Genomic DNA, 93,462 nt, shown 5'->3' on the forward strand with positions numbered 1-93,462 from the left:
CGCCGCATCGGCATCCATGTCCGTCGTCGAACCGCCTGTTCCGGTCGTCGCTCCGGCACCTCTTCCGCCGTCTGAAACGGTGCCCGGCCTGGCCGCGCCCGCTCCCCGGCCGGAACAGTCCCTGAGCGCGCCGGAGCCCGAGGAACCCGAGCCTCCTCCCGAGCAGCCCCGCACCGTCGCGGTGCGGGCGCCGACTCTCGACGCCATCGGCATTCCCGACGCGATCGCCGCCGCGTACCGGGACACGGAAGCTGCGATGGCGTCGGAATCCCCGTCGTGCCATCTGCCGTGGCAGCTTCTCGCCGGCATCGGGCAGGTCGAGTCCGGGCATGCGCACAACGGACAGATCGACGACGACGGCACAACCGTCACCCGCATCCTCGGACCCGTTCTGGACGGCCGCCGGGCGGGCCACAGCGTGATCCTCGACACGGACCGAGGAACCCTGGACGGCGACACCGAACACGACCGAGCCGTCGGGCCGATGCAGTTCATTCCCTCCACGTGGGCTCGGTACGCATCCGACGGTAACGACGACGAGATCTCCGACCCCAACAACATCCACGACGCCACCCTCGCGGCAGGCCGTTACCTGTGTTCCGGCGGCCTGGACCTGTCCGATCCGGCCGACGAGACCGCGGCGCTGCTGCGCTACAACAACTCCCCCGTCTACGTCACGGACGTGCTCGCGTGGTCCCAGGCGTATCGACTGGGCGGTGACTCGGTGACGGGAGTGCCGACGGATGTCGTGGCACCCGTCGTCGACGAAGTCCCGACGCCCACGCCCGAGACACGGGCCGCGCCGCCACCCGACACGCCGACGCCACCTCCCATGGCCATTCTGGTGTTGCCGCCTCTGCCACCCTTGCCCTGTGTGATCTTCTGTCCACCGCCTGTGCGTTGATAACGGCAAGGTAACGGAAACGTCTCGAATCATGTAGCCTCGACTCCGGTTCAGGTACGGAGGCCCAGAATTTTGGGCAATTTGGAGGTAGCGAGGCGTGGGACGTCACAGAAAAGCATCGAATTCCAAAGCTCGCCGGAATTCGGTGATTGCTCTGACAGGACTGGTCCCCGCCGGGCTCGTCACCGCCGCAACGTCGGCAGGAGCCACGGAACACATTCCGTTCATGACGTCGTCGTCCGTCGAGTCAGCCGAGCCGGTCGCCGAGACGCCTCAGCCGATCGCAGAGGAAACCGACGCACAGCCTGTCGCCCAGGCGGAGCAACCCGTCGCCCAGGAAGCGCCTGTTCCAGAGCCTGCACCCGCTGTCGCTCCGACACCCGAGTTGCCGACCAACCTCGCATCGAGCCCGATCGCGATCCCGACGGTCAACGTCTCGGCATACAAGAACGCCGAAGCGATTCTCGCGAAGGAACAGCCGGGATGCGGCATCAGCTGGACGATCATCGCCGGAATCGGTCGCGTCGAATCCACGCACGCCAACAACGGCAAGGCCGACGAACTCGGCGAGCTGCTCGAGCCGATCCTCGGACCGCGACTCGACGGATCACTGTCCGGTAACAACGTCATCGCGGACACCGACGGCGGCGCCCTCGACGGAGACCCGCACTACGACCGCGCAGTCGGCCCCATGCAGTTCCTGCCCGAAACATGGAACCGCTACCACGCCGACGGCAACGGCGACGGCATCTCCGATCCACAGAACCTGTACGACGCGGCCCTGGCCACCGGCAAGTACCTGTGCGACGGCGACCTGAACCTGCGCGATCTGGGACAGACCACCAAGGCGATCCTGCGCTACAACAACTCGATGGCCTACGTCGCCAACGTGCTCGCATGGTCGACGGGATACTCCACCGGAATCGTCCCCACGTCGGATCAGTTGCCACGCATTCATTAACATGGCCTGATGGCAGTACTGACGGAATCCGACGTTCGAGGCGCGCTCGCGAAAGTCATCGATCCGGAAATTCGCAAACCGATCACCGACCTCGGAATGGTCAAGGGCATCACGATCGGTGACGGAGGTGCCGTCGAGGTAGGCATCTATCTCACCACCGCAGGCTGCCCGATGAAGACCGAGATCAGCGACCGCGTCACCAAGGCCGTCGCGGACGTCGCCGGAGTCGGCACCATCAGCGTCGAGCTCGACGTCATGAACGACGAACAGCGCACCGAGCTCCGCAGATCTCTGCGTGGCGATTCGGCGGAACCGGTGATCCCGTTCGCGCAGCCGGGCTCGCTGACGCGGGTGTACGCGGTCGCGTCGGGCAAGGGTGGCGTCGGCAAGTCCTCGGTCACCGTGAATCTCGCTGCGTCGCTTGCGAAACGGGGGCTGTCGGTCGGAGTGCTCGACGCCGACATCTACGGCCACTCGGTGCCTCGCATGCTCGGCAACGACGCGAAGCCGACGCAGGTCGAGAAGATGATCATGCCGCCGCAGGCACACGACGTGAAGTTCATCTCGATCGCGCAGTTCACCTCGGGCAACACCCCCGTCGTCTGGCGCGGACCGATGTTGCACCGCGCGCTGCAGCAGTTCCTCGCCGACGTCTTCTGGGGCGATCTCGACGTGTTGCTCCTCGATCTGCCGCCCGGTACGGGCGATATCGCGATCTCCGTCGCGCAGCTCATCCCCGGCGCCGAGATTCTCGTCGTCACGACGCCGCAGCAGGCTGCCGCCGAGGTCGCCGAACGCGCGGGAGCCATTGCGCTGCAGACCCGTCAGAGGATCGCGGGCGTCGTCGAGAACATGTCGTGGCTCGAATTGCCCGACGGCACACGCATGGACATCTTCGGAACCGGCGGCGGACAGGACGTCTCGGATCGACTGACCAAGGCCGTCGGCGCCAAAGTGCCTCTGCTGGGCCAGATTCCACTCGACACGGCAGTGCGAGAGGGAGGTGACGCGGGAACTCCCATCGTTCTCGCAGCACCGGAGACGCCTGCGGCGCAGGCCTTGGAATCGGTCGCCAAGAAGCTCGCAGTCCGAGAGCGGGGCCTGGTCGGAATGTCCTTGGGCATCGACACGACGCGGCATCTGTGACTCGCCCGACAACCTGAGACTTGCCTGAGAGCCGCTCTTGGATGAAGAGTGGCACTCATGAAAATCCCGCACACGAGAGGCCGTGGCGTCGTCGCCACGGCCTTCGTCCTGTTCTCACTCCTGCTGGGATCGGTGCTCGCTCCCTCGATGGCATCTGCTCAACCGGCTCCCCCACCGGGCCAGAACTATCTGATCGCGACCGACGTCACGTTCGCACCGTTCGAGTTCCAGGACGAGAGCGGCAACCTCGTCGGCATCGACATGGACCTGTTGGCTGCCATCTCCGAGGATCAGGGCTTCTCCTACGACGTCAACGCCGTCGGTTTCGACGCAGCCTTGCAAGGCGTCACCGGTGGACAGTTCAACGGAATGATCGCAGGCATGTCCATCACGGACGCACGCAAGGCGACGTTCGACTTCTCGGACCCGTACTTCGAATCCGGTGTCCAGATGGGCGTTCTCGACAGCGACGACTCGGTGACGAGTTACGAGGACCTGCGTGGCAAGACCGTCGCCGTCAAGAACGGTACCGAAGGCGCGACGTTCGCCGAGTCCATCAAGGACCAGTACGGTTTCACGACACGGTATTTCGCCGATTCGTCGTCGATGTTCGACGAGGTCCGCACCGGTAACTCGGCCGCTGTGTTCGAGGACTACCCCGTTCTCGCCTACGGCATCAAGCAGGGCAACGGCTTCAAGACCGTGACCGAGAAGGAGCCCGGCGCCAGTTACGGATTCGCGGTCGCCAAGGGCCAGAACCAGGAACTGCTGCAGGAGTTCAACGCCGGTCTCGCCAACCTGAAGGCGAGTGGCCAGTACGACGAGATTCTCGACACCTACTTGAACTCCGACGCCAGCACCGACGACAACTCCATCATCGGCTTGATCAAGAGCACATGGAAACTGCTGCTCGAAGGCCTGTGGCTGACGGTTCTGCTCACCGTCATCTCCATCGCCATCGCTCTGGTTCTCGGTGCGATCTTCGGTCTGTTCCGCGTGTCGACGAACATCGTGTTGCGCGGCATCGGCACCACGTACGTCGACGTCTTCCGCGGCACTCCGCTTCTGGTGCAGGCGTTCTTCATCTACTTCGGTATCCCTGCCGCGCTGGACTTCCAGATGTCCGCGTTCACCGCAGGTGTCATCACTCTCTCGCTCAACGCGGGCGCGTACATGGCAGAGATCGTGCGCGGGGGCATCCTGTCCGTCGACAAGGGCCAGATGGAAGCATCGCGCAGTCTCGGCATCAGCTACCTGAAGTCGATGCGGAAAGTCGTGATGCCACAGGCGGTTCGCACGATGATTCCGTCGTACATCAATCAGTTCGTCATCACACTGAAGGACACGTCGATCCTGTCCGTCATCGGCCTCGCCGAGCTGACGCAAACCGGACGCATCATCATCGCCCGCAACTTCCAGTCGTTCAACATGTGGCTGATCATCGGCGTCATGTACTTCATCATCATCATGGCTCTCACCAAGCTGAGCAATCGCATCGAGAAGAGGATCAACAAATGACGGTCGACTCAGGGGCCGGCGTCAAGATCGCCGTCAAGGATCTTCACAAGGCGTTCGGCGACAACGAAGTACTCAAAGGCATCGACACCGACGTGACCGCCGGTGAAGTCGTCTGCGTGATCGGACCGTCGGGCTCGGGCAAGAGCACGTTCCTGCGCTGCCTCAACAAGCTCGAGGACATCACGTCGGGAACGGTCGTCGTCGACGGCTACGACCTCACCGACAAGAAGGTCGACCTCGACAAGGTCCGCCAGCACATCGGCATGGTGTTCCAGCACTTCAATCTCTTTCCGCACATGACAGCGCTCGAGAACGTCATGCTCGCGCCCGTCGAGACGAAGCGTCAGTCCAAGGCGGAGGCCAAGGAGACCGCACTGAAGCTGCTCGAACAGGTCGGCCTTTCCGAGCGCGCGCACTACCGGCCTGCGAGCTTGTCGGGTGGACAGAAGCAGCGCGTCGCGATCGCGCGTGCACTGGCGATGAGCCCGTCGATCATGCTGTTCGACGAGGCGACATCCGCATTGGACCCCGAGATGGTCGGCGAGGTGCTGCAGGTGCTGCGCGATCTCGCGAAGGGCGGCATGACGATGGTCGTCGTGACGCACGAGATGGGCTTCGCCCGCGAGGTGTCCGACCGCGTCATCTTCATGGCCGACGGCGTCATCGTCGAAGAAGGAACACCCGAGCAGATCTTCGGCAGCCCGCAACACTCACGGACTCAGGATTTCTTGAACAAGGTGCTGTGAACTCGATCGCTTGAATGGTTCATTCATACGATCTACCAGCATGAATGAACCATTCAAGCGGTGAAAATGCCTACGTGGCGTCCGCGTCGATCGGCGGCGTCTGGCCGGGCGGAAGCTTCTTCTCGAGCGACGGCGTGTTCGGGGCACCGTTCGAGCTGCCGTTCGGCTTCTTCGAGTCGAAGTTGCCGGTGAAGATGGAGTCGTCCCCGTCGAGCAGATGCTTGGTGATGACGGCACGCGGGGTCATCCCACGAAGCTGGTTGAGGTCGGCCAGCGGCTTGCGCAGGTCTTCGAAGTCCGTGCCCAGCTCGTCCTTGAGCTGCTGGCTTGCGCCGTTGGCGTAGTCCTTCACCTGGCGGAGGGACTTGGTGACCCAGCTGATGGCACCGGGCAGCCTGTCGGGACCGAGGATGACGAGTGCTGCTACCAGGAGAATGACGAGTTCTCCCCAGCCGATGTTGCCGAACACGCGCCCAGCTTACTTGTTCAGTCCGAAATCGGCGTGACGGTGACGTCGACCAGGCGACCCGACCGGATCAGCTGCACCGGCGTCGACTGCCCGATCTCCGTCGACTGCACGGCGACGACCAATTCGTCGGCGCTGGTGACGTTCCGATCACCGACCTTGGTGATGACGTCGCCCTCGACGATGCCCGCCTGCTGCGCAGGTCCACCGGACCGCACGTTGGCCACTTCGGCGCCGGACGTGGCGTCGTTGATGACCGAGCGTGCATTGACGCCGATGTCCGGATGCTTCATCTCGCCCGTTCTGATGAGCGATTGCGCGACCTCGGTGACGTCGTCGATCGGGATGGCGAATCCGAGCCCAACCGAGCCACCGCTTTCGCTACGGATCGCCGAGTTGATGCCGATGACACGGCCTTCGGCGTCGATCAGCGGTCCGCCCGAGTTACCGGGATTGATCGCGGCGTCGGTCTGGACGGCGTCGATGACCGCGTCGGTGTCGGTGCCCTCGCCGGACAGCCGGACCGGACGATCGAGCGCACTGACGATGCCGCGCGTGACGGTCTTGTTCAGGCCCAACGGCGAGCCGACGGCGACGACGTCCTCCCCCACCTGCACGTCGGCCGAATTTCCGAGTTCCGCGACGGTCAGGTTGCCGACGTCCGTCTTCAGCACCGCGAGATCGGTCTTGGTGTCGCGTCCGACGATCTGGGCCGGGACCTTGGTGCCGTCGGAGAAGGTGACCTGCAGCGTCGCACTGCCCGGGTTGGTGGCGGCCATCGAAATGACGTGATTGTTGGTGACGATGTACCCCGCGCCGTCGATGACGACGCCGGATCCGGTGCCCGCGTTGTCGCCGAGCGTGACCTGAATGGACACGACGGCGGGAAGCACCGCGTCGGCGACCTTGGCGACCTGCCCCTGCGGGAGGTCCTCGCCCGTCGACTGTGTGAGTTCGACTTTCTGGCTCGTCAGCGCACCCGTGACCTCGGCGGTCTCACGGCCGATCAGGCCGCCGACCAGACCGATTCCCAGCGCGACGAGACCGAGCACGACAAGAGCTTTGGGGGCGACGCGTTCGCCGAGCAACACCTCGCGCACACCGAGTTTCGGACCGGCCTGCACCTCGACGGGTTTCGGGGTCGCCTCGCCTGCGGCGCCGAGCCGGACGGCGGAATGCGGGTCACGCCACGGATCCTCGGGTTCGGGATCGGGTTCCACGACGGCCGTCGACGCACTCGGGTCACGCTGCAACGACGACGTCGCGTCGTCGGGACGTCCGAACGCCTCGGCGAGAACCGGGTCGGGGGTACGCACCGACATGTGGGGCGACGGTTCGGCGCGGCGCGCCAGCGGCATGAACGACCCGCTCACGTCGCGAGGGCGTCCGAACGCGGCAGCGGATGCACCATCGACCTCGGGCCGATGTACAGGCCGTGGTGGGAGCCGGGGCGCCTCGGGGTCCGTGTGCGTGCTCGAATCGGTCACGGTCGTCCAGGCTACCGACGACGGCGGCGAATGGAGACAACCGACGTGACGATTGCGCGCTTGCGGCGCTCGATCGCGTCCTTGGCCTCGGTCGGCTCGCACATCGGAATCTGACTGAGCAATCCCAGCAGCGAGTGCGGCATCGACATGTCCCCCGAGCCCTTCAGCGCATTGCGGGCCTGTTGCTGCGCGTCCACCTCGGCGGCGCATTCCTCGCACTCGGTGATGTGGTGCGCGGCGCGGAGGTACGCGCTCATCCGCAGTTCGCCGTCGACGAAGGCTGCGACTGCCTCGCTGGCCAGATGCTCGGTGGAGCTGAACCGCCGTGGCTTGCGGGCCTGCGTCATCCAACCCTCCTGATAGCTACTGGGCACTGGCGTGAGCCGAGTCGGCCTTCCCGTTCACTCGAAGGTACTCGCGTAGTGCCGCACGTCCTCGGTGGATCCGGCTTCGGACCGTTCCGAGCTTCACTCCCAGTGTTGCACCGATCTCTTCGTACGACAGTCCTTCGATGTCACACAGCACGATAGCGGCACGGAACTCGGGCGCAAGCGAGTCGAGCGCAGACTGCAGGTCGGGGTCGAGACGAGCGTCGTGGTAGATCTGCTCGGGATTGGGAACGTCCGACGGCACGCGGTCGTAGTCCTCGGGCAGCGCTTCCATACGGATGCGGTTGCGACGACGCACCATGTCCAGGAACAGGTTGGTCGTGATCCGGTGAAGCCATCCCTCGAAGGTGCCGGGCTGGTAGTTCGACAGCGATCGGAAGACTCGGATGAAGGTGTCCTGCGTCAGATCCTCGGCGTCCTGGGCGTTACCGGACAGCCGGTACGCCAGGCGGTAGACCCGGTCGCCGTGTTCACGCACCAACTCGTCCCACGACGGCATCGAGGATTCCTCGCCGGTGGCATCGAACGCAGCTGTTCCACCGACGTCTTCGGTGGTGTCGGGCAACCGAGTCGTGTCTCGGTCTCCGTTGATCTTGTAGATGGTCGGATCCTCCTGCTCAGGACCACTCCGGGGAGCTGTGGTCCTGCCGCGTACAACCCTCGGCGTCGTCACATTTGTTCCCGTTGTCGGTCTTCTCGATCAAGCGATCACGAGTAGCTTCTCCCACGCGCGTGTGGGAGTCGTGTGAATAACCTGAGGCGCCGCTGAGAAACCTCCGGAGCAGTGTCTTCCCGGCGATGCCACATATGTCGGGATAACCTCGATCCGTGCCGACAAACGCCGAGAAGCTTCTTGCCTATGCCGAGGATTCCGTTCAGGAGGACGAGGTGCTCGTCGCGGCTCGGGAAAAGGCCGAGGAGTTGGGCGCCGCGCCGGTGGCACCGTCCGTCGGAGCGATCCTGAGCATCTTCACCCAGATGCTGGGTGCGAAGACCGTCGTCGAGATCGGTACGGGCGCCGGGATCTCCGGCCTCTGGCTGCTCGACGGCATGCGTGAAGACGGCGTCCTGACGACCATCGACACCGAGCCCGAGCATCAGCGCGCAGCCAGGGAGGCCTTCCGCGCGGGCGGCATCGCGCCGTCACGGACGCGCTTGATCAACGGATGGGCTCTCGACGTGCTTCCGCGGCTCGCCGACGACGCATACGACGTCGTCTTCATCGACGCCAGTCCCGTCGACCATCTTCATTTCGTGCAGGAGAGCGTTCGACTGCTACGGCCCGGCGGAGTTCTCGTGCTGCACAACGCACTTCTCTCGGGGCGGGTGCCCGACGGCGCCCAGCGCGACGCGACGACCGTGGCCGTGCGGGCCGCGGCGCGAGCCATCGCCGAGGACGAGCGACTCACGACGGTGCTGCTCCCCCTCGGTGACGGCCTGATCTGCGCGTCGCGCTCGTGAGGCGCTCCGCGCACGTGCACGAAAATACATAGCGGCAGGAGTGGAGCCTGCGGAACGACCCGAAGGCACTATGTATTTTCGTGCACGTGCGCCGAAGGCGCCTAGATCCAGACGCCCTTACCGACGGACACGACGCCTCCCGCTGAGACGTTGAATCGTTCCTTGTCGCGTTCGATGTCGACGCCGATGATCTCGCCGTCGCCGACGACGACGTTCTTGTCCAGAATCGCCCGACGCACGACGGCGCCCTTGCCGATCTTGACGCCCGGCATCAGCACACTGCCTTCGACGGTCGCCCCGCTGTCGATCATGACGTTCGACGACAACACGGAGTTGCGGACGGTCGCGGCGGACAGGATGCATCCTGCGCCGACGACGGATTCCTGAGCGAGTCCACCCTGTACGAACTTGGCAGGAGGCAGATTCTCGGCAGCACCGCGGATGGGCCAGCGGCGGTTGTACAGGTTGAAGATCGGGTGCACGGACACCAGATCCATGTGCGCGTCGTAGAACGCGTCGATGGTTCCGACATCACGCCAGTACCCACGGTCACGTTCGGTGGCACCGGGGACGACGTTGTCGTTGAAGTCGTACACGGACGCGACTCCGGCTTCGACGAGCGCGGGGATGATGTCGCCGCCCATGTCGTGGTCGGAATCGGAGTTCTCCGAGTCGGCCTTGATGGCGTCGACGAGGACCTTTGTCGTGAAGACATAGTTGCCCATCGACGCGAACGTCATGTTCGGATCGTCCGGGGTGCCGGGTGGATGCGCCGGCTTCTCCAGGAACTGGGTGATCTTGCCGTTCGCGTCACTGTCGATACATCCGAACGCGAAGGCCTCGCTGCGCGGCACCCTGATGCCCGCTACAGTCACACCTGCACCGGACTCGATGTGCTGTTGCACCATCTGTTCCGGATCCATGCGGTAGACGTGGTCGGCGCCGAACACCACGATGTATTCGGGGTCTTCGTCGTAGACGAGATTCAGTGACTGGAAGATCGCGTCGGCGCTTCCCGTGTACCAGCGCGGACCGAGTCGCTGCTGGGCTGGCACCGGAGTGATGTACTCCCCCGCGAACCCGGACAGGCGCCAGGTCTGCGAGATGTGCCGGTCCAGCGAGTGAGACTTGTACTGGGTCAGCACGCAGAGCCGGAGGTAACCGGCGTTGACGAGATTGCTCAGAACGAAGTCGATCAGTCGATATGCGCCGCCGAACGGGACGGCCGGCTTGGCTCGATCGGCGGTCATCGGATAAAGACGCTTACCCTCACCGCCTGCAAGCACGATCCCTAGTACGTGCGGTTGTGTCCTCACATGGCCAACCTATCCGCACCAGATGAACCTTGCTAGCAGTACACGCGTTTCGTCGAAGGAATGTAGGTTACAGAGTGTGCGCGTGGCAATGATGACGAGGGAATTTCCGCCTGAGGTCTACGGCGGAGCTGGTGTCCATGTGACCGAGCTGTCGGCACAGTTGAAAGCCCTGTGCGAGGTGGACATCCACTGCATGGGCGCGCCTCGCGACACCGCGCAGGTGCACGATCCCGATCCGGCCCTCCGAGGCGCCAATGCCGCGTTGACGACATTGTCGGCCGAGCTGCGTATGGCCAACGCCGCTGCGGACGCCGACGTCGTGCATTCGCACACCTGGTACACCGGCCTCGCCGGGCACCTGGCGGCCGAATTGTACGGAGTGCCGCACATTTTGACGGCACATTCGTTGGAACCGCGACGACCGTGGAAGGCCGAACAGCTCGGCGGCGGCTACCGCATCTCGTCCTGGTCGGAGAAGAACGCCGTCGAATACGCGGACGCGGTCATCGCCGTCAGCGAGGGCATGGCGAAAGACGTGCTCGACGCGTATCCCCGCCTCGATCCCAGCCGAGTTCACGTGGTGCGCAACGGAATCGACACCGAGAACTGGCACCCCGGCCCGGCCGCCGACGCCGAGGACTCCGCACTGGCGGCCATCGGCGTCGACACGAGCAAGCCCATCGTCGCGTTCGTCGGGCGCATCACGCGGCAGAAGGGCGTCGGGCATCTCGTCGCCGCGGCGCATCACTTCGACCCCTCGATCCAACTCGTACTGTGCGCGGGCGCGCCCGACACACCCGAGATCGCAGCGGAAACCGAGCGAGCCGTCGAAAGACTTCAGGAGAGCCGGGAGGGCGTCTTCTGGGTCCGCGACATGCTGCCGACCGAGAAAATTCGCGAAATACTGTCGGCGGCAACAGTTTTCGTGTGTCCGTCGGTATACGAGCCGCTCGGCATCGTGAACCTCGAGGCCATGGCCACCGAAACCGCTGTCGTCGCGTCCGACGTCGGCGGCATTCCCGAGGTCGTGAACGACGGTGTCACCGGACGACTCGTGCACTACAACTCGTACGAACCCGAGGTCTTCGAACGATCTCTCGCGGCAACGGTGAATGAGGTCGCACTCGACCCCACGACCGCGACCGCGATGGGCAAGGCGGGCCGCGAGCGTGCCGTCGCCGAATTCTCGTGGGCGGCCATCGCGCAGCAGACGGTCGACGTCTACAACGCTGCACTGGCCAGACGCGGTTAGAGAGCCCGGTAGACCCCCACTGTCACGGACACCGTCACATCGACAGGTTCCGGCATCTCCGCGATCGACGCCCGCCTCGCCGCTTCGGTGGTGTGGCGGGCCGAAGGCCCCATCGCCACGAACGCATCCACGGCAGCGTGATCCAGCTGCAGCACGTACTCCACGGCACGACGATCCACCTGTTCGAATCTGCCCGCCAGCGAATCCCCGAGCCTGCGCGCCTTGTCCTCGTCGACGGCGATGAGGCCGACTGCCGTCGACAACTCGCGTTGATGCCGCGTCGTGGGCGTGACGACGACGAGCGAGCCCCCGGGGACGAGGACGCGTCGTAGTTCGGTGGCGTTGCGCGGCGAGAACACACAGGTGACGGCGTCGATCGAATTCTCCCGCACCGGCAGGCCCTGCCACACGTCGGCGACGATCGACCCGAGTCGCGGATGCGCACGAGCAACCCGTCGTGCCGCGGCTTTCGAGACATCGACTCCGATCCCGCGGGAGCCGTCGTTGGCGTCGAGAACCGCAGCGAGATAGTGCCCGGTCCCCGCGCCCACTTCCACCACCGTTCCGACCGACCCGACTGCCTCGGTGACCGCAGACGCGATCGGGTCGAAATGGCCGGCGTCGAGGAAATCCGCCCGTGCAGCGATCATCTCGGCGGAATCGCCGGTGATCTTTCCTGCCCCGCCGGACTGCAGGCTGACATATCCCTGGCGAGCGACGTCGAACGTGTGCCCACGGTCGCACAGCAGCGACTTGTCCTCGTCGCCGAAGTCGAGATCGGACCCGCACAGCGGGCAGATCACAAGGTCCATCACGTCAGCAAGCATGGAATCTCCCGTACACCCGACACCACAAAGCCCCGCCTGCCTGATCGGCGAGCGGGGCTTGCGCAGAACAAGACGAGCAGTTAACCGGTGACGCCCTTCAACTCTTCACCCAGTGCTGCCGCCTCGTCGGGGGTCAGTTCGACGACGAGACGCCCACCACCTTCGAGGGGCACCCTCATCACGATCCCTCGTCCTTCTTTGGTTGCTTCGAGGGGACCGTCCCCGGTCCGGGGCTTCATCGCCGCCATCCTCTGCTCCCTCCACATCTGCGCCACACTGCATGCGCGTCGGCCGATAAAGATGTTCCCGCCTCTGGGCGGAAAAGGTTCTTGCTTCCCATTCTTCCCTATCGAGGCCCATACCGGGAACTGGAGTCGGTATTCAGGGGCTTCACGAGGCAGCCGGACAGGTGATCGTCCACCATTCCGGTGGCCTGCATCAACGCGTAGGCCGTGGTCGGACCGAAGAATCGGAGGCCGCGACGCTTGAGTTCCTTTGCCATGGCCGTCGACTCGGGCGTCACCGCTGGAACGTCTGACACGTCGTCGAGCCGCTTCGCGCGAGGTTCGGGCGCGAACGACCACAGCAGCGTGTCCAGGTCGGTTCCGTCCAGATCCAGCACGACCCGTGCATTGCCGACGGCAGCGACGATCTTCGCCCGGTTACGCACGATCGACGCATCGGCCATCAAGCGTCCGACGTCGGCGTCGTCGAACGACGCGACTTTCTCCGGATCGAAGTCGGCGAACGCCGAGCGGAAGGCGTCGCGCTTGCGCAGGATCGTGATCCACGACAGCCCGGACTGGAACGCTTCGAGGCACAGTCGCTCGTACAGGGCGTTCGTGCCGTGCACCGGCCTGCCCCACTCGTGGTCGTGATACTCCCGGTACAGCGGGTCGACGCCTGCGCCCCACGGGCACCGGAGCTTTCCGTCCGGCCCGGCGATCGCCGTCATTTCTCTGCAGGTTCGTCTGTTGCCAGCCGCGCGCGCAGCTGGTCGATCTCCTTGCCCAATCTGTCCAGCGCCCAGTCGACCTCGCTCGGCTTGTAGCCGCGCAAGGTCTGCTGGAACCTCAGGGCGCGGACGTCGTCGCCGGTGACGTCCTCCGCGGGCAGCACCGTCGCCGTCGTGCCTTCCGGAAGTGGTTCGAGTTCCTCACCGCGTCCGAAGACAGCACTGGCCACGAAGAACAACAGTGCTGCAATGACGGCAATGATGACGACGTACAGCAGAAGCGTCAGCATTGCTCGATGTTCTCACAGCCTGTTTCGGTCACAGTGTGTTGATGGCAGGCCTGTCCGTCAGCGACACCTCGGTGGAGAACGGAACGAACGAGTCGCCTTCCGCACGGAACTGCATCAGCCCGGCGCCGGAGTCGACCATGCCGCAGCGGCCGAGCATCGTTCCGACGATCTGCCTGCTCATCGCGCCGAGCTCGACGAGTGGGCGGTTGCGGTGTTTGCGCACACCGAGATTGACCTGGCCGATCGCGTTCAGGCCCAGACGGTCGTATGTGTCGAGCAGGAGGCCGATCTCGACGCCGTAGCCCGGTGCGAACGGCACGGCCGACAGCAGCTCGCGGGTCCCTGCGTACTCCCCGCCGAGCGGCTGGATGACACCCGTCAGTTCCGGGCGCAGCGCGGCCAACAGCGGGCGTGCGACGAGTTCGGTGACGCGACCGCCTCCGTTGGCGTCCTCGGTGCCGCTCGTGCGCAGTGGACGTCGGTAGTACCCCTTCACGAGGTGGATTCCGTCGCCCATCAGGAGCGGCCCGAGCAGCTTGGGCACGAATGCCGGATCGGGGTTGATGAGGTCGGAGTCGACGAACGCGATGAGGTCACCCGTCGATGCGGCGACCGAACGCCACAGAACCTCGCCCTTTCCGCGAACCGGGTCCAGCCCCGGGATCGCTTCTTCACGGCTGATGACGCGGGCTCCCGCGGCCGTCGCGCGTTCCGCGGTGGCGTCGGTGGACCCGGAGTCGAGGACGATCAGCTCGTCCACCAGGCCGCCGAGCAACGGATGGATCGTGTCGACGACGGCGGCTACCGTCTCCTCCTCGTTCAACGCAGGAAGAACCACGGACACCGTGCGGCCCCCCTTGGCCGCTTCGAGTTCCGCCAGGGACCACGAGGGCTCGTCCCAGCTGTTGGTCTCGGCCCACGACGACGTCACGGACGTCGGTTCGGCAAGGGTCATGCGAGCCCCCTGACCGTGCGCGCCGGGACTCTCGTTCCCTGGATCGCCGCCACCATGTCGACGACTCTTCTGGTCGACGCAACCTCGTGCACCCGGAACATTCGGGCGCCGCCTGCTGCGGCCAATGCTGTCGCTGCCAAAGTTCCCTCCAACCGGTCGGCGAGCTCTACACCTAGAGTCTCCCCGATAAAATCCTTGTTGCTCAGCGCCATGAGCACTGGCCACCCGGTGTTTACAAGAACGTCCAATCGACGCAACAACTCGAGCCCGTGGAAGGTGTTTTTGCCGAAATCGTGGGTCGGATCGATCAGAATCGAGTCCTTCGCGACACCCGCCGCGACGGCTTTCTCGGCCGCCGCCGTGACTTCTGCGACGACACCTGCGACCACATCGGTGTAGTGAACCCGGTGCGGACGGGTTCGCGGCTCGGCTCCGCCGGTGTGCGAACACACGATCCCGACGCCTTCCGACGCGGCGACCCCGACGAGGTCCGGATCGGCCCCCGCCCAGGTGTCGTTGATCATGTCGGCGCCAGCGGCACAGGCGAGCCGAGCGACCTCGCTTCGCCAGGTGTCGACACTGATGAGCAGATCCGGATACTCGCCGCGGATCGCCTCGACGAACGGTACGACGCGCTTGATCTCCTCGGCCGCGTCGACGAGAGCGCCCGGCCCTGCTTTGACCCCGCCGATGTCGATCATGTCGGCACCCTCGGCGACGGCCCGATGTACCGACGCCATGGCTGCATCGTCGGTGAAGTTGGCACCCTGGTCGTAGAACGAGTCGGGGGTGCGGTTGACGATCGCCATCACGAGCGCACGATCGTCGGCCACCGGCTTGCCGCAGAGTGTGGTCATGAGACCAAGTTTGGCACGCTAGCCCTTGGGGGCCTTGCCTGCTGCGACCTCGTCGACGTAGCCGTCGTATGCCTTGTCGTAGCCGCCCGACTTCCCGCGCAGAACGTACAGCTCGCTGTCGGCATCGTCGCCGTACCCCAGTTTCCGCAGAGCTACTTTCTGGCTCTTGAACGTCGACGTCTGCTCCAGACTGTCGACGACGCGCACGAACAGCGGCACCGCATAGCCGGGCAGTTTGTCGTAGAGATGTTCGGCGACGGCCTTGCCGTCGAAAGACTCCCCGTCGCGCAACGTCACCGCAGCCATGCCCGCCTTGCCGTCGGCGCCGTCGATGTCGACGCCGTAGACGACCGCACCGTCTACGGACGGGTGACCACCGAGGGCACCTTCTACTTGCGTCGTCGCGACGTTCTCGCCCTTCCAGCGGAAGGTGTCACCGAGTCGATCGACGAACGCGACATGCAGCCACCCCTGCTTGCGGACGAGGTCGCCGGTGTCGAACCAGGTGTCGCCGTCCTTGAAGCCGTCGCGTAGGAGTTTCTTCTCGGACGCGTCGTCGTCGGAGTAGCCGTCGAACGGGGCTCGATCGGTGACCTTCGACAGCAGAAGCCCGACCTCTCCGGTACCGACCCGCTTCAGCTTGCCGTTGCTGCCGCGTCGGGCCTTGCCGCTCTCCTCGTCGTACTCGACGACGGCGTACGGCAGCGGGCACACGCCTGCCGTCTTCTTCATGTTCAGTGCGTTGACGAACGCGATGTTGCACTCGCTCGCGCCGTAGAACTCGGCGACGCGTTCGATGCCGAAGCGATCGGTGAACTCTTCCCAGATCTCCGGGCGCAGACCGTTGCCGACGACGAGCTTGACGGTGTTGTCGCGGTCGGTGGACTTCTTCGGCTGAGTCAGCAGATATCGGCACAGTTCACCGATGTAGGTGAACGCCGTCGCCTTGTTCGTCGCGATGTCGTCCCAGAAGTTGGTGACCGAGAACTGTTTTCCGATCGCCATCGTCGCGCCGCCCGCAAGCACCGACGACAGCGTCACCGTCAGCGCGTTGTTGTGATAGAGCGGCAGACAGCAGTAGATGACGTCGTTGCCGCGCAACCTGACGCCCATGTTGCCCAGACCGGACATCGATTTGAGCCACCGGAAATGGCTCATCAGACTCGCCTTCGGCATGCCCGTCGTACCCGACGTGAAGATGTAGAAGGCCTTTTCCTTCGCCTGGATCTCCGACGTCACAGCGGGATTGCTCGTCGACGCCGTCTTCGCAGCGTCCGCGAGATCCGTCAGCGTCAGTACGTCGGGCTGCGTCGCGAGCGAGTCGAGAGCTTCCTGCGCGTTCTCGTCGAGCACGAGAACTTTCGCGTCGAGGATCCCGAGGCTGTGCTCGAGGACGTCACCGCGCTGGTTGTAGTTCAGCATTCCTGCGGTGGCGCCGAGCTTGACGGCGGCCAGCGCGGCGAACAGAGCCTCCGGGCGGTTCTTGCTGAGAACGCCGACGACGTCGCCTCGCCCCACTCCGCGATCGGCGAAGACGTGGGCGTAGCGATTGACGAGTGCATTGGCATCGGCATACGACGTCGACTCGCCCTCGAACCGAACGAACGGATGGCTGCCACGCTTGGCGGCCGCATCCTGGAAGACCTGACCGATCGATGCCTTGTGATCCGGCTTGCGCGTGAAGCCCGCCAGACCCTTCAGCAGGCTCGGCACCTCCGTCACCATTTTCGGCAACGCGACCGCAAGGTCGGTCACACCGATTTTCTGACGGGCATCGACAGCCATGAACTCCCCTTAGGTCACGTGTGTGCGCTCTTCTTACTCAAGAGTAACCTCTCTCACACCAGTCGAACAGGCGTCGAGCGCTTCCGTCACGGTCGTCGTTCTGGCCAGGGCGTCCAACGCTCGCTGCTGCACGAATCCGGTAGTCGACAGGCTGTCGATCCACGCGAGAAGACCCGCGAAGTGATCGACCGGATCGAGCAGGACGACGGGCTTGTCGTGCATCCCCAGATAGCCGGCGGTCCAGGTTTCGAACAGCTCCTCCAGGGTGCCGATGCCGCCGGGGAGGGTGATGAACGCGTCGGCGCGATCCTCCATGATCTTCTTACGTTCGCGCATGGTGTCGGTGACGACGAGTTCGTCGGCGTCGACGTCGGCGACCTCGCGGTGCACGAGCGCCTTCGGGATGACACCGATGGTGAACGCTCCTGCGGCCCTGGCGGATTCCGCGACAGCACCCATCATCGACACGTTGCCGCCGCCGGACACCAATCGCCAACCGCGACGGCCTATTTCGGTGCCGAGTTCACGCGCCAACTCGATGAACGACGTGTCGACCGGCCCTGACGCGCAGTACACGCACACACTGAATTGCTCGGTGCTCACCAGCTCTCCCCCGTCGTTGCGTCCTTCTGTGAGTCGATCACGATGCGCACGGCCTCGTCGACGCTGTCCGTGCAGTGGATGAGATCGAGATCGGCGGGCGACACCTTCCCCTCGGTGACGAGGGTGTTCTTGATCCAGTCGAGCAATCCAGACCAGAAATCCGTGCCGAGCAGGATGATCGGAAAGCGTGTGACCTTGCCGGTCTGCACCAGGGTGAGCGCCTCGAACAGCTCGTCGAGCGTGCCGAATCCACCGGGGAGACAGACGAATGCCTGCGAGTACTTGACGAACATCGTCTTGCGGACGAAGAAGTACCGGAAGTTGATGCCCAGATCGACCCACTCGTTGAGCCCCTGCTCGAACGGCAGCTCGATACCGAGGCCGATCGAGTAGCCCTTCGCTGCGCTCGCGCCCCGATTGGCCCCTTCCATCACACCGGGGCCACCGCCGGTGATGATCGCGAAACCTGCTTCGGCAAGGGCGGATCCGAGCGCACGTGCGCGTTCGTACTCGGCATGATCGCGCGGTGTGCGCGCCGACCCGAACACGGTGACGGCCTTCGGGACCTCGGCGAGAGCCTCGAATCCCTCGACGAACTCACTCTGGATACGTAGTACGCGCCACGTGTCGGTGTGGATCCAGGCGCCCGTTCCGCGCTGGTCGAGCAGGCGCTGATCCGACGTCGACGTCTCGGTGTTGCGTCTCCGCCGCAGAACGACGGGGCCTTTGTGCGTGGTCGGTTCCGGTTCCATGGCGTCCAGGCTAACCGGACGTCAGATAGCTCCGAAGGACGGTTGTGACGTGCGTGATCTGGTCGACGGGTACGCGCTCGTCGCGCTTGTGGGCGAGGTTCGGATCGCCGGGCCCGTAGTTGACGGCGGGGATTCCGAGCGCGGAGAACCGCGACACGTCGGTCCATCCGTACTTGGCCCTGAACTGCCCTCCTGCGGCGTCGATCAGTGCCGCAGCAGCGGGCGCGCCCAGACCGGGCAACGCTCCTGGTGAGGCGTCGGTGACCTCGAATCCGAGATCGAGTCCGTCGACCACCTCGCGAACGTGCTCGATCGCTTGCTCGACGCTGCGGTCGGGAGCGAATCGGAAGTTGACGTCGAGCTCTGCTGCGTCGGGCACCACGTTGCCCGCCACACCACCGGAGATCCGAACCGCTTGCATACCTTCGCGATACACACAACCGTCGATGTCGACGTCACGAGCCTGGTACGCCGCGAGCCTGTTCAGCACTGCACCGAACTTGTGAATCGCGTTGTCGCCCATCCACGAGCGGGCGCTGTGCGCGCGAGTTCCGCTGGCCGACAACCGCACTCGCAGCGTGCCCTGGCAGCCCGCCTCGATGAAGCCGCCCGTCGGCTCCCCCAGCACGGCGACGTCGGCCTGCAGCCACTCGGGCATCTCGCGTTCGATACGGCCTAGCCCGTTGAACGACGCGGCGATCTCCTCGCAGTCGTAGAAGACGAGGGTGACGTCGTGCGCTGGCTCGTCGATCGTCGCAGCGAGGTGAAGGAACACTGCGTCACCCGACTTCATGTCCACCGTTCCACAGCCGTGGATGACGTCACCTTCGGCGTGAAAGCGCTCACGCCTGCTCGGCACGTTGTCGGCGATGGGCACGGTGTCGAGATGCCCCGCCAGCATGACGCGGCTGCCCAGCCCGCGGTTCGTCCGCGCCAGCACCGCGTTTCCATTGCGCACGATCTCGAATCCGCTGGTCTGCGCACGAAGAGCAGCCTCGACGGCGTCGGCGATGACCGATTCGTCCTGGGAGACGCTCGGGATGTCGACGAGGGCGGACGTCAGGTCGATCGGGTCGGCGTGCAGATCCAGCGAAGGGTACGAACTCACCGGGACAGCTTAGTGGGTCGTATCCTTGTTTCCCGTGAGCGCACAGGGAGCATCTGCAATCGGCATTGCCAACATCACCACCAGTGGAGTCGTCCTCGACACCTGGTACCCGAGCCCCGAACTCGGCGACTACAGCGAGACGGGCACCGTCCGCCTCGAAGGATCCGACATTCCCGCCGAGTTCGCCGAACTGGTCGGGCCGGACGCAGCGCGTGGCGTCGACGTCGTCGCCGTCCGCACCACCATCGCATCCGTCGACGACGCACCCGTCGACGCGCACGACGTCTACCTGCGCCTGCACCTGCTGTCGCATCGTCTCGTCGCACCGCACGGCGTCAACCTCGACGGACAGTTCGGTTTCCTCGCCAACGTCGTCTGGACCAACCACGGTCCCGCTGCAGTCGACGGCTTCGAAACCGTCCGCGCGAAGCTGCGTGCTCGCGGACCGGTGACCGTCTACGGCGTCGACAAGTTCCCGCGTCTCGTCGATTACGTCGTACCCACCGGCGTCCGCATCGCCGACGCCGACCGTGTCCGCCTCGGTGCGCACCTGGCGAGCGGTACGACGGTCATGCACGAGGGCTTCGTCAACTTCAACGCAGGAACGCTCGGTAGCTCGATGGTCGAAGGACGCATCTCCGCGGGCGTCGTCGTGGGGGACGGTTCCGACGTCGGTGGCGGCGCGTCCATCATGGGAACGCTGTCCGGCGGCGGAAAGAACGTCATCTCCGTCGGCAAGAGCTGCCTCCTCGGCGCCAACAGCGGTCTCGGTATCTCGCTCGGCGACGACTGCGTCGTCGAAGCCGGCCTCTACATCACCGCGGGCACCAAGGTCACCGGCCCCGACGGCACCGTCGTCAAGGCAGCGACGCTCACCGAGAAGAGCAACCTGCTGTTCCGTCGCAACTCGGTGTCCGGCGCCGTCGAGGTCGTTCCGTGGAAGGGCACGGGAGTCGAGCTCAACGCAGCGTTGCACGCCAACGACTGACCTATACTGGCTCCGCGCTCCCGCCAGGGGGTTCCCCGCGGCTTGACGCTCGGCCCGGATGCTGCACCGTAGCTCTGGTTGTACCGAGCTGTGAGTCCGTGGATGAGGCGTGCGATGAGTGTGACCTTGGTTCTCGGTGCGGGCGGCGGAGCCGGCACGACGACGACGGCCGTCGGCCTCGTCAATCTGCTGTCTCTGCACGGAAAGTCGGCCGTGGCGGTCGACGCCACGGTCGGCGGCGGCGATCTGGTCGATCGCGCCGCCGACGCCATCGTCACCCCTGCCACCGTCGAGTCGGGCTACATCGACGCCGAACTGTCCGTCACCAGCACGGGCGCGCAGGTGCTGGGGCGAGCCTGGCCCGACACGATCGAACCGGACTACGGCCGCCTCGACTGGTATCTGAGCTGCATGGCCGACGCCGCGGTCTACGACTTCGGGCACCGCGCTTTCGAACGAGACAGCGCGGGCCCGCTGCGTAGTCAGCCGTGGGCGGCGTTGGTGCTGGTCGTGCCTGCGCGTCCCGACGCCGTCAGGCGATCCAGGACGGCGCTGCACACGATCCGCCTCGCGGCGGGCGAAAAAGCTCTGCGGCGGACCACAGTCGTGCTCTCGCATACCGATCCTCGACCGTCCGCGATCGGAGTCGACGACGTGTGCCGCGGCCTCGACAGCGTCTTCGACGTCCAGGAGGTCCCGTACGACGCGCATCTCGCGTCCGGATCCACCGTCACCGCGTCCGAGCTCGCGACGGCAACGACGCACGCCTACGAGCGAATCCTTGCGTCGAACATCCGCTCTGCATGGGGCACAATGTCCGCGTGAATATTCCCAGGCCCCGCTTCCGGCTACCGGTCCTCGGCGACATTCTCAGCATCGACGCGGCGAAACCGACTCAGCGGGAACTGCGGATGGCCGAAGAATTGGGCCCGATCTTCGAACGCAAGATTCTCTCGCATCGTCTCGTCGTCGTCAGCGGGGCCGATCTCGTCGCCGAACTCAACGACGAGTCACGGTTCGCGAAGTTTCTCGCACTGCCGCACCGCAAGCTCCGAGCACTCGGCGGCGACGGGTTGTTCACCGCGTTCAATTCCGAGCCGAACTGGGGTGCAGCACACCGGGTTCTGATGCCGGGCTTCAGTCGTGACGCGATGCAGCGCTATCACCAGGTCATGGTCGACGTCGCAGACGAACTCGTTCAGCACTGGCGTGACAGGGACGGGCGGTTGGTCGACGTCACCGCCGACTTGAACAAGCTGACACTCGAGAACATGGCCCGGGCCGGATTCGGTTACAGCTTCGACTCGTTCGCACGCGACGACGACGCCTTCGTGGCCGCCATCGTCAGAATTCTCGGCCACGTCAACCGGACGTCCAACGACTTGCCCCTGATGCGACTGTTCGACAAGAAGTCTCGCGCACAGAACGAGCGGGACATCGCGTACGTGCACGGCGTCGTCGACGACGTCATCGAGAAGCGATTGCTGGACAACGATACTCGACACGACGACTTGCTCGACCTCATGCTCCACACGCCCGACCCCGAGACCGGGGAGCTTCTCGACAAGGTCAACATTCGACATCAGGTTCTGACGTTCCTGGTTGCGGGCAACGAAACCACCGCGGGCACAGTGGCATTCGCACTCTATTTCCTCGCCACCCATCCTTCCGTCGCAGCCCGAGTACAGGAGGAAGCCGACGCGGCGGCGAACATGAGTGCGTACGAGGATGTCCCGAAGCTGCGCTACATCCGGAGCGTCGTCGACGAGACGTTGCGCCTGTGGCCGTCTGCTCCTGGATATTTCCGGAAGGCGCGTCAGGACACGTCCTTGGCCTCGGGACGGTATCCGATGAAGGCCGGCGAGTGGGCGTTCGTCCTGACCCTCGGCCTCCACCGGGATCCGGTGTGGGGTGCCGACGCACATGAATTCGATCCGGACAGATTCTCGTCGACACGGTCGAAATCCCGTCCTGCGCAGGCATACAAGCCCTTCGGAACCGGAATGCGCGGCTGCATCGGACGTCAGTTCGCTCTCCACGAGTCGGTGCTGACACTCGCGACGTTGGCTCGCTCGTTCGACTTCGAGTTGGAGGACGGATATCGACTGGACATCCAGGAGTCCTTGACGCTCAAGCCCCAGAACATGCGCATGACGGTGCGGGCGCGATGAGCGCCGCCCGGCCGGAGTGGACGCTGATCGAAACTCTCGTTCCCGGCGAGATGAACATCGTCGCCAAGGGCGGTCACCCTCGCAGTTTCGGTGACGCGCTCTCTCTCCAGCGACTCGCACCGGATTCGAAGATCGCCGTCGAACCGTTCCTGCAGCGTGCACTCGAATCCCGTTCGCGGTACGAGGAATTCGTTGGCGTTCGCGCGCGCGGCGGCGTGTCGACGACCTATCGCCTACTGACCCATCCTGTCTTCGGACCGACCGGGTCCGTTCATGCGCTGCAACTGTGGATCGGCCCGGCCGACGTGGATCCCAGTCCGCCTCGCATCACGTCCGGGGTGAGCTGGCTACTCGAAAAAGGAGTCATCGCGCAGACGGTGGAAGCCTCGATGATGTCGGGGGTCGCACCCGATGCTCACGTCCCCGAGCGAACTCCGGCCGAGTACTACGCGAAATCGATTCGGTTCGACGACACCGCAGGCTTGTTCACACTGTGTCTCGCGCCGACGGCAGGTGGCACGTGGGAAGGTTCGTTCAGCGTGCTGCACGCCGACGGCCGGATCATGCGATGGCACTGTCATGCGCGGGCCTGTCTCGAACCGGGCGAGGTCGGCGCCCGCGTGCTGTGGCACGACGTCACCGACGCCGTGGAACCGGACAAGCCTCTACTCGACGTGCTCGCCCGCCAACGCGGAATGGAGGCACTCGGCATCTACCCCGCGTTGATCGTGCCCGAGCGCAGCCTCCTGACGATGTGGCTGTGCGAGACACCTGCACCGTGGGTGCAGTGGCGCGACGTCTCGTCCGGCAACGAGCTGTTTCACGTGGACGACCGGCACATCATCGCGTCGGCGCACGCCCGGGTTCGAGACGGTGGGCACGAGGAGATCGTCGTCAGGACGAAGGGCAGCACAGGCTCCGACCCCTGGGTGCAAACGCACATGCGCATCTCGTCGTATCCCGGCGACCTCGGTCGTCACCTCGCCGTGGTCGACATGTTCCGGAACTAGCCGATCGATTTCAGCGAGTCGAGGGTGCGGACGACGGCCCGTGCCGCCTCCGCACCCTTCTTCTCCAAGTGGTTCGCGAAGAACTCGATGTGATCGGCATGCTCGTGGAAGTGATGCGGTGTCAGCACGACGGAGAAGACAGGAACGTCGGTGTCCAACTGCACCCGCATCAGACCGTCGATGACGGCGGTCTCGACGAATTCGTGACGGTAGATGCCGCCGTCGACGACCAACGCCGCAGCGACGATCGCCGAGTACTTTCCCGTGCGGGCGAGACGCTGCGCGTGCAGCGGGATCTCGAAAGCCCCCGGCACCTCGAAGGTCTCGACGTCGGATCCGAACTCCGACACGAATCCCTCGCGCGCTCGATCGACAAGCTCCTTGTGCCAGGTGGCTTGAACGAATGCGACGGTTCCGGGCTGCTCGTTGGTCATGCTGACGATGCTAGTCGCCGAGCAGATCGAGAGTTCGCTCGTCCGGCCTACCGTCGAAGTACTTCTCCAGAACGCGCCCGAACACCTCGACCTCCGGTCCCGCGGTAGCGAACAACGTGATCGAGGAATGCAGCTTCAGGTCGTCGGGATACCCGAAGATCTCGCCGACGGTTCTGCCCTCGACTTTCGCTACCAGTGTCGAGGCTTCTTCCAGTCGCGGACCGAGGACGTCGTGCGCCAGGTAGAGCTGCGCCTCGTTCAGGTCCGAGATCGCGAAGTGCTGCGCCGTCGGACTCGCGCCGAGGCCGGCCAACTGCGGAAACACGAACCACATCCAATGTGTCTGTTTGCGACCGGATTTCAACTCGGCACGAACGTCACGCCACACGGGGTCCTGGGCGTCGACGAATTTCTGGAAGTCGTATTCACTCACCATCTTACTGTCCCCCAGGCATGATCCAACCGTAGAATTTCACGACGTCGACGTACAGCACGAGTCGCTTGTCGCGGACCATCGCGGCCCGGTAGTCGTCCCAGTCGGGGTGCTCGCCCTGCACCTTTCGATAGAGCGCGATGAGCTGTTCGACGGCGTCGTCGTCCGGTTCCGTCGCGACCTCGGACAGTCGAGCATCGCCCTCTGCGACGCCGTACGCCGCGCCCTGCTTGGCGTTGACGTACAGGCTGACCCGCGGATCTCGGCGGATGTTCTTGGTCTTCGCTCGCCCGTCGGTGATCGAGATGGCGAACTGCCGCGCATCGGAGTCGTAGTGGTACGTGATGTTGGAGATCTGAGGGCGCCCGTCCCGCTTGATCGTCGACAGTGCAGCCAGGTTCGTATCGGTGAACAGTGTCTCGATGTCGTCCATGCGACCACGCTAGCCGTCGACGAGACCGGCATCGACCGGCATCGCCACAGTCAGCAGATCTCCGTCGTCAGCGGATCGGACGAGCAGAACCCACCGCCCGGTACATTCGATTCATGACCACCACGACCACACGCCGCAAGAGCCGCAGGACAGTCGGCTGGATCGCGGGGATCGTGGCGACCATCGTCGTGGTCGCGGCTGGAGTCCTGTGGTTCGCACCGAGCCGTTACCTACCGTGGGACACGACGCCGTTTCCCGAGATCGATGCGTCGACGCTGACGCCGCAGCAGGCGACCGTCGTCGAGCTTCTGCGTTCCGAGCACGAGCAGCAACGCCCGGGCACCTTCTATTCGGAGGGCGTCGAGGAGGCGTGGTGCGCCAATTTCGTCAGCTGGATCATGCGCGAAGCGGGCCAGCCGTTGAGCAACCCCAACTCGGGGAGTTGGCGAATCCCTGGCGTCTACACGCTCGCCGAGTACTACCAGGCGCACGGCACTTTCGAGCCGAAAGGCTACTCCCCTGCTGTCGGTGACGTCGTTCTCTACGACAACAGCAGCTGGGTCGGGCAGCACACCAACATCGTCGTCGCGGTCGACGGCGACACCGCAACGACGGTCGGCGGCAACGAGCTCGGCAAGATCCGCGTGCACACCGTGGACGTCCAATCCGATTCGGCGATAGTCGGATTCGGCCGACCAGCGAGCTGACCGTTTGCGCATGAATTATTCGTCGGCAAACAGCTATCCCAACTGCTTCTTCTGCACCTTGCCCATCGCGTTGCGCGGGAGCGACTCGACGACGCGAACTTCCCTGGGCCGCTTGTGGATCGACAGTTCCGACGCCACCAGGTCGATCAGGTCCTTCTCTACGACATCGCTTCCGACGACGAACGCCACGATCCGCTGCCCGAGGTCGTCGTCGGGAACACCGATCACCGCGACTTCGTCGACCGAGGAGTGCCCCAGCAGCACCGTCTCGATTTCCCCTGCGCCGACGCGGTATCCGCCGGATTTGATGAGGTCGGTCGATGCACGGCCGACGATGCGGTGGTAGCCGTCGGGCTCGATGACGGCGACGTCACCGGTATCGAACCAGCCGTCCTCGGTGAACGACTTCGCTGTCGCCTCGGGATTGTTCAGGTAGCCGTCGAACAGCATCGGGCCACGTACCTGCAGTGCGCCGATGGCCTCGCCGTCATGCGGGAGGATGTCGCCCGATTCACTGCGCAACCGAGTCTCGACGCCCTTCACCGGCAGTCCGACCGAGCCCGGCCGACGCTCGCCGTCGAATCGCGTCGACAGTGTGATCAGCGTTTCGCTCATGCCGTATCGCTCGACCGGCGCGTGGCCCGTCAACGAAAGCAACTTCTCGAACACAGGAACCGGCAGCGGGGCGCTCCCGGAGACCAATAACCGAGCGCCCGAAAGTGCTCTAGCCGACTCCTCGTCCGCCGCGATGCGCGACCAGACCGTCGGAACACCGAAGTACAACGAACCGCGAGCGGCGGCATAGAGTTCCGGCGTCGGCTTGCCCGTGTGAACGACGGGACTGCCCACCCGCAACGGACCGAGCAGACCCAGAATGAGTCCGTGCACGTGGAACAGCGGAAGTCCGTGCACCAGAGTGTCTTTCCACGTCCACTGCCATGCCTCCGCGAGACCGTCGATGCCGTGTGCGATGGCGTCGCGCGACAGCAGAACACCCTTCGGTGGGCCCGTCGTTCCCGACGTGTAGAGCACGAACGCGATCGACGACGGATGCGGATCGGGGTAGCTGTGCCACGACCGCGCGTGCTGACGCACCGGCAGAACCTGCAGCCCGGCTGTGTCCTCGGGTGCCTCTCCGAGCCATGCTTGTGCGCCCGAGTCGCGAAGAATGTGCTCGCGCTCGGCCGGCCCTGCATCCGGTGGGACCGGTACGACGGTCACGCCCGCGATGAGACAGCCGACGACCGCCAACACGGTCTTGACCGACGGGGTCGCCAGCACGGCGAGGCGTTCGGCCTGCGCTATGCGCTCGGCGACCGAAGTCGCTGCGCCGAGAATGTCGCCGCGCGACAGCGAGACGCCGTCGATGGTGACGGCGTCGGGAATATCGTCTCCGCGCGCGACGGCGAGTGGGTTCAAGGATCGAAGCAGCACATGGTTACCGTACATACATGGATGCCGACGGAATCGACACCGGCGACTACGCCGAATACATGACGGTGCCCGCCGGCGAGCTCCGCCCCGGCGTCTACCTGATCGGCACGGACGTCGGCGAGGACGAGGACTCGGACGAAGAACTCGACGACGACTCCGAGGACGACGACGATGACCACGTCGCGGACAGTGCACCGAGGCTCGTGTATTCGGTCCAGTCCGACGACTTCTGGACTCGGGTCGAGCTCGCCGATCTACGCGCGACGCAGATCTACGAGGAAGAGCATGCGCGGAATCCGTCGTCGAACGTCGACGCGAAACGATTCACGACGGTCGAGGCCTTCGGCAGCAACGAGCTCGTCTACGTTCTGCGCATCAGGCGCGGCGGCTGGGACGTCGGTTAACGTCGAGCAGTTCGGTCAGTTCCTCGGCGTACGACAGCTTTCTGCGAAGGTTCTCGCAGGCGGCCTCGGCTTTGGAATGGCACTCGTCGACGAAGCGCTCTGCATCCTCTACGCCGTCGCCGCCCGCGTCGATGGTGTCGAGTGAATCGAGGAGTCGACGCATCTCGTCGAGCGTGAACTCGAGCGGCTTCATTCGGCGGATGACGATGAGCCGTGCGAGGTCGACCTCGGTGTACAGCCGAAACCCACCGGCACTGCGTTCCGACGGCGGTACGAGACCGACCTCGTCGTAGTGGCGCAGCGTGCGTATCGACAGTCCTGTGCGCTCGGCGATGTCACCGATCTGCATGAGTTCCGGCACTCGTCAGCCTTCCCCACCCAGTCGGCCGGTGAGACGCTCGTGGCGTTCCTTGCTCGGTCCCCGTAGTCCCACGATGGAGACGGCCTTCCCTGCCCTGGCGTACTTGGTCGTCACGGCGTCGAGGGTAGCAACGGTCGATGCGTCCCATACCTGGGCTTCGGACAGATCGATGACGATGTTCGGCTGCTCTGCCGCATAGTCGAATTGGTGAATCAAGTCGTTGCTCGATGCGAAGAACAGCTGGCCACGCACACCGTATACGCGTGTGTCGGCGTCGGGCCGAGGCAGTTCGACGACCTCGGTGACATGTGCGACGCGCCTCGCGAACAGGATCATCGCGACGACGACTCCGACGATGACTCCGTACGCGAGATTGTCGGTCAGGACCGTCACCGCGACGGTCGCGACCATGACGGCGGTTTCGCTGAGAGGCATGCGTCGCAACGTCTTCGGCGTGATGGAGTGCCAGTCGAACGTCGCGAAGCACACCATGATCATCACCGCGCCGAGAACTGCCATCGGAATTCGAGCCACGACGTCGCCGAACACGACGACCAGAACCAGCAGGAACGCACCGGCGAGGAACGTCGAGATACGGGTGCGGGCGCCGGAGATCTTGGTGTTGATCATCGTCTGCCCGATCAGCGCACAGCCGCCCATGCCGCCGAATGCGCCGGTCACGATGTTGGCGATGCCGAGGCCTGCGCCCTCGCGCGTCTTGCTCGACGGGGTGTCGGTGACATCGTCGACGAGCTTGGCCGTCAGCAGGGATTCGAGAAGTCCGACGAGTGCCATCGCGAACGCGAACGGCGCGATGATCCTCAGCGTCTCCATGTTCCACGGCAGATCGGGCATGAACAGCGACGGCAACGACGACGGCAGCTCGCCCTCGTCACCGACGTTCGGCACCTGGAGACCGAAGACGATCGTGACGAGAGTCAGCGCGGCGACGGCGACGAGTGGGGCAGGCACGGCCGTCGTCAACCGGGGCAGCACGGCCATGATGACGATCGCGACGACTGCGATCGGGAACACCACCCTCGACACGTCGACGAAGTACCGGATCTGGGCGATGAAGATCAGGATCGCGAGAGCGTTGACGAAGCCGACCATGACACTGCGCGGGATGAACCGCATCAGCTTGACGGCTCCCAGAGCAGTCAGCACGATTTGCATGACGCCACCGAGAAGAACTGTCGCGACCAGGTAGTCGAGGCCGTACTGCGGCACGATCGGGGCGATGACGAGGGCTACGGAACCCGTTGCCGCCGAGATCATCGCGGTTCGGCCGCCGACGATCGAAATGGTGACGGCCATCGTGAACGCCGAGAACAGTCCGACGCTGGGATCGACTCCGGCGATGATCGAGAACGAGATCGCCTCGGGGATCAGCGCGAGGGCGACGACGAGGCCTGCGAGGACCTCGGTCTTCAGTCGTTTCGGGGAGCGCAGCGCGGTCAGGACGTCGGTAGGCACGTGGCGCTACTCTACCCTCACGTGAGGGTAGAGTCAGACCGAGGATGCCACCGTGCCTATCCCCAGCGCCGCGAGGATTCCCGCGCTGATGCGGTCGAGCCAGTCGGTCACCTTCGGCTTACGCAGCAGAGCGACCGCGCGGGACGCCGCGATCGAGAACACGGTCATCGTGAGTGCCGCGACGACGACTTCCACCAGGCCGAGCGTCATTGCTCCGCCGAAGGTGACGACCGTCAGAAACTGGGGAACGACGGCGAGGTAGAACAGCCCGACTTTGGGGTTCAGCGCACACGACAGCACTCCCGCACCGAACGCCGACGGCATCGACGCGGCCACCGGCACGACCGGCTCACCCTCGACCTTGTTCTTTCGACGCGCCATGAACGCGCGAACACCCAGGTACAGCAGGTACAGACCACCGAGAATCTTGATGACGCGGTACGCCGTCGCCGATTGTTCGACGATCGCCGCCAACCCGACAGCCACCAACACCGCCCAGAAGAAGCCGCCGATCGAGACGCCCATCGCCGCCGCGATACCCGGCTTCAGGCCGCCGATGCTGTAGCGCAGCACCAGGAACGAATCCGGCCCGGGAAGGATCGCCAGCAGGAAGCACACGCCGGCGAAGCTGAGCAGCACGCTGAGGGTCATGCACGCACCTTAGAGTGCGAGGCGCTCCGCAGCCGAATCGATTCTTTCGTCGGTCGCCGTCAGCGCGATGCGCACGTGCTGCGCGCCGGTCGGTCCGTAGAACTCGCCCGGCGCGACGAGGATGCCGCGTTCGGCGAACCAGTCGACGGTGTCACGACACGGTTCACCGCGTGTGGCCCACAGGTAGAGACCGGCTTCGGAGTGGTCGACGGTGAAGCCTGCCTTCTCGACGGCACCCTTCAGCGTTGCTCGCCGAGCTCGGTAACGCTCACGCTGGATGTTCTCGTGTTCGTCATCCGACAGCGCTGCAGTCATCGCTGCCTGAATCGGCGTCGGCACGATCATGCCCGCATGCTTGCGCACCTCGAGCAAGTCCTTCACGAGCCCACGATCACCTGCGACGAACCCTGCACGGTAGCTGGCCAGGTTCGACGTCTTCGAAAGCGAGTGCACCGCAAGGAGGTTGGAGTGATCTCCGTCGCAGACCCGAGGATCGAGGACCGACAGGGCCTCGGCTTCCCACGTCAGGCCCAGGTAGCACTCGTCGGATACGACGACGGCGTCACGTTCGCGAGCCCATGCGACGACCTTGCGCAGGTGATCGATGCCCAGGACCTTGCCGGTCGGGTTCGACGGTGAATTGACGAACACGAGCGACGCGCGTTCGGGACCGAGCCGATTCAAGCCGTCGGCGCGGGTGATGCGTGCGCCTGCCAGCAATGCACCGACCTCGTACGTCGGGTACGCGACCTCGGGGATGACGACGAGGTCGTCGGCGCCGAGACCGAGCAACGACGGCAACCACGCGATCATTTCCTTCGTGCCGATGGCAGGAAGGACAGCATCGGTGCCGAGTCCCGTGACGCCGTAACGACGTTCGAGCGCAGCGACAGCCGCCTCACGCAGTGCGGGAGTACCGATGGTCGTCGGGTATCCCGGCTCGTCCGACACCGACGCCAATGCGTCGCGAATGATGGGCGCGACCGGGTCGACGGGTGTGCCGACGGACAGATTCACGATCCCGTCGGGGTGCGCCTGCGCCTTCTCTTTCGCGCCGGTCAGCGAGTCCCACGGGAAGTCCGGGAGGCCGGACGCGACCGATATTCGAGCCAACGTCAGTGCTCGCCCATGGGAGGCAGCGCCTTGATGAACGGTGGGTCGTAGTCGACCTTGCCGAGCTTCGCTGCGCCACCGGGTGAACCCAAGTCGTCGAAGAAGTCGACGTTCGCGCTGACGTAGCCGCTCCACTGATCGGGAACGTCGTCTTCGTAGAAGATCGCCTCGACGGGGCAGACCGGCTCGCAGGCTCCGCAGTCGACGCACTCGTCGGGGTGGATGTACAGCATGCGATTGCCTTCGTAAATGCAGTCCACCGGGCACTCTTCGATGCATGCCTTGTCGAGCACATCCACGCACGGTTCCGCAATCGAGTAGGTCACTGCTGCTCTCCCTCCCTTTCCGATAGGTCGACGCCGAGGTGTCGCCTCGAACGCCCTGAGAATCCTAGTATCGCGTCGTAGAATTCCGACAACCAGCGCAGGGTGTCCTCACTCGCGTGGTTCTGCCTCGATTCATGGCGCCGTTTTCGAGCCTACGTGTTTCGGTTCGGCTGCGTGATCGGCGATCCAGCGACGCCCTTGTCTCGCCGCGCGAGACAGCGCTTCTCGCTCACCGAAATAGCTGGCCACGCCCCCGATCACCGGAATGGCCGACACGACACGGAACGGTAGTCGGCTGTGCGGGCGTTTCGCCAGCTCGCTGGACACCTCACGAAGCACCGTCGCGACGTCCCACATCGCGCGCAGCAACGCGAACGGACCGCAGTCACGAGAGCGCGCAGGCGCCTTCTCGGGTTCCGCTGCAGAGAGATCGATCTCACGTTCGCACAGCACCGACGCGAGCAGCTGGACGTGCGTCGCACGGTCGGTGACACCACATTCGCGAGACACAGCAACGAGAACCATTGCCTGATTGGCGAACCCGAGCAGGTCCTGCAACGGCAGCCTGTTGACGAGCACCCCGAACACACCGGGAAAGGCAACCGCGACGGTGTTCAGCGCGCCGATTCGTGCGACCCACCACTGCGATCGGGCGTCGGCGTCGAGCTTCTGCCATCCCTGGGTCCCGGGGAAGTCGGTGGCGTTCAGAGCCCATGCGAGCGCGTCCAGAGCCTTGTCGACGACGGTGTCGTCGCCCGCAGGCGTGCGAAACGTTCGCGCTTTCAAGCCGACTGGGTCGCGTGTTCCGAGGATGTCGAGAACAGGGTCGATGATAGCGACGGACCTTTCCAGGGCCGTCGCGACGGTGCGATCGTCCATGCTCAGACGAGCCCCAGTTCCGGCATCCGCTCGACGCGGCCGTACGTCGTGGTGCGTTCGCGGGCAGGGCGGCCGATACCGTTCGCGATCTCGTGCAGCTCGGCGACGGTCTTCTCCGACCCGTTCTCACTACCGGCCATCCGAGAGATGGTCTCCTCCATCAACGTTCCACCCAGATCGTTCGCGCCACCGTTCAACATCACCTGCGTACCGGTGATCCCCAACTTCACCCAGGAGGTCTGAATGCTGTCGATCCGGCCGTGCAACATGATCCGCGCCAACGCATGCACCGCACGATTGTCCCGATTCGTCGGACCCGGACGCGACGCCCCCGCCAAATACAACGGCGAGCTCTGATGCACGAACGGCAACGGCACGAACTCGGTGAACCCGCCCGTCTTGTCCTGAATCTTCTTGAGCACGTTCATATGACCCACCCAGTGCGACGGATTGTCCACATGCCCGTACATCATCGTCGACGACGATCGCAGCCCCACCTCGTGCGCCGTGGTCACCACCTCGATCCACTCCGCCGCAGGCAACTTCCCCTTCGTCAACACCCACCGAACCTCGTCGTCGAGGATCTCCGCCGCCGTCCCCGGAATCGTGTCCAACCCGGCCGCCCGCAGCTCCGTCAGCCATTCACGAATCGACTGCCCACCCCGCGAGGCACCGTTGACGATCTCCATCGGCGAGAACGCATGCACATGCATCCCCGGCACCCGAGCCTTCACCGCACGCACCAGATCCGCATACCCCGTCACCGGCAACTCCGGATCGATACCGCCCTGCATGCACACCTCCGACGCGCCCGCGACGTGCGCCTCCCACGCCCGATCCGCCACCTCGGAGGTCGACAGCGTGAACGCATCCGCATCACCCTTACGCTGCGCGAACGCACAGAACCGGCAGCCGGTGTAGCAGATGTTGGTGAAGTTGATGTTCCGGTTCACCACGTAGGTGACGTCCTCGCCCATGACCTGCTTACGCAGATCGTCCGCCAACGCCGCGACCGCATCCATACCCGGACCCTCGGCCGTCGCCAACGCCAGATACTGCTCGTCGCTGAGCCCCGCAGGATCAGCTTCGGCAGCCTTCAGCGCCGCCATCAGATCCCGGTCGACGCGCTCGAGCCCGGCCAGATCACGGACCTGCTCACGGATCGACTCCCAATCCCCGAACGCGTTCGCCAGATCGCTGCGGGTGTCGGTGTTACGACCGTCCGTGTCGATCTCGGTGTTCAGATCCACCCGACCCGAGGACTCCCACTGCTCGTCCGGCTCCTGCCACGGCAGACCCGACGGCGTCACGTCGACGCGGGCCATACCCGTCTCCGGATCCGCCAACGCCTGCACATGTGCGGAGATCCTCGGATCGATCCACGGCGCACCGGCGAGAATGTACTGCGGCTGCGCCGCGGTCCGCTCCACCAACGTGTAGCCGGCAGCCTGGCTCAGCTCGGCGAGTGTGTCCAGATTCGGCCACGGCCGCTCCGGATTCACGTGATCCGGTGTCAGCGGCGAGACCCCACCCCAGTCGTCGACGCCCGCCCGCAACAACGCCGCAGTCTCCTCCGCTTCGACGAGGTTCGGCGGCGCCTGAATCCGCATCGCCGGACCCACCAGAATGCGCGTCACCGCGATCGTCGCCAGGAACTCCTCCATACCCGCGTTCGGTGCCTGACGCATCGCCGTATCGGGCTTGGCGAGGAAATTCTGCACGATGATCTCCTGCACATGCCCGAACGCCTTGTGCACCTTACGGATTGCCATGATCGACTCGGCGCGATCACGGATCGTCTCCCCGATCCCCACCAAAATCCCGGTCGTGAACGGAATGTTCAACCGGCCCGCGTCGGTCAACGTCCGCAGCCGGACCTCCGGATCCTTGTCCGGGCTGCCGTAATGCGCCTGGCCCTTCTCCTCGAACAACCGCCGCGAGGTGGTCTCGAGCATCATGCCCATCGACGGCGCCACCGGCTTGAGCCGCGAGAGCTCCTGCCACGACATCACACCCGGATTCAGATGCGGCAGCAGACCGGTCTCCTCGAGCACCCGAATGGCCATCGCCCGCACATAGTCCAGCGTCGAATCGTAGCCGCGGGAATCGAGCCACTCCTTCGCCTCCGGCCACCGCTCCTCCGGACGGTCACCGAGCGTGAACAGCGCTTCCTTGCAACCGAGTTCGGCGCCCTTGCGAGCGACCTCGATGATCTCGTCCGGGTCCATGAACAGACCATGGCCTTCGGCTTTCAGCTTGCCGGGCACCGTCACGAACGTGCAGTAATGGCACTTGTCGCGGCACAACCGCGTGATCGGGATGAACACCTTCCGCGAATAACTGACCGTCTTCGGCCGTCCCGCCGACTCCAACCCCGCATCACGCACCCGCGACGCCGACGCCATCAGATCCACCAGATCCTCACCGCGCGCATGCAGCAAGACGGTGGCCTCGTCGACATTCAAGCTGACACCGTCACGCGCACGACGCAGAACACGACGCATAGCGGACGGAGCGGGGGCCTTCTCTGGAGTGTGGCGAACAGGTGCAGCAGGATCAGGCAGCATGGTCACCAGTCGATCATGCTCCTCCGACACGTTCGCATGCCACCGGGAGGGGGCACAGCTAGGTTTGTAGCCATGATCACGATGTCCGATCCAGCGTGGCGTCCGAGTCCCCGTGCGAAGCAGTTGTGGGCCGTCAATGCAGCTCTGATGTGGGTTCCGGTGTTCATCGCGCAGATCGTCTGGGCCGTGATCGCCGCGAAACCCACGACGTGGCCGCACATCGCAGTCCTGGTCGCGTCGCTGGTCCTCGCGGCAGCACACATCGTGGTCGTACCGCTGTGGCGGTACCGAGTGCATCGCTGGGAGATCAGCGAGACGGCCGTCTACACACTGACCGGCTGGTTCGATCAGGAACGACGCATCGCCCCGATCTCGCGGGTACAGACCGTCGACACCGAGCGCGGGCCGATCGATCGATTGCTGGGCCTGTCGACCGTCACCGTGACGACGGCGTCGTCTGCGGGTGCGGTGAAGATCACCGCCCTCGACAAGGATGTCGCGGACAAGACCGTAGCCCAGCTGACCGACATCGCCGGGCGCACGCTGGGTGACGCGACGTGAGCACCGAAACCGAACTGCTGGTCGAGGAAGAGCAACAACCGTGGCTTCGCCTCGACCGACGAATGCTGCTGGTGCATCCGGTGAACGAGGCCGTGAAGGTCCTCCCGGTGTTGCTGGTGTCGTTCATCGTCGGCAGCCAGAGTGGCAACCATCTGTGGGGTTTGATCATCCTCGCGATCGTGGTGGTCTACGCGATTCTCCGGTGGTTCACGACGAGTTATCGCATCGGCCCGGTACACGTTCAACTCAGAACCGGTGTGTTCCAGAAGAAGCTTCTCTCGGTTCCGCGTAGTCGCATTCGGTCGGTCGACATCGAAGCGAACGTGCTGCACCGCGTTCTCGGGCTGTCGATCCTGCGCATCGGGACCGGCCAGCAGGCAGGTAAGGGCGAGAAGTTCGAGCTCAACGCACTCGACGCGACAGTGGTTCCAGCACTTCGGGAAGAACTTCTGCACCGAGTGACCCGTACCGTCACCGAGCCGGGAACGCCGCCTGCCGTCGAAACCGAGATCGCCCACTGGCAGACGTCGTGGGTGCGGTTCGCGCCGTTCTCGTTCACGGGCGTCGTGGCGATCGCGGCTGCCGTCGGTGTGCTGTTCCAGTACGGCCTGGGCCAGCGGCTCGCGGAATCCGACGTCGTCTCCGACAGCATCGCGTCGGCCGAACAGCTCGGAATCGTCGTCGTCGTTCTCGTCGGGCTTCTGATTCTGCTGGTCGTCGCGAGCGCGTTCGCGTGCGTCCGCTATCTGATCGCGTACGGCAATCTGACAGTCACCGACGACGGCACCCGACTGCACGTCGCACACGGGCTGCTCAAAACTCGGTCGACGACGCTCGATCGCAATCGCCTCCGCGGCACGTCACTGTCGGAGCCACTTCTGCTGCGCAGCGCCAAGGGCGCCAAGCTCGACGCCATCATGACTGGGGTCAGCGCCGAGAAGAAGGAGTCGTCGCTGCTGTTGCCGCAGGCGCCGATCGACGAGGCGCTGCGGATGATGACCATCGTGCTGGGCGACGCGGGTCTGCATGCCGACGCGCAGAAACCGCTGATCCAGCACGGCCCCGTCGCGCGGCGTCGGCGATACACGCGAGCCGTCGTACCCGTGCTGATCGCGGCGGCGGCGCTCGGAATCGCCGAGGCCTTCGGCGCCCCGATACCGACCCTCGCCTGGGTGGCCGCGGCGATTCTGCTCGTCGGGGCGGTGTTCGTCGCGTGGGACCGCTATCGAGGGCTCGGCCATGCGGTGCTCCCCGGTTGGTTGATCACCAGACACGGCTCGCTCGACCGCACACGCCACAGCCTCGAGGCCGCGGGGATCATAGGCTGGACCGTCAGGCAGACCTTCTTTCAACGACGCGCAGGCGTCGCGACGATCGTTGCGGCCACTCCCGCGGGCGTCGGGCATTACGAGGTCGTCGATATCCCGGCGGATCGGGCGTGGGCGCTCGTCGAGGCTGTGACGCCGGGAGCCGGTGACAAGTGGGCTCGATAACCAGCATCGGCCATCTCGATCGCGAGGTCTCCCGGTGCCGTGCGTGCCCGCGTCTGGTTGCGTGGCGGGAGAAGGTCGCGGCCGAGAAGAAGGCCGAGTTCAGGGATCAACACTATTGGGGCAGGCCGGTTCCCGGGTTCGGACCGGCCGATGCGCCGATGCTGATCGTCGGCCTCGCCCCGGCCGCGCATGGCGGAAACCGCACCGGACGAATGTTCACCGGCGACCGCGCAGGCGACTTCCTCTATGCCGCACTGCATGCCGTCGGACTCTCGAATCAGCCCACGGCAACACACATCGACGACGGCCTGGCCTTGCGAGGAGTGCGCATCACCGCGCCCGTGCACTGCGCTCCCCCGGCGAACAAGCCGACGACCGCAGAACGAGACCGCTGCGGGCAGTGGCTCGACATCGAACTGGGACTGCTGAAGCCGAAGCTGCGATCCGTCGTCGTACTCGGTGGCTTCGGGTGGCAGTCGTTACTGCCGGTTCTCGAGCGCGGCGGCTGGGAGATCCCGCGGCCGCGACCGAAGTTCGGTCACGGCACAGAAGTGGATCTCGCAGAATCCTCGGGTCGTTCCGCAGGCTCCACTCCTGGCGAAATTCGGTTGTTCGGGTGCTTCCACGTCAGTCAGCGCAACACGTTCACCGGGTTGCTGACCCCGACGATGGTCGAGGATGTGCTTCGTGCCGCGGGGACCCATGCGGGGCTGTTGTGAGAGCTTTCAGTCGCCAGGAGAACAACAGGATGCCGGGTGGCACGGCGCCGCCGACCAGTAACAGAGCAGTACGCCAGTCGGCAAGAACCAGGACGTCGCCGCCCGGTCCGCCGAACATGCACAGAAGCACGCCGACGCCCCAGCCGACCAACGGCAGTGCGATCGTCCCCGGCCGCTCGGCCACCTTTCGGGCCGCGAACAACAACATCACGTTCGCGATGCCCGCGAGCAGCGCGCTGACGGGGAACGGGATCGGCCCGAGGTAGGTCGGCAGAAAGAGAACCGACAGAACGCCGCACAGGAAGCCGTCGAAGATCAGTACCGCAAGAGTGGCCCTCGACACGAGGACGACGGCATTCGAGGCGGCTTTCGAGATCATGCAGCCAATAGTGACGTACGAACCTCGATCAGGAGACCGGAGGGTATCCCAACGAGGTCAGCAGGTTGCTCAGGATGTGCGCGAAATCGGTGAGGCCCTGTTGATACAGCATTTCCTGACGTGGAAAGTCCGGCTTCAGCGAGTTCACGAACGCGACGATGGCATCCTGCACGACCCAGTTGTACATTCGCGTGACCTACCCTACTCATCAGTACTATCAGTGATGCAGGCCATAGTGTCACACGCCGGAGAACAAATCACGCTCTCTGCCCGACGCATCGAGCTCTCCCAGCTCACCGCGCACGAGAACGTACTGCTCGTCGCCCAGAATCGGTTGAACGATGTTGTTCGACAACGCGTATTCGACGCCCGACGGCGCGACGGTCACCTGTGTCGCATGTGCGTTCAGGGCTTCGCGTTTGCGATCGAACACGGCGCGGATGTCGAGCGACGTCGTGACGACGTCGTCGGTAACGCTCGGCAGCTCGCCCGGCTCCGGCAGACGCCAGCCGTCAGGGACGTCGGCGATCGCGGCGAGCCCGTCGCGTAGCTGTTCGGCTCCGGTGACGGTCCAGTAGAACTTCGACGGCGTCCACGGTGCGCCCGCGGCGGGGTAGCGATCCGAACCCGCGACGTCGAACGCTTCGGTCACCAGCGAGTGCACCTGCTGATGGTCCGGGTGGCCGTAGCCACCCTCCGGGTCGTAGCCGACGACGACGTGTGGACGCACCTCGCGCATCACGGTCAGCATGGCAGTGAGAGCCTCGTCGCGGTCGGCGTTGACGAACGCACGCGGGTTCGCCGCGGCAGCCGTTCCCGCCATGCCCGAGTCACGCCAACGACCCGCTCCGCCAAGGAAGTTCGGCGCACCTGCGCCGAGAACGTCCAGCGCCCTGTGCAATTCGAGAATGCGGTATCCGCCGAGTTGATCGGCCTCGTCCGCGATCAGATGCGACCAGCGATCGCCGATGACCTCACCCTCTTCGCCGAGCGAGCACGTCAGCACCGTCACCTCGACACCCGCCTGGGCGTAGTGCGCGATGGTTCCGCCTGTCGTGATGGTCTCGTCGTCCGGATGTGCATGAACGAGCAGCAATCTCACTTGGTTCCGGTCCTCATCGGTCTCATTTGATTCGGGTCCTCATCCAGGTTGCGGCGTCACCGAAGATCCCGACTTCGATCGGGCCTTCCAGCGACACACCCTCGACGCCGTTGCCGACGGCAACGACGGACGAATCCTGCGAAATCGGGAGCACAGCGGACAGACCCCACAGTGCCGGTTCCGCCTCGGCCTTCAGCTCGTCGATCGGAAGTTCGCCTGCCAGAGCACGATCGACCGACGCAGTCAGTTCGGGAACACACAACCCCGACGTGTTGCTCGGCGGCGCAGCGGGCGTGTCGTCGGACGCCGGAATCTCCTGTGCTGCTGCACATCCGAATCTCGACGCCATGACGGTCGCCGCATCCAGTCCGACGGACGTCCATCCGACGATCGCGTCGACCTCGCCGTCGGTCAGTGCGGTGCCGTACAGCTCTTCGGCGGGCAGAGGCGTCACCGTCGCCGCGATTCCCACGCCGGCCAACTGGTCGGCTGCAGTGTTGGCCACCGCCAGCGCGGTGCCGTCGTCCTCGACCGCACCGATCACGAAATCCAGTGGTACGCCGCCTTTTCCGATGGTCCCGTCCGGCAGCGGGACGTATCCGGCACGGTTCAACAGTTCCAGAGCGGCGTCTCGTCCGAGCGGAGCAGGAGCGGTCGGCGCGTACCCGGGGTCCGATGGAGAGGACAGTTGCGCTCGCGCAGGATGATCCGCGGAACCACTGCCCGCCGCGACCGTCGACAGCAACGACGAATCCAGCAAGCCGAGGAGGCCGCGTCGAACATCGGGTTCGGCGAGAGCAGGCACACGCCCGTTGAGCGTCAGATCCAGAACACGCGGCTGGAACCTGATGTCGGTTCGCACACCGGGGATCGCCGCGAGTTGCGCCCGCGTCGCAGAACTTGCCCGAACCTGTGCCACCTGAGCATCTTTCGAGCGCAACGAGTCGGCGAGCTGAGCCGCCGTACCGCCGCGGCGAAGCAGAATCTGATCGGGCAGAGCTGGCTCGTCCCAGAAGCGGTCGTTACGTTCGAGCAGGATCTCGTCGCGACCCTGATCGATGGACTTGATGTTGAACCGGCCACCGGACACCGGGACGTTCTCCGACAGTCCCGTCTGGAATCCGCCGGGCGAATCCTTCAGTAGATGGCTCGGCACCAGATCGGTGAACAGACGCTGCCAGTTCGGATACGGCTGACGCATCGTCACGTCGACGGTCTTGCCGCCACCCGAGGACTGCACGTCGTCGATCAGTGCATACCCAGCAGGATCGACGACACCGGGCTGCGAGATCATCTGACGCCACAGGTAGCGGAAATCCTCGGCGGCGATCGGCGCGCTGTCGGACCACTGCGCCTCGTTGCGCAGCTGATACCGAACGGTGAACGGGTTCTGCGACGTCACCTCGGCAGAGATCAGCAGCGACGGGTCCGGCGTCCACACGGTGCGCGCGGGATCGGCCGGGTCGAGCGTCGGACGGAACGGGCTGGGCAACACCAGCGCACTGACCGCGGAGTTCGCAGGCGACTGATCCGACATCAGATGCGGATTGAACCCGATACCGACGTCGTCGATGGCGACGACGACCTGGTCACCGGTTTCGACGGGAGCAACGGGAGTGGTCGTCGTGGTCGTCGGGGCACTCTCCACCGGTGGAGGTGGATTGGCGGTGCACGCTGCGAGGGCCAGTGCAACGATTCCGATGCCGGCGGTGTGCAGTCGCTGCCGCAATATGCCACTCCTTCGTCGTTGCCCCTTTCGGGTGGCCGGACGAACCGACCACCCGGGGGCGTCCAGCGATTGTTACAGAGCAGCCTTGTCACGCGACTTCGCACGCGAACGCTCACGAGCACGGTCCGTCTGCGACAGGTGGACCTTACGGACGCGCACTGCCTCGGGCGTGACCTCGACGCACTCGTCGGCGGCACAGAACTCCATCGCAGCTTCGAGCGTGAGCTCGATGGGCTTCGCGAGGGTCTCCGTGGCGTCGGCCGTCGCGGACCGCATGTTGGTGAGCTTCTTCTCCTTGGTGACGTTGATGTCGAGGTCCTCGGCACGCGGGTTGATGCCCACGACCATGCCCTCGTACGTGTCGGCGCCCGGGTCGGTGAAGAAGGTTCCACGGTCTGCGAGCTGGATCATCGCGAACGGCGTGACGGAACCGGTGCGGTCGGAGACGAGCGAACCGGTGTGGCGGGCGCGGATCTCGCCGGCCCACGGTCCGTAACCGTGCGAGACGGCGTTGGCGATACCGGTGCCGCGGGTCTCGGTGAGGAAGTCGGTGCGGAAACCGATCAGGCCACGCGAGGGCACGATGAACTCCATGCGGACCCAACCGGTGCCGTGGTTGGTCATCTGGACCATCTTGCCCTTGCGAGCGGCCAGCAGCTGCGTGATCGAGCCGAGGTGCTCTTCCGGGGTGTCGATGGTCAGTTCCTCGAACGGCTCGTGAACCTTGCCGTCGACCAGGCGCGTGACCACCTGAGGCTTGCCGACCGTGAGCTCGAAGCCCTCACGACGCATCTGCTCGACGAGGATGGCCAGCGCCAGCTCACCGCGGCCCTGCACCTCCCAGGCGTCGGGACGACCGATGTCGAGGACCTTGAGCGAGACGTTACCGATGAGCTCGGAATCCAGACGCGACTTGACCATGCGGGCGGTGAGCTTGTGGCCCTTCACGCGGCCGACCAGCGGGCTGGTGTTGGTGCCGATCGTGACCGAGATGGCCGGCTGGTCGACGGTGATGCGAGGCAACGCAACGGGCTCGTCCAGGTCGGCGAGGGTGTCACCGATCATGATGTCCGCGAATCCTGCGACGGCGACGATGTCGCCTGCGACCGCGCTCTCACCGGGGACGCGCTCGACGCCGATGGTGGTCAGCAGTTCGGTGACCTTGGTCTTCTGGACGACGGGCTCGCCGTCGACCTCACGCATCCAGCTGACGGTCTGTCCCTTGCGGAGACGGCCGTTGTGGATGCGGACGAGAGCGAGACGACCGAGGAAGTCCGACGCGTCGAGGTTGGTGACGTGTGCCTGCAGCGGTGCGTCCTCGTTGCCCTTGGGCGCGGGGACGTGCTCCATCAGGACCTGGAACAGAACGTCGAGGTTCTCGGTGTCGGGAGCGGAACCGTTCTCGGGCTGCGTCAGCGACGCCTTGCCCTCGCGGCCCGACGCGTACAGGACCGGCAGGTCGAGCAGCGCCTCGGCGGCCTGGGCAGCGTCGTCGTCGAGGTCGGATGCCAGGTCGAGGAGCAGGTCCTGCGACTCGGAGACGACCTCTTCGATGCGGGCATCGGGACGGTCGGTCTTGTTCACGACGATGATGACCGGCAGAGATGCGGCGAGCGCCTTACGCAGCACGAAGCGCGTCTGAGGCAGCGGGCCCTCGGATGCGTCGACGAGCAGGACGACGCCGTCGACCATGGACAGGCCGCGCTCGACCTCACCACCGAAGTCGGCGTGGCCCGGGGTGTCGATCACGTTGATGACGGTGACGGTGCCGTCGGCGTTGTGGCGGTGAACGGCGGTGTTCTTCGCCAGGATGGTGATGCCTTTTTCCTTCTCGAGGTCACCGGAGTCCATGACTCGGTCCACGAGTTCGGCACGCTCGGCGAACGCTCCCGACTGGCGCAGCATGGCGTCGACCAGTGTGGTCTTGCCGTGGTCGACGTGTGCAACGATGGCAACGTTGCGGAATGTAGTGGTATCGGTGCTGGTGGGGGCGCTCACGCGAAAAATTCTCCTGGGTCGAATGCGGGCTCTTGTTCGCTAGCGGGCTTGTGTCGCTAGAGAAGCGCGCTGCACCGCGAAGTTCTCGCGACCGATCGAGTTTACCCGCTGCCACGAGGTGACCCACACCACGCAGTACTCTTGGCCAGAAGTTCACCGAAAAGTTCGAGAAAAGCGAGCGCGTCACATGGGCAAGATCAAGGCCAAGAACGTCTCGGGTCTGAAGCCCAAGAAGAAATGTTGCCGAAAGAAGACCCGGTGCCTCAAGTGCCCCGTCGTCATCATGCGGATGAAGAAACTCGAGGACCAGGGCGCGACGGGCAAGGACCTGAAGAAGGGGCTCAAGAAGGCCCGGGCTGCCTGAGCATCTCACTCAGTTCCGGCACCCACGCGCGGTCGGCGTCGACCAGATCGATCTCGCCGAGATCACGCGCGTCGACCCAGCGAAGACCCGAATGGTCAAGCGGCACAGGCGTTCCCGCGACGATCTCCACTCGGTACGCCTGCAGTGTCAGGCCACCGGCCAGCTCGACCTCACCGACCAGGGGATCACCGACGGACGTCTCGACGCCCAGTTCTTCGCGCAACTCGCGCACCAGTGCGTCTTCGGGCGTTTCGCCGTCCTCGACCTTTCCTCCCGGCAGCTCCCAGAGTCCCGCCAGCTCCGGCGGGCGCGACCGTTGCGCGAGAAGAAGCAATCCTTTCGAGACGATTGCGCCTGCGACGACGAGCGTGCTCATGTCACCATCGATTCATGAGTGAACCAATCCTGTCGAACTCCGACATCGACGATGCCCTCACCGGACTTCCCGAGTGGACGCTCGACGGGAAGCAGATCAGCCGCACCGTCGAACTGCCGACGTTTCCCGCGGCCATCGAGTTCGTCTCGCGGGTGGCCGACGCAGCCGAGTCCGCCGATCACCATCCCGACATCGACATTCGGTGGCGGAAACTCACCTTCACGCTGTCGACGCATTCCGCGGGCGGCCTCACGAAGAAGGACGTGCATCTCGCGCATCAGATAGATGCCCTTCTTCCCGACGATTGATCCGGCCGAGGTGGATCGTCCACCCGTAGACGAGAAGAACACCGACGACGTCGACGGCTCCGAGCCATGCCAGCACTCCCGGCCGTGACACGAGCCAGATCGAGTCCTGGAAGAAGCTGAGGATCCACGGCACGCCGACGAGCGTCGTGGCCAGCCAGTACGTCGCGACCACCTTGGTTCCGAGTCGGTGGCGATCGCGCCCGTGCACCAGCCACACGAGCAACGGCATCACCCACACCCAGTGGTGCGACCACGAAATCGGCGAGATCAGCAGACCGAGCAACTGCACGACGATCAGCGTGCCGAGACGGTCCCCCGGTCGCAGCGCACGCCACGCGAAGAACGCGAGCGCAGCGCAGACCACGACACCGAGAATCCACGCGAGTCCCGAGCCGACGTCGTGTCCGGCGATCCGGCTCATCGCGCCGCGCAGCGATTGGTTCCAGACCGAGCCCACCGGTCCGATGCGATCGGCGTCGCCGAGCAGCGTCGTGAAGTAGGTACCTGCCTGATGCCCGAGGATCAGGTAGCTGAGTCCGACCGTTGCTCCGAACGCGACGGCCGAGAAAACCGCCGCCTTCCATCTCTTCGTGGCGACGAAGTACAGCCCGGTGATCGCAGGGGTCAGCTTGATGCCCGCGATGACGCCGACGAGGCCACCTGCGACCCACCACCGCGAACTTCGGATCGCGACGAGCGCACCGAGCGCCAGGAAGACGTTGACCTGCCCGTAGTCGAGTGTCGTCCGAACCGGCTCGGTCCACAGGGCGACGGCCGTCCACAGCATCGCGATGCGGGTCCAGTCGCGATCCGGGTCCACGAGGTCGAGGCTGAGCCGGATCAGGAAGAACAGGGCCACCATCGTCGCGAGCTGCCAGCACACTCCGACGAGCGTGAACGGCAGGTAGTGCAATGGGAAGAAGACGAGCGCGGCGAACGGCGGATACGTGAACGGCAGCGGAAAGTCGGGCGTCTCTTCGGAGTACGTGAAGTCGTAGAGGTCGTCGCGCAGCAGCGCGGCCGAGCCGTCGACGTACACGTGAAGGTCGACGAGATTCATGCCGTTGGGCGTCAGGAACGCCCACGCGAACCGGGCGACGACGGACAGCAACAACAGGACCGGGGCACATCGAACCAACCGGTTCACGTCTTCACTGCTCCCGTTCGCAACTCGTCTTCGGCCGCCCCCGTTCGAGACCGACGCGGCGAGCCTATAGGGAACCCGGTCGAGGTTCACAAATGCACGTCACAGCGATCGCGTCGTCGAATATTGGTTCGTCACAAATAACATTTGCATCACCAACACCATCAATCACTCCAGTAACACGCTACTGTGCGACGGTACGGGGTGGGCGGCACCGGCTGTACAAGGAAGGGTCGGGTACATAGAGTGACCCCTCGAGCCAGCAACCGCCTCACGGCGTAGTTGACGATCAGGATGGGGAAACACGTGCTTCGTTTCGGGGTATCGCGCAGGGCTGTCACCGCTGTAGCCGTCGCAGCAGCCGCCGCACTCGCTCTGCCGACATCGGCTTCGGCCGAGCCCGCACCGCCCGAGCTGCCGGCACTGATTCTCCCCACCCCGGATCAGCCGCTTCCCGACTACGCGCAGATCGAGGCGCTCGCGTCGTTCGCCCCCGCGATCATGGGTGCCGCAGCAGGCCCCGCCGACGCCGCGGCAGGACCGCAGGCCGATCTTCTCGCTCAGGCGCGTGCGCTGCTCGAGAACTCCGCCCTTCCCGACAACGTCAAGTCCACGTTGGAAGCCGTCATCACGTTCCTCGACGGATCGGGTGGAGGTGGCCCGGCGCTGCCTCCCGAGGACGGCCCGGTCATCGCGCAGTTCCTGTACCCGACCATCGGCAAGGGCTGCATCTCCGACACCGCGGACTCCGTCGGTACGGCGCTCGCCGTTCCCGGCCCCGCGACGTTGCCCCCTCCCGGCCCTGCTGCCGGCCAGGCCGGATTCGTCTTCACCGCCCTCGGTACCGCTCCGATCGCCGAGAAGCAGGAAGCGCCGCTGACCGCCACGTGGCTCAACCTGGACAACCGTCGTACCGGAACGGTCGATCTCACCGGCGCCTCGCGCATCAATCCCGATGGCCCGGCGACGATCTCGGCCATCGCCGACACCGGCCCCGGCCGTGTTCTGTCGGTGATCTCGGGCTCGATCACGACGCAGTCGAAGGAAGATCCGTCGGCCGCTCCGCGAACCTGCAGCTTCCTCCCGACGATCGGAACGTTCGTCGTCGCCTGAATCCGATCGTCGCTTGTTTCTGCTCGTCGCTAGGTAAAGTCTGCTCGTGAGCAGACCAGTCGCGTTCGTCGCGATCACCTACGCGTTCGCCGTCGCCATGATGGGCACGACGATGCCCACGCCGGTGTATTCGCTGTATCAGGCCGAGTTCGGATTCTCCGTCCTCGTCATCACGGTCATCTTCGCCGCGTATGCACTGGGCGTGCTCGTCGCGCTGCTGGCGTTCGGCCGGTGGTCCGATTCCCTGGGCCGACGACCGATGCTGCTCGCCGGTATCGCATTCGGCATCGGCAGCGCACTGGTGTTCGTGTTCGCAGGCAATCTCGAAGTTCTGTTGATCGGGCGGATGCTGTCCGGCCTGTCGGCCGGCATCTTCGTCGGGACCGCAACCGTGACGCTCGTCGAGCTGGTCCCGGACAAGTGGAAGACCAAGGCGCCGTCGATCGCCACGGCCGCCAACATCGGCGGTCTGGGGCTCGGGCCTCTCGTCGCCGGGCTGTTGGTGCAATACCTCCCCGAGCCGACGCATCTCACGTTCATCGTCCACATCGTGTTGCTGGCGATCGCCGCCGTGGCGGTGTTCCTCGTGCCCGAGCCGGTAGCCGTCCAGCCAGGAGCACGGCCGCACATGCAGCGGCTGTCGGTTCCCGCGGAGATTCGCGGAACCTTCGTGCGTGCCGCCATCGGAGGATTCGCCGGTTTCGCCGTTCTCGGCCTCTTCAGCGGTGTCTCACCGGGATTCATGACGACGGTCCTCGGCGTCGACAATCACGCAGTCGGCGGCGCGGTCGTGTTCGTCATCTTCGCGGCGTCGGCAGCGGCCCAGATCGGGCTACGCGGGCTCGACGCGTCGTTCGCCCAACGTCTGGGATGCCTGATCCTCGTGCTGGGGTGCGTGGCGCTGGGGCTGTCGCTGCTGCTCGCGTCGTTCCCGCTGCTCGTCGTCGCCGCGGTGGTGTGCGGCGTCGGTCAGGGCATCACCTTCAGCAAGGGCATGGCCTCGGTGACCGCGGAACTGCCCGCCGGTCGCCGGGCCGAGGTGACGTCGACGTTCTTCGTCGTCCTCTACATCGCGATCTCGGTGCCGGTGATCGGCGCGGGCGCCGCTGCGAACGCGTGGGGACTCGTCACAGCGGGAGTGGTGTTTTCGACTGCGGTGGCTCTACTCGCCGCGGTGTCGTTCCTTCTACTCGTGGTTCGCGGCCGTCAGGACGAGAACGAGTCCGAGAACAGCTGATAGAAATAGCCCGCGATCGTGTACAGCAAGTCGATGAAATCCATGTCCTTCTTCTTTCGCGTAGTTCAGGCCAACGACCATTGGCCGTAATCGGGCTTCAGAATCACATTGATGTCGACGCCGATTCCATCGACCTTGTCCTTGTCGATTCGGATCTGATGCAGGTGCGCTTTCGGGTGACGGAACCCCTTCGGAGTTCCCCAGTTGTGCTGCCAGTACCACTGACCCAGATTGGCGATCGACGCCAATTCGATCGTCGGTGAGTTCGCGTAGATTCCGGTGTTCTCGGGGCCGACGACCGATTGCCAGCCGAGAATGTACGGCGCGATCATCGTCGCGAACTCGACGGCCGTCGGATTGTCGTCGATCGAGGCGTAGATGGGCCGGTTCTCGGGACCGCCTGCCGCGCGGTGCAATTCGAGCCCGCGGTTCGCATGCTTGACGCCTGCGGCATATCCGCCGCGCCAATCCGACGTCGTGCCTTTGCCGAATTGATAATTCGACACGACCTCCAGTCCGGCCTCGGTCAACGCGTCGGCCTCGTCGCGCTTCATCGGTTTGCCGAGCATCCATTCGGCACCGGGACGGCGATCGGACACGTAGCGGACGGCGCCGAGATGGCCCGCTGCCTTGATGGATTCCGGCGACGGCACACCCGCCGCATAGTCGATCAGTGTTCCCAGCCCGTCGGCGTGCGCGGACTGCGCGCCGACGGCGGCCAGCCCGACTGCTGCAGCCGACCCCACGGCTGCGTATTTGAACAGATCGCGTCGCGATACGTGCACGGTTCGCCCCCAAATTCGGTGTCTCACGGCGTGTCGTCGACCCGCAGGGCATCGACGCTGTTATTTTCTACAGTTTGCGTATTTCACCACATTCACTTCCGTACCGCCAGCCACCCTGCTCTCGCCTGCATCATCTGCCCCTTCCGCAGTTTCCCTTACTGTGGAGACCAACCGGTTCTGCAGCAGAGAAGGAGAGAAAACACATGGGCGTCACCCTTGCCAAGGGCGGAAATGTCTCGCTGACGAAGGAAGCACCGAACCTCACCGCGGTCTCGATCGGACTGGGCTGGGATGTCCGCAACACGACCGGGGGCGACTTCGACCTCGATGCCAGCGCCATCGGTCTGAACACGAACAAGAAGTCGCTGAACGATCTGTTCTTCGTCTTTTACAACAACCTCCGCTCGCCCGACGGCGCCATCGAGCACACCGGTGACAACCAGACGGGGGAAGGCGAGGGCGACGACGAGAGCATCGACATCGATCTCACCGCGTTGTCCCCAGAGATCGAATCGATCGTCTTTCCCGTGTCGATCCACGACGCCGACGCCCTCGGGCAGAACTTCGGCCAGGTGGTCAACGCCTTCATCCGCGTCGTCGACAAGGCCGACAACCGCGAGCTGGCTCGCTTCGACCTCAGCGAAGACGCCTCGACCGAAACCGCGATGGTGTTCGGCGAGCTGTACCGACGCGGGCAGGAATGGAAGTTCCGCGCAATCGGTCAGGGATATGCGTCGGGGCTGGAAGGAATCGTCCGCGACTACGGCATCAACGTCGGCTGACTCATATCGATTGAATAACCGAAGACTCCTGGACTTGAGAATGAAGGATGCCGTGTGGTCGGATTTGTCCATTCGCAACATCCGTCTCATGAGTCACAGGAGTCACATATGTCTCGTCGGTTCAGCCGCGTAGCGGGAACAGTCGCGTTGTCCTGCGCAGCTCTGCTCGCTCTACCGGCGACCGCGGCAGCGGATCCTGCACCCTCCGATCCGCTGTCGCAGGCGTTGACGACGTTGCAGAGTCAGGGCGCCGCGGCGGCCGATCCAGCCCTGGCCGCCGCCACCGCCATCGCCGACTCTCGCACCGACGTGGCGGAGACGACGGACTCCAACCCGTTGGCCGCACTCGATGCCGCCAACGAGATTCTCACCGGACTCGGCATCACTCCGTTCTTCTACCCGACGGCGTCGATCAACTGCGCTGCCGTCCCGGGTCTGCCCCTCGACATCGCTCCCGCTGTCGCGGGCGCAGCCGGTGGACCGTGGCCGAACATCGGACTGCCTGCCATTCCGTTGCTTCCGCAACTCCCCGCGCTGAACGCCGTCGAGAAGGGCGAGACGATGTTCGCATTCGTCCCGGCGGGCATCGTCGACGACTCGGGTGACAAGACAGGCATGCAGGTCGCCTGGTTCAACGTCAACACCTTGAAGGGCGGATTCGCCGACATGGGCGGCGCGACAACCACTCTCGTCGAGTCGATCCTCGCCAACGCGAACCTCGACCCGATCACCACCGAGATCGCCCGTGGCGCACTGACCAACTTCGTCGCCGGACTCCCCGCGGCAGGAGCTCGCCTGGCTCCCGTCGAAACCGGTTCGGGCACAGTGCTTGCCGCCGTGTTCGGCAACGTCACACACAACACCCCGACCGGTGAGAAGAGCTGCTTCTTCTTCCCGACCGTTGGCCTGATCGACGTCGCCTGACGCGTCAGAGCCTGCCGACAGTCCGCAGACCCGCCACCGTGGCATCGAACGTCTCACGGGAGAGCCGATACCGCACTCCCAGTTCGGCTTCGGTGGCGGAGTCGTCGGACGGCGGCATCTGCGTGTAGTACTGCATCGCGGCGTCGGAGATCGGCGAGCGGCTCACCGGAGTCTCGAACGGTACCAACACATCCAACGCATCGGCAGCCTTGCCGACGACGCGCAGCGCCGCGTCGGGAACCGGGACGGGCACGACGGTGATGCCCGCGACGTCGCGCAGAATTTTCGCGATGGAGTCCACGGGTAACCAGGTACCCCCGACCATGTACCGCCGAGGACCACGTCCCGGCTCGAGCACCGCCGCATGTATCGCCGCGAGGTCGCGCACATCGACGACCGTCCACGCCGCACTGCGCCCGGGCAACACGCGCATCCGAAGCGCTGCTTCGACGCCGTCCGCCGCCTCACCGAACCGATCGCCTGCGGGCGGACCGAGAACCATCCCCGGATACGTGATGACGACGGGCGCTCCCCCGTCCTGCATTCCGCGAGTGTAGATGTCCACCTGCGCTTTCGAGCGGCCGTATGCGTCCGTTCCCCCGACGACCGGCAGTTCGGCATGCAGCATGTCCAGGTCGGGACGGAACAGCGCCGTGAAACTCGAGACGTGGACGATGGGATCCAGCCCCAGCGACGCCGCCCCACCCAACACGTTCTCTGCACCGGTGAGGTTGGTCGTGAGCATCTCCTCGGCGCGTCGGGGATCGGTTGCGACGACGGCCGCGCAATGCACCACGCTGTCGCATCCGTCGAGCGCCCGGAGAACGGAGTCGCGGTCGGTGATGTCGCCGAGCCAGATGTCGTCGGTGTCGAGTCCGATGCACGCGGCGCTCGTCTCCAGTCCGGCGGGATTGCGGACGAGATACCGCACATCGTGTCCGGCGTCGACGATCGCCCGTGCCGTCCACGCGCCGACGAATCCGGTTGCGCCCGTGACGAGAACGCGCATCAGCCCTCCCCCACCCGAGTGTGTGCCGCGTCGAGAAGCTCGTCCAGTGCAGTGGACATGGCGTCGGCCAGTTTCTGTAGATCCGGCGCCTGCTCACGGCAGGCGATGATGCCGACGTCGAGGCGCCCGTCGCCGGACATCACGGTGATGTTCAAGCCCGCGCCGTGCATGATCGGCCCGAGCGGGAACAATCCGGTCACCTTCGCTCCCAGGAAGTACAGCGGGACCGGTGGGCCGGGAACATTCGAAATCACGAGATTGTGCACGACGGGATGGCGCTCGGCCAGATCCAACGCGGCGTACGCGCGCATCGCGATGGCAAACGTGGCGGGAGAGGCGAACTGGGCCCAATCCTGCAGCAGCGACGCCCCGATCTCTCTGTTGTGATCCTTGCCGACCTCGTGACTCTTCGAGATGACGCGGAGTCGCTCGGCCGGATCCGCGATGTCGGTGGCGAGCGAGGCGAACATCGCCGACACCTGGTTGGTACCGGGCCTGCTGCTCTTCTCGTGCACCGATACGGGTACGACGCCGATCAACGAGTCCTCCGGTAACCCGCCCATGCCGTCGAGATAGATTCGCAATCCGCCCGCGCACATGGCGAGTACGACGTCGTTGACCTTCGCACCGAAGGCGTTCTTGACCTTCTTCACGTCACTCAGACGCAGGCTGGCGAACGCAACGGTTCTGTGCTCGGTCAGTGTGCCGTTGAACGTCGTCCGCGGGGCCGTGAACGGCGACGGCATCGCCTCGCCCCGACGGGAACGCCCGATCCAGCCCGTCAGGATTCGAGTGGTTGCAGGCATGATCGTCGCCATGTGCAGCGGACGCGTCGCGAACGAGAAGAGCCCTGCCACAGCAAGATCGAATCGACGCGCAGATCCGACCCCGGTCACCGGCGTCGGCGCAGGTGCGTCACGCTCCAGGCTGCACAGCTGGGAAATGATGTTGGCTCCGGAGACGCCGTCGACGGTGGAGTGATGCATCTTCAGGAAGACGACCATCCGGCCGTCCGGCGTACCGTCGAGCGCCCAGAGTTCCCACAGCGGCCGCGTCCGATCGAGCTCCTGCGCCGCGAGATACGCACACACGGAAGCGATTTCACCGCTTCCGCCCGGCTTCGGGAGCGTCATGTGATGGAAATGTCGGTCGATGTCGAACTCGCTGTCCTCGATCCATGCAGGATGGTCGAGGTTGAACACGCTGTCGTACAACTTCTTCCGCAGCGTGGGAATGGCACGGATCCGCGTCGACAATTCACGCTTCAGCGAATCGGCGTCGTAGCGGACGTCGTCACCCGCGGGTTCGAGTTCGACGATCGCGCACACGTTCAGAGGCTGAGTCGACGTCTCCAAGTACAGGAAGCTCGCATCGAGTCCGCTCAACCGCTCCATCGCACCAATGCTAGAACCTGTTCCATTTATCCGTCGAGAATTCGGCTATCCTGAACCGATGCGTGGACGTCTGCACCCCACCGACGCCCAGACCTACTGGATGTCCTCCGCCATCCCCAACGACCAGTTCGCTCTGTTCTGCTTCGAGTCCTCCTGCTCGGCGGAGGACGTTGCCGCGGATCTACTCGATGCTGCTCGCGACATCGACGAACTGGGAGTGCGCATCGAGGATTCGCGCATCGGATACCCGCGCACCGTCGCATCGCCGGTCAGCCCGGATCATGTCGTCGGTCACGGATCTCCCGGCGAGTGGAGGTCATGCCTGTCCACAGTGTCCACACTGTTCACACACCAGGTCGATGCCCACGAAACGCTGTGGCGCATACACCTTTTCGACCGGGTGACGAACGCTCCTCGATGCGGCGGACCTGCCCTCGTCGTCGTACTGCAGTTCTCGCACGCCCTCGGCGACGGACGGGTCGTCTCCGCTCTTGCCCGAAAAATCCTCGGGGACCGCGAGCAACGTGCCCTCTCGGTGCCTCCGCGTCGGCGACTGAATCCGGCAGAGTTCGTGACGCGAGCGAATCGAGCACGGCAGTCCGAACGTCTCCTGCGCGAGGACACCGCCGCAGGCCGGGTTCCACCGCAGGCACCCGGCCGACCGAGAACGCGTGTCAACAGCGCACCGACGGGTGCGACCTCGGTCAGAACCGTCGTTCGTGATCGGACCGAATTCGCGCGCGGTGCGACGACGGTGACCGTCGGGGCGCTGACGGCCGTGTCCGTTGCCCTGTCTCGCTATCTTGCGCTGCACGGCGACGCGATCCCGTCGGAACTCGGCGCCGAAGTGACGATGGGCAAGTCGGGTGATCGACACGCGCGCAACCACTTTCGCAATGCCGGCGTGGACCTGTTCCCGGATATCGACGACCTCCGCGAGCGGGCTGCGCGCATCGCCGCATCCCTCGACGCACGCCGTCTACGCGCCGACCATCCCGCGATGGAAGCGCAGTCGCGAGCGGCCGAGATGGTGCCTGCCGTTCTTCTGCGTTGGGGCATCCACCAATTCGACGCCACCGCGGTGCCCGAGTCGGTCACCGGCAACACCGTCGTCTCGTCCGTCGCGCGAGGCCCGGCCGACCTGACACTCGGCGGTGGACCCGTGCGTTTCACGGCAGGCTTTCCTGCGCTGTCACCCGTCATGGGCCTGACCCATGGCGTCCACGGCATCGGCGACGTCGTGACCATCGGCATCACGTCGTCGAACTCCGCGGTACCCGACCCGGACGTCTACGAGCAGCTGATGCACGAGGCCGTCGACGACGTCTCCCGCGCCCTGCACAGGACAGCTCGCTCCGGTTAGCTGTCCCCTGCCCGTTCGGGCTGTTTCCGGCGAGCGGGTGCCGGGAAACGGCGTCGGCGGCGCGGCTTCGTTCGTAGCTTTGCCGCCATGACAACCTCCGAAGCAGCTACTGCAGACTCCGTCGTACTCGCCGATCTCGAGCCACCCGTAGCCGATCCCGCGCTGATCGGCGTTCCCACGTTCCTGGTGGGTTCGATCGCTCTGGGACTGGTACTGACCGGCTACGTTCCCGCCGCGGCGACGGGCGCGTCGATCCCGATCATTCTGGCGGCTACGGGAATCGGACAACTCGTCGCCGCGGTGTGGGCGGCCAGCCGAGACCAGAACGCCGTCGCGAGCGTGTTCGGAATCTTCACCGGATTCTGGCTCAGCTACGCGGTTCTGGTTCTCGGCCTGACGAACGACTGGTTCGGCATCACCGCCGACGACGCCGTCGGCACGCAGAAGCTGTTCCTGCTGACGTGGCTGGCCGTGATCGTGCTGTTGACGGTCGCCAGCGTGCGGCTGCCGTTCGCGTTCACGCTGCTGTTCGCACTGATCGATGCGGCGCTGCTGTTCGTGTTCCTCGGTACCGCGAATGCGAGTACGTCGCTGACAGCGGTCGGCGGATATCTGGTGTTCTCGTTCGTCGTCGTCGGCGCTTATCTGTTCCTCGATTCGATGAGTCGCGCGACCGGTGGGCGTGGGCTGCCCCTCGGCCGGGCGGTTCTGCGCTAGTTGCCAGGCTTTTCTCAGAGTTGTTCGGGTACGGGTCTCAGACTCGTCGACCACGATCGAGCCCATGACGCAGATGACGGTCTTGGCAATAGGTGGGACGGGGGAATCGCACCCGGCCGATCACCGCACCGCCGTGACCGGCATTCTGCGACACGTCACCGACGATCTGGACGGCCGATTCACCGCGAGGTGGGTCGGCTATCCGGCGTCGTACGGTCCTGTCGCGGTCGGTGGATTGAGTTACGAGCAGAGCACACGCGTCGGAGTACGACGGTTGATCTCCGCGATCGCCGAGGCCAAGGGCCCGATCGCCCTGATCGGCTATTCGCAAGGCTGCTCGGTGGTCCGGGAAGTGCTGGGCCGGATGACGTCGGGCGAACTCGAGGCGGGATCCGTCGTTGCTGCCGGGTTGATCTCCGATCCGCAGCAACCGGCAGGCGTCGCCCCAGGGTGCGGCGGCAGTGGCGTCGCCGGGCTTGGACCGGATCTGCCCGACGCGGTAGCGGTGACCTGGATCGGACATCCACAGGACATGATCTGCAACGCCAGCGACGACAGCTACATCCGCGACATCGCCGACCTGACGCGCACCATGTCGTTCCGGACCGCGAAGAACTGGTTGCGTGCACTGTGGATCCTGTTGCGCACCAACGGTTTCCAGAACGCAGGCAAGACTCACCTGACGCCCAGGCAATGGCTCCGCGATGTTCGACGCGTCCGCACCGCCACCGGCGAGCTGCGCGGGTATCTGCCGTGCACGCTGACGTGGCATCGCCTGAGGGTGTCGAACCCGTCGGGCAATCGCCACGTCGCGTACGCGAGCGAACCGTTCGACGCGAGTGGTCTGACCGGATGTCAGATTCTCGCGCAATGGCTCCAGGTGCAGGCCACATTCGGTGGATACGAGCTTGCGGCCTAACTCTTCTCGGCTTGGGTCTTCAGCTGAGCGAGGCCCTTCTCGAAGTCCTTCCCGACGACCTTGTCCATGGGGAAGATCTTGCCCACGATGGTGAAGAACAGGTTGTTCTTGCCCGTCATGGCCCACGTGACCTCGGCGCCGTCGGCTCCGGGATCGATGGTGAACGTGGTGATGTTGGTGGCCTTGAACGGCTTGGTGAAATTCAACGTCAGCCCCACGAGCTGACCCGGCTTGGACTCCGTGATCGTCATGTTGCCCGCGCCTGCTTTACGGTTGCCCGACCAGGCGTACGACGCTCCGACTCCCCTGTCGGGTCCGGTGTAGGTGCGCTGTAGATCGGGGTCGGCATCCTCCCACGGTGACCAGGTGCGCCAGTTGTGGAAGTTGTCCAGCAGTTCGTGAATCTTCTCGGGTGACGCGGCGATGGTGGTCTTGCGCTCGACCAGGAAGGTGCTCATGCGCGAATGGTAATCAGTTGCGCCGACATAGGCAGAAGATGTGGCCCACCGGATCACGAAACACCGTGAAACCGGGATGGTTCTCGTTGCCTTCGAGCTTCGTCGCGCCGAGGCCGAGTACGTAGTCCTCGCTGGCGGCCATGTCGTCGACGACGAGGTCGAGGTGGATCTTGATGCCGTCAGACGGCCAGTCCAGCGGCACGAAATCGGGTGCCTTCTGGAACGCGAGCCGTAACTCACCCGGGCCCTGGAGCACGGTCCAACTGTCGTCGGTGCTCGCGATCTTCCAGCCCAGCACCTTGCCGTAGAACGTGGCGAGCGCTTCGGTGTCGGGGCAGTCGAGGACGGTGTAGTCGACGTCGATCTTGGGTGCGGTCATGACACACAGTCTTCAACGCATGAATGGCGCTTTCAAGCTATCTGTCAGCTTGAAAGCGCCATCGATGCGGCCCGGCCGTGCACCCCCCGAGCGCATGAATGGCGCATCCAAGCTATCTGTCAGCTTTGCACTGGGCCCCGGAAGTTGGACTGGCTAATCGAAAGTCTAGGCGGCGAGGGTCTGGGCCCGGTAGTGCACCGGGCTCAGGCCTTCGAGCCGTAGGGATATCCGGTCGTTGTTGTACCAGTGGATGTACTGGTGGACCGCGGTGATCAACGCCTCGATGTTCAGGTAACGGACGTGATGGAACGCTTCCTCTTTGAGATGGCCGAAGAAGTTCTCGATCATCGCGTTGTCATGGCAGTTTCCTTTACGTGACATCGACTGCACCGCGCCGCAATTGGCGATCAAGGCCCGCCAGGTCACGTGCTGATACTGAAAGCCTTGATCCGAGTGCACCAACGGTGCCTCGCCGTCGTCGAGCGTGGCGATCGCATCGACGAGCGAGGTGTTGGTCAGCTGCAGGCTCGGCGATATCCCGATCGAGTAGGCGATGATCTGGCGATCGAACAAATCCATCACCGGCGACAGGTACGCCTTCTCGTCACCGACCCGGAACTCGGTGACGTCGGTGACCCACTTCTGATTCGGCTGCGTGGCGGAGAAGTCCCGGTCGAGCAGGTTCTGTGCGACCGCACCGACCTCCCCCTGGTAGGAGACGTAGCGCCGTCTGCGGCGCACCGGGCAGTGCAGCCCGAGCACACGCATCAGCTTCAGTACCGTCTTCTTCGCCACCCGCCAGCCCTTGTTCTTCAGGGTGCGGTGAACAGGGCGGTGCCCGTACCTGTTGTGACTGCCGGAGAACACCGAGGTGATCTCGGCCTTCAACGCTGCATGCTTGTCCGGCCGACCGAGCCGGGACTGGTGATAGAAGAACGTCGAGCGGGCCAGCCCGGCAACATCGAGCAGCACATCAAGGCGATACTGCGCCCTGAGGGAGACGACAGCGGTGACCTTCACCGTCGTTTCTGATCCCTCAAGGCCCTCAATTTTCCCAGGTACGCCACCTGCGTCCGCAGTCGCTCGTTCTCGGCCCGCAACTGCTCGAGTTCGGAAGCATCGGCGGCCGCAGAACCCGGCGGGGCAGGCGGACGACCCCGACGTTTCGAACGCAGACCATCAGCGCCCTCGCTGCGGTAGATCCGCACCCACGGATCGATGATCTTCGCCGACGACAGTCCGTACTCGCGGGCGAGTTCGATTCTGCTCTCCCCGGCCAACACTCGTTGCACCACAGTGAGTTTGAACTCTTGCGAGAACCTCGTCCGGTCCGGTTTCTCTGTCAACGCCGTCCTCCCACGAACCCGCCACCGCTTGTGCAGCTCCGCCGCTGCGCCCTTGCTGACGCTCAGCTTGCCGGCCACCCACACCGAGCCCCGGCCATCCTCGAACAACGCTACCGCCGCCGACCGCTGATCCTCGGTAAGTGAACTACTCGCACGCATACAACTGCTCCCCTCGAGTCGGAACTGAATTTCTCAGTCCAACTTCCGGGGAGCAGTGCACTTCGATGCGCCATTCAAGCAAATTTTACTGCCCCAACGCCGGTGCGAACGTCGTGAACCACGCGTCGTGCAGGTGCTCTTCCCAGAAGTTCCACCAATGCGTGCCGGTGCCCGTGATGCGGACCTCGGGGTTGATGCCTGCTGCGCGGAGTGCGGCGACGTAGGCGCGGCTGCTCAGGCCCGATGCGGTCTCGAGCGGAACCATCTGTGCGAACTTGACCGGATCGAACTGTGCGGACACTGGGTTGACCGTGGGATCGGTCAGCGGCGAACCGGTGCCTGCGGAGACGAAGACTGCGGTGTTGCGCAATGCCGCGGTGTTACGCAGCGGGTCGTTGTAGCGCCACGCGTCGGACGGCCATGCGCCCCACATGTTGCGGGCGTTGCCACCCATTTCGCCGACGGAGACCTGGATGCCCTGGGCGTAGCCGGGGCTGCTGGCCGACGGGTACCCGCTGAACGACGCGACGGCCTTGTAGAAGTCGGGGTGGTGAGCTGCGAGGTTGAGCGCGGAGGTTCCGCTCATCGACAAGCCGGCGATCGCGTTGTTGACGCCGTCGCTGCCGAACTGTGCGGCCATGACCGGCGGAAGCTCCTGCGTCAGGAAGGTTTCCCACTTGACGACGCCCAGCTTGGGATCGGGCTGCTGCCAGTCGGTGTAGAACGTGCCACCGCCTCCGAACGGGATGACGACGTTGACGTGCTTGTCGGCGAAGAACTGCTCGACGTCCGTCTCGATGAGCCAGCCGTTGTTGTCGTCGGGCGCGCGGAGTCCGTCGAGCAGGTAGATCGTCGGGGCCGGGCCTTCGCCTGCTGCCTTCAGAACCTTGACGGGGATGTCCTTGTTCATCGCGTCGGAGTGGACGTAGACGAGCGCGGAGTCCGCCTGTGCGACTCCGGTGCCGAGGAATATCGCACCGAACGCCGCGATCAACACGGTCACGAGTCCCGCCACGAGGCTGGAGCGCAGCCTGCGGAGTGACCCGGGAACACTGCGGGCACGAGTAAGCATCGAGAAGTCCCTTTTCGTCCGATCCGACCGACCTTCGGGAGGCAGGGTAACAGGGAAATAACGCGGGCGCCTCTTCGTCGTCGACGCTGAGCAGGGCTAAGAAATCAGACGATCCACCACGCCGCGTACGGCGGGATCCACAGCGATCCGTCTGAAAAGACGAGTTCGTGCTGCGACAACACCTCACGAGGCTCGGTCAGTCCGAGCTCCCCGAGACGACCAGCAGAGAACGGCCGATGCTCACCTGTGACGTTGAAGAGTCCGACGAAGTTGCCACTCGGATGCCGACGCGCAATCGCGAGCACGCCGTCGTCGACGTCACCGAGCACCTCGACGGGAGCCTCGGCATGCAACATCGGAAGCCCCTTGCGCACAGCGGCGATGCGGGCGATACCGTCGAACACCCGTTGCGCGTCGGAGCCCTCGTCGAACCGCCCGGCACGATCCGCGTCGGTCACACGCGGCCGATGTACCCACCGATTGTCGTCCGAGTGGCCCGGTTCGCTCGACCACAGGGCGTCGCCCGGCGAACCGATTTCGTCGCCACTCCAGACGACGGGAATGCCGCCCCACGCGGCAACGATGGCGTGCGCCAGGAAGATTCGTGCGAATGCACCGTCGGGATCCTTGCGCGACGGCCCGAGCCCCGTCAGCGCTGCCGCGGTTCCACTGATCCTGCGGTCTCCGGTCTCGCGATTGTGCTGGAAGACAAGCCCTTCGGACCACGATCCCTCGAATTCACCGGAGTACCAGTCGGCCAGGAAGTGCCGATGCCCCTCGCCGGTGATGCCCTTGCCCGCCGCGTCACCGTCGTCGATGGCCCAACCGATGTCGTCGTGGCATCGGACGTAGGTAACCCAGGTTCCGCTCGGCGGTGTCGGCGGCAGCGATCCGAGTGCATGACGCGCGAGATCCGCACTGCCGGAGGCCAACATCGACCAGACGTGCACCATCAGACTGTTGTGGTACGCGATGTCGGACACCTTGCCGGTGTGCCGCCCGAGTCCCAGATACGGCAGAAGATCACGTGGACCGACGATCGCCTCCGCCTTGAACAGCGTTGCCGGCGATGCGATTCGAGCCGTCGCACGCAGAGCTTGAGTGATCGCATGCACCTCGGGTTGATTCTGACAATTGGTGCCGAGCCGCTTCCACAGAAACGCGATCGCATCGAGACGCAGCACTTCGACGCCCAGGTTCGCCAGATGGATGACGATGTCGGCGAATTCGAGCAACACTGCCGGGTTGGTCCAGTTCAGATCCCACTGCCACTCGTTGAACGTCGTCCAGACCCATTCACCGAGTTCGTCGTCGAACGTGAAGTTGCCGGGCGCGAAGTCCGGGAACACCTCGGGCAGCGTGGTCTCGAACGCGTCGGGCGTCGCACGATCGGGATAGATGTGGAAGTACTCGCGGTAGGTCGCGTCGCCCGCACACGCCTTCGCGGCCCAGTCATGCTCACGCGCAACGTGATTGAGAACCAGATCGACGACGAGACTGATTCCCTTGCCGCGCAACGTCGTCGCGAGATCGCGTAGGTCGTCGTTCGTTCCGAGATCGGGACGGACGGACCGATAGTCCATGACGGCGTACCCACCGTCGCTGTCGCCGGGCCTCGGATTCAAGAGCGGCATCAGATGGAGGTAGGTCACGCCGAGATCGGTGAGGTGATCGAGCCTGTCCGCCATGCCTTTCAGCGTCTCGCCGTAGCGGTCGACGTAGCAGGCGTACCCGAACATGTCGGGCTGCTGGAACCAGTCGGGCTGCAGCAGACGCCGATCGTCCAGCTGGTGCAGATCGTCAGGGCGATCCACGAAACCCTGCGCGGCGACGGCCACGAGCGCGGCAGCTACCGCGTCGGGATCCGGAAACAGAGTGGTGACGGCGTCGTGCAGATCGGGCCACCAGCGCTCGAGACGGAGTTCGAACGTTGCGCGTCGATGTTCGGGAAGATCCGACAGGATCTCGCGTGCCGCCTCGGGGAGAGCCATGCGTGCATCATGACACGACTGGGTACACACCCGTCATGACCTCAGTGACGAGCATCCTCGACACCGTCCTCGATCGCACCGTCGTCCCCGGCTACACCCGCATCGGCTCCGCGGTCCGCAGCCACTTCTGGCCCGCCGACCCCGTTCCGTTTCCCGCGCCCGTCGACATCGTCGTCACCGGCGCCAGCTCCGGCCTCGGCGCCGCGACGGCATCCCGTTTGGCCCAGCTCGGTGCTCGTGTGCACCTCGTCGGCCGTTCCGTCGAACGCCTCGATCAGTCTGCCGAGAAAATCCGACAGACCGTGCCCGACGCGGACCTCGTCGTGCGTCGGTGCGACGTCGGCGATCTCGATTCGGTTGCCGAGTTCGTGACCACGCTCGCGTCGGAACTCACCGATCTGCATGCCGTCGTCCATTGCGCGGGCGTCATGCCCGACGCCCGCGAACTCACGCCGCAAGGCCACGAAACTGCCTTCGCGACGCATGTGCTCGGCCCCGTTGCGATGACCGTCGGATTACGAGAATTGTTCGACGCCGGATCCCGTGTCGTTTTCGTATCGAGTGGCGGGATGTATCCGGTTCCGTTGCGCACCAGGGACTTCGAGTTCGCCGACGGCAAGTACTCCGGCACCACCGCCTATGCTCGAACCAAGCGTATGCAGGTGGTGGTCACCGAGGAACTGGCCTCGCGGTTGAACGAGGAGAACGATCCCGTCGTGCACAGCATGCACCCAGGATGGGCGTCGACACCCGGTGTGACGGATTCGCTTCCTCTGTTCGACAAGGTCATGAAACCGCTGCTGCGCAGCCCGGCCGACGGTGCCGACACCATCGTCTGGCTCGCCGCGTCGGACGAGGCCCTGACCAGTACCGGCAAGTTCTGGCACGACCGAGCCCAGCGCCCGACGCATTACCCCTCCTGGCGCGGGGACTCGCAGGACGCACGCGACGCACTCTGGTCTACGGTCGTCGAGGCCACCGGGATCGAGCTATGACGTCGCGGTGACGACCCAGACATAGCCGTCGGGATCGGTGAAACTGTCCTCGGACGTGACCGTCGCACCGGCGGCTTTCGCCTTGTCCAGCAGGGGGGCGATGTCGTCCGGCCCGGTGCGGTGTTCGAGAGTCAGGTTCGTGATCACGCCGCTCCCCTCGGCGACTCCCGCGTCTTTCGCCAGAGCCTTGCGCGTCATCAACCCCAGACGATGTGCGCCGTCCGCAGGCGCGAAGTCGATGTATTTGTCCCCGTAGTCCCTGTCGGTCGTCAGGCCGAGCGCTTCGTAGAACGCCTTCGACTTCTTCGGCGATTCGACGCCCAGCAGTGCCGCGATCTCGGTGGGCTTCGGCTCGGCGGCGGCCGGGCCGGTGTCCTTCTTGGTGGGCGCCGCGACCTTCCAGATCGAGCCGTCGGGTGCCTCGAAGACACCGGAGAACGCACCGAAGAGCATCTTTTTCGCGGGCTTCAACACGGTCGCGCCTGCGCGGGCCGCCGCGTCGACGACGGTCTGCACTTCGGTGGGCTGCTCGACGATGTAGGAGACCGTGTAGCCCTGGAACCCCGACGGCTTCTGATCCGCGTCGGCCACCCGGACGACGTCGGGGGCCACAGCGGCTGAGTAGAACCTACGAGCGATCTGAGGATCGTGCGCTCCGAGCGTGATTGCGTCCAGTGACAGTGTCATGCGGATCAGGATAAATCGGGCGGAACGCTGAGTACTTCTCGATTCGTGATCGATGCCGTCACACTGTTGACGTGAAGATCACCGATGCTCAGCGGCGTACCCGACTCGTGACCCGCCAGTTCGCGAATTTCGCGTCGCCGGAGGACGTCGTCTCGTCGTTGTTCGCGCTGCACGCAACCGATCCGGCGTCGGTGTATCTGTCCGTGCTGGCCCGCGCTCGGTCGCTGACGGTCGAGGACGTGCGCGCCGCGATGTACGACAGGCGTTCGCTCGTCCGGATCATGGCCATGCGTCGCACGTTGTTCGTTGTCGCGCACGACGATGTCCCGACGGTCCATGCCGCCGCAAGCCTCGGCGTCGCACGGACGATGCGTGCCCGCTTGATCAAAGAGGTGTCGACGCTGCCGACCGAGCCGGTTATCGACGACGTCGCCGCGTGGCTCGCGCAGACAGAAGAAGAGACGATGACCCATCTACGGGCCGTCGGATCCGCGACCGGCGCCGAATTGTCCTCTGCCGTCACACTGTTGAAGACAGCGATCCTGCCGACGACCGACAAGTCGTACGACGTCAAGCGGTACGTCACCTCACAGGTTCTGGTGATGATGGCTGCGGAGGGCAAGATGGTTCGCGTCGAGCCCCGGGGTGCGTGGACGTCACGTCGGCACGCGTGGGCGCCGATCGACGAGTGGTGGCCGGGCGGAATTCCCGACGCCGACGAGGCTTCGAGTCGTCGGGATCTGGTGTCGCGGTGGCTCGAGGTCTTCGGACCCGCAACGTTCGACGACATCCAATGGTGGACTGGCTGGAACAAGACGCAGACCCGCAATGCCATCGCCGGCATCGATACCGTGGATGTTTCCCTGGAGGCTGGTGACGGAATCATGTTGCCTTCCAGCACTTTCGATGGTTCCGCACGCGGGGTGATGCTGCTGCCCGCGTTGGACCCGACACCGATGGGCTGGAAGCACCGCGACTGGTATCTCGGCGAGTACAGGAAGCCGCTGTTCGACAATTTCGGCAACATCGGCCCGACGATCTGGTCCGACGGCCGCATTGTCGGAGGGTGGGCGGTGTCGCCGTCGGGCGAGGTGGTGACGGAGTTGTTCGAGGACAGCGATACTCGCGCCGTCGCCGCGGAGGCCGGGCGTATCACCGACCTGCTCGACGGGGCCGCGATCGTCCCGACCTTCCCGACGCCGCTGGAGAAGCGCTTGCGCGGCAAGAAATGACGACGCACCGGGACTGACTGCACGTTATGTCCCGAAATCGACGGGATCCCGCCTGTAATGTGCAACGAGTAGCGTTCGTAGACTTCGATATTCGATCCGGTCGAACGCTGCCACGTCCTCTCGAACACGCCGCAGTCCCTGAGCCTTCCCTCTACTGGCCCCAGAACCCGCACTGGTGGGCGTCGGCATAGTTGCCCACGGTCGAGTCTGGGTTACCGAACTCCCAGACGGGGCCCGACGCGTCGGATGTGCGTGGCCAGCCTGGATCGCCCGTGTGCGCGAACTTCGACCACGCGTCGATCATGTTGTCCGACAATTCTTTCTGGCCCGGCTGTGTCAAGAAGTCGTGGCCTCCCAGATCGAACGTGTACGGCAGGTCCGACGCGTGTGCTGCGCCCGGCGGCAATCCCGTCGCGGCTATTCCGCTGACGTCGGGGGCGGTGGCGTCGGCGAATTCGTACGTCCAGACGTCGGCGCTCTCGGCGAGTCGCGATGCGTTGCGGAGCGTCGGGCAAGACCACGCGGAGTCGGTGACCACCGTGGACCACGCGAGGGCAGCATTGTCGAAAGAGCTTCGTGGATAACGTTGTTCGACCTCCTGGGCTCGCGGTCCGAACGCTGCGGCGATGAGATCCGAGTAGTTCTCGTCGGTGACGGCAGCCGGGTCGGCCAGTAGCGCTCCGCCGATGAACGCGCGATGTTCGTCGGCGGTGCCGCCCATGATGACCGGCACGTCGGTCGTCGTTGTCGCGGGGTCGCCCGGGAGCAGTTCAGTGCCGTACGCGAGGCCGTTGCCGAACGCGCTTCCCTGTTCCACCAGGGTGCCGACGGGCATGTTGCGCAGACACTGCAGCGTGTCCCCGGTGCAGTTCAGGGACGCCGCAATGCCGACACCGGTCTGCTCGGACTCGTCGAGCGTCGTGTATGGCCTGATCTCGGGCAGGCCTGGGTAGAGTGCGCCGGCAGGCCAGTCGACCTCGCACGATCCCGACATGATGATGGCCTTGTCGACGAGACCTTCCGTCTCCGGCGATCCCAACGCTGCACACGTCGAGAAACCGCCGGCGGATTCGCCCATCAACGTCACGTTGTCGGGGTCGCCGCCGAACGCTTCGGCGTTGTCGTTGGCCCACCGGAGTCCGGCGAGTTGATCTGCGAGACCGAAGTTTCCGGATCCTTCGAGGCCGGGCAGGCCGAGGTACCCGAACATTCCGAGTCGATAGTTCACGGTCACGACGATCACGTTGCCCTGCTCGGCGAAGCGCTTCGCGTCGTAGTCCGATCCGGCTCCCTGCGTGTAGCCGCCGCCGTGCCACCAGACGACCACGGGAAGTTTGCCGGACGGCTCTCGTGGGGTCGTCACGTCGAGGAACAAGCAGTCTTCGTCGGTCGACGGTTGACCGCCGGAAGCGTTTTGGGGACAACGGTTTCCGGATTCTGTGGCATCGAGCGTCTCGTCGGTGTCGGCGACGGGCTGCGGGAGCGTCCATCGTTTGTCACCCGTCGGCGGTTCGGCATATCGGACGCCGAGGAACTGGCGCGTCTCGCCGACGGTCTTGCCGTGGAGCGTTCCGGTGGTGGAATCGACGTCGTCTTGGGTCGTACTGTCGGTGGTCGTCGAACATGCCGCGATAAGGAGCAGGCATGCGAATACCGTCCAGATCTTCTTCATCGGTTCTCCAGTCGAGTTGCAGCCAGTACGGTGTGCAGCACTTCCTCGATGAGCGAGTGCGTATCCGAGCCTGCCGCAACACGTTTCAGGGCTGCGTCGAGGATGGACCGTATGACGACGGCCATCAGCTCGGTATCCATCGGCCGGAACTGGCCGACATCTATCCCCCTGCTCAAGATCATGTCGACCTCGAGCATTTCCGACGCGTGTTCGCCGCTCGTCGCGCGAGGTGTGTGTCCCGACGCGAAGATCGACGCCAGCGAGCTCATATGGCGTGGATAATTCGCGTAGAACTCGATGCTCCCGGTGATGAAGTGCGCCAACGCATCTCGCGGGGTAGTCGCATCGGTCACGGCTGGGCCGACTTGCTCAGCGGCTACGGAGTACACCTCGGCGACGACGGCATCGAGCAGGCCGTCGCGACTGCCGAAGTGATACGTCAGCACTCCCCTACTGACTCCGGCGCGCTCGGCCACCTTGTTCAGCGACGCCTTCTCGGCCCCGACTTCTGCGATGACGTCGATCGCCACACCCACCAACTGGGTGCGGCGCGCGGACTGGATGAACGTGGGTGTCTCACGTTCTACCCGTGGCGACGGCATGTGCCCGACGCTAACAGGGTTGACCAATTTTTCCCAGGGGTGGGAAATTCCTCGGCGGCGAAATTTAACCTCCTGTTGTGCGGTTCAGCTGGGTTTTTCCGCGCAATCGGAGGTTGGATTTCCGACGCTCGGATCAGCGGGCCGCGCAGAACTCCGGATCATCTGTACACGTCACACCAGTGCGCGACGCGGATGATCCTGACGACGATGCGGTCGTCGAAGATTTGATAGATCACGCGGAATTGACCTCGACGCGCCGAGTAGTTGCCCGCGAGCCTGTCACGCAGAGGCTTGCCGACGCAGTACGGATTCTCGGCTAGCGGTCCTCTGATGAATTCCCAGCATGCGGCAGCAACCGATTCGGGAAGCGTGTCGACGAGCGCTCTCCTCGCTGCGCCCGTCAGTTCGATTCGGTAGGTCACTGCGGTAGGCGACCAGCGGCTCGCATCTCGTCAGTTACCTGCTCCAGGCTGTACACGTCACCTTGTGCGGCCTCGGATTCCGATTCGCGAAGGGCTTGGGTCAACTCTTGATCGCTGAGGATCGAGAGTGTCTCCATGATCGAGTCGAAGTCGTCGGCACTGAGGAGCACTGCGGCGCGTCGACCCTGCCGAGTGACTTCGACGCGCTGATGGGTGCGAACAGCTTCGTCCACCAGCTTGGACAGCTGAGCTCTCACCTCGGCCAGCGGCAGCGTCGTCATGTACAGAATTCTAGCGTTCGGCGGGGTTAGTTACTGAACAACGGTAGGCAACTTGCTACTGGCTGCACATTATCGGCTGAAACTGACGGGATCCCGCCCGTCCGATCCAGTAATGTGCAGCGAATCCCGTCCGACGGCCTAGACGTTGAAGCGGAACTCCACGACATCCCCGTCGACCATGATGTAGTCCTTGCCCTCCATGCGCACCTTGCCCGCGGCCTTGGCGGCCGCCATGGAGCCTGCGTCGATGAGGTCGTCGAAGCTGACGATTTCGGCCTTGATGAAGCCACGCTCGAAGTCGGTGTGGATGACGCCCGCGGCCTGGGGTGCGGTGTCGCCCTGGTGAATCGTCCACGCGCGCGCCTCTTTCGGGCCCGCGGTGAGGTAGGTCTGCAGGCCCAGGGTGTGGAAGCCGGCGCGGGCCAAGGCGTCGAGACCCGGCTCTGTTTGCCCGACGCTCTCCAACAATTCCGCAGCCGATTCGGCGTCGAGTTCGAGCAGTTCCGACTCGATCTTGGCGTCCAGGAACACGGCATCGGCGGGCGCGACGGACTTGGCCAGCTCCGCGACCTTGACGTCGTCGGTCAGGATCGATTCGTCGGCGTTGAAGACGTAGAGGAACGGCTTCGTCGTCAGTAACTGGAATTCTTTGAGCAGCTCGAAGTCCAGCTTGTCCTTCGCCGAGAACAGGGTCTTGCCTTCGTTGAGCACGGCCTGTGCGGCGATCGCGGCGTCGAGTGCGGGTTTGCGGTCCTTCTTGATCCGCGCTTCCTTCTCGACGCGCGGGATGGCCTTCTCGAGCGTCTGCAGGTCTGCGATCGCGAGCTCGGTCTCGATGACCTCGATGTCGGCCGAGGGGTCGACGCGGCCGTCGACGTGCACGACGTCGTCGTCGGCGAAGACACGCACGACCTGGCAGATGGCGTCGGCTTCACGAATGTTCGCGAGGAACTTGTTGCCGAGGCCTGCGCCCTCGGACGCGCCCTTGACGATGCCGGCGATGTCGACGAACGACACCAGCGCGGGTACTTCCTTCTCGGAACTGAACACCTCGGCCAGCTTCCCGAGCCGCGGGTCGGGTAGCGGAACGACGCCGACGTTGGGCTCGATGGTCGCGAACGGGTAGTTCGCGGCCAGCACGTCGTTCTTGGTCAGCGCGTTGAAGAGGGTGGACTTGCCGACGTTGGGCAGTCCGACGATTCCGAGGGTGAGGCTCACGGTCTATGGAGTCTACTTCGCCTATCCGACCAGCCCCGCCAGCGCCCGCCCAGCATCCAGACTCGACGTGCCCAGCGGTGCGAGGACGACGTGATCGGCCCCGGCGTCCAGGTGCTCCTGTACGCGTCGGGCAATGTCGTCGACGCTCCCCCACGCGACGACGGCGTCGACCAGATTGTCGCTGAGACTGTCGACGTCCGCGCTGGTGAAACCCATCCGCAGGAAATTCTGCCGGTACCCGCCGACCGTTGCGAGAAACGACAGCGGTTCGCGAGCGGCTGCGCGGGCCTCGGCAGGATCGTCCTCCAGTACGACGAACTGATCGATCGCGAGAACCGCGTCGCCGAGAATCCCACGAGCCTCGGCTGTATAGGACGGCGTCACGAGCAGCGCGACGGCACCTGCCGCCCGATCCCGCGCCACCTCGAGCTTCTTCGGACCGAGTGCCGCGAGCAGAATCTTGTCGGCGGGAACGCGCAGCGCGTCGAGATAGCCGTTCAGAGCTTTCAGCGGCCTGGCCGCCTGGGGCCCACCCAAACCGACAACGAATCTGCCCGACGCGGCCAGCTCGTCGTACAGAGTGCTTGTCTCTTCCGGCCCGAAGACGTCGACCGGGATGATGCCGGGGACGATCCGAGCCGACGCCGTCGCGTCGACCAGATCCGCGAGCCGCCCGAGCCGGTCGATCCGACCACCGGGCAACCACAGTGACGTGTAGCCGAGCGACTCCAGTTCGCAGGCAACGTCGAGGTACGAATGGCCGACGTCGATGGCGATGCCGACCCTGCCGAGACCGAGTGTGTCCATGGGCTCGACGCTAAAACCTCGAGCATCGTTCAGGTCAAGCCATGTGCACGAAAATACATAGCCCACTATGTATTTTCGTGCACATGGGCGAAGCCCCTACCAACTGTTGCTGGCACCCGCGAGAGCAATGAGGAGCACGACGTAGAACCCGACGAACACCACCATGAACGCGACCCAGATCCACAACGCGATCTGACCGAGCTTCTTCGCCCTGTCCGACGCGTACTGTGCGCCTTGGAAATCGCCCATCGCCCACCTGGGATAGACGTTCGAGCTGTGTGTGAAGGCGGAGAACGCGAGGGGCCAGAAGAAGAGCACCGCCGCCACCGCCCAACCGGCATTCGTCGGTGGGGGCGGTGGCGGCGTGTACTGAGGGTAGGACTGGCTCGGGTAGGACTGGCTCTGGTCCGTCATGGACGGCACTGTATTACGCCGTACCGCGATTGTCTTCTGCTTCGTTGCGGCCTCACCCCACGTGCACGAAAATACATAGCCCCCTATGTATTTTCGTGCACGTGCTGGGCAGCAGCCTCGACCGCATCCCAGTCCTCACGCGCGAGAACGTCGGCCGGTGTGATCCACGACCCACCGACGCAGCCGACGTTCGGCAGCGCCAGATACGACGACGCCGACGCGGCGGTGATGCCGCCCGTCGGGCAGAAGCGCGCTGCGGGCACGGGCGAGTGGATCGACTTCAGGAAGTTCGCGCCGCCGGAGGCTTCGGCGGGGAAGAACTTGAGCTCGGTGTAGCCGGCTTCGAGCAGCGTCAACACCTCGGACACCGTTGCCGCCCCGGGCAGGTGGGGTAGGCCGGTGTCGCGCATGGCCGCCGTCAGGGTCGGCGTACTTCCGGGTGAGACCAGGAACTGTGCGCCTGCATCGAGGGCCTGCTTGGCCTGGCCAGGAGTGACGATGGTGCCTGCGCCGAGCAGGATGTCGGGGACCTCGGCCGCGATACGTTCGATCGCGTCGAGAGCGACCGGGGTCCGCAGCGTCAGCTCTATGACGGGCAGGCCGCCGGCCACGAGCGCCTTGGCCACCGGAACCGCATGGTCGAGGTTCTCGATGACGACGACGGGAATGACAGGGACGCGGTCGAGCAGGGATTCGGACATGATCTCTTTCTTGTCGGTGGGAACGGTTTCAGCGCATCACGAACATCGCGCCCTCGTCGGCAGGCCCGACGAGCGCTCGCATTCCGGAGAACAGGTCGCGGCCGGTGCCTGCCCATTCGTCGTTCGTCGGTGGACGTCCGGTGATCGGCCGAGCTTCGAACGCGGGCATGGTGACGTCGATCGACAGTGTGCCTGTGGTCGAGTCGAGCGTGATCATGTCACCGTCGCGAATCTTCGCGATCGGTCCGCCGTTCGCAGCCTCGGGCGTCAGATGTATTGCGGCAGGCACCTTTCCGGATGCGCCGGACATGCGACCGTCCGTGATCAGCGCGACGCGGTAGCCGCGGTCCTGGAGGACGCCGAGTGCGGGGGTGAGCTTGTGCAGCTCGGGCATGCCGTTCGCCTTCGGCCCTTGGTATCGGAGGACGGCGACGAAGTCCCCCTCGAGCCGGCCTGCCTCGAAGGCTGCCAAGAAGTCGAGTTGGTCGTCGAACACGCGCGCCGGCGCGGTGACCACACGATGCTCTGCGGCAACGGCGGAGGTCTTGACGACGCACTTTCCGAGCGGGCCGGTCAGCATCTTCAAGCCGCCGTCGGCACTGAAGGGCTCGTCGGCTCCGCGAAGGACACTGTCGTCGTGGCTCATTCGGGTGCCGTCGTGCCACATGACGCCGTCGCCGTCGAGCTTCGGTTCCTGCGTGTACCGGCGCAATCCCGGTCCAACAATAGTTTTGACGTCGTCGTGCATCAGGCCCGCGTCGAGCAGGGACGAGATGGTGAAACCGAGCCCACCGGCGGCGTGGAAGTGGTTCACGTCCGCTTGACCGTTCGGGTAGATCCGCGCCATGAGCGGCACCACCGCGGACAGATCCGACAGATCCTGCCACGTCAGCGTGAGTCCGGCCGCACGGGCGATGGCGACGAGATGCATCGTGTGGTTCGTCGAACCGCCGGTTGCGAGCAGCGCGACGCAGCCGTTGACGATCGCCTTCTCGTCGACTATTTCACCGACAGGGGTGAAGTTGTCGCCCAGGGCGGTGAGCCCGGTGGCGACACGGCCCGCTTCGCGAGTCAGCGCGTCGCGCAACGGTGTTCCGGGGTTGACGAACGACGACCCGGGCAGATGCAGGCCCATGACCTCCATGAGCAGCTGGTTGGAATTGGCGGTTCCGAAGAACGTGCACGTGCCACTGCCGTGGTACGACGCGGCCTCGGCGTCGAGCAGGACATCGCGTCCCACCTTGCCCTCGGCGTAGAGCTGACGCGCTTTGGCCTTCTCGCCGTTGGGAAGTCCCGACGTCATGGGTCCCGCAGGCACGAACACCGCGGGCAGATGACCGAAACTCAATGCGCCGATGAGCATTCCTGGAACGATCTTGTCGCACACCCCGAGCATCAGGGTGGCGTCGAACATGTCGTGGGACAACGCAATTGCCGTCGACATGGCGATGACGTCGCGGCTGAACAACGACAGTTCCATGCCGTCGCGGCCCTGAGTGATGCCGTCGCACATCGCAGGAACTCCCCCGGCGAACTGGGCGATTCCGCCCGCGTCGATCACGGCTTTCTTCAGCGCTGCGGGGTAGGTCTCGAAGGGCTTGTGGGCGGAGAGCATGTCGTTGTAGGCCGAGACGATCGCGATGTTCGGCTTGACCATGCCGCGCAGCGCTTTCTTGTCGGCAGGTCCGGAGGCGGCGAATCCGTGGGCGATGTTGGCGCACGCGAGTCGGCCGCGCGCGGGTCCGCGGTCACCTGCCGAGGCGATGCGATCGAGGTAGGCGGTGCGCTCGGCGGTGCTTCGGCTCGCGATGCGGTCGGTGACCTGGCGCAGGACCGGGTGGATGGTGTCCATATGGCTTCTCCCTGTTCGGTCTTTCACGATTCAGAGTAGAGCCACTTACGCAGATCGACAACTCAACTTATGTTTTTCAAAGTTGTAAGTGGCCGTTTTTAGGTTGTTGCTGCAACTGTTGCAAATTGGTTGAATGGCGTATATGCGATCGTCACGTCCGAGTGCTCCCCCTGCCACTGCAGGTGAGGTCTTCGCGCTCGTTCGCGACGGCGCCGCCGACACGAGGACCGAACTCGGCAAACTCACCGGGCTGTCCCGATCGGCTGTCGCGTCCCGCGTCGCGGCCCTGACCGCGCTCGGACTCGTCGTCGAAACCGAGGACACTCAGTCCACCGGTGGAAGACCGCCTGCGCGACTGTCTTTCGACGTCGACGCAGGCATCGTTCTCGCGGCGGCCATCGGGCGAAGCCGCTCGCAGTTGGGCGTGTTCGGCCTCGGCGGCGAATTCCTGGCGAGCGACACCGTCGATCAGGAGATCGGCGTCGGGCCGAACGAGCTGATGCCGCAGATCACCAAACGCCTCGAAGCACTGATTCACGACGTCGGACGCGCGGACTCCCGCATTCTCGGCGTCGGCCTGTCGATCCCGGGCACCGCGGACACCGCCCGAGGCTGCAGCCTCGATTCGCCGATCATGCACGGCTGGGACGGGGTCCCGCTGGCGCCGTACTTCGCGGATACGGCGTCGGCCCCGGTCTTTCTCGACAACGACGCCAACGCGATGGTCCTGGCCGAACGCCGCGACAACCGCGACCACTTCCAGAATGCACTTCTGGTGAAGGCGTCGACCGGCCTCGGTGCGGGCATCGTCGCAGGAGGCGTGTTGCAACGCGGATCGTTGGGCGCTGCAGGCGAATTCGGCCACACCAAGACCGCAGCGGCCGCAGGCGTCGCATGCCGATGCGGCGACAGTGGGTGCCTCGAAGCCATCGCAGGCGGCTGGGCGATCGTCCGCGCGCTGCAGAACCAAGGCCGCGACGTCGGGCACATTCGTGGCGTCGTCGACCTCGCCGTCAGCGGCGACCCCGAAGCACGACGCCTCATCCGCGACAGCGGCAGGCAGATCGGCGAGACTCTCGCAGGCGCGGTCAACCTGCTCAATCCCGAGGTACTCGTCGTCGGCGGCGACATGGCCAAGGCCTACGACATCTTCGTCGCCGGCCTCCGCGAGACCGTCTACGGCAACGCCACGGCACTCGCCACGCGCGCCCTCACCATCCAGGCGACGACGCACGGCGACTTCTCTGGTGTGATCGGCAGTGCGGCAATGGTATTGGACCACGTACTGAGCGCCCGCGCCGTCGACGACGCACTCGGCGGCTGACGGTAGTTCGCACTCCGAACCATTCGGCGCACAGTCGCTACCACCCGGCGCACGAGCCCATGCCCCTCCGAGGACCTGTCGGACCCCAGGTTTACAGTGAGCTCGATCACATTCACGCCTGCGAGGAGCCCCTTCGAATGACAGCGAGCGCGACGACAAGCCCGCATATCGAGCTTCTGAAAACCGATGACGATCTGCCTCCGGTCGGAGTAGTCGACAAGAGTCCGATGACTGCCGCCAAACGAGTCCTGTTCGTGCTCATCGGACTGCTCGGCGGCGTTGCGTGGACGATCGTCGCCATCGTCCGCGGTGAGAATCCCAACGCCGTATGGTTCGTCATCGCCGCGGTGTGCACGTACGTCATCGCGTTCCGGTTCTATGCCCGGCTCATCGAGAACAAGATCGTGCATCCGCGCGACGACCGTGCCACTCCCGCCGAGATCCTGGAGAACGGCAAGGACTACATGCCGACGGATCGTCGGGTGCTGTTCGGCCATCATTTCGCCGCGATCGCAGGCGCCGGACCCCTCGTCGGGCCGGTCCTCGCAGCTCAGATGGGCTACCTTCCCGGCACGATGTGGATCATCATCGGCGTCGTCTTCGCCGGTGCGGTCCAGGATTTCCTGGTCCTGTGGATTTCGACGCGCCGGCGCGGCCGCAGCCTCGGTCAGATGGCGCGAGACGAGCTCGGTGTCGTCGGCGGCATCGCCGCCCTGATCGGCGTCTTCGTCATCATGATCATCATCATCGCGGTGCTGGCCCTCGTCGTCGTCAACGCGCTCGCCGAGAGCCCGTGGGGCGTGTTCTCGATCGCGCTCACCATTCCGATCGCACTGTTCATGGGCGTCTACCTGCGCTACCTGCGTCCGGGCAAGGTGTCCGAGGTGTCCATCATCGGCGTCGCGCTCCTGCTCTTCGCCATCGTCGCCGGTGGCTGGGTCGCCGAAACCGAGTGGGGCACCGATTGGTTCACGCTCTCCAAGGTCACCGTCGCGTGGTGCCTCATCGCATACGGTCTCGCCGCCTCGATCCTTCCCGTCTGGCTGCTGCTGGCACCGCGCGACTACCTGTCGACGTTCATGAAGATCGGCACGATCGCGCTGCTGGCCATCGGCATCCTCATCGCCCGCCCCGAGATCCAGATGCCTGCGATGACGTCGTTCGCCACCGAAGGCAACGGTCCCGCGTTCTCCGGCTCGCTGTTCCCGTTCCTGTTTATCACCATCGCCTGTGGTGCGCTCTCCGGTTTCCACGCTCTGATCAGCTCCGGCACCACGCCGAAGCTGCTCGAGAAGGAGAAGCAGATGCGCATGATCGGTTACGGCGGCATGCTCACCGAGTCCTTCGTCGCGATCATGGCCCTCGTCACCGCGTGTGTCCTCGACCAGCACATCTACTTCGCGCTGAACGCCCCCGCGACACTGACCGGCGGCACCCCCGAAACCGCAGCCGACTACGTCAACGGCCTCCCCCTCAGCGGCGGTGACATCACGGCCGCGGAACTCAGCCAGGCAGCTGCCGATGTCGGCGAGGAATCGATCATCTCCCGCACGGGCGGTGCGCCGACGTTGGCGTTCGGCATGTCCGAGGTACTGCATCAAGTGTTCGGCGGTGAGAGTCTCAAGTCGTTCTGGTACCACTTCGCGATCATGTTCGAGGCGCTGTTCATCCTCACGACGGTCGACGCGGGCACTCGCGTCGCGCGATTCATGTTGTCCGACAGCATCGGTAACCTGCCCGGCAAGTCGGCCAAGAAGTTCAAGGACCCGTCGTGGCGTCCCGGCGCGTGGCTCTGCTCGTTCGTCGTCGTCGCAGCATGGGGCGCGATTCTGCTCATGGGCGTCACCGATCCACTCGGCGGCATCAACACGCTCTTCCCGCTGTTCGGTATCGCGAACCAGTTGCTCGCCGCGATCGCACTGACCGTGGTCCTGACGATCGTCATGAAACGCCGCCTGTTCAAATGGGCGTGGATCCCCGGGCTTCCGCTGGTATGGGACCTGATCGTCACGATGACCGCGTCGTACCAGAAGATCTTCTCTTCCGTCCCGGCCATCGGCTACTGGGCGCAGCACTCGCAGTTCGTCGATGCGAAGAACGAGGGACTCACCGAGTTCGGAAGCGCCAAGACCCCCGAGGCAATCGACGCCGTCATTCGCAACACCTTCATTCAGGGCACGTTGTCGATCGTGTTCGCGGTACTGGTTCTCATCGTTGCTGTCGCCGGCCTTCTCGTGTGCATCAAAGCTGTTCGCGTGCAAGACTTCCCGGACAGCGAGGAACCCGCCGTACCGTCGAAGATCTTCGGTCCCTCCGGATTCATCCCGACCGCAGCCGAGAAGGAGATCCAGAAGGACTGGGACAAACTGATCGCCGACGGCACGGTCCGTGCCCCTGGCGCCGCGCACACGGGGCACCACTGACATGCGTGGCCTCTGGTGGTGGATCACATCGGTCATGGGCGACCGCGACTACGAGCGGTATCTCGCGCACATGCGTCGTGTGCATCCCGGTGAGCCGGTTCCGTCGGAGCGTCAGTACTGGCGGGAGCGCTACGCCGAAGCCGACGCCAACCCGGGTGCCCGGTGTTGCTGACACGCATGGCTAGGTTCATTCCGCTGGCTCCACTCACCCGGATGGCTGATTTCCGCTAGCGCCACCGGGTGTGCCGGTGACACAGTGGAACCCATGGAGCTGGAACCCATGGAGCTCGACTTCGACCGTTGCTACCGAGCAGTGTCGGCACGCGACACCCGATTCGACGGGCAGTTCTTCACGGCCGTGCGCACGACGGGCATCTACTGCCGCCCGTCGTGCCCGGCCACGACCCCCAAAGCGAAGAACGTGCAGTTCGTGCCGACGGCCGCCGCCGCACAGCAAGCCGGTTTTCGTGCGTGCCGACGCTGCCAGCCCGACGCCACACCCGGCTCACCTCGCTGGAACGTCCGTTCCGATCTGACGTCACGGGCCATGCGGTTGATCTCCGACGGCGCCGTCGAACGCGGCGGAGTCGACGCCGTCGCCGACGCGCTCGGCTACTCGACCCGACAGTTGACGCGGGTGCTCACCGCCGAGATCGGCGCCGGACCGCTCGCTCTGGCCCGCGCCCATCGTGCCCACACCGCACGAACCCTGATCCAGACGACTCCGATGTCGATGACGGACATCGCCTTCGCCGCGGGATTTTCGAGCGTCCGTCAGTTCAACGACACTGTCCGCGAGGTGTTCGCCGTCAGCCCGACGGTGCTGCGCACCGAAGCCGAGAAGCGAAACGTGTTGCCGAGCAACGGAACCGTGACTCTCCGCTTGCCGTACCGACAGCCCTTGGACAAGACGTGGCTCGACTGGTTCCTGAAAGCCCACGTCGTAGCCGGTATCGAATCATGGAGCGACGGCCTGTATCGCAGATCGCTGCGTCTGCCGCACGGCTACGGCGTCGTCGGCCTGCGGATCGAGGACGGATACGTCGACACGACGCTCGGACTGCAGGACATGCGTGACCTCTCCCCTGCCGTCGCGCGAATCCGGCATCTACTCGACCTCGACGCCGACCCGGACGCCGTCGACGCAGCACTCGCCGAGGATCCCTTGCTGCTTCCCCACGTGACCGCGCGGCCGGGCCTTCGCGCGCCCGGATGCGCCGACGGCCCGGAACTGTTGCTGCGCACCATGATCGGACAACAGATCTCGTTGCGCGCCGCTGCCACCCACACAGCTCGCCTCGTCGAGGCGCTGGGCACGCCGATCGAGGATCCGACGGGCGGCACCGTCACACGCCTGTTCCCCGGCGCCGACGTCGTCGCCGAACGTGGGCACGAGGTTCTCAGCGGCCCGAAATCCCGAGTCCAGGCCGTCATCGGAGTCGCCGACGCGGTGGCGTCGGGCAAGATCGTTCTTCATCCCGCCAGAGACGGCGCCGAACTGGAGCGAGAACTGCTCGCGCTGAAGGGAATCGGTCCGTGGACGGCGCGCTATGTCGTCATGCGGCTGCTCGCCGATCCCGATGTACTGCTGGACACCGACCTCGTCGTGCGTCAGGGCGCGGACGCACTCGGTGTGCCGCTGAAGAATTCGCAACGCTGGGCACCCTGGCGCTCGTACGTCTCCATGCATCTCTGGAACGTCGCACTCGAAAGAAGAGGACTATGAACGCACTCTCCGCCACCACCGACACGCCGATCGGACCGTTCACCACCATCGTCGACGACCATGGCAGCGTCCTGGCATCGGGATGGACCGGCACGATCGACGACCTGACACCGCTGATCCATCGATCGCTGCGTCCCACCGAGATCCGACCGGCACGCACGCTCGGAAGCGTCACGAAGGCCGTCGACGATTATCACCGCGGTGATCTCACCGCCATCGACGACGTCCCCGTCGCCCAGCAATCCGGTGAATTCCTCGTGCACGCCTGGAAAATCCTTCGAACCGTTCCTGCTGGTTCGCCGGTGACGTATTCGGAGTTCGCCGCGATGTCGGGCCGACCCGCCGCCATTCGAGGAGCGGCTTCGGCCTGTGCACGCAACGCTGCCGCGCTGTTCGTCCCGTGTCATCGGGTGTTTCGCATCGGCGGTGCGCTGGGCGGGTTCCGGTGGGGGCTGCCGGCGAAGGAGTGGCTGCTCGCCCACGAGCAGGGTTGACCGGCGCATCGGGCGGGTAGTTGGCTCTCCGATGACGTTAGAGTCACTCGGGTAACGCCAGTGACAGCCGGAGAAAAGGACTTACCGACGTGACGGAACACGCAGTACCCAAGGCAGCGTCCGAGGGAAGGTCCGGGCGCGATCGGGGCGATCTCATCGGCGTCGGCGGAATGTGGCTGGCGAAATGGTCGCTGATTCTCGTGTCCGTCGCCGCGGGCGCCTGGGTTCTCGGTTGGCTCATCTCGGCACTGTGGGTCGTCATTCTTCCGGCACTGCTGGCGATCATCGTCGCGACGGTTCTGTGGCCGCCCACCAAGTGGATGATGCGTGTCGGCTTCCCGGCCGCGCTCGCCGCGACGCTGTCGCTGGTCACCTTCTTCCTCGTCATCGGCGGCATCATCACGTTGATCGTGCCGTCCGTCGTCGACTCCGCGCCGGAACTCGTCGACAAGGCGTCCGAAGGTGTGTCGCAGGTACAGGACTGGCTCAAGGGCCCGCCGATCAACCTGCAGGACGAACAGATCGACAACGCCGTCTCGGCGATCACGTCGCGGCTGCAAGAGAGCGGCACGGCCATCGCGTCCGGCGTGTTCACCGGCGTCTCCGCAGCCGGTTCGATCCTCGTCACGCTCGCACTGGTCCTGGTCCTGACGTTCTTCTTCGTCAAGGACGGCCTGAAGTTCATCCCGTGGCTGCACGGCTTCGCCGGTGGCCGCGCAGGACGCCACCTCGCCGAAATCCTGGCTCGCATGTGGGCCACGCTCGGCGGCTTCATCCGCACGCAGGCGATCGTGAGCCTCATCGACGCGTTCTTCATCGGACTCGGGCTCATCATCCTCGGCGTGCCCCTTGCACTGGTTCTCGCCACCATCACGTTCCTCGGCGGTTTCATCCCGATCGTCGGTGCCTTCGTCGCCGGTGCCCTCGCCGTTCTCGTGGCGCTGGTCGCGAACGGGCCGACGACCGCACTGATCGTGCTGATCATCATCATTGCCGTGCAGCAGCTCGAAGGAAACGTGCTGCAACCGATTCTGCAGAGCCGCAGCATGAACCTGCACCCGGCGATCGTGCTGCTCGCCGTCACCGGCGGCGGATCGGTGTTCGGCATCATCGGAGCCTTCCTCGCGGTTCCCGCCGCCGCCGTTGCCGCAGTGTTGATCCGCTACGTCTCGGAGCAGATCGACGCACGATCCGTCGAGGCCGACAGGGACCAACTCGAAGACGAAGCTCCGGACACCGAAGAGCTGGTCACCGACGAAGACGGCAACAACAAGGACGCTGCGGTCGAGAAGAAGTAGTCACGACGCCGCGTGGAGGCGGATCCGCGATCCGTCTCTCTCGCGGACGACGTGCAGTCTGCTCGGAATGCGTTGGCGCATCTCGTCGACGTGGCTGACGATGCCGACGACACGCCCGCCTGCGCGTAGCTCGTCGAGCACACCCATGACGGATTCGAGTGTCTCGGCGTCGAGCGTTCCGAAACCCTCGTCGATGAACATCGTGTCGAGCACAACCCCTCCCGATTCGGCGGCGACCACGTCCGCCAGACCGAGGGCCAGCGCGAGCGACGCCAGGAACGATTCGCCACCGGACAGAGTCTTCGCGGATCGAACGACGCCGGTGTAGTCGTCACGGATGTCGAGGCCCAATCCGCCTCGACGACCGCGCGATTCGGCTTCGTCGGAGTGAACGAACTCGTACCGCCCGCCCGACATTCGGTGCAGCCGAATCGATGCCGACTCGGCGACGTCCTCGAGTCTCGATGCCAGCACGTACGACCGCAGCGACATCTTGCGCGCATTCTGCCCCCGGCCGGCGACGACGTCGGCGAGCGCTGCGAGTTCGTCGTGCTTGGCCTGCATCGGCGCCGCGCGATCCACGGCAGCCCACAACTGGGCCGTCAACTCCTCGACCTGTTCGGTCCTGCGCTTGCACTCGGCGTGTGTCGCGACGGCTGCATCCAGTTCCTCCGCAGCACGGGCGACCGCTGCGCGCGCCGGTTCGGTGTCGACGGCGTCGGTCCCCACGACCGCTGCGATCGCAGGCTCGGCGAGGACCTGTTCGGCGTGTGCGCGAACGTCGTTGGCTGCGGCGAGGTGTTTCTCGATCTCCGTCGCCCGACGCGCAGGCACGACGGCACGTGCTGCTTCCTCCGCCGACGCGAAACCGGACTCGGTGACGTACTGATCGAGTCGATCGGTGACCGTCTGGACTACAGTCGCCGCGTCGGCCGACGCCACGCGCGCGTCGAGGAGAGCCGTCGACCGACGGATGAGCTGGTCGAGCCGATGCGTGCGCTGGTCGATGCTTTCCTCACCGTCGATCGCGCGTGCTAGTCGTGCGACCATCTGCTCGACCGACCGCAGAACCTGCTCACGCCTGGCCACGAGAGCCGCGGCCTCCGAACGTTGCTCGGCGACGACCGTAGCGATTCGTAGGTCCTCGGCCCGAAGGTCGTCGAGGCGTCGGCGACGGGCGTCGAGTGCGTCCGCGTCGGCGCGGGCGACGGTCAATGCCTGTGTGGCCGCGTCGAGTTCGGCTGCCAAGCCCGCGCTGTCGCGATCTCCCGACGTCTGCACCAGTGCGTCGATGGCTCGCAGCAGTGCCGCGACCTCGGCCGCACGGGTCTCGACCGTTGCGGCAGTGGCACGTTCGTCCTTGGCTGCAGCATCCTCGTCGGCCTTGGTGACGGTCGTGTCGGCGACCTTTGCCGGGGCCGGATGCACCGTCGATCCGCAGACTCCGCACGGCTCACCGGTCACCAGGGCTGCGGCGAGTTCCGCGGCCATACCCGTCAGGCGTCGCTCCCGAAGATCCAGAAGGTGCTCCCGCGCAGTGTTGTGCGCGGTACGCGCAGCGTCGAGTGCCCTGTCCGCCTTGACGCGCGCAGCCCGCTTCTTCGTCAGCTCGATGGCCGCACGAACTGCCTCGGCGACGCGTGTCGAGGTGTCTGTGAGCGTCTCGATCGCGGCCGCGGCACGCACCGCGGCGTCGACCGACTGCTCTGCGGATTCGATTGCAGCGGGCAGTCCGTCGCGAGTACGCAGAAGCGTGGCGATCTGCTGCTCGATGGACTCGTGTTGCTGTGCGAGCGCACGGGCCGTGCGTTGCTCGTCGGCGGCGCGGCGCTCGACGGCGCGCAGTTCGTCGAGAACACCCACCTCGGTGGTCCACACTCGCACGGCGTCCGCAACGACCGCGCGTTCGTCCACTTCGGACGTCGAATCCAATTCGGCCAGAACAGAATCGGATCCTGGAACTGCCGCGAGCGAGCGCCCCGCGTCGAATGCCGATCGCATCGCCGCGGAAAGTGCAGCCTTCGCCGCGGCGCATTCCTGTGCCATGGCCGCAACAGGTCCGGCCGCGACGGACCTGTCGATCTCGCGGCGCAGGGTCTCGCGTTCGGTGGCGGACGACTGGAAGTCGGACAGTTGCTGCTGCGCGACGTCTCGTCGTTGCTGCGCCGTCGCGGTGGATTCGAGTCGGCCCAACTCTGCGACCGCCGACTCCGACACTGCACGCGCGGAAACCAGTGCAGCAGTGGCCGATCGGTGAGCACTCCGGCCTGCCTCGAGAAGTTCAGTGGCCCACTCGACGGGTGGACGGTCGAGTTGCTCGGGCTCGCCTGCAGCGGTTGCGATTTTGCCCATCAGCTTGTCGATGGCTCTCGACGACGATTCCAGCTCGGCTGCACTCAGCCGACGACGTTCCGCAAACCACTGCTCGACGTCCCCGAAGCGTGCCGTGTCGAACAACCGCTCGAGAAGGTTGCCACGCTCGTCGCTGTCCGCGCGCAGGAAACGCGCGAACTCCCCCTGCGGCAACAACACGACCTGAAAGAACTGATCCGCACTCATACCGAGGGCGAGACCGACGGCGTCACCGATCTCGTCGAGGCGCGTCAGGTTCTGGCCGGTGCCGTCGAGCCACGTGAGCGACGCCTTCGCGTTCTCCTTGGTGGTGCCGGTGCCGCGCTTCTTCGGCCGGAAGTACTCGGGGCTGCGCACGATCCGCACGCGCCGACCCCCGAGGGTCGCCTCCAGCGTCACCGACGGTGCGACGCCCGTCTCGGCGTGATCGGACAACAGCCGCTTGCCTTCTCGCCGAGCTCCCGGCACTGTGCCGTACAGCGCGAACGCGACTGCATCGAGCACCGTCGTCTTGCCTGCGCCGGTTCGGCCGTGCAGCAGGAACAACCCGTCTGCCCCGAGTGCATCGAAGTCGACGCACTCGGTCCCTCCGAACGGCCCGAAGGCCGTGATCTCGAGCCGGTGCAGCCTCATGCGGACCGGCCGAACACTTCGTCGTGATCGACGTTCTCGACGTCCTTGCTGACATCGTCGCGCTGCACGGATGCCAAAGCACGTTCCAACAGCGCGATTTCGCGAGCTGTCGGTGCGCTGCGCATGTCGGTGACGAACGACGACGCGATGTCGATGTCGGTGCGGCCGCGCACCCGATCTCGATAGGTGAACTCCGAAGCGCCAACGGGCCGAACCCATTCGAGATGGATCGCGTGCGGAAAACGAGTGCGCAACGTCCGCATCGCGTCGACAGGACGCACCGGGTCGGTGAGAACCGCCGAGACGTAATGACCTTCCGCGTCGGCGAACTCGTCGCTCTCCAGCAATTCCTCCACGGTGCCCTGTACCTGGCTGAGCCCCCGAACGATCGGAAGATCGATCCGCTCGACCGCGCCGAGGCCGTCCGCGTTCAGATCGAGAATCCACACGGCCTTGCGATGACTACGCTCACCGAACGAGTACGGAAGCGGCGAGCCCGAGTAGCGGACGCGCTCGCTCAGCGTCTGCGGAGAATGCAAGTGGCCCAACGCCACATAATCGACGCCGTCGAACGCCGACGCGGGTGCGGTCTCCACACCTCCGGACGAGATGGTTCGCTCCGAACCCGTCGCCTCACCACCGACGATGAACGCGTGCGCCAGCACAACGGATCTGACGGATGCTCCGTCGGCGCGGCGACCGTCGAGGTCGTTCCTGACGCGCTGCATCGCTGCATCGAGAACCTCGGCGTGCGTACGCGCCGTCGGCACGTCGAGTTCTCCGCGCGTGGTTTCCGGCTCCAGATAAGGGATTCCGTAGAAGGCGACGGGCCCGAACTCGTCGTCGAGCACGACGGGCCGCGCGACGTCGCCCACACGCGTCATCAGATGCAGACCGCCTGCGGCCGCGAATGCGGCTCCGGCGCCGAGACGAGCGGGCGAATCGTGATTGCCCGACGTGGCCACGATGACCGCGCCCGCAGCGCGGATGGCTTCGAGACCTCTGTTGCACACCAGGACCGCGTCGGCGCTCGGCACCGCGCGGTCGTAGATGTCACCCGGCACGACGACCACGTCGATGCTCTGTGCCGCAACCAGTTCCGCGATGGCAGTCAGCGCGGCAGCCTGGTCGGCGAGCAGATCGACGCCGTGGAACGTGCGCCCGATGTGCCAGTCCGAGGTGTGCAGGATCTTCATGCAAACGACGCTATCGGCAGCCACCGACAAACTTCGTCATCGACACGTGTGGGGCGAAACTTGTCGGTACCCCCGTGCATCATCGTCTCCCATGAACGCACTCACCGCACTGGGCATGGCATTCGCCTTCGCACTCGGCGGCGCACTGGGCTGGCTGCTGCACTCTCAGCGCGTCGGCGATCGCGCTGTTCGCGCCGAGGCCCAGCTGTCCGCTCTCCGTGACAACGAGGCGCTCCTTCGTCGTTCGCTCGCGGCGGTCAACGAGGATTCGGCGCGGCGGCATTCCGGCGTCATCGGCCAGCAGGTCTCCAATTTGGTCGAACCGCTGCACGACGCGGTCGACGCACTCACCGAGCACGTGCGGCAGGTCGAGCACAACCGCATCCGCGCGTACGCCGGGCTGACCGAGCAGGTGTCCGGTATGCATCGCGCCTCGGTGGATCTGTCGACGCAGACGTCACAGTTGGTCACGGCGCTTCGCGCACCGCAGATCCGCGGGCGCTGGGGCGAGATGCAGCTCGAGCGCGTCGTCGAGCTGGCGGGCATGGTCAAGCACTGCGACTTCGACACCCAGGTCACCCGCGACGGCATCCGGCCGGACATGATCGTGCGCCTCGCGGGCGGCAGGCAGATCGTCGTCGACGCCAAGGTCCCGTTCGCCGCGTACCTCGATGCGGCACAGGAACAGGATCCCGACGCCCGCGCCAAGCAACTGACGCGTCACGCGCGCCATCTGCGCACACACGTCGACCAGTTGGCGGCCAAGGAGTACTGGCGCTCGTTCGAACCGACCCCGGAGTTCGTCGTGCTGTTCGTACCGGGCGACCCGTTCCTCGATGCGGCACTCACGTCCGACTCGTCGTTGCTCGAATACGCATTCACCAGAAACGTGATTCTTGCCACCCCCACCACTTTGGTCGCTCTTCTGCGCACCGTGGCCTATTCGTGGAAGCAGGAGTCGCTCGCCGAGGACGCCGCACGCATCCAGCAACTCGGCCGAGAGCTGTATACGCGTCTCGGCACCGTCGCGTCGCATCTCGACAAGCTAGGAGGGCATTTGGGCAAGGCCGTCGACTCGTTCAACTCGACGGTGTCGTCGGTCGACGCGCGTGTCGGCGTGACGGCCCGCAAACTTCACGAACTCGAGCTTTTCGACGCCGACGTCGTCGAGGTTCGGCGCGTCGAGTCACACCCGAGATTGTCCGATTCGTCGTACCCGAGTCGATCGTTCGGCCATGTCGACGACGCGGTGGGCTGATCAGCCGCTAACCTCGAGGGGTGTCTACCTCCCAACGTGCCCGTTCCGGGGTGCCGCTGGATCAACGTTCAGCCTTCGCGACCGTGCCCGGCGTGCCTGCTTGGGGGGCAGTGGCAATCGCCGGCGGCGCAAGTTTCCTCGGGTTTGTCGTCGACGCAGCCCGCGGAACAGAGCTGACGTCTGCATTCTCCAGCCTGTACATCGTCGGAGTCGTCGTCGCGGCCCTTCTGGTCCGCTACCGAGGCCTGTTCACGGCAATGGTCCAGGCACCGCTGATTCTGTTCGTCGCGGTGCCGTTGTCGTATCAGTACTTCACCGACAATCCCGGAACCAGCCTCAAGGACATCCTTCTCAACGTCGCGATTCCGCTCGTCAACCGCTTCCCGGTCATGCTGCTGGGCACGGTGTTGGCATTGGCCATCGGTGCGGCACGCGTGTTTCTGAAGAGACAGTCCAGCCACGCGCCCGCCGGTGCCGCCAAGCGGACCATGCGCGATCGCGCTCAGGAAACGCGCGACCGAGCACGGGAGAACCGTGCCCGCATGGCCGAATCACGTCAGCGCCGCAGCACTCCTGCGCAGGAATCCGCTGCCGAGCCCGATACGCGTACGCGTCGGTCGAGGCGCGGCGCACCACCCGCCGACCAGCGTCGTGAGCGCATCGCCCCGCAGGTCGACCGCCCTGCCGGAGATCCGTACCGACCCGAGCGGGATTACGCGTCGGACCCGGTTCGTCGTCCGGTTCCCCGCCCTCAGCAGCCACGTGTCCCTCGCCCGCCCGAGGTCGATCCGTATTCGGCACCCAGGCCTGCCGCGACCCCACGCGCGACCGTCAGCGCACACATCCCGCCACACCCAGTGCCGCAGGTGCGCTACCGGGATCGCGGCGACGCATAAGACCTGTATCTGGCCCCAGAACATCGATGGCCCGCGGCAACTGTCAATCAGATGCCACGGGCCATCGGTGTTTCTGCAGCAGGTCAGGCGCGCGCCGCTCGCAATTCACGCGGCAGTGAGAACACCAGAGTCTCGTTGGCCGTCGTGACCGGCTGAACGTCGGCGAAACCATGCTCGGCCAGCAGGTCGATGACTCCCTGGACCAGGATCTCCGGCACCGAGGCACCCGACGTGATGCCGACGGTCTTGATGCCGTCGAGCCAGGCGGTGTCGACTTCCTTGGCGTAGTCCACGAGATAGCTGGCACGAGCGCCTGCGGTGAGTGCGACCTCGACGAGGCGCACCGAGTTGGACGAGTTCTTCGAACCGACGACGATCACCAGATCGCACTCGGGTGCCATCGCCTTGACCGCGACCTGACGGTTCTGTGTCGCGTAGCAGATGTCGTCGCTGGGCGGATCCTGCAGCGTCGGGAACTTCTCACGCAGCCGCGCAACCGTCGTCATCGTCTCGTCGACGCTCAGCGTGGTCTGAGACAGCCAGATGACCTTGCTCTCGTCACGGACGGTGACGTTGTCGACGGCGTCGGGGCCGTCGACGAGTTGCACGTGGTCCGGCGCCTCGCCTGCGGTGCCCTCGACCTCTTCGTGGCCCTCGTGGCCGATGAGGAGGATGTCGTAGTCGTCGCGAGCGAACCGCTTGGCTTCCTGGTGCACCTTGGTGACCAGCGGGCATGTCGCATCGATCGTGCGCAGCTGACGCTCGGCAGCCGACGCGTGCACCGCAGGCGACACTCCGTGGGCCGAGAAGACCAGCAACGCGCCCTCGGGGACCTCGTCGGTTTCCTCGACGAAGATCGCACCACGATCGGCCAGCGTCTCGACGACGTGGCGGTTGTGCACGATCTCCTTGCGCACGTAGACCGGAGCGCCGTGCTTCTCGAGCGCCTTCTCCACCGTCTCGACGGCACGGTCCACACCTGCGCAGTAGCCGCGTGGCTCGGCGAGGAGGACACGCTTGGCGCCGGAGTACGCCGAAGCGCCGTCGCCCGCGGGTCGTGCGATACCGAGATTCAAGGGAACAGCCGAAGACATACCAACAGGATACGGGCCAACTCGCCACAGCCTCGCCCTCCAGCATGTCGGCTACCCAAATGATCCGTCTTCAGGCAGGCTGGTGGCCATGACTCGTGTCCCGTTTGCCGCACGCGTGGCCGCCGGTGTGGCCGTGACCGTCGTCGAAGAGGCGCGCAAGCTTCCCAACACCGCGGTGACGCTGCCGATGACCGTCATCAGCGAGGTGCTGGCATCGACGATGCGCTTCCAGCAACAGGTCACCGCTCTCGCGATCAAGGGCGACCAGGCCATCGCGGGGCTTCCGCTCGTCGGAACGCCCGATCAGGAGCAGCCGTCGTGGGCGGTGTTCGACGACGACACCACCAACGGTGAAGTCGACATTCCGGATCACGAATCTCCGGCCGCGACGGGCAGGTTCGCGTTGTATTCGACGCCCCCCGCCGACGCCGACGCCGACGCCGAACCCGACGTCGCGAAGCAGGCGAATCAGCCGGAGATCGTCGAACTCGTCGACTACGACACCCTCGCGCTGGCACAGCTGCGTGCCCGGTTGCGCACGCTGTCGCTCGATGATCTTCAGACGCTTCTGACCTACGAGAACTCGACCCGTGCCCGTGCTCCGTTCCTGACGATGCTCGAGAACCGAATCACCACAGCCAAAGCCAAGTGACCGCCAGTACCGCCGAAGAGCCGTGGCCGGTACGCACGGTCGCGATGAAGGTTGCCGGGTGGATCGACCGGCTCGGCAGTATCTGGGTCGAAGGCCAGCTGACGCAGATCAACGCTCGGCCCGGAACACGGACTGCTTTCCTCGTTCTACGTGATCCGTCCGCGGACATGTCTCTGTCGGTGACCTGCTCGCCGCAGTTGCTGGAGCGATCTCCCGTGCCGCTGACCGAGGGCGCGCAAGTCATCCTGTACGGCAAGCTGTCGTTCTTCACCGGTCGCGGCACGATCTCGTTGCGCGCCACCGATATTCGAGCCGTCGGCGTCGGCGAACTACTGGCACGCATCGAGAAGTTGCGCGGCCTGCTCGCGGCCGAGGGCCTGTTCGACCCACGCCTCAAACGCCCACTCCCCTTCCTGCCGCGCACCATCGGTTTGATCACCGCGCGCGCATCCGCCGCCGAGAAGGACGTCCTGACCGTCGCGCAGAGGCGTTGGCCCGCAGTGCAATTCGACGTCAGGCACACGCCCGTCCAGGGCCCGACCGCGGTGCCGGCGATACTCGACGCGCTGAAAGACCTCGAGGGCAAGGTCGACGTCATCATCCTGGCCCGCGGCGGCGGCAGCGTCGAGGATCTACTGCCGTTCTCCGACGAGGCGTTGTGCCGCGCGATCTCCCGTGCGACGACGCCGATCGTCAGCGCGATCGGACACGAACCCGACAGCCCACTGAGCGATCACGTCGCCGATCTGCGTGCCGCGACGCCGACGGACGCGGCCAAGCTCGTCGTGCCGGATGCCGTCGCCGAGCAGAATCTCGTGACCGACCTTCGCGCGAGAACCGCAGCCGCACTGCGTAACTGGGTCGCTCGCGAAGCCCGCGGCCTCGAGATGATCCGCCACCGGCCTGCTCTCGCCGATCCCATCGCAGGCATCGATCGACGCGAAGAGGAGATCGAACGACTCGTCGACGCAGGTCGACGCGACGTGCTGCGAGAGCTCGCGAAACAGGACACGCTCGTCGAACATCTGCGTGCACGCCTGCAGACACTCGGGCCTGCGGCCACGCTCGCACGCGGGTACGCCGTCGTGCAGCGTATGGTCGCCGGCGAAGATCCCGAGGTGCTGCGCTCGGTCGACGACGCCCCACCCGGAACCCAGATTCGTGTACGCGTGGCCGACGGTGCTGTCACCGCCGCGGTCATGGGCAAAGTTCGATAGGAGAAATCATGAGCGAAACACCCGTCGCCGAGATGGGCTACGAGGCCGCACGCGACGAACTGGTCGACGTCGTGAAGGTCCTCGAACAGGGCGGACTCGATCTCGACGCGTCACTCGCGCTGTGGGAACGCGGCGAACTGCTCGCCACCCGCTGCGAGGAACACCTCGCCGGAGCACGCAAGCGCGTGGAGAACGCGCTCGCGCACATCGAGGACAAGGACGACTAGGGCGTCAGCGGGGCGGCGTGTGTCGTCGCCGCGGCCAACTCCGTGAATTCCCCGTCCGACCCGCTTCCGGTGATCAGCAGCCGGACGTCGCCGAGATCGGTGACCCACACCGCTTCCTTGCTCTCCTCGTCGTAGACGACCCACTCCTGGCCGTCGACCGACTGCGTTCCGGTCGCGTAGCGCGCCTCACCGACGGCGAACGGCACGAGTGTGTCCTCCGTGGCGTTCGACTGCGTCAGCTTGATGTACCGACCCGCACCCGAGATGTAGCCGACGTTGCTGACGTCACCGCCCTGATCCCCGGAGATCGACTGACGACTGCCCGAGTTGGGCGTCCAATCCTCGGGAACCTTCGGGTTACGGACCGGAAAAGGCAGCTCGGACGCGTCGTACTGCAGTGCCGCGTCGACGTCGAAGTTGGGGATCGGTCCCTGCTTGGGGCCGCCGGGGCTGAGTGTGCACTGACTGGCGATACCGGCGATCAACAGACACGCGATCACGAGCGGAATGAGAGACCACACCATGTCGCGGTTGTTGTTCAAGATCCGGGGTTTGCTGTTCGCCACGCCTCCAGTATTCCTGCCGGGCAGGATCATGCCGTCGGCGCCTGCCCTAGGTCCCCTACGGCATGTGACGAATGAGATAATCGCGCCTGGGTAAGACCCCCATCTACCAGGAGGCTACAAACCGATGACGGCCAGCACCGAGTCCACGCGCGCCATGGCGCCAGATCGCAACCTCGCTCTCGAACTCGTCCGTGTGACCGAGGCCGGTGCGCTCGCGTCGGGCCGCTGGGTCGGGCGTGGCGACAAGGAGGGTGGCGACGGAGCTGCCGTCGACGCCATGCGCCAGCTGGTCAGCTCGGTCTCGATGCGCGGCGTCGTCGTCATCGGTGAGGGTGAGAAGGACGAAGCGCCGATGCTCTACAACGGCGAGCAGGTCGGCAACGGCAACGGTCCCGACGTCGACTTCGCCGTCGACCCTGTCGACGGAACCACGCTGATGGCCAAGGGCATGCCCAACGCGATCTCGGTGCTCGCCGTCGCCGAGCGCGGTGCGATGTTCGATCCGTCAGCTGTCTTCTACATGGAGAAGATCGCCGTCGGTCCCGATTACGCCGACGTCATCGATATCACTGCACCGGTCAAGGAGAACATCGCACGCATCGCGAAGATCAAGAAAGGCTCCGCTTCCGACGTCACGGTGTGCATTCTGGACCGCCCGCGGCACGCGGAACTGATCCAATCGGTGCGCGACGCCGGATCCCGTATCCGCCTGATCTCCGACGGTGACGTCGCCGGCGCGATCGCCGCGGCACGCCCCGATTCGGGTACCGATCTGCTCATCGGAATCGGTGGAACCCCCGAAGGCATCATCGCCGCCGCCGCGATGCGCTGTATGGACGGCGCCATCCAGGGCCGCCTCGCCCCGACCGACGACACCGAGCGCCAGAAGGCCATCGACGCAGGTCACGACCTTTCTCGCGTGTTGAACACCCGCGACCTCGTCTCCGGTGAGAACGTCTTCTTCACCGCCACCGGCGTCACCGACGGCGATCTCCTCCGCGGCGTCCGCTACGCAGGCGGCGGCGCGCACACGCAGTCCATCGTCATGCGATCCAAGTCCGGCACCGTGCGCATGATCGACGCGTACCACCGTCTGTCGAAGCTGCGCGAGTACTCCTCCGTCGATCTCGACGGCGACGTGTCCGGGCAAGCTCCGTCGTTCTGACCTACCTCACATTTACCGAAACCCGACTGGCAAAGTAAGGCTCATGACGCAGACAGACGAACAGCAGTACCGCATCGAGCACGACACCATGGGAGAGGTTCGCGTCCCGATCGACGCTCTGTGGCGTGCGCAGACGCAGCGTGCAGTGGAGAACTTCCCGATCTCCTTCCGCCCGCTCGAGCGCACCCAGATCCGCGCGATGGGCCTGCTGAAGGCTGCATGCGCGCAGGTCAACAAGGACCTCGGACTGCTCGACGCCACGCTGGCCGACGCCATCATCGCCGCTGCCACCGAGATCGCCGACGGCAAGCACGACGACCAGTTCCCGATCGACGTCTTCCAGACCGGCTCGGGCACCAGCTCCAACATGAACGCCAACGAGGTCATCGCGTCGATCGCCAAGGCGAACGGCGTCGAGGTTCACCCGAACGACCACGTGAACATGTCGCAGAGCTCCAACGACACCTTCCCGACGGCCACTCACGTCGCCGCCACCGAAGCTGCCGTCACGTCGCTCGTGCCGGCCCTTCGCCATCTGCACGCGGCTCTGGCCGCCAAGGCTGTGGAGTGGAAGACCGTCGTGAAGTCCGGTCGCACGCACCTCATGGACGCCGTACCGGTCACCCTCGGCCAGGAGTTCGGCGGCTACGCCCGTCAGATCGAAGCAGGCATCGAGCGCGTCGAGGCCACCCTCCCCCGCTTGGGTGAGCTGCCCATCGGCGGCACCGCCGTCGGCACCGGCCTGAACGCTCCCGACGGCTTCGGACCCAAAGTCGTTGCGGTACTGGTCAAGTCGACCGGTCTCGACGCGTTGTCCGCGGCCAAGGATTCGTTCGAGGCTCAGGCTGCGCGTGACGGACTCGTCGAGGCATCGGGCGCACTGCGTACCATCGCCGTCTCGCTGACCAAGATCGCCAACGACATCCGCTGGATGGGATCGGGACCGCTCACCGGCCTCGGCGAAATCACACTCCCCGACTTGCAGCCCGGTAGCTCCATCATGCCCGGCAAGGTCAATCCTGTTCTGCCCGAGGCAGTTACGCAGGTCGCCGCACAGGTCATCGGCAACGACGCGGCCACCGCATTCGGCGGAGCATCGGGCGCATTCGAACTCAACGTGTACATCCCCGTGATGGCACGCAACGTGCTCGAGTCGTTCAAGCTGCTCGCCAACGTCTCGGTCCTGTTCGCCGACAAGTGCGTCGTCGGACTCGAAGCGAACGTCGAGCGCCTCAAGACCCTCGCCGAGTCCTCGCCGTCCATCGTGACGCCGCTGAACTCCGCGATCGGCTACGAGGAAGCAGCCGCGGTCGCCAAGCAGGCGCTGAAGGAGAAGAAGACGATCCGCCAGACCGTCGTCGACCGCGGACTCATCGGCGACAAGCTGAGCGAGGAAGAGCTCGACAAGCGGCTCGACGTCCTGGCCATGGCGAAGGTGAAGGACTAGTTTTCTCCGCTCCCCTCCATCGCTTGAATGGTCCATTCATACGAACAGATAGCTTCGGAGCGACATTCAAGCGGTGAAGGTACGCGGACCAGCATCGCAAGAAGGGTCCATTCATACGATCTGATCGTATGAATGGACCCTTCGAGCGTTCGGGGGGCAGGCGTCAGGCCAAATGCGCCAGCTCGTCGCGCGCCTTCTTGCCCTCGTCACCGAGGTCGTCGCGGCCGAACACGTTCCACGCAGCCAGAAGCGGCTTGAACACCTTGTCGCGCTGCTGGTCGTCGTCGTAGATTCCCGCTTCTTTCAAGGCCTCGGTGCTGTTGGCCTTACTCGGCAGGTCGACGACCGGAATGGCGAATCCGGTGATGCGGTCGACGATCGCGCGCATCGTCTGATCCGGGACCACCGCGAATCCCTCGGTGACGACATTCGCGTAGAAGCGCGACTGCAAGGCGTCGTCGGCAGCGATCTTCGTCAGGATCGTCGCGAGAACCGGGTCGCCGCCGAGCGCGACCGTGTTGGTGTTGCGGAGCGCTGCCGCGGCCTCGTCGATCGCGAAGTGCGCGACGATGTCGAGAACATGCAGGCTCGGGGCGTCGTACCCCTTGGTCATCTCTTCCATGCGGACGCGCTCGAGTGCGACCGGGTCGACGGCGCGCGTGAGCACCAGGTAGTCGCGCAGCACGATGGCCTGGCGATTCTCCTCCGAAGTCCAGCGGCCGGTCCACTTCCACCAGGCACCGAGCCCGGTGAGCGCACGCGCGAGCTCACGGTGGTAGGCGGGCAGGTTGTCGGCCACGAGCACTCCGACGGTTGCCGACAGAATCTCGACGTCACTGAGGTGGGACTGCTCCGGCGCCCAGTCCTCGCCGCCGAGAAACGCGAAGTTCTTACCTTCGTCCCACGGAGCGAAATCGTGGGGGTGCCAGTCCTCCGCTTCCTCGATGTGGCGACGCAGGTTTTCTTCGACGGCGGGCTCCAAGCGGAGCAACAAGTCGCCGTCCGTCATGTTCGTAGGCATCCGACCACCGTAGCGCCTCCGGATGGACGGCAGATGTGACGCCCCGGACGTCTGTGAATTATCCCAACGCCCGGTCTAGGCTCGACACATCTGTCGAGGTACGGGGAGGGATCGGCATGACCGAAACGACGCACGCCACCGAGGTCGTCGAGAACATGCTCCACGCGCTACGTGACCGGAACGTCGACGACGCTGTCGCGCTGTTCGACGACCGGATCGTCTGGCACAACGTCGGGCTTCCGAAGGTGCGGGGACGCGACCGCGTCGGCAAGTTCATGGAAGCACTGGCCAAGCCCGAATGGGGTTTCGACGTCACCATTCACAACATCGCGGCGAACGGGAACATCGTGCTCACCGAGCGGACCGACGCGATCGTCTACCGGCGGCTGCGCGTCGAATTCTGGGTGTGCGGCACATTCGAACTGCGCGACGGCAAGATCGCCGTCTGGCGCGATTACGGCGATCCCACCAACATTCTCAAAGGTTTCACGAAGGGCGCGTTCCGCGCCCTCGTGATGCTCCTATGACTGTCAAGTAGTGATTTTTCGGGTCAGGAGCTGAAACATTTCGCGGGCGACGGCTCGTTTGAGGCAGCGAATGATTT

The 93,462-nt window shown here is 65.1% G+C and carries 98 protein-coding genes (1 of these 98 cut by a window edge); 41 read left to right on the top strand and 57 right to left on the bottom strand.

Annotated elements, in window-relative coordinates:
* From CHB96_RS12480 to CHB96_RS12500, 5 genes are all read left to right on the top strand, one after another.
* Nucleotides 1–904: the 3' portion of a lytic transglycosylase domain-containing protein gene (locus tag CHB96_RS12480; protein ID WP_089246535.1), read on the top strand. It extends 80 nt beyond the left edge of the window; the window shows 904 of its 984 coding nt (coding positions 81–984); the start codon falls outside the window, past its left edge; the stop codon is at nt 902–904.
* Nucleotides 905–1,001: 97 nt separating this feature from the next.
* The gene (locus CHB96_RS12485; RefSeq protein WP_176444265.1) at nt 1,002–1,865 is read left to right on the top strand and encodes a lytic transglycosylase domain-containing protein; all 864 of its coding nucleotides are present in this window, start codon (nt 1,002–1,004) and stop codon (nt 1,863–1,865) included.
* A 9-nt stretch (nt 1,866–1,874) separates the two neighbouring features.
* The gene (locus tag CHB96_RS12490; protein WP_089246539.1) at nt 1,875–3,011 is read left to right on the top strand and encodes an Mrp/NBP35 family ATP-binding protein; all 1,137 of its coding nucleotides are present in this window, start codon (nt 1,875–1,877) and stop codon (nt 3,009–3,011) included.
* A 147-nt stretch (nt 3,012–3,158) separates the two neighbouring features.
* A complete protein-coding gene (locus tag CHB96_RS12495; protein ID WP_176444277.1) occupies nt 3,159–4,529 on the top strand; it encodes an amino acid ABC transporter substrate-binding protein/permease in 1,371 nt (456 codons plus the stop codon).
* The gene (locus CHB96_RS12500) at nt 4,526–5,275 is read left to right on the top strand and encodes an amino acid ABC transporter ATP-binding protein (protein ID WP_089246543.1); all 750 of its coding nucleotides are present in this window, start codon (nt 4,526–4,528) and stop codon (nt 5,273–5,275) included. Before CHB96_RS12495 ends, CHB96_RS12500 begins: the two co-directional genes overlap by 4 nt.
* 70 nt (nt 5,276–5,345) lie before the next feature.
* On the opposite strand, the gene tatB is transcribed toward CHB96_RS12500, so the two are convergent.
* From tatB to sigE, 4 genes are read right to left on the bottom strand one after another with little or no spacing between them, the layout of a single operon-like run.
* Complete coding sequence (tatB, locus tag CHB96_RS12505; RefSeq protein WP_089246546.1) at nt 5,346–5,744, bottom strand: Sec-independent protein translocase protein TatB; 399 nt, start codon at nt 5,742–5,744, stop codon at nt 5,346–5,348.
* Nucleotides 5,745–5,761: 17 nt separating this feature from the next.
* Nucleotides 5,762–7,228: a S1C family serine protease gene (locus CHB96_RS12510; RefSeq protein ID WP_089246548.1), complete on the bottom strand. Its 1,467-nt coding sequence runs from the start codon at nt 7,226–7,228 to the stop codon at nt 5,762–5,764.
* Nucleotides 7,229–7,239: 11 nt separating this feature from the next.
* Nucleotides 7,240–7,575: a hypothetical protein gene (locus tag CHB96_RS12515; protein WP_245865545.1), complete on the bottom strand. Its 336-nt coding sequence runs from the start codon at nt 7,573–7,575 to the stop codon at nt 7,240–7,242.
* Between the two features lie 16 nt (nt 7,576–7,591).
* On the bottom strand, nt 7,592–8,218 hold the full coding sequence (sigE, locus tag CHB96_RS12520; RefSeq protein WP_371829010.1) for an RNA polymerase sigma factor SigE: 627 nt from the start codon (nt 8,216–8,218) through the stop codon (nt 7,592–7,594).
* A gap of 227 nt (nt 8,219–8,445) precedes the next feature.
* On the opposite strand from sigE, the gene CHB96_RS12525 reads away from it, so the two are divergent.
* Complete coding sequence (locus tag CHB96_RS12525) at nt 8,446–9,078, top strand: O-methyltransferase (protein WP_089246552.1); 633 nt, start codon at nt 8,446–8,448, stop codon at nt 9,076–9,078.
* 101 nt (nt 9,079–9,179) lie between these two features.
* On the opposite strand, the gene glgC is transcribed toward CHB96_RS12525, so the two are convergent.
* The gene (gene glgC, locus CHB96_RS12530) at nt 9,180–10,394 is read right to left on the bottom strand and encodes a glucose-1-phosphate adenylyltransferase (protein WP_089246554.1); all 1,215 of its coding nucleotides are present in this window, start codon (nt 10,392–10,394) and stop codon (nt 9,180–9,182) included.
* Nucleotides 10,395–10,470: 76 nt separating this feature from the next.
* Here glgC and glgA point away from each other — a divergent pair, with 76 nt between their 5' ends.
* Nucleotides 10,471–11,646, top strand: coding sequence for a glycogen synthase (gene glgA / locus CHB96_RS12535; protein ID WP_176444266.1), 1,176 nt, complete (start codon nt 10,471–10,473; stop codon nt 11,644–11,646).
* On the opposite strand, the gene CHB96_RS12540 is transcribed toward glgA, so the two are convergent.
* The 10 genes from CHB96_RS12540 to dapE form a co-directional block, all read right to left on the bottom strand.
* Nucleotides 11,643–12,473 (bottom strand): methyltransferase domain-containing protein, encoded by an 831-nt coding sequence (locus CHB96_RS12540; RefSeq protein ID WP_089246558.1) that lies wholly within the window; start codon nt 12,471–12,473, stop codon nt 11,643–11,645. The genes glgA and CHB96_RS12540 overlap by 4 nt on opposite strands.
* Before the next feature lie 80 nt (nt 12,474–12,553).
* Nucleotides 12,554–12,721, bottom strand: a complete 168-nt coding sequence (locus CHB96_RS12545; protein ID WP_068369835.1) for a DUF3117 domain-containing protein — start codon at nt 12,719–12,721, stop codon at nt 12,554–12,556.
* A 98-nt stretch (nt 12,722–12,819) separates the two neighbouring features.
* Nucleotides 12,820–13,428 carry a DNA-3-methyladenine glycosylase I gene (locus CHB96_RS12550; protein ID WP_089246560.1) on the bottom strand — a complete coding sequence of 203 codons (609 nt, stop codon included), beginning with the start codon at nt 13,426–13,428 and terminating at the stop codon, nt 12,820–12,822.
* The gene (locus tag CHB96_RS12555; protein WP_089246562.1) at nt 13,425–13,718 is read right to left on the bottom strand and encodes a DivIVA domain-containing protein; all 294 of its coding nucleotides are present in this window, start codon (nt 13,716–13,718) and stop codon (nt 13,425–13,427) included. The genes CHB96_RS12550 and CHB96_RS12555 overlap by 4 nt, the downstream gene beginning before the upstream one ends.
* 28 nt (nt 13,719–13,746) lie before the next feature.
* A complete protein-coding gene (locus tag CHB96_RS12560; protein ID WP_089246564.1) occupies nt 13,747–14,673 on the bottom strand; it encodes a glucosyl-3-phosphoglycerate synthase in 927 nt (308 codons plus the stop codon).
* Complete coding sequence (gene folP, locus CHB96_RS12565) at nt 14,670–15,530, bottom strand: dihydropteroate synthase (protein WP_089246566.1); 861 nt, start codon at nt 15,528–15,530, stop codon at nt 14,670–14,672. Before folP ends, CHB96_RS12560 begins: the two co-directional genes overlap by 4 nt.
* 18 nt (nt 15,531–15,548) lie before the next feature.
* The gene (locus CHB96_RS12570; RefSeq protein ID WP_089246568.1) at nt 15,549–17,315 is read right to left on the bottom strand and encodes a long-chain-acyl-CoA synthetase; all 1,767 of its coding nucleotides are present in this window, start codon (nt 17,313–17,315) and stop codon (nt 15,549–15,551) included.
* 33 nt (nt 17,316–17,348) lie between these two features.
* Nucleotides 17,349–17,918 (bottom strand): LOG family protein, encoded by a 570-nt coding sequence (locus tag CHB96_RS12575; protein ID WP_089246570.1) that lies wholly within the window; start codon nt 17,916–17,918, stop codon nt 17,349–17,351.
* Nucleotides 17,915–18,670 (bottom strand): LOG family protein, encoded by a 756-nt coding sequence (locus tag CHB96_RS12580; protein ID WP_089246572.1) that lies wholly within the window; start codon nt 18,668–18,670, stop codon nt 17,915–17,917. The genes CHB96_RS12575 and CHB96_RS12580 overlap by 4 nt, the downstream gene beginning before the upstream one ends.
* Nucleotides 18,671–18,680: 10 nt before the next feature.
* On the bottom strand, nt 18,681–19,778 hold the full coding sequence (gene dapE, locus CHB96_RS12585; protein ID WP_089246574.1) for a succinyl-diaminopimelate desuccinylase: 1,098 nt from the start codon (nt 19,776–19,778) through the stop codon (nt 18,681–18,683).
* A 34-nt stretch (nt 19,779–19,812) separates the two neighbouring features.
* On the opposite strand from dapE, the gene dapD reads away from it, so the two are divergent.
* The 4 genes from dapD to CHB96_RS12605 all read left to right on the top strand — a co-directional run bounded on the left by dapD (nt 19,813) and on the right by CHB96_RS12605 (nt 23,947).
* Nucleotides 19,813–20,766, top strand: coding sequence for a 2,3,4,5-tetrahydropyridine-2,6-dicarboxylate N-succinyltransferase (gene dapD, locus CHB96_RS12590; protein ID WP_089246576.1), 954 nt, complete (start codon nt 19,813–19,815; stop codon nt 20,764–20,766).
* 114 nt (nt 20,767–20,880) lie between these two features.
* Entirely contained in the window at nt 20,881–21,591 is a 711-nt protein-coding gene (locus CHB96_RS12595) for a hypothetical protein (protein ID WP_089246578.1), read from the top strand.
* Nucleotides 21,570–22,937: a cytochrome P450 gene (locus tag CHB96_RS12600; RefSeq protein ID WP_089246580.1), complete on the top strand. Its 1,368-nt coding sequence runs from the start codon at nt 21,570–21,572 to the stop codon at nt 22,935–22,937. The genes CHB96_RS12595 and CHB96_RS12600 overlap by 22 nt, the downstream gene beginning before the upstream one ends.
* Complete coding sequence (locus tag CHB96_RS12605) at nt 22,934–23,947, top strand: GAF domain-containing protein (RefSeq protein ID WP_089246582.1); 1,014 nt, start codon at nt 22,934–22,936, stop codon at nt 23,945–23,947. Before CHB96_RS12600 ends, CHB96_RS12605 begins: the two co-directional genes overlap by 4 nt.
* On the opposite strand, the gene CHB96_RS12610 is transcribed toward CHB96_RS12605, so the two are convergent.
* The 3 genes from CHB96_RS12610 to CHB96_RS12620 are packed head-to-tail and all read right to left on the bottom strand — an operon-like array spanning nt 23,944 to nt 25,247.
* The gene (locus CHB96_RS12610; RefSeq protein ID WP_089246584.1) at nt 23,944–24,381 is read right to left on the bottom strand and encodes a 6,7-dimethyl-8-ribityllumazine synthase; all 438 of its coding nucleotides are present in this window, start codon (nt 24,379–24,381) and stop codon (nt 23,944–23,946) included. The two genes, CHB96_RS12605 and CHB96_RS12610, sit on opposite strands and share 4 nt — an antisense overlap.
* 10 nt (nt 24,382–24,391) lie before the next feature.
* Entirely contained in the window at nt 24,392–24,817 is a 426-nt protein-coding gene (locus CHB96_RS12615; RefSeq protein WP_089246586.1) for a DUF1810 domain-containing protein, read from the bottom strand.
* 1 nt (nt 24,818) lies between these two features.
* Nucleotides 24,819–25,247 carry a PPOX class F420-dependent oxidoreductase gene (locus CHB96_RS12620; protein WP_089246588.1) on the bottom strand — a complete coding sequence of 143 codons (429 nt, stop codon included), beginning with the start codon at nt 25,245–25,247 and terminating at the stop codon, nt 24,819–24,821.
* A gap of 113 nt (nt 25,248–25,360) precedes the next feature.
* Here CHB96_RS12620 and CHB96_RS12625 point away from each other — a divergent pair, with 113 nt between their 5' ends.
* Nucleotides 25,361–25,954 carry a CHAP domain-containing protein gene (locus CHB96_RS12625; RefSeq protein ID WP_089246590.1) on the top strand — a complete coding sequence of 198 codons (594 nt, stop codon included), beginning with the start codon at nt 25,361–25,363 and terminating at the stop codon, nt 25,952–25,954.
* 33 nt (nt 25,955–25,987) lie between these two features.
* Here the strand turns inward: CHB96_RS12625 and CHB96_RS12630 are convergent, their stop codons facing one another.
* Nucleotides 25,988–27,403, bottom strand: a complete 1,416-nt coding sequence (locus CHB96_RS12630; protein WP_089246592.1) for an acyl-CoA synthetase — start codon at nt 27,401–27,403, stop codon at nt 25,988–25,990.
* A gap of 2 nt (nt 27,404–27,405) precedes the next feature.
* Between CHB96_RS12630 and CHB96_RS12635 the strand changes: the two genes are divergently transcribed.
* Complete coding sequence (locus CHB96_RS12635; protein ID WP_089246594.1) at nt 27,406–27,792, top strand: hypothetical protein; 387 nt, start codon at nt 27,406–27,408, stop codon at nt 27,790–27,792.
* Here the strand turns inward: CHB96_RS12635 and CHB96_RS12640 are convergent.
* The 7 genes from CHB96_RS12640 to CHB96_RS12670 all read right to left on the bottom strand — a co-directional run bounded on the left by CHB96_RS12640 (nt 27,764) and on the right by CHB96_RS12670 (nt 35,165).
* Nucleotides 27,764–28,141: a MerR family transcriptional regulator gene (locus CHB96_RS12640; protein ID WP_176444278.1), complete on the bottom strand. Its 378-nt coding sequence runs from the start codon at nt 28,139–28,141 to the stop codon at nt 27,764–27,766. The two genes, CHB96_RS12635 and CHB96_RS12640, sit on opposite strands and share 29 nt — an antisense overlap.
* Nucleotides 28,142–28,156: 15 nt before the next feature.
* On the bottom strand, nt 28,157–29,629 hold the full coding sequence (locus CHB96_RS12645) for a SulP family inorganic anion transporter (protein WP_089246598.1): 1,473 nt from the start codon (nt 29,627–29,629) through the stop codon (nt 28,157–28,159).
* 33 nt (nt 29,630–29,662) lie between these two features.
* Nucleotides 29,663–30,280 carry a LysE family translocator gene (locus CHB96_RS12650; RefSeq protein ID WP_089246600.1) on the bottom strand — a complete coding sequence of 206 codons (618 nt, stop codon included), beginning with the start codon at nt 30,278–30,280 and terminating at the stop codon, nt 29,663–29,665.
* A 9-nt stretch (nt 30,281–30,289) separates the two neighbouring features.
* Nucleotides 30,290–31,393: a succinyldiaminopimelate transaminase gene (gene dapC / locus CHB96_RS12655; RefSeq protein ID WP_089246602.1), complete on the bottom strand. Its 1,104-nt coding sequence runs from the start codon at nt 31,391–31,393 to the stop codon at nt 30,290–30,292.
* A gap of 2 nt (nt 31,394–31,395) precedes the next feature.
* Entirely contained in the window at nt 31,396–31,719 is a 324-nt protein-coding gene (gene fdxA, locus CHB96_RS29965; protein WP_089246604.1) for a ferredoxin, read from the bottom strand.
* A 132-nt stretch (nt 31,720–31,851) separates the two neighbouring features.
* On the bottom strand, nt 31,852–32,598 hold the full coding sequence (locus CHB96_RS12665) for a hypothetical protein (RefSeq protein ID WP_089246606.1): 747 nt from the start codon (nt 32,596–32,598) through the stop codon (nt 31,852–31,854).
* A gap of 2 nt (nt 32,599–32,600) precedes the next feature.
* Nucleotides 32,601–35,165 carry a bifunctional FO biosynthesis protein CofGH gene (locus CHB96_RS12670; protein WP_176444279.1) on the bottom strand — a complete coding sequence of 855 codons (2,565 nt, stop codon included), beginning with the start codon at nt 35,163–35,165 and terminating at the stop codon, nt 32,601–32,603.
* Between the two features lie 72 nt (nt 35,166–35,237).
* Between CHB96_RS12670 and CHB96_RS12675 the strand changes: the two genes are divergently transcribed.
* From CHB96_RS12675 to CHB96_RS12685, 3 genes are all read left to right on the top strand, one after another.
* The gene (locus tag CHB96_RS12675; RefSeq protein ID WP_176444268.1) at nt 35,238–35,726 is read left to right on the top strand and encodes a PH domain-containing protein; all 489 of its coding nucleotides are present in this window, start codon (nt 35,238–35,240) and stop codon (nt 35,724–35,726) included.
* Nucleotides 35,727–35,788: 62 nt separating this feature from the next.
* Nucleotides 35,789–37,219 carry a PH domain-containing protein gene (locus CHB96_RS12680; protein WP_089246790.1) on the top strand — a complete coding sequence of 477 codons (1,431 nt, stop codon included), beginning with the start codon at nt 35,789–35,791 and terminating at the stop codon, nt 37,217–37,219.
* Nucleotides 37,207–37,938 (top strand): uracil-DNA glycosylase, encoded by a 732-nt coding sequence (locus CHB96_RS12685; RefSeq protein ID WP_089246612.1) that lies wholly within the window; start codon nt 37,207–37,209, stop codon nt 37,936–37,938. The genes CHB96_RS12680 and CHB96_RS12685 overlap by 13 nt, the downstream gene beginning before the upstream one ends.
* On the opposite strand, the gene CHB96_RS12690 is transcribed toward CHB96_RS12685, so the two are convergent.
* From CHB96_RS12690 to typA, 5 genes are all read right to left on the bottom strand, one after another.
* Nucleotides 37,865–38,317 (bottom strand): hypothetical protein, encoded by a 453-nt coding sequence (locus CHB96_RS12690; protein WP_089246614.1) that lies wholly within the window; start codon nt 38,315–38,317, stop codon nt 37,865–37,867. The genes CHB96_RS12685 and CHB96_RS12690 overlap by 74 nt on opposite strands.
* A gap of 28 nt (nt 38,318–38,345) precedes the next feature.
* Complete coding sequence (locus CHB96_RS29675; protein ID WP_176444269.1) at nt 38,346–38,504, bottom strand: hypothetical protein; 159 nt, start codon at nt 38,502–38,504, stop codon at nt 38,346–38,348.
* A 51-nt stretch (nt 38,505–38,555) separates the two neighbouring features.
* Entirely contained in the window at nt 38,556–39,419 is an 864-nt protein-coding gene (mshB, locus tag CHB96_RS12695; protein ID WP_089246616.1) for an N-acetyl-1-D-myo-inositol-2-amino-2-deoxy-alpha-D-glucopyranoside deacetylase, read from the bottom strand.
* 22 nt (nt 39,420–39,441) lie between these two features.
* Complete coding sequence (locus CHB96_RS12700) at nt 39,442–41,148, bottom strand: ABC transporter family substrate-binding protein (RefSeq protein ID WP_089246618.1); 1,707 nt, start codon at nt 41,146–41,148, stop codon at nt 39,442–39,444.
* A 72-nt stretch (nt 41,149–41,220) separates the two neighbouring features.
* Complete coding sequence (gene typA, locus CHB96_RS12705) at nt 41,221–43,146, bottom strand: translational GTPase TypA (RefSeq protein WP_089246620.1); 1,926 nt, start codon at nt 43,144–43,146, stop codon at nt 41,221–41,223.
* A 187-nt stretch (nt 43,147–43,333) separates the two neighbouring features.
* Between typA and CHB96_RS29680 the strand changes: the two genes are divergently transcribed.
* Nucleotides 43,334–43,510 (top strand): hypothetical protein, encoded by a 177-nt coding sequence (locus CHB96_RS29680; RefSeq protein ID WP_089246622.1) that lies wholly within the window; start codon nt 43,334–43,336, stop codon nt 43,508–43,510.
* Here CHB96_RS29680 and CHB96_RS12715 read toward each other — a convergent pair.
* Nucleotides 43,488–43,886: a (deoxy)nucleoside triphosphate pyrophosphohydrolase gene (locus CHB96_RS12715; RefSeq protein ID WP_089246624.1), complete on the bottom strand. Its 399-nt coding sequence runs from the start codon at nt 43,884–43,886 to the stop codon at nt 43,488–43,490. The genes CHB96_RS29680 and CHB96_RS12715 overlap by 23 nt on opposite strands.
* Nucleotides 43,887–43,900: 14 nt before the next feature.
* Here CHB96_RS12715 and CHB96_RS12720 point away from each other — a divergent pair, with 14 nt between their 5' ends.
* Nucleotides 43,901–44,194: a 4a-hydroxytetrahydrobiopterin dehydratase gene (locus CHB96_RS12720; protein ID WP_089246626.1), complete on the top strand. Its 294-nt coding sequence runs from the start codon at nt 43,901–43,903 to the stop codon at nt 44,192–44,194.
* Here CHB96_RS12720 and CHB96_RS12725 read toward each other — a convergent pair.
* A complete protein-coding gene (locus tag CHB96_RS12725; RefSeq protein WP_089246792.1) occupies nt 44,136–45,341 on the bottom strand; it encodes a mannosyltransferase in 1,206 nt (401 codons plus the stop codon). The genes CHB96_RS12720 and CHB96_RS12725 overlap by 59 nt on opposite strands.
* A 291-nt stretch (nt 45,342–45,632) precedes the next feature.
* Here CHB96_RS12725 and CHB96_RS12730 point away from each other — a divergent pair, with 291 nt between their 5' ends.
* Entirely contained in the window at nt 45,633–46,451 is an 819-nt protein-coding gene (locus CHB96_RS12730) for an Rv1157c family protein (RefSeq protein ID WP_089246628.1), read from the top strand.
* 46 nt (nt 46,452–46,497) lie between these two features.
* Nucleotides 46,498–47,688, top strand: a complete 1,191-nt coding sequence (locus CHB96_RS12735; RefSeq protein WP_089246630.1) for an MFS transporter — start codon at nt 46,498–46,500, stop codon at nt 47,686–47,688.
* 65 nt (nt 47,689–47,753) lie between these two features.
* Here the strand turns inward: CHB96_RS12735 and CHB96_RS12740 are convergent, their stop codons facing one another.
* Entirely contained in the window at nt 47,754–48,473 is a 720-nt protein-coding gene (locus CHB96_RS12740; RefSeq protein ID WP_089246632.1) for a DUF1906 domain-containing protein, read from the bottom strand.
* 203 nt (nt 48,474–48,676) lie between these two features.
* On the opposite strand from CHB96_RS12740, the gene CHB96_RS12745 reads away from it, so the two are divergent.
* Entirely contained in the window at nt 48,677–49,255 is a 579-nt protein-coding gene (locus tag CHB96_RS12745; protein ID WP_089246634.1) for a TerD family protein, read from the top strand.
* A gap of 108 nt (nt 49,256–49,363) precedes the next feature.
* The gene (locus tag CHB96_RS12750; protein WP_089246636.1) at nt 49,364–50,179 is read left to right on the top strand and encodes a hypothetical protein; all 816 of its coding nucleotides are present in this window, start codon (nt 49,364–49,366) and stop codon (nt 50,177–50,179) included.
* Between the two features lie 4 nt (nt 50,180–50,183).
* Here CHB96_RS12750 and CHB96_RS12755 read toward each other — a convergent pair whose 3' ends face one another.
* Together CHB96_RS12755 and CHB96_RS12760 are read right to left on the bottom strand one after the other, a co-directional pair.
* On the bottom strand, nt 50,184–51,188 hold the full coding sequence (locus tag CHB96_RS12755; RefSeq protein WP_089246638.1) for an NAD-dependent epimerase/dehydratase family protein: 1,005 nt from the start codon (nt 51,186–51,188) through the stop codon (nt 50,184–50,186).
* Complete coding sequence (locus CHB96_RS12760; RefSeq protein WP_089246640.1) at nt 51,188–52,582, bottom strand: WS/DGAT/MGAT family O-acyltransferase; 1,395 nt, start codon at nt 52,580–52,582, stop codon at nt 51,188–51,190. Before CHB96_RS12760 ends, CHB96_RS12755 begins: the two co-directional genes overlap by 1 nt.
* A 58-nt stretch (nt 52,583–52,640) precedes the next feature.
* Between CHB96_RS12760 and CHB96_RS12765 the strand changes: the two genes are divergently transcribed.
* The 3 genes from CHB96_RS12765 (at nt 52,641) to CHB96_RS12775 (ending at nt 55,581) form a co-directional block, all read left to right on the top strand.
* The gene (locus CHB96_RS12765; protein ID WP_089246642.1) at nt 52,641–53,945 is read left to right on the top strand and encodes a WS/DGAT domain-containing protein; all 1,305 of its coding nucleotides are present in this window, start codon (nt 52,641–52,643) and stop codon (nt 53,943–53,945) included.
* An 87-nt stretch (nt 53,946–54,032) separates the two neighbouring features.
* Complete coding sequence (locus tag CHB96_RS12770) at nt 54,033–54,662, top strand: GPR1/FUN34/YaaH family transporter (RefSeq protein WP_089246644.1); 630 nt, start codon at nt 54,033–54,035, stop codon at nt 54,660–54,662.
* 64 nt (nt 54,663–54,726) lie between these two features.
* Entirely contained in the window at nt 54,727–55,581 is an 855-nt protein-coding gene (locus CHB96_RS12775; RefSeq protein WP_089246646.1) for a PE-PPE domain-containing protein, read from the top strand.
* On the opposite strand, the gene CHB96_RS12780 is transcribed toward CHB96_RS12775, so the two are convergent.
* The 6 genes from CHB96_RS12780 to CHB96_RS12800 all read right to left on the bottom strand — a co-directional run bounded on the left by CHB96_RS12780 (nt 55,578) and on the right by CHB96_RS12800 (nt 60,986).
* A complete protein-coding gene (locus CHB96_RS12780) occupies nt 55,578–56,039 on the bottom strand; it encodes an SRPBCC family protein (RefSeq protein WP_089246648.1) in 462 nt (153 codons plus the stop codon). The genes CHB96_RS12775 and CHB96_RS12780 overlap by 4 nt on opposite strands.
* 13 nt (nt 56,040–56,052) lie before the next feature.
* Complete coding sequence (locus CHB96_RS12785) at nt 56,053–56,418, bottom strand: VOC family protein (RefSeq protein ID WP_089246650.1); 366 nt, start codon at nt 56,416–56,418, stop codon at nt 56,053–56,055.
* Nucleotides 56,419–56,583: 165 nt separating this feature from the next.
* A complete protein-coding gene (locus tag CHB96_RS30110; RefSeq protein ID WP_245865549.1) occupies nt 56,584–57,438 on the bottom strand; it encodes an IS3 family transposase in 855 nt (284 codons plus the stop codon).
* Nucleotides 57,435–57,923, bottom strand: coding sequence for a helix-turn-helix domain-containing protein (locus tag CHB96_RS30115; RefSeq protein WP_245865551.1), 489 nt, complete (start codon nt 57,921–57,923; stop codon nt 57,435–57,437). Before CHB96_RS30115 ends, CHB96_RS30110 begins: the two co-directional genes overlap by 4 nt.
* Before the next feature lie 85 nt (nt 57,924–58,008).
* Nucleotides 58,009–58,995 carry an alpha/beta hydrolase gene (locus tag CHB96_RS12795; protein ID WP_089246652.1) on the bottom strand — a complete coding sequence of 329 codons (987 nt, stop codon included), beginning with the start codon at nt 58,993–58,995 and terminating at the stop codon, nt 58,009–58,011.
* 104 nt (nt 58,996–59,099) lie between these two features.
* On the bottom strand, nt 59,100–60,986 hold the full coding sequence (locus CHB96_RS12800) for an alpha-amylase family protein (RefSeq protein WP_089246654.1): 1,887 nt from the start codon (nt 60,984–60,986) through the stop codon (nt 59,100–59,102).
* Between the two features lie 35 nt (nt 60,987–61,021).
* On the opposite strand from CHB96_RS12800, the gene CHB96_RS12805 reads away from it, so the two are divergent.
* Nucleotides 61,022–61,981 (top strand): SDR family NAD(P)-dependent oxidoreductase, encoded by a 960-nt coding sequence (locus CHB96_RS12805; protein WP_089246656.1) that lies wholly within the window; start codon nt 61,022–61,024, stop codon nt 61,979–61,981.
* Here the strand turns inward: CHB96_RS12805 and CHB96_RS12810 are convergent.
* Nucleotides 61,976–62,668 carry a VOC family protein gene (locus CHB96_RS12810; protein ID WP_089246658.1) on the bottom strand — a complete coding sequence of 231 codons (693 nt, stop codon included), beginning with the start codon at nt 62,666–62,668 and terminating at the stop codon, nt 61,976–61,978. The genes CHB96_RS12805 and CHB96_RS12810 overlap by 6 nt on opposite strands.
* 71 nt (nt 62,669–62,739) lie before the next feature.
* On the opposite strand from CHB96_RS12810, the gene CHB96_RS12815 reads away from it, so the two are divergent.
* Complete coding sequence (locus CHB96_RS12815) at nt 62,740–63,900, top strand: winged helix DNA-binding domain-containing protein (RefSeq protein ID WP_089246660.1); 1,161 nt, start codon at nt 62,740–62,742, stop codon at nt 63,898–63,900.
* A 151-nt stretch (nt 63,901–64,051) separates the two neighbouring features.
* Here the strand turns inward: CHB96_RS12815 and CHB96_RS12820 are convergent, their stop codons facing one another.
* From CHB96_RS12820 to edd, 9 genes are all read right to left on the bottom strand, one after another.
* On the bottom strand, nt 64,052–65,572 hold the full coding sequence (locus CHB96_RS12820) for a carboxylesterase/lipase family protein (RefSeq protein ID WP_089246662.1): 1,521 nt from the start codon (nt 65,570–65,572) through the stop codon (nt 64,052–64,054).
* Nucleotides 65,569–66,174 (bottom strand): TetR/AcrR family transcriptional regulator, encoded by a 606-nt coding sequence (locus CHB96_RS12825; protein WP_089246664.1) that lies wholly within the window; start codon nt 66,172–66,174, stop codon nt 65,569–65,571. Before CHB96_RS12825 ends, CHB96_RS12820 begins: the two co-directional genes overlap by 4 nt.
* Nucleotides 66,175–66,332: 158 nt before the next feature.
* Entirely contained in the window at nt 66,333–66,596 is a 264-nt protein-coding gene (locus CHB96_RS12830) for a type II toxin-antitoxin system RelE family toxin (protein ID WP_089246666.1), read from the bottom strand.
* Nucleotides 66,593–66,877: a type II toxin-antitoxin system Phd/YefM family antitoxin gene (locus CHB96_RS12835; RefSeq protein ID WP_089246668.1), complete on the bottom strand. Its 285-nt coding sequence runs from the start codon at nt 66,875–66,877 to the stop codon at nt 66,593–66,595. The genes CHB96_RS12830 and CHB96_RS12835 overlap by 4 nt, the downstream gene beginning before the upstream one ends.
* 138 nt (nt 66,878–67,015) lie before the next feature.
* Nucleotides 67,016–68,095 (bottom strand): redox-regulated ATPase YchF, encoded by a 1,080-nt coding sequence (gene ychF, locus CHB96_RS12840; RefSeq protein ID WP_089246670.1) that lies wholly within the window; start codon nt 68,093–68,095, stop codon nt 67,016–67,018.
* Between the two features lie 21 nt (nt 68,096–68,116).
* Nucleotides 68,117–68,902: a TIGR03620 family F420-dependent LLM class oxidoreductase gene (locus tag CHB96_RS12845; RefSeq protein WP_089246672.1), complete on the bottom strand. Its 786-nt coding sequence runs from the start codon at nt 68,900–68,902 to the stop codon at nt 68,117–68,119.
* Nucleotides 68,903–68,998: 96 nt separating this feature from the next.
* Complete coding sequence (locus CHB96_RS12850; RefSeq protein ID WP_089246794.1) at nt 68,999–69,316, bottom strand: CD225/dispanin family protein; 318 nt, start codon at nt 69,314–69,316, stop codon at nt 68,999–69,001.
* An 83-nt stretch (nt 69,317–69,399) separates the two neighbouring features.
* Nucleotides 69,400–70,017, bottom strand: coding sequence for a bifunctional 4-hydroxy-2-oxoglutarate aldolase/2-dehydro-3-deoxy-phosphogluconate aldolase (gene eda / locus CHB96_RS12855; protein ID WP_176444270.1), 618 nt, complete (start codon nt 70,015–70,017; stop codon nt 69,400–69,402).
* Nucleotides 70,018–70,045: 28 nt separating this feature from the next.
* On the bottom strand, nt 70,046–71,869 hold the full coding sequence (gene edd / locus CHB96_RS12860) for a phosphogluconate dehydratase (RefSeq protein ID WP_089246676.1): 1,824 nt from the start codon (nt 71,867–71,869) through the stop codon (nt 70,046–70,048).
* 142 nt (nt 71,870–72,011) lie between these two features.
* On the opposite strand from edd, the gene CHB96_RS12865 reads away from it, so the two are divergent.
* The 6 genes from CHB96_RS12865 to CHB96_RS12890 all read left to right on the top strand — a co-directional run bounded on the left by CHB96_RS12865 (nt 72,012) and on the right by CHB96_RS12890 (nt 79,134).
* The gene (locus CHB96_RS12865) at nt 72,012–73,193 is read left to right on the top strand and encodes an ROK family protein (RefSeq protein ID WP_089246678.1); all 1,182 of its coding nucleotides are present in this window, start codon (nt 72,012–72,014) and stop codon (nt 73,191–73,193) included.
* A 137-nt stretch (nt 73,194–73,330) separates the two neighbouring features.
* On the top strand, nt 73,331–75,616 hold the full coding sequence (locus tag CHB96_RS12870; protein ID WP_089246680.1) for a carbon starvation CstA family protein: 2,286 nt from the start codon (nt 73,331–73,333) through the stop codon (nt 75,614–75,616).
* Nucleotide 75,617: 1 nt separating this feature from the next.
* Nucleotides 75,618–75,788, top strand: a complete 171-nt coding sequence (locus tag CHB96_RS12875) for a YbdD/YjiX family protein (protein WP_089246682.1) — start codon at nt 75,618–75,620, stop codon at nt 75,786–75,788.
* Between the two features lie 108 nt (nt 75,789–75,896).
* Nucleotides 75,897–77,342 (top strand): DNA-3-methyladenine glycosylase 2 family protein, encoded by a 1,446-nt coding sequence (locus tag CHB96_RS12880; protein ID WP_089246796.1) that lies wholly within the window; start codon nt 75,897–75,899, stop codon nt 77,340–77,342.
* Nucleotides 77,339–77,836: a methylated-DNA--[protein]-cysteine S-methyltransferase gene (locus CHB96_RS12885; protein ID WP_089246684.1), complete on the top strand. Its 498-nt coding sequence runs from the start codon at nt 77,339–77,341 to the stop codon at nt 77,834–77,836. Before CHB96_RS12880 ends, CHB96_RS12885 begins: the two co-directional genes overlap by 4 nt.
* 89 nt (nt 77,837–77,925) lie before the next feature.
* Nucleotides 77,926–79,134: an AI-2E family transporter gene (locus tag CHB96_RS12890; protein ID WP_089246686.1), complete on the top strand. Its 1,209-nt coding sequence runs from the start codon at nt 77,926–77,928 to the stop codon at nt 79,132–79,134.
* Here CHB96_RS12890 and CHB96_RS12895 read toward each other — a convergent pair whose 3' ends face one another.
* Nucleotides 79,135–82,119, bottom strand: a complete 2,985-nt coding sequence (locus tag CHB96_RS12895) for an AAA family ATPase (protein WP_089246688.1) — start codon at nt 82,117–82,119, stop codon at nt 79,135–79,137.
* Nucleotides 82,116–83,315 carry a metallophosphoesterase family protein gene (locus CHB96_RS12900; RefSeq protein WP_089246690.1) on the bottom strand — a complete coding sequence of 400 codons (1,200 nt, stop codon included), beginning with the start codon at nt 83,313–83,315 and terminating at the stop codon, nt 82,116–82,118. The genes CHB96_RS12895 and CHB96_RS12900 overlap by 4 nt, the downstream gene beginning before the upstream one ends.
* A gap of 91 nt (nt 83,316–83,406) precedes the next feature.
* On the opposite strand from CHB96_RS12900, the gene CHB96_RS12905 reads away from it, so the two are divergent.
* Both CHB96_RS12905 and CHB96_RS12910 read left to right on the top strand, forming a co-directional pair.
* The gene (locus tag CHB96_RS12905; RefSeq protein ID WP_089246692.1) at nt 83,407–84,573 is read left to right on the top strand and encodes a DNA recombination protein RmuC; all 1,167 of its coding nucleotides are present in this window, start codon (nt 83,407–83,409) and stop codon (nt 84,571–84,573) included.
* Nucleotides 84,574–84,665: 92 nt separating this feature from the next.
* Nucleotides 84,666–85,469 carry a DUF6542 domain-containing protein gene (locus CHB96_RS12910; protein ID WP_245865553.1) on the top strand — a complete coding sequence of 268 codons (804 nt, stop codon included), beginning with the start codon at nt 84,666–84,668 and terminating at the stop codon, nt 85,467–85,469.
* A gap of 83 nt (nt 85,470–85,552) precedes the next feature.
* On the opposite strand, the gene CHB96_RS12915 is transcribed toward CHB96_RS12910, so the two are convergent.
* A complete protein-coding gene (locus CHB96_RS12915) occupies nt 85,553–86,563 on the bottom strand; it encodes a 4-hydroxy-3-methylbut-2-enyl diphosphate reductase (protein WP_089246694.1) in 1,011 nt (336 codons plus the stop codon).
* A gap of 88 nt (nt 86,564–86,651) precedes the next feature.
* On the opposite strand from CHB96_RS12915, the gene CHB96_RS12920 reads away from it, so the two are divergent.
* From CHB96_RS12920 to CHB96_RS12930, 3 genes are read left to right on the top strand one after another with little or no spacing between them, the layout of a single operon-like run.
* Nucleotides 86,652–87,215, top strand: a complete 564-nt coding sequence (locus CHB96_RS12920) for a lipid droplet-associated protein (RefSeq protein WP_089246800.1) — start codon at nt 86,652–86,654, stop codon at nt 87,213–87,215.
* Complete coding sequence (gene xseA, locus CHB96_RS12925) at nt 87,212–88,432, top strand: exodeoxyribonuclease VII large subunit (protein ID WP_089246696.1); 1,221 nt, start codon at nt 87,212–87,214, stop codon at nt 88,430–88,432. Before CHB96_RS12920 ends, xseA begins: the two co-directional genes overlap by 4 nt.
* Before the next feature lie 8 nt (nt 88,433–88,440).
* The gene (locus CHB96_RS12930; RefSeq protein WP_089246698.1) at nt 88,441–88,659 is read left to right on the top strand and encodes an exodeoxyribonuclease VII small subunit; all 219 of its coding nucleotides are present in this window, start codon (nt 88,441–88,443) and stop codon (nt 88,657–88,659) included.
* On the opposite strand, the gene CHB96_RS12935 is transcribed toward CHB96_RS12930, so the two are convergent.
* The gene (locus tag CHB96_RS12935) at nt 88,656–89,225 is read right to left on the bottom strand and encodes a DUF4245 domain-containing protein (protein ID WP_089246700.1); all 570 of its coding nucleotides are present in this window, start codon (nt 89,223–89,225) and stop codon (nt 88,656–88,658) included. The two genes, CHB96_RS12930 and CHB96_RS12935, sit on opposite strands and share 4 nt — an antisense overlap.
* Nucleotides 89,226–89,349: 124 nt before the next feature.
* On the opposite strand from CHB96_RS12935, the gene glpX reads away from it, so the two are divergent.
* Together glpX and CHB96_RS12945 are read left to right on the top strand one after the other, a co-directional pair.
* Nucleotides 89,350–90,390, top strand: a complete 1,041-nt coding sequence (glpX, locus tag CHB96_RS12940) for a class II fructose-bisphosphatase (RefSeq protein ID WP_089246702.1) — start codon at nt 89,350–89,352, stop codon at nt 90,388–90,390.
* 43 nt (nt 90,391–90,433) lie between these two features.
* Nucleotides 90,434–91,837, top strand: coding sequence for a class II fumarate hydratase (locus CHB96_RS12945; protein WP_089246704.1), 1,404 nt, complete (start codon nt 90,434–90,436; stop codon nt 91,835–91,837).
* Nucleotides 91,838–92,000: 163 nt separating this feature from the next.
* On the opposite strand, the gene CHB96_RS12950 is transcribed toward CHB96_RS12945, so the two are convergent.
* Nucleotides 92,001–92,858, bottom strand: coding sequence for an acyl-ACP desaturase (locus CHB96_RS12950; RefSeq protein ID WP_089246706.1), 858 nt, complete (start codon nt 92,856–92,858; stop codon nt 92,001–92,003).
* Nucleotides 92,859–92,974: 116 nt separating this feature from the next.
* Here CHB96_RS12950 and CHB96_RS12955 point away from each other — a divergent pair, with 116 nt between their 5' ends.
* Nucleotides 92,975–93,385, top strand: a complete 411-nt coding sequence (locus CHB96_RS12955) for a limonene-1,2-epoxide hydrolase family protein (protein ID WP_089246708.1) — start codon at nt 92,975–92,977, stop codon at nt 93,383–93,385.
* Nucleotides 93,386–93,462: the final 77 nt, after the last annotated feature.

This window comes from Rhodococcoides kyotonense, from assembly GCF_900188125.1.
Lineage (GTDB): Bacteria > Actinomycetota > Actinomycetes > Mycobacteriales > Mycobacteriaceae > Rhodococcoides > Rhodococcoides kyotonense.

Coding starts and splice junctions, on each gene's coding strand:
- CHB96_RS12490 (WP_089246539.1), top strand. CDS start 1,875: ATGGCAGTACTGACGGAATCCGACGTTCGAGGCGCGCTCGCGAAAGTC.
- CHB96_RS12495 (WP_176444277.1), top strand. CDS start 3,159: ATGGCATCTGCTCAACCGGCTCCCCCACCGGGCCAGAACTATCTGATC.
- CHB96_RS12500 (WP_089246543.1), top strand. CDS start 4,526: ATGACGGTCGACTCAGGGGCCGGCGTCAAGATCGCCGTCAAGGATCTT.
- CHB96_RS12515 (WP_245865545.1), bottom strand. CDS start 7,575: ATGACGCAGGCCCGCAAGCCACGGCGGTTCAGCTCCACCGAGCATCTG.
- CHB96_RS12540 (WP_089246558.1), bottom strand. CDS start 12,473: ATGCTTGCTGACGTGATGGACCTTGTGATCTGCCCGCTGTGCGGGTCC.
- CHB96_RS12545 (WP_068369835.1), bottom strand. CDS start 12,721: ATGGCGGCGATGAAGCCCCGGACCGGGGACGGTCCCCTCGAAGCAACC.
- CHB96_RS12550 (WP_089246560.1), bottom strand. CDS start 13,428: ATGACGGCGATCGCCGGGCCGGACGGAAAGCTCCGGTGCCCGTGGGGC.
- CHB96_RS12555 (WP_089246562.1), bottom strand. CDS start 13,718: ATGCTGACGCTTCTGCTGTACGTCGTCATCATTGCCGTCATTGCAGCA.
- CHB96_RS12560 (WP_089246564.1), bottom strand. CDS start 14,673: ATGACCCTTGCCGAACCGACGTCCGTGACGTCGTCGTGGGCCGAGACC.
- folP (WP_089246566.1), bottom strand. CDS start 15,530: ATGACCACACTCTGCGGCAAGCCGGTGGCCGACGATCGTGCGCTCGTG.
- CHB96_RS12570 (WP_089246568.1), bottom strand. CDS start 17,315: ATGGCTGTCGATGCCCGTCAGAAAATCGGTGTGACCGACCTTGCGGTC.
- CHB96_RS12580 (WP_089246572.1), bottom strand. CDS start 18,670: ATGGAACCGGAACCGACCACGCACAAAGGCCCCGTCGTTCTGCGGCGG.
- CHB96_RS12595 (WP_089246578.1), top strand. CDS start 20,881: ATGAGTGTGACCTTGGTTCTCGGTGCGGGCGGCGGAGCCGGCACGACG.
- CHB96_RS12600 (WP_089246580.1), top strand. CDS start 21,570: ATGGGGCACAATGTCCGCGTGAATATTCCCAGGCCCCGCTTCCGGCTA.
- CHB96_RS12605 (WP_089246582.1), top strand. CDS start 22,934: ATGAGCGCCGCCCGGCCGGAGTGGACGCTGATCGAAACTCTCGTTCCC.
- CHB96_RS12610 (WP_089246584.1), bottom strand. CDS start 24,381: ATGACCAACGAGCAGCCCGGAACCGTCGCATTCGTTCAAGCCACCTGG.
- CHB96_RS12615 (WP_089246586.1), bottom strand. CDS start 24,817: ATGGTGAGTGAATACGACTTCCAGAAATTCGTCGACGCCCAGGACCCC.
- CHB96_RS12620 (WP_089246588.1), bottom strand. CDS start 25,247: ATGGACGACATCGAGACACTGTTCACCGATACGAACCTGGCTGCACTG.
- CHB96_RS12625 (WP_089246590.1), top strand. CDS start 25,361: ATGACCACCACGACCACACGCCGCAAGAGCCGCAGGACAGTCGGCTGG.
- CHB96_RS12630 (WP_089246592.1), bottom strand. CDS start 27,403: ATGTACGGTAACCATGTGCTGCTTCGATCCTTGAACCCACTCGCCGTC.
- CHB96_RS12635 (WP_089246594.1), top strand. CDS start 27,406: ATGGATGCCGACGGAATCGACACCGGCGACTACGCCGAATACATGACG.
- CHB96_RS12640 (WP_176444278.1), bottom strand. CDS start 28,141: ATGCAGATCGGTGACATCGCCGAGCGCACAGGACTGTCGATACGCACG.
- CHB96_RS12650 (WP_089246600.1), bottom strand. CDS start 30,280: ATGACCCTCAGCGTGCTGCTCAGCTTCGCCGGCGTGTGCTTCCTGCTG.
- CHB96_RS12665 (WP_089246606.1), bottom strand. CDS start 32,598: ATGGACGATCGCACCGTCGCGACGGCCCTGGAAAGGTCCGTCGCTATC.
- CHB96_RS12670 (WP_176444279.1), bottom strand. CDS start 35,165: ATGCTGCCTGATCCTGCTGCACCTGTTCGCCACACTCCAGAGAAGGCC.
- CHB96_RS12675 (WP_176444268.1), top strand. CDS start 35,238: ATGATCACGATGTCCGATCCAGCGTGGCGTCCGAGTCCCCGTGCGAAG.
- CHB96_RS12680 (WP_089246790.1), top strand. CDS start 35,789: ATGCTGCTGGTGCATCCGGTGAACGAGGCCGTGAAGGTCCTCCCGGTG.
- CHB96_RS12690 (WP_089246614.1), bottom strand. CDS start 38,317: ATGATCTCGAAAGCCGCCTCGAATGCCGTCGTCCTCGTGTCGAGGGCC.
- CHB96_RS29675 (WP_176444269.1), bottom strand. CDS start 38,504: ATGTACAACTGGGTCGTGCAGGATGCCATCGTCGCGTTCGTGAACTCG.
- CHB96_RS29680 (WP_089246622.1), top strand. CDS start 43,334: ATGGGCAAGATCAAGGCCAAGAACGTCTCGGGTCTGAAGCCCAAGAAG.
- CHB96_RS12715 (WP_089246624.1), bottom strand. CDS start 43,886: ATGAGCACGCTCGTCGTCGCAGGCGCAATCGTCTCGAAAGGATTGCTT.
- CHB96_RS12720 (WP_089246626.1), top strand. CDS start 43,901: ATGAGTGAACCAATCCTGTCGAACTCCGACATCGACGATGCCCTCACC.
- CHB96_RS12730 (WP_089246628.1), top strand. CDS start 45,633: ATGGGGAAACACGTGCTTCGTTTCGGGGTATCGCGCAGGGCTGTCACC.
- CHB96_RS12745 (WP_089246634.1), top strand. CDS start 48,677: ATGGGCGTCACCCTTGCCAAGGGCGGAAATGTCTCGCTGACGAAGGAA.
- CHB96_RS12750 (WP_089246636.1), top strand. CDS start 49,364: ATGTCTCGTCGGTTCAGCCGCGTAGCGGGAACAGTCGCGTTGTCCTGC.
- CHB96_RS12755 (WP_089246638.1), bottom strand. CDS start 51,188: ATGCGCGTTCTCGTCACGGGCGCAACCGGATTCGTCGGCGCGTGGACG.
- CHB96_RS12760 (WP_089246640.1), bottom strand. CDS start 52,582: ATGGAGCGGTTGAGCGGACTCGATGCGAGCTTCCTGTACTTGGAGACG.
- CHB96_RS12765 (WP_089246642.1), top strand. CDS start 52,641: ATGCGTGGACGTCTGCACCCCACCGACGCCCAGACCTACTGGATGTCC.
- CHB96_RS12770 (WP_089246644.1), top strand. CDS start 54,033: ATGACAACCTCCGAAGCAGCTACTGCAGACTCCGTCGTACTCGCCGAT.
- CHB96_RS12775 (WP_089246646.1), top strand. CDS start 54,727: ATGACGCAGATGACGGTCTTGGCAATAGGTGGGACGGGGGAATCGCAC.
- CHB96_RS12780 (WP_089246648.1), bottom strand. CDS start 56,039: ATGAGCACCTTCCTGGTCGAGCGCAAGACCACCATCGCCGCGTCACCC.
- CHB96_RS12785 (WP_089246650.1), bottom strand. CDS start 56,418: ATGACCGCACCCAAGATCGACGTCGACTACACCGTCCTCGACTGCCCC.
- CHB96_RS30115 (WP_245865551.1), bottom strand. CDS start 57,923: ATGCGTGCGAGTAGTTCACTTACCGAGGATCAGCGGTCGGCGGCGGTA.
- CHB96_RS12795 (WP_089246652.1), bottom strand. CDS start 58,995: ATGCTTACTCGTGCCCGCAGTGTTCCCGGGTCACTCCGCAGGCTGCGC.
- CHB96_RS12800 (WP_089246654.1), bottom strand. CDS start 60,986: ATGGCTCTCCCCGAGGCGGCACGCGAGATCCTGTCGGATCTTCCCGAA.
- CHB96_RS12805 (WP_089246656.1), top strand. CDS start 61,022: ATGACCTCAGTGACGAGCATCCTCGACACCGTCCTCGATCGCACCGTC.
- CHB96_RS12810 (WP_089246658.1), bottom strand. CDS start 62,668: ATGACACTGTCACTGGACGCAATCACGCTCGGAGCGCACGATCCTCAG.
- CHB96_RS12820 (WP_089246662.1), bottom strand. CDS start 65,572: ATGAAGAAGATCTGGACGGTATTCGCATGCCTGCTCCTTATCGCGGCA.
- CHB96_RS12825 (WP_089246664.1), bottom strand. CDS start 66,174: ATGCCGTCGCCACGGGTAGAACGTGAGACACCCACGTTCATCCAGTCC.
- CHB96_RS12835 (WP_089246668.1), bottom strand. CDS start 66,877: ATGACGACGCTGCCGCTGGCCGAGGTGAGAGCTCAGCTGTCCAAGCTG.
- CHB96_RS12845 (WP_089246672.1), bottom strand. CDS start 68,902: ATGGACACACTCGGTCTCGGCAGGGTCGGCATCGCCATCGACGTCGGC.
- CHB96_RS12850 (WP_089246794.1), bottom strand. CDS start 69,316: ATGACGGACCAGAGCCAGTCCTACCCGAGCCAGTCCTACCCTCAGTAC.
- eda (WP_176444270.1), bottom strand. CDS start 70,017: ATGTCCGAATCCCTGCTCGACCGCGTCCCTGTCATTCCCGTCGTCGTC.
- edd (WP_089246676.1), bottom strand. CDS start 71,869: ATGGACACCATCCACCCGGTCCTGCGCCAGGTCACCGACCGCATCGCG.
- CHB96_RS12865 (WP_089246678.1), top strand. CDS start 72,012: ATGCGATCGTCACGTCCGAGTGCTCCCCCTGCCACTGCAGGTGAGGTC.
- CHB96_RS12870 (WP_089246680.1), top strand. CDS start 73,331: ATGACAGCGAGCGCGACGACAAGCCCGCATATCGAGCTTCTGAAAACC.
- CHB96_RS12875 (WP_089246682.1), top strand. CDS start 75,618: ATGCGTGGCCTCTGGTGGTGGATCACATCGGTCATGGGCGACCGCGAC.
- CHB96_RS12880 (WP_089246796.1), top strand. CDS start 75,897: ATGGAGCTCGACTTCGACCGTTGCTACCGAGCAGTGTCGGCACGCGAC.
- CHB96_RS12885 (WP_089246684.1), top strand. CDS start 77,339: ATGAACGCACTCTCCGCCACCACCGACACGCCGATCGGACCGTTCACC.
- CHB96_RS12895 (WP_089246688.1), bottom strand. CDS start 82,119: ATGAGGCTGCACCGGCTCGAGATCACGGCCTTCGGGCCGTTCGGAGGG.
- CHB96_RS12900 (WP_089246690.1), bottom strand. CDS start 83,315: ATGAAGATCCTGCACACCTCGGACTGGCACATCGGGCGCACGTTCCAC.
- CHB96_RS12905 (WP_089246692.1), top strand. CDS start 83,407: ATGAACGCACTCACCGCACTGGGCATGGCATTCGCCTTCGCACTCGGC.
- CHB96_RS12915 (WP_089246694.1), bottom strand. CDS start 86,563: ATGTCTTCGGCTGTTCCCTTGAATCTCGGTATCGCACGACCCGCGGGC.
- CHB96_RS12920 (WP_089246800.1), top strand. CDS start 86,652: ATGACTCGTGTCCCGTTTGCCGCACGCGTGGCCGCCGGTGTGGCCGTG.
- CHB96_RS12930 (WP_089246698.1), top strand. CDS start 88,441: ATGAGCGAAACACCCGTCGCCGAGATGGGCTACGAGGCCGCACGCGAC.
- glpX (WP_089246702.1), top strand. CDS start 89,350: ATGACGGCCAGCACCGAGTCCACGCGCGCCATGGCGCCAGATCGCAAC.
- CHB96_RS12945 (WP_089246704.1), top strand. CDS start 90,434: ATGACGCAGACAGACGAACAGCAGTACCGCATCGAGCACGACACCATG.
- CHB96_RS12950 (WP_089246706.1), bottom strand. CDS start 92,858: ATGCCTACGAACATGACGGACGGCGACTTGTTGCTCCGCTTGGAGCCC.
- CHB96_RS12955 (WP_089246708.1), top strand. CDS start 92,975: ATGACCGAAACGACGCACGCCACCGAGGTCGTCGAGAACATGCTCCAC.